Source organism: Hymenobacter crusticola (assembly GCF_002154225.1).
In the GTDB taxonomy this organism is placed as follows: domain Bacteria; phylum Bacteroidota; class Bacteroidia; order Cytophagales; family Hymenobacteraceae; genus Hymenobacter; species Hymenobacter crusticola.
On the sequence record NZ_MTSE01000004.1, the window covers coordinates 1 to 115,343 of the forward strand.

The window sequence follows — 115,343 nt, forward strand, 5'->3', positions numbered from 1 at the left end:
ACCCCCCGGGGCTGCTCGCGTTTTAGCCCCCCTACCCTTTGGGGACGCGCCATCGGCAGACACCCTAGGGAGATAAGTAGGCCAAATTACAGTAGCTAGTACAGCTTTGTTTTTGTTGTTTATCTAACTTCTTCTAGCATATAGACTACATGCTTGTTGAGTGAAAGCGAAAAGCTCAAAGTTAGAACAAGCCTTTCGAAACTGTCATTGAATAGCTATCATAAGAGATCGACGTATTCGAAGAAACATTCTTGTCGATTGTTGCTATTATTTCAAGTTTTGTTGCGTTATAGAACTGCGGCAACAGACCTAAGTAATGAGTATGTCCTTTACGTATCCATGGTTTTTGTACGGATTGTTGGCTTTAGCAATCCCTGTCATCATTCACTTATTTGAATTACGAAGACCTAAGCGAGTCTTCTTTAGTAATACTAGTTTTATTCAAGAGATAAAGCTAGTGACAGCTCGTCAGCAGAAAATTAAACACTTACTTGTTCTGTTGGCTCGATTGGGGTTTGTCTTATTTTTAGTGTTGATGTTTTGTCAACCCTTTTTACCCGCTCCACAACAGAGTAGGAGCAAAGACATAGTTAAGGTTTTAGTAGATACTTCGCCTAGCATGCAAGTGCAGGCAAAAGAAGAGCAGACAGCTTTTGATAAGGCTGTAGAAGAGGCACGGGGTTTAACCTCGGCGTACCCTGCCTCCACATACTTTGAGTTACTTGATAAGCCACATCAAAAATTAACAGGGAAGGCTTACCAAGCTATGGTGGAGCAGCTAGGTGTATCAGGCCATTCTACATCCCTGATAAAGTCAGCATCTCGTTTGTTTGCTAACGACAGAAAGGAACAAGCACAAGTTTATTTATTCTCTGATTTCCAGAAAAACGATTTTTCTCCGCAGTTACTGGCTACACTAGATACTACACAACAAGTATTTCTAGTACCTACCGCTGATGAAGTAGGGAAGAATGTTTACGTAGATAGCGTCACGTTGGATGACGCTTTTGTACGAGCAGACGCTGATATAGTAATTCGTATTCGGCTGCGTAACGGAGGCAACGTCGATGCAAATAACTGTCAGGTAAAGCTATTTATCGGCGAAAGGCAGGCTGCGGCTTTTCAAGCGTCAGTGAAAGCAGGGAGAAATAGCATCAGTGTAGTGCGCACCCGTTTGCATAGTAGAGAATTACAGAAGTGCCGAGTAGAAGTAGATGACTTTCCAGTAACATTCGATAATACTTACTACTTCACTCTACAGCCAGCACCAAAGATCAAGATAGAGGAGCTAGCCGCAAATAGCGCAGTAACCCAGCAACTATATGCGAACGAGCCTTTATTCGATTATACCTTAAGTAAGCCGTATGGAGTGAATTACAGTACCTTAGGTACTGCCAACCTGATAGTACTGCAAGAGGTACCGCGCATGGAAGCTACCTTACGCGAAAACCTGCGCCAAGCAGTACAAAAAGGTGCTACGTTGGTTATCGTGCCACCATCAGAGCTTGCGGCACGACAGTCGTATAACGCTTTCTTCCATGACCTAGGATTGACGCCTATTCAATGGGAGTCTATTCCCACAGGTAAACCGGTGCTCCGAGATTTAGCTGCACCAAGCTTACAAAATCCATTTTTTAAAGATGTATTTGCCCAGCAGAGTCGACCTACTGTAATGCCTAAGGCAGCGCCAGTATTACGTTGGTCACGGTCGGGGACAGAAGTGTTGCAAATGCGCGACGGAGAAGGCTACTTAGCAGGCTTCCCAAGCGGAGAAGGAATGGTGTATTTATTTTCAGCCCCACTCAGTGGGGGGTACTCGGATTTTGCTAACCAAGCATTATTTGTCCCGGTGATGTATCGCTTAGCTATCCAGAGCTACCGCAATAATCAGCAACCAGCGTACCGGCTTGATGAACATACTATCGCGTTAACGTTGGAAGGCAAAGGAAGCGGCGCAGAACGTGTTTTCAAGCTCAAAAAAGACAGTTTGACCTTTATTCCAGCACAACGAGAGAAAGCAGGTGAATTAAGTTTTGATGTACCATCGAGTATGCAAACGCCAGGATTCTACCAACTTTCTCGCAATGGACAGCCTATAACTACCCTTGCATTTAACTTCGACAAACGCGAATCAGACCTAGCACACTACTCTACGCAAGAGTTACGCGCGATGATTGGCCCTGATCGGCCTAACGTACGGGTGTATGACGCGAATGCCGGTGAGTCGGTAGCGGCGCAGTATAAGGCAGAGCGGGTAGGCACACCGCTGTGGCGCTATTGTTTGGGATTGGCATTGGCCTGTCTGTTGGCAGAAGTGCTACTCTTGCGCTTTGGGAAAAAGCGCGAACCAGCTTTGCGGACGCCTATCGCCACCGCCGCTTAAACCAAGCATCAGCATAGTTGGCGCAAATCATTTAACTTGCTGCCTCAGTTTAATCACGTGAAATTGACTAATGCTCCCGCGCAGCCTGTGCTTCGAACCGCCTTGTTATTTGGTACTGTCCTAGGTATTCTGGCTTTGGTCTGGGTGGTACTATTGATGGTAACGGGCAGCAACCCTTATGGCCCGCGCCGCTTAATGACGACTCCACTGGTTCCCTTCGTTGTTATCGGAAGTCAGTGGTTTGTGCGTCGCTATTACCCAACAGGGCCAGGAATAGGCAAGGCAATTTTGACGGGGCTACTCACGGCGGTATTTGCTTCAGTTGTTTCGGCGGTTACACTGTACGGTTTTGCTCGTAGCGCTGATCCTAGATTATTGGAACGAAATGCTGAAGAGGCTACGAAAATATTACAGAGCGCACGCTCTTATTACTTGAAACAGCCAGGAGGGGTAGAGCGGTACAAGTTAGACCAGCAGAATATAGCACGTACGCCACAGGAGCTAGCTCAAGATGAACTCAGCAAAAAGCTGATCCTCGGATTGCTGTTTGCTATACCTGGTGGAATTTTTCTGCGAAAGTAACCTTAGTTTAATCTTTGTCTTCACACGATTAACCTAGTTCACACATGGAAAATACCGTTACTGCTACTGGTGCTGTCACCCCTACTTCAGTTGCCATCCGCTATGGACTTCTCACGGGGATGGTGTGGCTTATTGTCGACTTTGTAATGCGAGTCACAGAGCTTTCCTTCAAGTTTTCAGTGTACTTGAGTGCTGCAATAGTCGTTTATATCATTGGAGCCGTTCTAGCACATCGTTTCTTCAAGCAGAACAACAATGGCTTTATGACCTACAAGCAGGGCCTAGTAATCGTGCTTATCCTTTCCTTGATATCAGGGTTGCTGTCGGGATTGTTCAACTATATCTATGTCAATTTTATTGATCCTGACTATATCGGTAGGATGCGTACGGATATGGAGGCTTGGTTAAGTTCATTGCCAAACGTAACCGAGGCTCAAATTGACAAGAGTTTGGAAGACTTGAGCGAAGAAAAGCTAACATCGCCCTTGCAGATTGGGAAGGGTCTGATGAGCAGCGCTATCACTGGTTTTATTATAGGGCTAATTGTTACGGCCTTCACGAAGCATAATCGCCCTGAGTTTGAGTAAGCGTTCATCGCAGCATTTTCCCGTTGAGCTTTCTATTGTTATTCCGCTGCTCAACGAAGCCGAGTCATTACCTGAATTGACGCGCTGGATCAACCGTGTGCTCACGCAACATGGTCTCACCTACGAGATTATTTTGGTAGATGACGGCAGTACGGATAACTCGTGGGATGTTATAGAGGAGCTAGCCCAGACCGATACACACTTGCGAGGCATTCGCTTCAACCGCAACTATGGCAAGTCAGCGGCGCTGAATACCGCTTTCGAAGCTGCGACAGGGCGCGTTGTGTGCACAATGGATGCGGACTTGCAGGATTCGCCTGAGGAGTTGCCGGAGCTGTACCGCATGATTGTGGAGGACCGCTATGACTTAGTTAGCGGTTGGAAGAAGAAGCGCTACGACCCCCTCAGCAAAACCATCCCAACAAAATTATTCAACGGCGTAACCCGTTGGATATCGGGGATTAACCTGCACGACTTTAATTGTGGTCTCAAATCCTACGACCAGCGTGTGGTGAAAGGAATAGAGGTATACGGCGAGATGCACCGCTACATTCCGGTGATTGCCAAGTGGAACGGCTTTGGTCGCATTGGCGAGAAAGCTGTGCAACATCAGGAGCGCAAGTACGGTGTCACCAAATTTGGCTTAGAACGCTTCGTGTATGGCTTCCTAGATTTGCTTTCCATCACATTTGTGAGCCGGTTTCGTCGCCGCCCGATGCACTTTTTCGGCACAATGGGCACCCTATCCTTCTTGCTAGGTATGTTAATTACGTTGTGGCTGGTAGGAGAGAAGATCTATCTGGCAATGCAAAATCTGCGCGCCCGCGACGTGACGGCGCAGCCACTATTCTTTCTGGCGCTGGTGGCGGTCGTTGTTGGAGTCCAACTCTTCTTAGCGGGCTTTTTGGCCGAAATGACGCAACTCAATGGACCCCGCCGCAACCAGTATCTAATTCGAGATAAGCTGAATATCAGTTAACAGTTGGCATCTATCAATTTTTATTGATCTTTTAGCCTCGCTAGGGCAAAAATAGCGAGCTATTAACTGGTAACTATTGAATGAAAAAGGTTGTCATCATTGGGCCGGCTTATCCGTTGCGGGGCGGTTTAGCTACCTACAACGAACGATTGGCGCGGGCTTTCCGCGAAGCCGGTGATGAAGTGCGCATTATTACCTTCAGCCTACAATACCCTAACTTTCTATTTCCGGGGCAAACGCAGTTTAGCACGGAGCCTGGCCCAACTGACCTCGACATAGAAGTTAGCATCAACTCCGTAAATCCGCTAACCTGGTGGAGCGTCGGAGAGAAGCTGCGCCGTGAAAAACCAGACTTGGTGGTGTTTCGCTTTTGGCTGCCCCTCATGGGGCCTGCCTTGGGCAGCATTGCCCGTCGGGTTCGACGTAATGGGCACACGCGCGTAGTGGCCATTACCGATAATGTAATTCCGCACGAAAAACGGCCCGGCGACCGGCCTTTTACCCGTTACTTCCTAGCAGCTTGCCATGGCTTCGTGACGATGTCGCGGGCAGTGCTGGCCGATTTGCGCCGTTTGCGCTTTAAACAACCTGCGCGCTATCAACCCCACCCGCTCTACGACAACTTTGGCCCGCTCAAACCCAAGGCTGTGGCCTTGCACGCTTTAAACCTAGATCCAGCCTTTAGGTACCTACTCTTTTTCGGGTTCATCCGGGCGTATAAAGGGTTAGATATTCTGCTGGAGGCTTTTGCAGATGAGCGGTTAGCAAAATTGCCCGTGAAGCTCATCATTGCCGGCGAGTATTATGAAGATGCGGCGCCTTATGAAGCCCTCATACAGAAGTACAACCTGGAAAATCGGCTGGTGCGAGCCACCGACTTTATCCCGAATGAGCAAGTAGCGGACTATTTCTGCGCGGCCGATATGGTAGTGCAACCTTACAAAAACGCAACGCAAAGCGGCGTTTCGCAGATTGCCTATCACTTTGAGCGCCCCATGCTCGTGACTGATGTGGGCGGCTTGGCCGAGCTAATTCCGGCGGGTGAAGTAGGCTACGTCACCAAAGCACAGCCAAAAGCCATTGCCGATGCCTTAGTCGATTTCTACGAAAACGAACGAGAAGCAGAGTTTGCTGCCGGCGTATGGGCGCGTAAAAAGCAGTTTTCTTGGGCCGAAATGGTGGCAGCCTTAAAAGCAGTAGCCGAATAAAAAAACCTAGGTTCTGGTGGTGCGTACTACGCGCAGCCAGAACCTAGGCTCGTTGGTGGAGCAAGCAAAGTGGCTATGCGTTTACGCTAGCTTGAACTGCACGGAAGACTTTATCAGCCGGTAAATCTTCCATGCAACTGGTACCTAGCTTACAAGTACCGCGGTAAAAGCACACGCATTGCCGATCAGGCTGCACGATCTGACCGCGGCCGTAGAGGTCAAATTCGTAGGCGTTGAAGATGTTGTTCATCAGCACCGTTGGCTTCTGTAGAGCAATACTGATGTGCATGGCCATGGTCACCTGCGTTACGATGACATCCATTTGGTAGAGCAAATTGATGAATTGCTCTAAGGGAAAATGCCCTAAGTAAGTGGCACCGGTAGCGGCGTTCAGGCGTAGATTGCGCTCGTCTTCGGCCGCCCCGCCGAGCAGCACGGGCGCATACCCGGCTTGCTGAAGTTGCTCAATCAACGAAATCCACTTTTCATCAGACCACAGGCGGGTTGTCCACCGGTCGCCACAGCCGGTGTTCAGGCCCACGCGCGGCTTACCGATGGGCAGTGCATTCCAGCTATAACCTTTGTCTTGGTGGGTATCGAACACGTATTCTTCGCCCTGGAATTCGTAGCCACAGAGCTCAAAGATTTCCTGAGGATAGGGTTTTTGGTTCTGTAGGCTCAACTGATCGAAAACCCCCGTCAGAAACTTGTGATTCGCTAAGTCGTTCCCAGGCCAGGCTACGCCATATTCTGGATGCAGCGTATAGCCAAACTTCTGCTTGGCCCGGATGGTGTCGTGCAGGGCACAAGCTTCCTTGTCCTTGTCGAGGTTGAAGAGCAAGTCGAACTCGCGGGCTTGCAAATGCAAGGTGGAAGCTAGGTCTAGCTTCAGAATTTCATCGACAGCGTCGGCCGGCAGGATAGCGGGTGTAAGCGTGAGCCAAGTAATTTTTGCCGCCGGATATTCTCGGCGCAAACGACGTAGCAAAGGAGTTGTGCGGATAACGTCGCCGATGGCCCCTAGCTTAATAAGAAGAATGCGCTCCTGAACGGGAGCATATACCGGACAATCGGCGCATAAATAGCCATTTTCCTTATTAGGGCGGCACGGAATATCACCGCGAAAATGGCGGCAGTCGGGATGGACAAGGATGCCGTTGAGCTCAGGCATGGAAGTTCTTAGAAACAGCGTTAAAGCGAAGATAAGGAAGCCGGAGCCCGACTAGCGCTTGCCGCTAAGCAGCGGCAAGCAAGCAGCCTTGCCCGTAGGTAGACCCAAAGCTAGGGGCCTAAATACCTAGGTAATTCAGCGGCGAAATAGCGCGCAACTCTGCTTTCACTGCTTCACTCACCTCAAGCGTTTCCACGAACTCGCGGATGGTTTCGGCTGAGATGGACGTGCCCGTGCGCGTTAGGGCCTTCAACGCGTTGTACGGATCAGGGTAGTTTTCGCGGCGCAGAATTGTTTGGATAGCTTCGGCTACGACCGGCCAGTTGGCTTCCAAGTCGCGGCGTAGAGTTTCTTCATCGAGAGCTAGCTTATTCAGGCCACGCTGCAGCGAAGTCAGGGCGATGAGCGTGTGGCCAAGGGGGACGCCTAGGTTGCGCAGCACCGTCGAGTCAGTGAGGTCGCGCTGGAGGCGGGAGATGGGGAGCTTCGTGGCTAGGTGCTCCAGCAGCGCATTGGCGACACCTAGGTTGCCTTCCGCATTTTCGAAATCAATGGGGTTGACTTTGTGCGGCATGGCCGACGAACCAACCTCGCCTGCCTTGATTGTTTGCCGGAAATAACCCATCGAAATATACTGCCACACATCGCGGGCTAGGTCGATGAGAATGGTATTGAGCCGTTTCAATCCGTCGCAAGTAGCGGCGAGGTGGTCGTAGTGCTCAATCTGCGTGGTGGGGTAGCTGCGGTGTAGCTGGAGAGTGTCGTTTACAAACGTATTGGCAAACGCATGCCAGTCAATCTGCGGGTAGGCAACGTGGTGGGCATTGAAGTTGCCCGTGGCCCCGCCAAACTTGGCCCCGAAAGGTACCTGCCCCAGTAATTCCACTTGCGCATCGAGCCGCGCCACAAACACTGCTATTTCTTTGCCCAAGCGCGTAGGGGAAGCAGGTTGCCCGTGCGTGCGGGCAAGCATGGGTACCGCTTGCCACTCTTCAGCCCGATTAGCGAGCTGGTTGCGGACCTGGGCGTAAGCCGGCAGCAGTACTTGCAGCAGCGCTTCCTTCAGGCTCAGCGGAATAGCTGTATTGTTGACGTCTTGGGAAGTAAGTCCGAAGTGGATGAACTCCAAGTACTGACCTAGGTCGAGCGCCGTGAACTGGTCACGCAGAAAGTACTCCACCGCTTTCACGTCGTGATTGGTCACGCGCTCATAGGCTTTCACTGCTTCCGCTTGCTGGGCGCCGAAGGTGTGGTAAATGTTGCGCAACGACGGAAAAAGGTCGGGGTTGACGCCCGTCAGCTGCGGCAACGGCAATTGGCAGAGCGCAATAAAGTATTCCACTTCTACCAGCACGCGGTAGCGAATCAGGGCTAGCTCCGAGAAATAAGGCGCTAGCGGCGCTGTTTGGCGGTGATAACGCCCATCGAGGGGCGAAACGGCGGTGAGAGGTGTCAGAGTTGTGGGGAATGACATAGCGTTGAAAATGGCCGACGTGCCAAAGGTAGCGAAAGCCGTCACGCTTGGCGAAGCGGGTCGTACTGGTTTTCGCTACCTTTGTGCTCTATGCGGCGTTGGGCCCGATGCTGTCTTCACCGGACCCGCCCGCAATTCTCTCCCCTTGCTACTACGCGTGAATTCTGCTGTAAAGAAAAAAATAGGTATTGGCTTCGGCATTGTCGTCGTGCTTTTGGGCTTGGCACTGGCTGCATTTCTGCTCAAGCGCCAGCAATTACTAGAGTATGCGTTGGCACAAGTGAAAGCCAAAGTAGAGCGCAAATATCCGGCGCAGCTCACCCTAGGGCCTGCTCGCTTCACCGACCTGAACTCGGTTCGGATTAACGGTGTCGCGCTGGTGCCTACGGGGCGCGACACGCTGTTGCGTGCTTCCAGCATTGATGCTTCCCTAAGCGTGCGGTCATTATTTGCGGGGCGGCCTGTCTTCAGCAACCTGCAAATTGATAACGCCCGCCTCACAGCTCGCAAAACCGCTGCCACGGATAACTACTCCTTTCTCTACCGGAAGAAGAAAACGCAGCCGGTAGCCCCGCGTGATACCACGAAAGGCACCAACTATGGCCTCTTACTAAACGATTTATTAGAAGCCGGCTTCGATAACATTCCAGGCGAGGCGGCCTTCAAGAACTTCCTCGTCACCTATGAGAGCCCGCGGCACCAAGTGCGAATCGCTATGCCTGGGCTCACCATTGAAGACGGAAACATTACGGGCCAGCTATCGGCTACTATCGACTCGGTTTCCAACAACCTAGGTATCAGCGGGCACGTGGAAGCCGGCGACTACGAGTTAGCGGCGCAGGTGTACGGCCTAAATCGGCAGCCGGTCACGTTGCCGTATCTGCAACGGCGCCTCAATGCGCGGGTGCAGTTCGATACGCTGCGCATGAGCCTAGATGGAAAAGAGTTCGAGGATGAGCAGCTAACGCTGCGCGGCTCGGCTTCGGCCACACACTTTGTGCTCAACCAGCCCAAGCTAGCTGCGCGCGACATTGTGGTAAAACACGGCGGCATCAACTTCGTTACGAAGCTCGGACAAGCCTCGATGGCGCTCGAAAAGGGGACCAAAGTGCGCCTCAATCGCATCGAGTTTTACCCTACATTCAGCATCCGCAAGCTACCGGTGCCCCAGCGGGTCATTGGGCGTAAAATAAACGGGATCCGGAAGCGCAGCGACTTATTGGCAGGCCTGCAAGTCTCGGCGGACATTACCTCGGCGGAAACTCCTGCGAACGACTTTTTTGCTTCGCTGCCAGAAGGCATGTTTGAGGAGGTAGAAGGCATGCAGGGAGAAGGTACCCTCACCTACAGCCTGCACACCGCCTTGGATATGAATCAGGTGGATAGCTTGAAGTTTGATTCATCGCTGCGAGGCAAGAATTTTCGCATCACCCGCTTTGGGCGGGAAAACCTAAACAAGCTCAACGAAGATTTCCCCTATACCGCTTACAACGACAAAGGCGACTCTATCAAAACGTTTTTGGTAGGACCTAGCAACAAGAATTTTGTGCCGTACGATGAGGTGTCGCGTTACCTTAAGAGCGCAATTCAAACGGCGGAGGACCCACGCTTTTTCACCCACAAAGGCTTCATGGAAAAGGCCTTCGTGAAGTCAGCTATTCAAAACCTAAAGGAGCGGCGCTTTGCCCGCGGGGGAAGTACCATTTCGATGCAGCTGGTGAAGAATGTGTTTCTGACGCGGCAGAAGACGGTGGCCCGCAAGGTGGAAGAAATGCTTATCGTCTGGTTGATCGAAAATACGCGGCTAGTGAGCAAAGAGCGGATGTTTGAGGTGTACCTGAACATCATCGAGTGGGGACCAAAAATCTATGGTGTGAAGGACGCCGCCCGCTTCTACTTCGACAAGCAGCCCGCCAACCTCAATCTGTCGGAAAGCTTGTACCTAGCTAGCATCATTCCCAAGCCCAAGTTTTACCGCTATTCCTTCGATAGCTACGGCAATTTGCGTGGGAGTGCGCGCTACTTCTACCGTCTCATCGCCGACATTATGGTGGAGCGTGGCATGATTACGCCCGCCGACCGCGAAAATATGGCACTTGGTGTAGCACTCAATGGGCCAGCCCGCAAGTATATCGTAACGGCCCGCGACACCACCCGAACGGCCGCCGCTGATTCTTCTCAGTTTGAGCCACTTAACCTGATTGATTTGCTAGGCGGCAATGCCGCTCCAGATGCCGGGGTGAACAGTAATACGCCAGAAGAGCAGCCAGCAGTGCCGCCGCGCCCCTAAGTTAAGAGTCGCAAGTACCTGCGCACTTATTACGAAAAAAGCCTCACTGAAGCAGATCAGTGAGGCTTTTTTCGTAATAAGTGCGCAGTGAAAGGAAAATGAGCCTTTGCCAGAAGCTAGGATTCGATTTCTTCCCTTTCTTCCTTCTTAGGCAGTAAGACCGACAGCAAGACGGAGCCAGCCAGAATGAGCCCAACCAGTCCAAGCGAAATACTCATCGGAATCTCATAGCCACGGGTAGCTAAGTAATCAGTAGTCAGCAGCTTGAAACCGATAAAAACGAGGATAAGCGCCAACCCATAGTGCAAGTAATGAAAGAGCTTCATCAGGCCTGCCAAGGCAAAATACATAGCCCGCAAACCTAGCAAAGCAAACACGTTGGACGTGTACACAACGAAAGTGTCACGCGAAACGGCGAGGATGGCTGGAATAGAATCGGCGGCAAAAACTACGTCGGTTGTTTCAACCATTAAGAGCACCACAAACAGCGGAGTGGCAAACAGAAGCTTATCCTTGCGCACGAAAAACTTGTCGCCTTCTAGCTTGCTGGTCACGGGCATGTAGCGACTCAGAAACTTTACGACGGGGTTATTGTCCGGGTCGATTTCTGGTTCGCCGGCGCTGATAGCCATTCGCACGCCTGTGTACACCAGAAAAGCCCCAAGTACATAAAGCAAGATGTGAAATTTGGCCAGCAACGCTGCCCCCGCCAGAATAAAGACTGCCCGCAAAACCAAAGCCCCAATGATTCCCCAAAAGAGAATCTTGTGCTGATATTGCTGAGGTATCTTGAAGTAGCTGAAAATGAGCAGAAAGACGAACAAGTTGTCGACGCTCAACGACTTTTCAATGAGGTAGCCCGTGAGAAACTCCAAGCCGGCTTGCCGGCCCATCGTGCGATACACGAGGAAGTTGAAGCATAGTGACAAGACTATCCAAAAACAGCTCCACCCTAGGGCCTCCCGCATTCTCACCACGTGAGCTTTACGGTTGAACACAAGAAGGTCGAGCATCAGCATTCCCAGAACGAAAATGTTGAATCCGACCCAAAAGATAGGAGTGTTTTCCATACGCAGCGCCAGACTAGGCCTAGCTCCGTTTCCGACACGGAGCAGAACTATACCAAGGCTTACCGCGATTTTGGGGTCGAGGTTGCGGCCGTCACCGAAATAGCGTCGGAGGTATTGTGGCTGCTATCGGCTGTGGCTCGCTTGAAGCGGTGAAACCAACTGTACACCTTCATTTGCACCACACCGAAGAAAGCCTCTTTGAAGATGCCCTTCGACATTTTGGAAGCGCCGCGAGTCCGATCTGTGAAGATGATGGGCACCTCCTTAATGCGAAAACCGTACTTATAGGCCAGCCACTTCATTTCAATCTGGAAGGCGTAGCCCACAAAGCGAATACGGTGACGCAACACCGTGCGCAGTACCCGGGCCGTGTAGCATTTGAAGCCTGCCGTTGCGTCCATAATCGGCATACCCGTGACAAAGCGTACGTACGCCGACGCGAACCACGACATCAGTACGCGGTCCATGGGCCAGTTCACCACGTTCACGCCCTGGATGTAGCGTGAGCCAATAGCTAGGTCGTAGCCATCTACGGCACAAGCATTATGAAGCTTCAATAAATCGTCGGGGTTGTGGGAGAAGTCGGCGTCCATCTCAAACACGTACTCGTAATCCCGCATCAATGCCCACCGAAATCCGTGGATATACGCGGTGCCAAGCCCCATCTTACCTTTGCGCTCTTCCAGAAAAAGTCGTCCTGGAAACTCCTGCATCAGACTCCGCACAATGTCGGCGGTGCCATCGGGTGAGCCATCGTCGATAACAAGCAAATCAAAAGGTTTGGGCAACGAAAAGACTTTACGGATGATCAGTTCCGCATTTTCGCGCTCATTGTACGTCGGAATTAGAACCAGCCCACTGTTCATTGTGCCAAAGATAAGAAGTGGGGGACGCTGCGAATAATTTTTTCCGCTAGCTGCTGGGCGTGACGCACGCAATCGGGCACGCCCACGCCCGCCCGCCAATTGGCCGCCGCGTAGATGTTCTCAGTTGCCAAAGCATCGGTGGCGGCGTGTGCCCCGACAATACGGCTGTCGAACTGCGGAATGGCACGCTCCCAATAATAGCGAGTTTGCCAGAGCGGGGCAGTAGCCTTGATGCCGTAGTAGCGAGCAAGCTCCGTGTGCACGGCTTGCTGCTGCTCGGCCGCCGATTGTTGAGCCTGTTCCTGATATTGACTTCCACCAACAAAGGTGGTAAATAGTACCTGATCGGCTGGGCTGCGTTTTGGGTAGATAGAGCTGCTCCAGATGCTGCCGGCGGCGTAGGGCTGCTCTACTTTGGGGTGAAGTGCGCCAAAACCATCGAGCGGGTGAGTTACATCGGCGCGGTGGTAGGCAGTGTAGATAGCGGCCATAGCCGGATAATACACAGCCGCTAAAGCCGTAGCCGCCTCTGGAAACAAATCTTCGAGCAACGGAGCAGCGGCGTACGTAGGCAATGCTAGCACAACACTAGTGTACGCCTGCGGTGCGGGCCCACTGGCGAGTTGAAGATGGTAGTGCCCATCTGAGGCGCGCGTAAGTGCCGTAACGGTTTGCCCCCCATGGTAATGGGTAAGCTGAGCTGCCAACGTGGCTGGCAATTGCTGAAGGCCTTGCCGCAGCGAGACGATACGCCGGCGCCCACCCGCGCCACCGCTTTTCGCTAGGCCCCGCAGCACCGAGCCGTAGGTTTGCTCCAATTCCGCTAGCTTCGGAAACGTTTTGTGCACAAGTAGCTTCTCAGGGTCGCCGGCATAAATGCCCGAGATGAATGGGTTAAGTGCATAGTCTACAATTTCAGCTCCAAACCGGCGTCGGAAAAACGCTGCGAGAGTTTCATCGGGGTTGGTTGGGAGCGGCGAGCGGCTCAGCTCGCGTAACATGTTCAGCTTTGCTTTAAAGCTGAAAAAACGATTAGCAAGCAGCGCCGGTGGCGAGCTAGGAAGCTTTTGATAGCGACCATCACGCAATACATAGCGGTTGGCGCTTACGGCCGCCGTGTCTTCAATTTCATCCACCAAACCTAGGTCGGTGAACAGATCCAGCAGTTCCGGGCTAAGCTGGAGCGAATTCGGACCTGTTTCGAGCAGATAGTCATCTACTTGGGCTGTGCGCAGGTTGCCGCCCGGTGTCGAGCTAGCCTCGAACAGATCGTAGCTAATACCTGCTTTCTGCAGGTAATAGGCCAGCGTAAGGCCTGAAATGCCGCCACCCAAAATAGCTACCATGATAGATCTCTACGAAAAAGATAGGTTGAATAAGCAGAAGCATCAGCCACATTCTGCCCAGCGACAAAGGTAACCATCACGCTAACCTTGGGCGCTTGTACTACTAGGAGTAACAATCATTTTTTCGGGTAATTCACTAGCTAGGTTAATTTTTTAGGCATGTCGGCTAGCTAGCATACCTTTGGCTTGATGACGAACACAAATTCTTCCGTGCCAGTAGCACCTCAGTTGCATAAGGCCGTTTTCCTAGACCGCGACGGTGTACTAAACGAGGAAATGGGCGACTATGTGTGGCGCCCCGAAGATTTTACGGTGCTACACGGGGTTCCTGAAAGCCTAGCCCAGTTGAAGGCAGCGGGCTATTACCTGATTGTGGTGACGAACCAAGCCGGAATCGCGAAAGGGTTGTACACCGCCTCCCAAATGCGTCTCTGCCACGATAAGCTGCAGCAGGCCTGCGGAAACCTGATCGATGCGTTTTACTTCGCGCCCTCGCATCCATCGGTGAGTGAATCGCTAGCGCGCAAGCCGGGGTCGCTGATGCTGGAAAAAGCTATTGCCCGCTTTCATCTGGACCCTAGCCAGTGCTGGCTTGTGGGAGACCGGATGCGGGACCTAGAGGCCGGTGCCCGGGTTGGGATAAAAGGAATTCTGGTGGGCCACTCCGAAGAAACCACGCATCAACCCCAAGTAACCAACCTAGCAGCAGCAACAGCTATTATCCTAGCCCAAGAAAGTACGCGCTAGTTTTGCGCGCCAAAAAAAGCGAGTAGCTAATGCACAATTAATTGTGCATTAGCTACTCGCTTCTGTAAGAAACTTATTTTACAAGCCTAGCTCGCTACAAGGTTCTTTTCATTAATAAAAAGGCTGATTTTTTTGAAGAATCCGGTTGGCGCCATGTACTCTTCCCAAATACCACGCAATTTCTTTTGGAGATTCTTGTAATCCTCTTCGGAAATGTTGTTATGAAAGTCGGCGACAATATCTCCGATTCTGTCGATATCTTTTTCCTCTACCCACACGCACAAGCTTCTCCAATCAATTATTTCCTCGAAAGGCAATGTGCTGTCAGTATTTAGGAAAATAGGAATACGTCCGCAGCACAGTGTTTCAAAGAAGCGGACAGAGTTATTGCCGTATCCTCGAATACAAAGCGTGTAGTCGCTCTCCATAATATTCTCCACATATTTCTTCCGAAATTCTTCCGGACTTTCAGCCGCAGCACCTGTGTTGAGGCCATCAGGCCCGAAAGCAAAGTTGCTCTTGAGCCTGAAGTTATTGACGACTTTCTTCGACTTCTGCAGACCTATGATGGCCCGGGCTCTGTAGGAGTGAGCTACTTTGACCGGGAATTTCTGCATGATTCCCATATAATTACCAATTAGCCGGACCATGCCCAAGATTTTCTCCTTTCCCATCGTGGTGTTCAAGGGAGGAGCATAACCACAAAAGCCGACAACAGGCTTGCTGCCTTTAGGGCGTATTTCTAATACCCCGCTGCTGTATTTTTCTAGGAAGTCCTCAAAGAAATGCGGCCAAGGAAATACATTTTTAGGCTGCTTGGATTTACTGATAGCACTGTTGAAAATGATAGCGTTCTTAATCTTAATATTTAGGTCCAGCGTATCGTGACCAACAAAAACTAATACCTTCTTATTGCTGCTCTCTACGCGTTTAACAAACGATTCGATATTCTTTTCGAACGCCGCTTGGTTTTCGATAACATCATAGAATATCGGTAACAAGCAAGCGTCGCACTCTTCCAGCGTAGTTAACTCTAAGAAGTTTTTGCCTTCCTGCAAAAATTTATCGAACCTTCCATAAGTAACGGAGCCAGGCTTTTCTTCGAAATTACCGATGAAAGGTATTAATAACTCAACGGGCTTCCCCTTATCAAGGAGGCTTAAGTCCGTATAAAGCTTCAGTTTCATATTATCTTCTGTTAGAAATTATGAGAAGTCATGTTTCAAAAACAAGTGGCGCTGGCTAAACAAAGCGACGTTGAGGACTAGCCAATTCTGCAAGAAACCCATTGTGTTGGCGTCAGGAATGGCGCAGCGTATAGGCGCAACTTGGTTGTGGTCGAGGGCGAGATAAGTTGATGATCGAGTGCTTCTATGATGATAACCAGGCGCTGCGTTGCAGCTTTTGTCGTTGCCAAGCCTGCATCTATCTAGGTATAATAGGGTCTAGTGAGAAGTACGCAACGAGGCTTTCTCTTTCGAGTGCTTTTTTTACCAATGGCAAAAAAACAATATAAAATCCAGATATGGACTTTATGTAGTAATAAAATAGATTTTTCGGAGAGTTTATCGGCACAAAGGTAGTGCATTAGTGCCTTAATGGAGTGGTAAGAAGCTGCTGCCAGCACTGAACTGGTTGTTCAGGCGAGCTGGTCATATGAGCTGAGCGTTATTAGCTTGGTGTGCCTAGGTCCTTAAGTTCGCTTTTTACCACAGTGTCTTACCGCCGCCCTAATAGAACTCAAAAACAAAAGCCCTAGCTGTCTGGCCAGGGCTTTGTGTCGCGCAACAGAAGTCGCGAGTATGCTATATTTTATTGGCAAGAAACGAGCAAAACGTTCTGCCTACGAGATCCTACTTCAGGGGTAAGTCTACTGCCGGGCTGCTGGAGCAGCGGCGCTAGCCGTAATAGGCGAAGAAACGTGCGTAGCCGGCTTTGTGGTAGAGTATGCGGGGCATTTGGTACGGCAAGAACTTAAGCCTCCGAAGCCAATCAGGACGATGAATAGGAGCTTTTTCATGTAAAAGTGCAAGAGATTATAAAAGACAATGCTGGGCTTCTAAAACGAATGTCCAACCAGTTAATTGCGTAGATCGTTCCTAGCGCAAAGATTCTGCCTAAAATAGAAAAGCAGCTTCTCCTAGCTATGATAGGAGAAGCTGCCACTTGCGTACATATCGCTCCGTGAGTATCCGGATATAGTACTATTGATGAGCTACAGGGACTGACACACTAGCAGAGAGGCTCGGCGTTGCTGAATGTGGGGTTCGAGCGTTGCTGTAGGCTGGGCAAACACTCTTGTTGCAGGAGCTAAGACCAGTGACGGCTACTACAGCTACGAAAAGTAATTTTTTAATCATGATGAGGGGTGAGGATTAGTTGAAATGGTTCAGGTTGAAGTACAAGGATCGGGCCGGCTCATAGACGAGCCGGCCCGGTATACCTAGCACCTTAGTTCTGGTACCCTAAGATGCGCATCATCGATTCACTGTCTTGCTCGTCGGCAAAAACCCAGTCGGTCAGGGTGCCATCCTCGGCGCGGTCGAGGATAACGTGTTTGGGCGCCGGAATCAGGCAGTGCTTAATGCCGCCGTAGCCGGAGAGGCTTTCCTGGTAAGCGCCCGTGTGGAAGAACCCGACGTAAAGCTTTTGCTCGTCGGTGTTTTTACGCTCGGGCAAGAATACTTGGTAGATGTGCTTCTCCGCGTTGTAGTAGTCTTGCGAGTCGCAGGTGAGGCCGCCGAGTTGGATTTTCTTGTACGACTTCTGCCAACCATTGATAGCTAGCATGATAAAGCGCTGGTTCAGAGCCCAGGTATCTGGTAGGTTCGTGATGAACGAACCGTCAATCATGTACCACAACTCCTTATCGTTCTGGAGTTTTTCGTCCAGGATGGAGTAGAGCGTTACGCCACTTTCGCCCACGGTGAATATGCCAAACTCGGTGAAGATGTTCGGCTCCGGTACGCCTTCCTCAGCGCAGATGCGCTTGATGGTACGCAGGATTTCCTCGATCATGTAGGCATAATCGTACTCCGGCTGAATGCTGGTTTGGATGGGCAAGCCGCCGCCAATGTCGATGGTGGTGAGGGTGGGGCACACTTTGCGCAACTCGCAGTACTTGTGCACGAAGCGGCTCAGCTCCGACCAATAATAGCTCGTGTCCTTGATGCCCGTGTTGATGAAGTAGTGCAGCATCGTGAGCTCGAAGCGCGGATCTTCCTTGATCTTCTGCTCGTAGAGCGGAATGGCATCGGCGTAGCGCACGCCCAGGCGCGAGGTGTAAAACTGAAACCTAGGTTCTTCGTCGGAGGCCAGGCGCATCCCTAGGTTGCACTTCTCGCGCACGTTTTCGTGGTAGTACTCAATCTCTTCTAAGTTGTCGAGAATGGGCATGCAGTTCACAAAACCCTCGTTGATGAGTTCGGTAAGGTGGCGCTTGTACCGCTCGCGCTTGAAGCCATTGGCGACGATGTAGGTCTGCTTGCTGATCTTGCCCTTGGTGTAGAGCGCCCGCACGATGTTGATATCGAAGCCTGAAGAAGTTTCGATCTGAATATCGTTTTTCAAGGCCTCTTCCAGCACAAAGCTGAAATGCGACGATTTGGTGCAGTAGCAGTAAGTATAGCTGCCTTGGTAGCCGGTTTTCTGGATGCCATCAGCAAACCACTTCTTAGCCCGCTGAATTTGGGAGCTGATCTTAGGTAAGTAGCTGAGACGCAGCGGCGTGCCATGCTTCTTAATGATATCCATCAGCGGAATATCATGGAAGCGCAACTCGTTGTTTTGTACGGTAAAGTCTTGGGTAGGAAAGTCGAACGTCTGAGAAATCAGGTCGTGATAGGTATCCATTGAAGGGAGATGGGTCTGTTGCTTGTGGGATGAAACGCTAGAAAGCGCATGCCGAAACACCTAACAGGTCCTGGAAATTCCATCGATTATGGAAGATTAGCCAAGACGGGTAAGATGCCAAAACACGTGCATGCTAGCCTATAGATGAGTGAAAACAACCTAGCCTTTGTGCGGGCTTTTGCGCACCTTTAAGGGCCGGCAAAGATAGGTGGTAGCGGGTACTCCTACGGGGGTGTCCGGGACGAGAGCGGTGAGACGTGGTCCTGCTCCGACTGGTATTCGGCTGGGTCTTTGGCTGCCCGTCGTTGCCGCGCATGGTTTTTTATGAAACGCATTAAGCTCATTGAAGTCCGCTCCGAGCTCGGGGCGGGCACACGTGGGGCGAGTCTGGGAATAGACGCTCTGCGCATTGCTTGTCTGAACAAAGGTTCTGATTATTTCCGGCGCTTCAACGCCGTTGCCGTGCCCGATCTGAACCACGTGCTGTTCGACAAAAACCACTTCCCTTACGCCAAGCACATCGATTCGGTGTACACGGTGCTGAAGGGCATTGCTAATACGGTAGAACAGACCCTTCGTTTCGGTGAGTTTCCGTTGGTGCTGGCCGGCGACCACAGCAACGCCGCCGGCACCATTGCCGGCATCAAAGCGGCTTACCCACAGAAAACGCTCGGCGTGGTCTGGATCGACGCCCACGCCGACATCCACTCGCCCTACACCACACCCTCCGGCAACATGCACGGCATGCCGCTGGCCATGGCCCTGAACGAAGATAACCGTGCCTTGCAGCGCAACGAGCCGGAGCCCGAAACCGAATTTTTCTGGCGTCGTCTGCAAAACCTAGGGGAGCCCGGCCCCAAACTCACGCCCGAACACCTTGTGTACGTGATGGTGCGCGACACCCAACAGGAGGAAGATGAACTGATAGCAAGGCTGGGTATCAAAAATTATGTGCTCGACGAGTTCCGCGCCAAAGGCCCCAAACTGGTAGCCCGCGAAATCTACGAGCGCCTGCGCTTCTGCGACTTGGTGTACGTGTCGTTCGATGTGGATTCGCTGGATTCGCGCTTCAGCAAAGGCACCGGCACGCCCGTGGAAGCGGGCCTGAACGTGCAAGAAGCCATTAGCCTGTGCCACCATTTGCTGGAAAACGAGCGAGTGGTGTGCTTCGAGATGGTAGAAATAAATCCCACGCTCGACTCCGAAAACACGATGGCCCAGAATGCCTTTGATATTCTCGAAGCCGCTACCGATGCCATTCAGGAGCGGCTGCGGCTGGAAGCAGCCACTTCGCGCGGACCTAGGGGCGAGGTGGCGAATGGTTGAGGAAGATTGTCACTCCGAGCGAAGCGAGGAATCTGGGTTAACCTTTAAAGAGGGAAACCAAATTCTTTGCTTCGCTCGGCATGACAACCATGTCGTAGTGAGTTATTTCAATAAGTTGTCAATGTCGGCTAGCAAGGGTGGGTTGCTCGGGCGGGCGGCGTCTAAGGAAGCAGCTTGGCCTTGCTTATCGATCAGGACGTAGCGCGGAATCGGCGGCGCATTCAAGAACTTCGCTAGTTTCGAATCGGGGGCGAGCAGATAATGCTGCGTGCCTGGTTGGGCTAGTTGTTCTTTCTCCAACGATTTGAGCCACTTGCCTTTGTCTCGATCTACGGAAAAATAGACGAACTGCACCTCTTTGCCAGTTAGCTTGGTTTGGAGTTTAGCTGATGCGGGCATTTCGGCCAGACAGGGGCCGCACCAGCTCGCCCACAAGTCAAGATAAAGCACTTTGCCTCGGTTGCGTGCTAGCATTTGCGCCCAAGTAGAAGTTTCGCCAGTGGTACTGAGCAGAGGCGTGTTCAGCAAATCTGGCTCTAGCTGGAGTATCCTAGGTCGGTTACTTACGCTGTCTATATACTGCACGTAGTCGGGAGTAGCGCAGTCCCGGCGAAACCGCTCTAGGTACGAGTTGAAGCTAGGCAGGTGCTTACCTAGGTTTTGTTTAAGCAAGTAAAACAAGGCGTAGTCGCGGGTTCTTCCGCGCAGTGCCGAGCTAGCCTGTTGGTACATCGTCTCTAGCTCCTGTGGGGTGCCGTGAGCGGCGCGGCTCAGGTAACGGACATAATCGTACGCAAGCACCCGGTAGTCCTGGGTAGTAAATAAGAGTGTGTCGTTCGTCAAAAAATGTTCTACCCCGATGGCGTCGAGCGTTTGCATGTAAGAAGCAGGGAACTGGTCAAAGACACGCTCCTTGCCATAATAGGGGGAGAAAAGTGCCGTTAGGTACTGAGCCCGAATTCGATGGCAGGCAAAGGTGACGAAAGCAGGCGCTAAGTGGAGCGAATCGTTGTAGCGCTTCAGCAAGGCCATGCGGCGGTCAAACTTCTCGCAAAGACCTGCCATTTGGAAAGGGTAGCGAGCATTGAAAAACAGCCCCGCAGCGTCTGGCAATCCTATTCCAATATGCCGCGTATTCAGCTCGGTGAAGAAGTTGAGTTCTGCTAAGCGGACTTTGCTGGATTTCGAACCACGGAAGGTGTAATAGGGCCACTTGTTGAGGTGCGTCTGAACATAAATCGTGTCTCCTGGCTGCGCATAGATCGTAGCTTGCTCCATATCGTTACTAAGGCGGAAGCACAAGGGCACTTTCGTAGCTATCTGCAAAGGCTGCCAGCGACCGGCCACGGTATCGAGGCGAAAGAATGGGGTAATATTATCCTGAAATTGATCCTGGTAGTAGACAAACGGTCGGCGCTCGTTTGAACTTTCACTAATGAAGGTGATAAACTGCGATGGCTGTGCATTAACGAGGTCTACGCGCAAGAGCAGCAAAAGCAGCCCAAGAAGTTTGGTTGTTGGATGCATACGTATGGATAGATAAAGGTGGAATAGCTAGGGTATCTGCCGAAAAAGCACCTCTCGGCTTATTTCGTAGCACGGCGGCAAGCCACCGGGTAAGTTGGGTCCTGTTTACATGTAAAGCGCTGAACGTAAGAGGTTTTATTGCTGAACGATAACTAGGAAATAACTAGTGTCTCTGGTTGAGGAAATTCTTATGGCTAGGAAATTATGGGGTGGCTAGGGTCGTGAAATAGCCTGCTCATAGGCTAGCATTAGAGCTGAACAGCCAGGAGGAAGCGCATGGCTAGGAAGCCAAAAAGCCAAAATCTCGCTCCTGCTCTGCCGCAAACAATTGCCCGCTGCGAGGCCTTATGCAAGTACCACAACCAACACCACCTCCCTCATGAAATACAACCTGTTAGGCAATACCGGCCTGAAAGTATCGGAGCTCTGCCTCGGCACCATGACCTTTGGCGGCCGCGGCTGGGCGCAAGCCATCGGCTCGCTCGGGCAAGAGCAAGTAGATGAAATTATGAAGCGCTCCATCGACGCGGGCATCAACTTCATCGACACGGCCAACGTGTACTCCGAAGGCTTATCGGAGGAACTGACCGGCCAATCCTTCCGCAACCTAGGTATCGACCGCCACGACCTAGTGCTGGCCACCAAAGTGCGCGGCAAAATGGGTGAAGGCCCCAACCAAGTCGGCCTCACCCGCAAGCACATCATGGACCAGGCCGAGGCTAGCCTCAAGCGCCTGAACACCGACTACATCGACCTGTATCAAATTCATAGCTACGACCCGCTCACGCCGCTGGAAGAAACCCTGCGCGCCCTCGACGACCTTGTGCGCAGTGGCAAAGTGCGCTACATCGGGGCCAGCAACCTAGCGGCTTGGCAGCTGATGAAGGCGCTGTCGTACTCGACCTATAACCACGTCGAGAAGTTTGTGTCGCTGCAAGCCTACTACACCATTGCAGGCCGCGACCTGGAGCGCGAATTGGTGCCGTTGCTGCAAGATCAGAAAGTGGGCCTGATGGTATGGAGCCCGCTGGCGGGCGGTTTCCTGAGCGGCAAATACACCCGCCAGAACCAGGGCGAAGAAGGCTCGCGCCGCACTGGCTTCGACTTCCCGCCCGTGGATAAAGAAAAAGCCTACGACATCATCGACGCTTTGCAGCCGCTGGCCGAAGCCAAGGGCGCTACCGTGGCGCAAGTGGCCCTAGCTTGGCTCCTGCATCAGCCCGTCGTGACGAGCGTAATTATCGGGGCTAAAAAAATGGACCAACTGGAAGACAACCTGAAAGCTGTAGACGTACAGCTCACGCCCGAAGACCTGCAAAAGCTGGATGAGGTCAGCAAGCTGGCGCCCGAGTATCCGGGCTGGATGCTGGACTTTACGGTAGGCGACCGGCAGATATAAGCAATCCAAAAGCTGGCTCAACGAAAAGGCTCCTACCTAGTAGGAGCCTTTTTCGTGTCTGTTGTCTTATAAGGGATGCACATCTGCGTCGTTGCTGACGCCAGTATCTGTATCATCGTAGCCGCCAGTGTCTGCGTCTGATGCTTGCGGATCAGCTAGAGTATCTTCTTGCGTGGTCGCTTCCTCGGAGCTTGGCGTGCTAGGGGGCGACGCTGCTGTAGCTTGGGCTTGCGGTGTGGCTTCTGGTACTTCCTCAGTTAGCGGCAACGCATTCGTCGTAGCGGGTTGGCTATCCGTGGTATTTTGTGCAGCGGTATCCTTGAGGGCAGGGTTAGCTGGGTTCTTGGGATCAAGGGAGGCGAGCGTCATGGCGTGAGCAGGTAAAGGGTCCTAGGTTTTCTGTACGTGGTCAACTGAGTGGTAGTTTGAACTCAACCGTGTCTCTTGTTTTATTTATCTGCTTGAGCACTGCCGACTTGTGCACCGTGGGGAATAAATAAAGCCCTGAAAAATAATAAAGGATAAATTTGTCCTTTATAAAATGCGCTTCTATCTTGCATCAAAATTCGAAACAGATGTTTTCCAAGGCGTGCGAATACGGGATACGGGCCATGATATACATTGGCCAGCAGTCGGCCGACTTCGGACGCCGCGTAGGCCTGAAAGACATAGCCGCTGAAATCGACTCGCCCGAGGCCTTCACGGCCAAGGTGCTACAGGGCCTGGTGCGTCAGCAATTGGTGACGTCGGTGAAGGGGCCCACCGGGGGCTTTGAGCTAACGCCGGAACAGCTACGCACCGTAACACTCAAGCAAATTGTAGTAGCCATCGATGGGCCCGATATCCTGCAAGGCTGTGCGTTGGGGCTGCCACAGTGTTCGGCCAAACAGCCGTGTCCTATGCATTTTCAATTCTTGCCTATTCGCGACCAACTCAATGAATTGCTGCGCACGCACACTATTGGCGAGCTAGCAGGGAAGGTGCACGATGGCCTAGCCTTTTTAAAGCGATAACTTTTTATTTCCCCAAATACCGGACAAAAATGTCCGGTAATAAAAATCAAATTTTATGACTCCTGAGCAGAAGAGTTTGGTGACGGCAACTGTGGGCACCCTGAAAGAGCACGGCGTAGCACTGACCACGTATTTCTATCGGCGCATGTTCACGCACCATCCTGAGTTGAAGAATGTCTTCAACATGGGAAATCAACAGAATGGCAAGCAGCAAACCGCGCTGGCTATGGCGGTGCTAGCGTATGCTGAGCACATCGAAGACCCGTCGGTGCTCGTGGGGGCCCTCACCAAAATCGGGCACAAGCACGTTAGCCTCGACATCCGGCCGGAGCACTACGCCATTGTGGGTAAGCACCTGCTCGCCTCCATTGGTGAGGTGCTGGGCGAAGCAGCAACGCCGGCTTTACTCGATGCTTGGGGAGCGGCTTACCAACAGCTAGCCGCTTTAATGAGCAGCTTGGAAAGCGGCCTGTATCGCAACGCAGTGGCGCAGGAAGGGGGCTGGACGGGGTGGCGTCCCTTCACTGTGTGTCGTAAGGTGGCGGAATCGGCAGAAATTACTTCCTTCTATCTATACCCCAGGGATGGGGGCAACGTAGCACCCTTTGTGCCCGGACAGTATGTAAGCCTGCGCTTGTTTTTGCCGGAGCTGAATCTGTTTCAACCGCGCCAATACAGCCTCTCCAATGCTCCTAACCAAGTATACTACCGCATTTCGGTGAAGCGAGAAGCTGGTAGCCCTCAACACCCGAGCGGTATGATTAGCAACCGCTTGCACGAATTTGTGCAGGAGGGCGATATGGTGGAGCTAGCTTCACCGGCCGGCGATTTTGTATTGGCGGTCGACAAACCAACGCCCGTGGTGTTTGTTAGCGGTGGGGTGGGGCAAACGCCACTGCTGAGCATGCTGGAACACTTAGTAACGACTGGCAGCCAACGCGAAATTATGTGGGTGCATGGCAGCCGCAACGCCACGGTACACGCCTTCCGCCAACCTGTAGCACAACTGGCCAGCGACTACGACAATGTGCACCAGCACTTCTTCTACGACTCGCTGGAGCCCCACCTGAAAGCAGAGGGGCATTATGAAGGCATTGTGGATCTGCGCAGGCTTAACGGCGGTGCCCTGCTGCGGGAAGCGGATTATTATCTGTGCGGGCCGACGCCTTTTATTCGCAAACAGGTACAAGATCTAAGCGCCATGGGTATTCCGCGCGAGGCTATTCATTACGAGGAGTTCGGGCCAGCCACGCTGACCTTGTGATATAGAGGCTAGGTGCCCCAACAACTTTTCCCCTAGGTTCCCCTAGCCTTTCTACCTTTGCACTAGAAATCGGAAGCAGACTTTGAGTCGGCTGGCTGCCCAAGCTTCGGCTTGTGGCAGTAGCCGCTTCGCGGTGCCGGCTCGCATCTGCTGTTATCCTAGCCTCTCTTCTGTGCAACAACTCGAAAATAGCATCAAAGCGGCGCTCAGCGCGGCCATCCAGCAAGCATTCGGCGCGCAGGTGCCGGCCGAGCAGCTCACCTTGCAGCCCACCCGCAAAGACTTCGCGGGCTCGTTTACCCTCGTTACGTTTCCGCTGACCAAGACGTTAGGCAAAGGCCCCGAGCAAATTGGGCAAGCCTTGGGCGAGTGGCTCGTGGCCAACGAAGCCCGCGTGAGTGGCTTCAACGTGGTGAAAGGTTTCTTGAACCTGGAAATTGCCGACCGCGAGTGGGTGCGCCTCTTCACCGAACTCAGCCAGCGCCCCGACAATGCTCCGGTGCCCACCGGCGGGCCGCAGCACGTGGTGGTGGAGTATTCCTCGCCCAACACCAACAAGCCCCTGCACCTAGGCCACCTGCGCAACAACTTCTTGGGCTACTCGGTGGCCGAGATTCTGAAGGCAACTGGGGCTACCGTGACGAAGGCAAACCTAGTGAACGACCGCGGCATCCACATCTGCAAGTCGATGCTGGCGTACCAGGAGTTTGGTCACAATGAGACGCCGGAGGAAGCGGGCATCAAAGGCGACCACCTCATTGGCAAGTACTACGTGCTGTTTGAGAAGCACTACCGCGAGCAGGTGCGCCAGCTCGAAACGGAAGGCGTGGCCTCCGACATCGCCAAGCGTCAGGCGCCCATGATGCTGGAAGCCCAAGACATGCTGCGTGCCTGGGAAGCCGGCGACGAGGAAGTGGTCAGCCTCTGGCGCCAAATGAACGGTTGGGTGTACGAAGGCTTCGACGAAACCTACGCCACCATCGGCGTCGATTTCGACAAGATGTACTACGAGTCGGAAACGTACCTGCTAGGCAAGGAACGGGTGGAAGAAGGCCTGCAAAAAGGCGTTTTCTTCCGCAAAGACGACGGCTCCGTGTGGGTAGATCTGAAGGAAGAAGGCCTTGACGAGAAGCTACTGCTCCGCGCCGATGGCACCAGCGTGTACATCACCCAGGACCTAGGTACGGCCGAGCTGAAGTACCAGGATTTTGGCTACGACCTCTCGGTCTATGTCATTGCCGACGAGCAGAACTACCACATGCAGGTGTTGAAGGCGGTGCTCAAAAAGCTAGGCAAGCCCTACGCCGACGCCATTTACCACCTCAGCTACGGCATGGTCGATCTGCCCTCCGGCAAAATGAAAAGCCGCGAAGGTACCGTAGTCGATGCCGATGAACTGGTGCAGGAAGTGACCGATGCAGCCCGCCAAGCTACCAACGAGCTAGGCAAGATCGAAGGCCTAAGCGAGCAGGAAGCCGAGCATCTCTACCGCATGCTGGGCCTAGGTGCCCTGAAATACTACCTGCTAAAAGTAGACCCCAAGAAGCGCATGCTCTTCAACCCGGAAGAGTCGGTGCAGCTGCAAGGACATACAGGACCGTTCATCCAGTATTCGCACGCCCGTATTGCCGCTATTCGTCGCAAAGCGGCTGAGCTAGGTCTAAGTGAAACCGCTGACCTAGCTAGCCTGCCTGCCTTGCACGAAACCGAAGTAGGTATGGTGCAGGAACTGGCCCGCTATTCCAGCGTAGTGACGGAAGCTGCCAACACGATGTCGCCGGCCATCATTGCGCAGTACGCCTACGATCTAGCCAAAGCGTACAACCGCTTCTATACCGAAGTGCCCGTGTTTGGCGAAGTTGACGAGACCAAGCGCAATTTCCGTGTGGCGCTATCGGCGCAAACCGGTCGCATGATCAAAGCATCAATGCGGCTGCTGGGTATCGACGTACCCGAGCGGATGTAAACCGGCTGTTGAAATCCTGCTGTCATCCTGACGAAGGAAGGACCTTGTTCTGCCCGAACGAATCGTAGCAACGATTATCGTTCGAACGGAATAAGGTCCTTCCTTCGTCAGGATGACAGAGACCTTTTGAGCGGCAGCAAATTTTAGATGATAAGAAGTAGCGTAATTAGAGTAAAATTCAATCAATGAAAAGTGTAGCAGTGTACTGCGGTGCCAGCATAGGCAACAATGATATCTACCGACAGCAGGCCGATGCCATGGGTCGAGCCCTGGCCGAGCGCGGCATGACACTCGTCTTCGGTGGTGGCCACGTGGGCCTGATGGGTGCCGTTGCCGACGGCGTACTGCGCCACGGTGGCAAGGCCATTGGCGTTATTCCTGATTTTCTTGCTAACAAAGAGCTGGCCCACCTAGGTCTGACGGAGCTGCACGTCGTTAAATCCATGCATGAGCGCAAGCTGATGATGGCCGACCTGGCCGAGGGCTTCGTGGCGATGCCCGGCGGCTATGGCACCTTAGAAGAGCTGTTTGAAGTGCTGACTTGGGGCCAACTCGGCTTGCACCCCAAACCCGTGGCCGTACTCAACGTGAATGGCTACTATAACCACCTGCTCGCCGCGCTGGATACCATGCAGCAGGAAGGCTTGCTCAAAATAGAAAACCGCCGCCAATTGTTGGAAGATGAAACCCCCAACGGCTTGCTCGATAAGATGCTGGCGTACCGGCCCGTTACCGTCGAGAAGTGGCTTACGCCGCCCACGACCTAAGCTAGCCGCTGGTTGTCGTTCCGGGCGCGGGGAGAAAGCTAAGTCGCCGTAACAATGGCCTACCTAGGTTCCGCCCGGCATCGAGCGTGACCGGCGTTCTGTGGAATGACAATCCAATTCAGGCTAGGAAATCGTACCTTCAGGCTGCTGAAACATTCGGCTGCCAATTGTGGTTAGCTGGGTATAAAACTCCCCCTTTTTATGAAAGCTTCTTTCCTCTTTTTGCTGGGTACGCTAGGTGCCATCAGCTTATCATCCAGCACCTTTGTCACTCAGCCTGCTATGGCCACCACCGAGACTGCACCCCGTCCTGCCACCGGCACCGTGTACGACTACACCGTGAAAACCATCGACGGCAAAGACGTGAAGCTGAGCAAGTACAAAGGCAAGAAGCTGCTCATCGTGAATACGGCTTCGAAGTGCGGTTTCACGCCGCAGTACAAAGAGCTGGAGGAGCTATCCAAGAAGTACGGCGATAAAGTAACGGTGCTAGGTTTTCCTTCCAACAGCTTCAACCAGGAGCTAGCTTCCAACATGGAAGTTGCCTCGTTTTGCGAGAAAAACTACGGCGTAACGTTCCCACTGTTCAGCACCATTCCAGTGAAAGGCGATGATGCTGATCCGCTCTACAAATTTTTAGCTGACAAGCAGAAGAATGGTGCCGTAGCCGACGCTCCCACCTGGAACTTCTGCAAGTACCTCGTGGATGAGAAAGGCCATGTTGTAGCGTTTTACCCTTCGAAGGTGAAGCCGTTGAGCGACGAGCTAGTAGCAGCTATCACGAAGTAAGACTGCTCCGATTTTTTTCAGGCTATTTTGCTAGAACGTCATGCTGAGCTGGCCGAAGCATCTCTACCGCAATGCTAATCCTCGCTAAAGGATATGCCATTATAGTGGAAATGCTTCGGCCAGCTTAGCATGACGTTCTTTCGTTTTTTAGGGCTGTGTTCTTATTCTGCCTTTTATGTCGTCTACTGTAACTCCCGCTCCTAGTCCGGTAAAGGCTTGGATTTCAGCTTTTCGGCCGCGCACACTGCCGCTGGCCTTAGCTAGCATCTTCACCGGTGGTTTCCTAGCAGCTGCTGCTGGCCGCTTCAACGGCCTAGTGCTAGGTCTTGCCGTGCTGACCACCATCTTGCTTCAAATCTTGAGCAACCTCGCCAACGACTACGGCGACTCCCAAAACGGCGCCGATAGTGTACACCGCGAAGGCCCGCAGCGCGCTGTGCAAAGCGGCGCTATCACGCCAGCGCAGATGAAGCGTGGCATGAGCATTTTTGGGCTGCTAGCTTTGGTGGCCGGTTTGGCACTGCTATGGGTGGCCCTAGGTACGGCTGGCGCCTGGATCTTCGGAGCGTTCTTCGTACTCGGCTTATCAGCCATTTGGGCGGCCGTCAACTACACAGCCGGCTCTAAGCCCTATGGCTACGCAGGCCTAGGCGACGTATCCGTGTTTATCTTCTTTGGTATGGTGGGCGTCTGCGGTACGTATTTTCTTCAAACGCGTGAGCTACCCCTGGCCGTGCTATTACCTGCCGCTGCGCTCGGCTGCTTCGCCACGGCAGTGCTAAACGTCAATAACATTCGCGACATCCGTTCCGATGAGCTAGCCGGCAAAATCACCATTCCGGTGCGGTTGGGGCCAAGCCATGCGCGGCGTTACCACTGGCTACTGTTGGTGCTAGGTTTCGGCTGCGCTGTAGTGTACGTGGCCCTCACGTATCATTCGCCCTGGCAGTGGCTGTTTGTACTTGCAACGCCGCTATTACTGCGTAATGGCTTACAGGTGTGGCAGCGCCAAGAATCCATGCAACTCGACCCGCTGCTGAAGCAAATGGCCCTGACGACGCTAGTGTTTACGGTGCTATTTGGGGTAGGGCAGGTGGTAGGTTAAACTTTGCAACCTGTAACCAAGAAGTGATTGATACTAGTACAAGCGGTAAGTACATTGCTTCCCTGCATTATCATTATCTACGAACTTACTCGTTTAATAGGAAGCAAAACCTGTCAGATCTTTATTTGACAGATGACAATGGGGTGTTTCATGCTTCAGCAGTTTCAATAAAGAAATTGCAAGCAACATCAGCAGAAGTATTGTGGTTGCGCAAGGTTCTTGAGACTCCTGTTAAAGATGCAATCTATTGGATGTGTAAACCTATCTATCGAGATGCCATTGTTTTCTATAATGAAGAAGATAAAATCATTTCTATTTTAAACGTCTGTCTGGAGTGTAGTTTCATGCAAACTGAGCAGCAAGAAATTATTGAAGGTGATGACAGTATGTATCCAAGACTAAAAGAGTTCTTCAAAAGTATCGGGCATGAAGTAGAGAAATAGCTATAATAAGAACAAAAGCCCCCGCTGCTCTCGCAGCGGGGGCTTTTGTTTTGTTTCTGTCAGACTTACTCCGCACTCGGTGCTACTGGTGCAGCACTCACCGCGTCGGGTGCGCCGCCTTCCCCGTGCGGTCGACGGCCGTTGCGGTTGCGGCCGCCCCGCTTACGACGGCGCTGGCCTTCCGTTTGTTCGCCTCCTTCGGCGCGCGGCTCACGCGGCGCTTCGCCTTCTGGGCGGGGTGCGCGTGGTGGGCGAGGGGCCCGTGGCTCCTTCACTACGGGAGTGGCGTCTGCTTCGGCGGGCGCTGTCCCATTTTCAGGGGCTGCAACTACCGGACGCTCTTCACGGCGCGGGCCACGACCACCGTCGCGCCGACGCTCGCCGCCTTCACCGCGGGGCTTGTCGCCTTCGCGCCGTGGGCCACGACCGTTGCGGTCGGAGCTACCACCGCGCCCGTCGCGTCCCCCAATTTTGCCACGCAAGCCGCTGAAGCGCTTCGGATCAAACTCAGGGGCCGGACCTAGGCCTAGCTCTTCGGTGATGTTAATCTTTTCTATCTCGCGCTCAATCAGCTTCTCGATCTTCACCACGCGGTCCTGATCTTGGTCGCTGATGAAGGTGATGGCCGTGCCGGTAGTCGCGGCGCGGGCCGTGCGGCCGATACGGTGCACATAATCCTCGGCGGCGCGGGGAATGTCGTAGTTCACCACGTGGCTCAGTGAGTCGATATCAATGCCGCGGCTCAGCACGTCAGTGGCGACCAAAATCGGAAACTGCTTGTTCTTGAACTCCCGCATGATCTTCTCCCGCTCTTCCTGCGTCCGGTCGGAGGAGATGCCCTGGGCTACGTAGCCTAGCTTGTTGATTGCCCGCACAATACCGCCCACGGCCGCTTTCTGCGAGGTAAACAGCACCATGCTTTGCACATTCTGGCTCTTGAGCAAGTGCTCCAACAAGTAGATCTTCTGGCGGTCGAAAGCCATATAGAACTGCTGGTTGATGCCCTCCGCCGGCTTCGATACAGCCAAGCGAATTTCCTCCGGCTGGTTTAGCAGCTGCTTCGAGAATTCTTTGATCTTGTTGGGCATGGTGGCCGAAAACAGCAGCGTCTGGCGCTCTTTCGGCAAGTGACGCACGATGCTCAGGATGTCATCTGAGAAGCCCATGTCCATCATCTTATCCGCCTCGTCGAGCACTAGGTAGTTGAGCTTGTCGAAGTTAACATAGCCCATTTGCATGTGCGCAATCAGGCGGCCCGGCGTGGCGATAATGATGTCGGCGCCGCCGGTGAGGGCGCGCTTCTGCTGTTCCCACCCTTCGCTTTTACCGCCGCCATAGATGGCAATGCTGCTCGCTTCCACGAAGTAGCCGAAGCCAGTCACTTGCTCGTCGATCTGGGTGGCTAGCTCGCGCGTAGGCACCAAGATGAGCGTGCTGGTGTGGTCGTGGTTAGCGTGGGAAATTTTATCGAGCAGCGGGATAAGATAAGCTGCAGTCTTACCAGTGCCGGTTTGGGCGCAAGCAATCAGGTCTTTGCCTTCGATAATCTTGGGAATGGCCTGCTCCTGAATGGGCGTGGCCTGTAAATAATTCATGGCGTCCACGCCGGCCAACAGGTCGTCGTGGAGATTAAAGTCGTGAAACGTCAAAGTTCAGCGAATTACTAGTGAAGAATGGCTGACCCTGCGTTTCCGGTCAGCAAACCGCTTAATGATGGAGTGTAGTAAAGGTAACTATTTTCAGACGGTAGGGCGGAGGTGCCAATAGCTAGGTTTTGAGCATACTGTCGAGACGGGTACTTGCGTCTCGTCGTTGCGGATGTTGTTCGCCTCGGTGTTGCTCCAGTAGCAATCAGTCAACAACGAGACACCACTAAGTTCTCTCCAACGCCCTGCCAAGTCTATCCTAAGAACGCCCAATCACCTGGGTTTTGTTCAAGAAGTGCCATTTGCCATAAAATATGTTCTTCCCGGATGGGGTACGCAACCTCATTGCGCAGTGTCTGATACACGGCCTCGAATAACCCTGTGTAGTCGCCTTTCAATGACGGTACTTTCGTTGTCGTTTTCTCATCCCCGGCGCCTACTACCGTCAGCGTGCCTTCGCTATCAGGGGCTTCCTGTCCGTACTCCGACGCTAGTGGCGATATACTTTGCTGAAGCTGGGTTTCCTGCACATCAACGCGGCCTTTCTGAAAACTGCCAGTGGTGCCGTGTAACACAAACGCAGGTAAGGGGTTGGCAATGAGTAAGCCGCTGGTCACGAACACGTTTAGCCCGTCGGGGTACTGCAAGTGCATCGTGAAGTAGTCGTCTACCTGTGTGTTGGCGCGGTAGCGGCCGGTGGTTTTGTGGCTGCGCAAGGGCTTGCCAAACAAGCTAATGACCTGATCTAGCAAGTGCGGGCCTAGGTCGTACACGATGCCGCTGGCGGGCACCGCCGTTTCCTTGAAGGGCTTGGGGTTCAGGGTAGTTTTGTAGCGGTCGTAGCGGAAATGCACTTCGATGAGCTGCCCCAGCTGCCCACTGCTAATGACTTGCTGCACGGCCTGAAAGTCGCTGTCCCAGCGGCGATTCTGATACACGAAAACGTGCTTGCCCACCTGCCGACCTAGGTCGAACAAGGTTTGCACTTCGGCCAAAGAGGCCGCCATCGGTTTTTCTACCAGCACGTGTTTGCCTGCTTGCAGAACTTGCTGCGTCAGCTCGAAGTGCGTGTTGCTGGGCGTGTTTACAATGACTAACTCAAGCTCAGGGTCGGCGAGCAATGCTTCCACGCTATCGTAGCTGATAACGCCGGGGTAGTCTTGGGACGCTTGCTTGTGGTGGCGCTCCACAATAGCGCGGAAGTCAAAGCCAGGGTGAGTGGCGACAAAAGGTGCATGAAATACCTTGCCCGACATGCCATAAGCGAGCAGGCCAGTTTTGATTGCGTTGGTCATAAGGAGAGAATGGGTGTTCGAATGAATAGCAAGGAAAGATGGTAGATAGCTAGCAACACGATAGTAGCGTATCACACTAGCCATGAAGCGCACGCGCACTCATAGTTCGTTACAAAATGATGACAAATCAAGTGCTATTCTCTGGACCACGGATTCGGCGGATTCCTTGAGTTTTGTGAATGGCTTCTTCTAATTCGTTTCGATAAAAAAAGCCTTCCTAGGTTTGGGAAGGCTTTCTGTTTTAGGAAGTACGGCTTGCATCTACAAAATCCTTGAAATTCGAAGGATCCGTAGTTTAAAGAATTAGCGTCGTTGGTAGCCTACCTTTTCGCGCACTTTATTCAGTACTTCCGAGCCATATGCTTGTGCTTTGCGGGCGCCTTCGGCAAGGCGGGCATCAATCTCGGCGGGGTTGTTTATGAAGAAGTTGAATTGCTCTCGCTCCGTGGCGAAGCGGGTCATAATCACATCGTACAGTTCCTTTTTGGCGTGGCCATAGCCGTAGCCACCGGCTAGGTAGCGCTGGCGCATTTCCTCCGTTTGGGCCGGCGTAGCGAGCAGCGAGTATAGCTTGAAGGTAGTGTCTGTATCGGGGTTTTTGGGTTCTTCCAGCGGGGTGCTGTCTGACACGATACTGCGGATAGTCTTGAGCAGGGCTTTTTCCTCGGCAAAGATGTCGATGATGTTGCCGTAGCTTTTACTCATCTTCTGCCCGTCGAGGCCAGGGATGGTCATTAGTTCGGCATCCACGCGGGCCTGGGGCAACACAAACGTTTCGCCGTAGCGGTTGTTGAAAGCCGAGGCAATGTCGCGCGCTATTTCCAGGTGCTGAATCTGGTCTTTGCCCACGGGCACTACCTCCGCATCGTAGAGCAGAATATCGGCAGCCATGAGCACCGGATAAGTGAAAAGGCCTGCATTGACGTCGGATAGCCGGTCGCTCTTGTCTTTGAACGAGTGCGCATTCGCCAGCATCGGATACGGCGTAAAGCACGATAGATACCAGGTCAGCTCCGTTACCTGCGGCACATCCGACTGGCGGTAGAATAGGTTCTTCTCCGTGTCGAAGCCGCATGCCAACCACGAGGCGGCTACCGCGTAGGTGTTCTGGCGCAGGGTTTCAGCATCACGAACTTGCGTGAGCGAGTGCAGGTCGGCAATAAACAGCAACGACTCGTTGGTGCTGCTTTTCGATAGTTCGACGGCGGGCACAATGGCGCCGAGCAAGTTACCGAGGTGCGGGCGGCCGGTGCTTTGGATGCCGGTGAGAATGCGGGACATAGAAGCGAAGCTAGAAAGTAGACGTCTCGGCCGTAGCTGTAACGAAAGGCTGGCCTGTGTTGAGAGCGTGAATAAAGTCGGCTAAGTTATTAGTTGAAATACGCTTGTCAGCTAACAATTGAACTAGATCAGGGCGGGCTCCAACATAAGGCGCTAGAGCTTCGCGAAATTTCTTACTGCTAGCCATACCTGCTGATGGAAGCGCAGTTGGTTCTGATGCATCAGCCAATTGTAGCAGGTACACACTTTGTGCTGATCTGCCGCCATAAGAAACCATATTGCCACTAGCACCCATCATGGGGGCCATCGTTGTGACGTGCTCATAACGCATCAGCATTACACTTCCACTGTCAAGTACTTCGACCAAAGATGAATTAATTTGCTTCCCAGAAAGGAGAAAACCAGCAGATGGCAAAAAACGCGTACGATCAGCTAACTTGATGTAGTACACCTCTTCAGGTTTAAAGCGCGTTACTTTACCTTGGTTATCCTTCACTACTAGTTCGTTTGAGTGAACTTTCAATTGACCTTCGTAATGTACTCGCCGACTATCTGCTAAGTAATACGTGCCAGGTTTGAATGATTCAAATAGGTTTTGAGCCTGAAGCAGTTGAGGTAACAATAGAGTTAGGCAAGCGAGCAAAAATTTGTGCATAACAGTTAGAGTGGTAGTAGACATTGCTACACACTCAAATCTTCTGCCGCTTCCTGCTGCAGTTCCAGCGTATCATCTTTACCTAGGTATCGGTCGATAATGGCGTGGGCTAGGTACAGCACAGGCGTCAGCAGAATGGCGGCCGCAAATTTATACCAGTAGTTGAAAGTTGCGACGCTGATAACCTGCGCTAGTGGCCAATTGCCGAATAAGTGGAAGGCCACGAACAGCACCACAAAGCTATCCACGAGCTGCGAGATAAGTGTGGAGCCCGTGGCGCGCAGCCAAATGTAGCGTCCACCCGTGACGCGCCGCAACCCCTGAAATACAGAAGCGTCCAGAATCTGCCCAATGATGAAAGCCGTTATTGAGCCGACAATAATACCTAGACCCTGACGGAAGATACTTTGGTAGGCAAACTCAATGTTGAAAGGACGGCCCTGCGGGTCCGTCTTGTTCACATCCAGCCAGAACGCGGCCGGCGGCAGCTTCGTGGTAGCTAGGATAACGAGGAAGGCATACAGAATAAGCGCCACCGTGAGGTAGCTTACGCGCAGCACGCCGGCCCGACCAAAATACTCGTTGATGATGTCGGTGGTGATAAAAACGACCGGCCAAATGATAACGCCTGCGGTAAGGTCGCCGGGCAACCCGACCAGCGCCGTGACGGAGAAAATCTTGACGCCAATGATTTCGGCGAGCAGGGCATTCACCAAGAATATCCCGCTTAATACGAGATACAGCTGTTGCTTTTTGTGGGCAAAGGTCTTTTGCAAAGACATGAGTACAAGGACATGAGAAGTGCGCTTCGGACAACGAGCCAAAGAAAAAGGGAGAAGTGGGTTTCACTTCACGTTCCTGTCCTTGTGTCCAAAAGCTTATTCCGGCAAACTTACCGTTTTGCCCTCAGTAGCTAGCTCCACATTATCAAATACTGCTTTGGCCTCGCGCAAGAGCGGCTCTAGGTCGCGGTAGCGCGACGAGAAATGACCAATGAGTAAGTGGCGCACCTCGGCTTTGCGCGCGAACAAAGCAGCTTGCCGAGCCGTGGAGTGGTGGGTGGTGGCGGCTCGCTCACGCATGTCGTCCAGGAAGGTCGCTTCGTGGTAGAGCAGGTCGACGCCGTGTACTAGCTCAGCGTTACTCTCCGTGTAGAGCGTATCAGCGCAATAAGCGTAACTACGGGAGTGATTGGGTGCGGTGGTTACGTCGGCATTGCGAATGAGCACATTGCCGGCCGCGTCGGTTATATCTTCGCCGTGTGTCAGTGCCGCAAGTTGGGCGGGCATCAGGCCGGCGGGAAGTTGCTCCTTAACCAAATGGCGTCGTTTGGGCTTTTCCCTGAACAAGTACCCGCAGCAGGCAATGCGATGCCGCATGGGTATGGTATGCACCGTCACATAACGGTCTTCGTACACCTGCGCAAAAGCCGTCGTGTCAACAACCGTAAACTCTAGGTTGAAGGTAAGCTGCGTGTTCGATACGCGAAATTGGGTGGTCAGAACCTCATCGAGGCCGGCGGGCCCAAAAAGTTGGAGTGGCTCGGTGCGGCCGTGCAAGTGCATGGTCGAGAGTAACCCAAACAGCCCAAAGAAATGGTCGCCGTGTAGGTGCGAGATGAAGATGGAGCCGATGCGCTGGTGACGGATTTTGTACTCCATCAGGCGATGCTGGGTGCCTTCACCGCAGTCAATCAGGTACGCCTGATTATCGACGGTAAGAATCTGCGCTGTGTGGTGGCGGTTCAGATAAGGCGTAGCCGAGGCGCTACCCAGTATTTTCAGCTCGAACTCCAAGGGTTGATAGGGTGAAAGGTTAGATGGCTGCTTGTTGAACGGCTAAACAGAAGAAGGGTTAACGACTGGTTGCTGAATGGTTGATGGCTAAACCACCTTGCGTCATTTGAAAAACCGTCTGGCACGAGATGGATAACCATCAACCCGTTCATAAGTAGGTATTCAGCAAGCAACCTTTAACCATTTGACATAAAAAAGCTGCTGACCGTGGGTTGTCGGCTGAAAGGCCTAACAACGAACAGTCAACAGCTAACAGCTCTTAAAAAACCTTATTCCTTGCTTGTAAGGTCACGCTCGATGGCGTGCAGAAAAATGCGGTCGATGCCTTCCTCTACCGTGGGTAGAATGTGCAATACCGACTCGAGCTTGGAAATGGTAATGAGCTTCATCACGTGATCTTGCAGGCCGGTGAGTACCAACAGGCCACCCGTCGAATTGCACAACCGGTTGGCAATGAGGATGGAGCTAAGGCCCGAAGAATCCGTGTACTTCACATTGGCTAGGTCCAGGATCAGGTTATTGATTCCTTCGGCGTTCAGCTTCACAAACTCCGATTTCAGATCAGGCGCGACCGTCGTGTCGAGCTTCTTTTCGTCAATCGTGATGATGGTGTAGGTGTCCTTTTTATCAATCGAGTACTTCATGCCGGCGAAATTCGGTGGTTAAGAGAGTTGCGAAGGTAACAAAAAAAGTAATGGCGTGCAGCGATCCGCAGACTACCTAGGCTGGTGGCGAGGGGCCCACTCAACGCGAAGTGCGACTAGCAAAACCAAAGGTAAGTGACGACCACGTGCTCTGCCAATCAGCTACTTGAGGGTTAGCGGATGGAGTCATCCGCATCGTACTAATTAGATAGGTGCCGGGCGTGGATAATCTGAACAACGCACGACCATTTTGGTTAGTACGAATTTCGATTTTTTCTACATTTTTTTTCACATCTCGACACCAGACTTTCAACAACGCGCCTGCTACGGGCTGCCCATCCGCAAGTAGGCGTACCGTAAGCGAAGCGCCTACCCGTAGCCCGTAGGGGTCTTGCTCGGGAATGAGTTCCAACGGCAAACCTGCAACCCGGTTGAACGTGCTACCAGGCGAAGAGCCCGTACCTACTTGGACGAGTGCCTTCGCGCAACGGCGGTATGCCTCCCGTGCGGGCTGCGCGAGCTGTTCTCGTTGTTTTCTGATTAACAAGATATTATCCAGCCTTTCGGCGCGCAAGTACGCGTTGAAAGAATCGGCTGCAAACGTGAGAAAAGCGTTGTTGGTGGCAAGCGCCAACTGGTGGGTGCCAGGCTGCGCCAAGGTGACGGTAGCTAGGCTGGTATCGTGCTGCGTGACCAGCGGGAGTAGGTTGGTAGAGTCGCTGGGAGCATAATGCACATAGCGCGTGAGGCGGCTGTTTTTGCCGCGCCACCGCACACCTGTGAAATTATTTCCGGCTAGCATAGGCACTAATATTCGTCCGTGAAGGGGTAAAAAGAAGCGTGGTGCCAGCCAGAACTCCTGGGCTCTGGCTGCGGCGATACCGCAAAACAAGAGGAGCCAAGAGAACTTTAGGCTGGCACGCACGCTACGAAATTGTCGAAAGTAGTATTAAGAAAAGATGAAGCTAGATAGGACGAAGAATCCGTATTTAACACATCAAAAATTAGTAGTTATCTCAGATGCTTTTGTCAGCAACCTAGCTCCGCTCCAAGGCTAGCTCGTAAGCGCGGTCGTAGTACTGGCGCAGGTTTTTCCAGTCGAACAATTCGGAGGAACTTTCTACCCGATTGCGCTGCGCAATCCGTTCGCGGCGACTGAGCAGCACGAAGTCCCAAAGCATGTTGGTCAGCTCTTCGGCTGCTTCGTCGAAGTTCTTTTCCTGGCGTTGTACCACGAAGATGCCTTTGTCGTCGTGGTCTTGCACATGCTGCATTACGTAGTCGCCGAAGCCGGAGAGGTCGGAGGTGATGGCCGGTACGCCCCGTGCCACGCACTCCAGCGGCGTGTAGCCCCACGGCTCATAGTAGCTCGGGAAGATACCTAGGTGACAGCCACGCACAAATTGCCCGTACTCCATCCCAAACAACGGCGAAGTAGGTGACACGAAATCAGGGTGATACACAATTTTTACCCGATCGTGCTGATGGTTGATCATGTTAGAGCGTCGCAGGAAATTCAAAATATCGTCCTTCTGGTCGTCGATCAGGTTGTGGGTGATAACGGAAGGAAGTTGCGACGTCTTCCAGCTTTGCAGGGTCCGGCGGTAGCGCAGTTTCCAATAATCGTCCACCATGGCGCTCAGGTCGGGGAGGCGGTGGTCGGTGCTGGATGCGGCCGCATACATGAGCCGCTCGCCCACTTGGCGCTCGATGGCGTTGCAGGTTTCGTGCACCTCGTCGAGGATGGCGCGGCTTTGCAGTACCAGCGGGTTGATGCTGGTGAACGGCCGCTTCGTGATGAAAAACATCACCACTTGCCCTTCTAGGCCACTCTGCTGCAAGCGGTAATTTAGGCGGGCTAGGGCCTCTAGCGTCAGGTCGAAACCTTTGTTATGGTATTCGTAGCGACCCGAGGTGAACATGTAGATGGTCTTGTCCAGATCGAAGGAATAGCTCTGGAAAAAGTGCGCCATCACAAACTCGTGAATCTTATCCTTGTACTGCTTGTGTAGGTTCTGGAACTCGTGCAAGGCTACAAATCGCTCGATGTTCAGGCCATTCGGCAACACGCAGTCCGGAATCCGGTCGAGCAGGTAAATGCACTCGCGCACCGTCAGCTCGCTCACCGTGGTGAACACGTGAGAGCCGTGCGCCGCCGCCCGCTCGATGCGCACGGCCGTTTCGATATTGAAGTGCACCGCTTCCGCCGCCCAATCGACCTGCATCAGGTGGTCGTAGAAGTTGGGGTCGTTCATGGCTAGGTAGCGGCCCAGCAATGTGGCGTGCGTCGTGAAAACGATGTGGGCCGGCACTTGCTCGCGGCGCATATCAGGAATAGCCACGCCCGTCATCCACTCGTGAAAGTGTGCAATGACGCGCTGCGGTGGCACCACTTCGTCGGTCAGGACCTTCATGAAGATCTTCACCAAGTGTCCAAAGGCTTCTACTTGGTGCAGCAGGTCGTCGTTGTCGGGGGTTGGGATGCCATGCCGTAGCCAAAGGTCGGTTTTGATCTGCCCTAGCTGCCCGTACGCTTGGAAGGGGTTGATCAGCACAACGCGGGGCCGGCCCGTTATGAGCCACGTGCCGATGCACACGTCGTAGCCCATTTGCCGCATCTGGCGCACCGCGCCCGCAAAAGGATCGTTGAGCAGCTGAAGCTGATAGTCGTCGAAAGCCTCGAACTCGCCCTGGGCCTGCTGTGGGAAATAAGGACCTATTAAACAATAGCGCTCATCCCAGCCCTGCACAGTAGCGGGCACTTTGGAGCGAATAACGGTGTAGATACCGCCGACCTGATTACAGACTTCCCAGGCTACTTCCACAAGCAGCGCATCGGGGGCAACAATTTCGGGGGTAGAAGCAGGTGGTTGCATACGAGAGGGTATGGTAGGAGAGAAGGCAAGGAGGCCGTTAGGACAGCAACGTAAGAGGTTTTACGGAATTCTTCGGCGTAAGCTAGCGTATGAGCACGTCTCTGCAACCGTTTGCGGCAAGATACAAGCTATTATGAGCTGATAGCCAAGGCTCAGCAACTATAAGCCCCCTACGGAAAAGTTATCTGACGAGGTTGGGCACAGTGAGCATAAACGTTCGAAACACAGCGAACCAGCAGACGATAGGGTAAGAGATAAAGGCCTAGCTCGCCCAACGCTCACCCGCGACAACCGGTCGGGTACCTAGGGCGCCGGGCTGGCCGGCGGTGCGGGAAGGCACGCAGGACGAATGCGCGGAACGACTCCTCGTTCACTAAGAAGCCCCGCCACTGGCCAAAAGGACGAGTGACGGGGCTAGCTTGATGGAGAAAGCGAGGCTGCTTATCCTTCCTGCGAAATAACCAGCACAGAATAAGGAGCTAAGCCAAACGAGCCGTGCCAGGGCTTACCGTCATACTCGCCTTCTTCAGCATCGGCGTCGAAGCTTTCGAAGTTGCCAAACTCGTGGTCGTAGCCTTGCCAGTCGCTATTGAAGCGCACGGTCCACTTGCCAGGTGCTGGCAGCCCAATGGTGTAAGCTTCGCGGGTTTGGTCGGCGAAGTTGGCTATAACGATGGTCGTGTCGGTGGGACCACCGTCGCCATCTGCCCAGCGCGCAAACGCAATAACTTTCTCTTGGTCGTTGACGTGGAACACATCGGTGCGCTGGCCCGTGAGGCCGCGGGTATGGCCGTCGAGGTTGCGACGCAACCGGATCAGGTCGCGGTAGAGCTGCACTAGGCCGCCCATCTGATCGTGGCGCGACCAGTCGAGAGGCTGGTCGTCGGAGAAGTAGCCGTCGGCCAGCGTTGGCTGCCCTTGAAAAATCATCGGGATGCCGGGCGCGGTAAAGACGATGGCCGCCCCTAGGGTAGCGCGCTTCTTTGGGTACCAGCTTGCCGCGTCGCCGGGCATGATTTCTTCTGGCACCCGCGACTTGCCATTCGCCACTTCGTCGTGCGACTCGGTGTAAATGACGCGCTGGAAAGCGTCGCCGTTGTAGGTCGTGCTGATGATATCTGCTATGGAAGCCATCGAGCGGTCAGCATCGTTCGGCGTCACGAGGGCCTCACGCATGATGTTCACAAAAGCGGCATCCCACTGAGTAGCAAATCCTTCGCCCTCCTGGTCGGTAGGGCGGGTGATGTACTCGTTGCCTTGCAGATCTTCCGCAATGGTGATTTTCCAAGGGGTGCGGGCCTGAATCTCCTCATTTACCCACCGCATGAGCGTCCAGCCCTCGGGTAAGTCGCCCACGGGGCCGTTGCTGCCATTCACGTTGCGAATGTGCGAGATAGAGTCGCAGCGCAGCCCATCGACGCGGTAATCTTCAAGCCACATCAACGCGTTGTCGCGGATGTAGTTACGCACGGCGGGGTTGCCGTAGTCGGGGCGGTTGTGGCCCCAGGGCGTTTCGGCGCGCCAGTCGTTGTAGAAGTAGATGCCACCGCCGTCGTTTTCAGTCCAGCCATCAAACTGCCATAAGTCTAGGTCGCCGGGGCCGAAGTGGTTGTACACTACATCCAAGATAACGGCAATGCCATGGCGGTGGGCTTGTTTTACAAGCTCTTTGAAGGCTTTTGGGCCGCCGTACGCCGTTTCGAGGGCGAAGGGGTGCGCCGGGTTGTAGCCCCACGATAAGCTGCCGGGGAACTCGGTTGCTGGCATCACCTCAATGGCATTGATACCTAGGTCGCGCAGGTAAGGAAGCTTCTCAATGACGTCGTAAAACGTGCCCGGCTCGCCTTCCACGGAGCGGTTGAACGTGCCCACGTGCAGCTCGTAGATTACCAGCTCATTCCAGGCGGGCATACCAAAGTGGTCATCCTCCCAGTCGAAGCTGGCATCCGGCACGATGGAGTTGCCGGCCGAGTGCGTCACCTCGCGGGCATAAGGGTCGTTGCGGGTAAATTCGTTTTCTCCGTTGCGCAGCCAGAATTTGTACTCTGTGCCCGCAGGCAAATCAGGGAAATCGGCAGCCCAGTAGCCGTCGGCTTCGTGGTCGAGGGGGTGGCTTTCGTGGTTCCAGTCGTTGAAAGGACCTACGACGGCAGCCGCGTCGGCGTGAGGGGCCCACACACGAAACGTGGTGCCTTTTTGGTGTGGAATGGCGCCCATGCCGGCTTGAAGCTCGGGGGCAGAAGGAACAGAAGAAGTAGGGTTAGGTGCTAGGGTAGAGGAGGCTGGGGGCATAGGAAAGAGAGACAAAAAAAGAGCTGCAAGCTCAGCAGCATTTGTCCTCTAACTGAATTAGTACGATTTAGGTTTTGCCCGGCCGTTTGCAGACGAAGCGAGGCCAGATCAACGCGGGTATTACTAAGTACACTGGAAGTTAGCGCTACTTGCTACGCCTCCGAGGTTACGGCTGTCGTCCACACGGTTTTACCGCAGCGGGAGCAAGGAGCCTGTTTATCTTGAGCTAGGTTGCCACAGCCTTGACAGGCAAACGTGCCGGGTACCTTGCGTTGCTCACGCAGGAAATCTTGATCCCAATTGGGTAAGATGCTCAGGCCTGGTTGCGGTTTGGGCTGCTTAAGAATAGTGAAAGAGCCATTCGCTTCCATATACACCCGCTTCACGGCCCCTAGGTTGTCGATAGCCTCTGAGCGTAGCTGCGCAAATAGGCGCTCCTGCGGCAACACTGCTTCTTGCATCGCGCTGAGTTGCAAGCAGCCATCTTCCAACAAAATGCCAATGTCACCCTGAGAGATTTTTTCAAACTTCTGGCTCCGAGTGCTCCACACCGCAGAGAGGCGTTGGATGCTGATAATGACCACAGCCATAACCAGTGGCGGCAGTAGCCCACGGTCGGGCACTTGCATCGGGACCCCGATGGCGGCAGCCAACGACGACATAGCGGCCAACTCATTGCGACTCAGCTGCGAAGCCATCCGCTTGCCCATGAGCCGCATCGACACAATCAGCAGCACGAAAATGAAAAGGATACGAATAACGACTTCGAGCAGAAAGCTCCAAGGTGCTTCCCCCAGAAAAATGCGCAGAAAATCGAACGGATGAATATCTTCGGGCTTCATCAGGAGCTAGCTTGGTATAGTACAATAATAAGGGGCGAGTAGCGCGAGGCTACTGCACAGCATACGTCCAATTTTGCTCGCCACAAAGGGGACAAGTAGTGCGCGCCTGTTCCGGCGGCACGACGGTAGCACAATTGGTACACGCGCATAGGTTATCCGCGTGCTCTTCCTGGCGTTGCAGGGCCTCGTCGCGCGACGGTAACACACTTAATCCTGGCTTGGGCTGGGAGCTAGGATAGATGCTGAAATCGCCGTTGCCTTCCACGTACATCCGCTTAACAGCACCTAGCTGCAACAGCTCTTTCGCCCGAATCTGCGCGTAGATTTGCGCGTGGGAAATGGCCGTTTTGCGCATCTCGTCTAGCTGCAAAATGCCATCTTTCACCAGCATCGATACGTCGCCCTGCGTGGTAATTTCCACCCGGCGGTCTTTAAAGGCAAAATAATTCAGCCCACGCTGCAACAGCAACACGCACACTAAAATTAGTACGCCCGGCAGGATGCCCCGGTCGGGAGCCTGCATCGGCAACGACACAATGGCACCTAGGGTAATGAATACTGCCATCTCGGTGATGGTCAGCTGCGCGCTCATCCGTTTGCCCAGCAGCCGAATCACGACCAGCAAAATCAGGTAAACGACAATCGTACGCAGAAACACTTCGAGCATAAACTCGCCCGGCACGTTGCCGAGCAAAATTCGCTTCCAGTCTCCGAAGTGAATTTCTTCCTTTTTCATCGCAACCTCTTACGCCTAATCGTGGTGGTATCCAGGCTTTGAACGGCACTCTACCCCGACAGAGTTACGAGAAGTGATAAAAAAATAGTTATATAAGTCGAGCTTACTCAGTAAGATAAAGCAGAACGGTAACGTTCAAAAAAGAGCTCCGAAATCGTTGGAGTAGGGAATAAATCGCCGATTTTTGTTGTTGATCGCTGAAAGGCAATACGCTAATACTGCTGCCTGTTTTTTTAAGTAAATTTTGCTCCTTTATTCCCCCTTCTGCTTACATGCCCCGACCTAAACCTGTTCGTTACGGCCTTTACCCCTGGACGCCCGAATACGGCTTGCGTTATATTCACCCCGCCAACCGGCGCTCCTTCGAGTGGCTGGAACCTTTGGGTAAAGTCTTCGAAAAAATTGACGAAACCGACGATTGGATCCTGCTTCGCTACGACGAGCAGCAGTTCAAAGTGAGCCCAGAGTTATTCACGGAGTTACACCAAAAACCGCCTTTCAGCTTCGGCGACGTAGTAGAGGAGAAAAGCCCTGAACCCGGCCGCTCCGCGCACCACGGCCTGATTTCCGATGTATTCTGGGACGAAGGCGCCGACCGAGCTAGGTTTCAATTGGTAGAAAAGAAACGCAAAGTGAAACGAGTTTTCGAGGCGGAAGAACTCCGTTTTGCGTAGTGACTGAGTGACTGAGAAATGTAGCGCAGCAAGGTATGAGAACAATCACTCAGTTACCCAGTGCCAAGTCACTCAGGCACTCCATAGAAGCTACTTTAAGTGAAGCATAATTCCTGCTACCACGGCTGCGGCGCCAAGTGCTAGCAGACCTAGGTAGAGGGGCAGCACGAACTTCCACCAAGCATCAAAGCGCACACCACATGCCGCGACGATGGCCATGAGGGCGCCGTTGGTGGGCGTGATGAGTTCGCACAAGCCGGCGCCGTACTGGTAAGCTAGCACCGTTACTTGGCGGGGCAAACCGATGAGGTCGGAGAGGGGCGTGAGAATGGGCATGGTGAGCACCGCCTGCCCGCTCACGCTCGGTACGGGCAAATGCAAAGCCGTGTGTACCCCAATCATGCCTAGTGCCGATAGCGCCACGGGCAGCCCTGCAAGCGGCGCGGAGAGGCCATTCACAATTGTATCGACGATGTGGCCTTGCTCTAGCACGATGAAAATAGCGCGGGCAAAGCCAATAAGCAGGGCCGAAAAAGCTAGGTCCCGAAAGCCGGCGATGAACGCCTCAGCGGTGCCATTCAGGCCTAGCCCGCCTAGCAGGCCTGCTACCACACCTAGTACAAAGAACAGCGCCCCCATCTGCTCGAAACCCCACCCGAGTTTCAGGATGCCGTAGGTGAACCCGCCAAACGTAGCTAGCAGCAGTAGCAGGACCAGCCCGTGCCGCCCCACGCCAGCCACTGAGTCGCTGGCGGAGTCCTCAAAGATGGGGGCTACTTGGTAGCGTTTGGCGTAGCGCATGGTGCCACCAATCCAGAGGAGCAAGGCCAGAGCGAGCACCACCAACCGGAACCCCCCGCCGGAAAGTAGCGGTAGCTGGGTAAGCTTCTGCGCAATACCTACTTGGAAAGGATTAATGGGACTAAACGCTGCGCCGACGGCCGCCGCACCTAGGCTCACGGCCGCCGCCGTAAGCGACGGGTAGCCGAGTCGGCGCATGAGCACTAGTAAGATAGGCACCAGCGGAATAATCTCTTCCTGCATATTCTCGAGGGCACCCATGGTGGCAAAGAGTAGGGAGATAAGAGGAATTACCAGCGCTTCCCGCCCCCGGAAGCGCATCACCAACCAGTCGACGCCGCGGCGGAGGGCACCGGTTTGGTCGACCACGGTGAACGCGCCGCCGGTTAGAAAAACAAAGAAGATAACGTCGGCGGCGCCTGCCATACCTTGGGGCACGGCTACCAACGCGCCCAACACGCTTACGGGGGTGGCTGCTACGCGGTGGTAGGAGCCCGACACCACCACTTCGCGCTGGGTGGCCGGGTCCGTGTGGCGGACGAATTCGCCGGCCGGCAGCAGGTAGCTCAGCAGCATCGCTAGCAAGATAAACCCGACGAGCAGCACGAGCGGGTGAGGAAAGCGCATGGTTTTCATGCTGGCGAAAGTAGCGGAAACTGCCGCACTACGCACGCCGCTGTGCGGTTTCGGAACCGAACAGCCGTACCTTTCGGTTTTCGGTGCGACTATGAATCTCGTCGACTTCAAACTGCTGCCTATGGGTCAACAGGCTAAGCTCCTGCTTCAGCACGGCCACTTTTTGGCCGAGCGTGCCGAAGACAGCTGCCGCCTGCGCCTGTACGCCCTTGGCGACTTTTACGCCGAGGAGTGGCGCCTACACGATGAGGAGCGTATCCTGTTTATCCACCTCTTCCAGCACCCAGCCGGGCTAACGGCATACCTGGAAAAGATCCGGCTGCCGGAGGTGTAGGCTAGGTTGAGGCTGAACACTATTCTTTGACCTAGGTGCTAGGCCAGCCTGTCTATCAGAGGTTCTGTTTTAATAGCTGCGAAGAAGTAGGGCGCAAGTGCCCAAACGCTCAGGCGTTTTTCTATTTTCAGCTCATGAAACGCGCTATCCCGCTGTTATTTGCCGTCCTCAAATTCGTTTCCGGCTTCGTGCTGGCGAGTAGTGCCTACGAACTGCACCGCGACGAGTACCTCTACCTGGATGAAGGCCGGCACCTAGCTTGGGGCTACTTGGAAGTGCCGCCGCTCATTGCCGCGCAGGCCTGGGTCACGCAAGCCCTAGGGGGCGACTATTTCTGGGTGAAGTTCTGGCCGTTTCTGTGGGGCGCCCTAACGGTGTACGTGGTGGGGCGTGCAGTGCAGAAGCTTGGGGGCGGATGGTTTGCGCAGGTGCTTGCCTGCTTATGCTACTGCGTAGCCGGTTACGCGCGGCTTAATTTTCTATTTCAGCCTAATTCGTTTGAGGTCTTTGGCTTCACCATCTGTTGCTATTGGCTGCTCTCGTATGTGCAGAACGCCCAACCCAAGTACTTGTATTACATTGGGTTGGGGCTAGGCTTTAGCTTGCTGAACAAGTACACCACGTTCTTCTTCATTGCCGCGCTAGTAGCGGCGCTGTTGCTCACGCCCCAGCGTCGCGTGTTGGCTACAAAGCATTTCTGGCTGGCGGCTGGCCTTACGCTGCTACTGTTTTCACCTAGCCTCCTGTGGCAGCTGGCGCACGGCGTGCCGTTTCTACGACACATGAGCGAGCTACACGACACACAGCTCGTGAATGTATCGGCGACCAGCTTTTGGAAAGATCAGCTGGTGATGTGTTTTCCGGCGTTGTGGGTGTGGATGCCGGGTCTGCTGGCTTTGTTTGCGTATGCCCCTTTTCGGCCGTACCGAAGCCTGGGTTTAGTGTACGCAGTGGGGCTGCTGATTCTGACGGTGCTGCACGGGAAGAGCTACTACGGCCTAGGCTACTATCCGGTGTTATTCGCCTTCGGGGCTGTATGGTGGGAGCAAGTGCTGCACCGCTTCCGCTACGGCGCATTAATGCGCCCGGTGCTCGTGCTGGTTCCCGTGCTGATTATTCTGCCTTTGGTGCCGTTCATCTTCACCCTGTATCCGCCGGCCTACATGCAGCGCATTAGTGCCAAGTACCAGGACCTAGGTCTTACACGCTGGGAGGATGGCCAGGTTCACCCCCTGCCGCAGGACTATGCCGATATGATTGGCTGGCAGGAATTAGCCGATAAAGTTTACCAAGCCTACCAAGCGTTGCCTGATTCTACGCGGGCCTTCACGCTGATTAAGTGCGACAACTACGGTCAGGCTAGTGCCATCAACTACTATAACCGCCGCCGGGCGCTGCCTCTAGCCAACAGCTTCAATGGAAGCTACTTATTTTGGTTTCCGGCCCGGCCAGCGCAGCCCTATCGGCACTTGTTGCTGGTGGGTGAGGGACACCCCGAAGAGCTGGTGCCGCATTTTCGGGAACTGCGGCAGGTCGGAGAAATTACCAACCCTTACGCCCGCGAAAAAGGAACGACCATCTTGCTCGGCACCGGCCCCGATGCGGCTATCATCGAGCAGGCGTATCGGGAGCATCAAGAGGCCCTGGCCGTGTGGGTCAAACAAAAGTGACCTAGGTTAGTCGTTTTCGGGGCGCTCTACGTCCACGATTTGCTCTTTTTGCTTCATAATTTGCAAGTCGTAGCGCGTCAGGTCGAAGGCGTCGTGGTCGTAATTTTCGGGTTTGTTCAGATCCGCCACTTCGGAGCTGCTGCTAGTCTGGTACGTGTTGGCTTGCAGTTGCACGCTGTTGCCATCCACTGCCACCACTTTGAGCAGCGAGAAGTTGCCCTCCTGCGTCCGGACGTGGTACAAGTCGCCGGTGTGCGGCTTCTCCAAATACGCTAGGTCTTGTTTGCCGTTGAGCCCGCTCGTTAGCAAGGAACTCAAAGCCAGCAGTGCGATTAGAAGCAACCCGGCATAGTGCCAGATGGGAGCTGTAGCCTGCTGCTTCAAGGCCATAAAAGGCTCTTTCAATGCGGGTGGCAACTGTTTGTGTAGCAGCACAGTACCACAGTTATGGCATTCGGCTCCCCCTAGCTTACCTGCTGGGAACAGCGGAATCCAATAAATATGGGCGTAGCGCCCAGATACGCTTAGCCGTAACGAGTCAGCAGTGCCACACGCATGACACGGGGTATCAGGCAAGGGTTCTGTGAGCAAACGCGAAGAGTTGCTGCCGTAAATAAGCATGAGGGGAAATATAACGGGACTGCGCTGGCTAAAATAATACTTTTTAAATATGATATAATACTCTTCTATGCATTTTGTAAAATTGTTAAGAAATAAATCGTAGCCAACGATTGGGCTCATGTAGAACCACGCCTAGGCTTGACAGGTGCTAGCGGTTATCACTGCGCCCATCTTTTAAATGTCTCGCAAGGAGAAGTCAACTTAGCCACCTTCTCGAAGCAAGAAGAGCTACCTAAAAAGCCAGAACCCTAGGTGCCCTCCTGAAATGCTGACTACAAATGTTCTCGCACGCAAGTGACCCGCGACGACGCTAGATGAAGGGTCGAGGTTTTGGTCCTGCTGAGCCTGGCGAAGCACCTCTACCGCAGTCGTAGTCATCTACTTTGGTGGTAGAAATACTTCGCCAGGCTCAGCACGACGAGCCAAGCTAGGGAGGTATTTTCGTGGTTTTTCTGGCTATTAATGCGTGTTGGCAGCTCCAGTGTGTTATCGGGCGCCAACCTTATCCAGCACCGCCACCACATCCTTGGTCGATACCTTTTGGCCGCTGTCGGCGGCTTGGTAGATGGCTTTGAGCAGCTGCACATCGCGCAGGCCCATTTCGCCGGGCACGCGGGTGGGCTTGTTGTTGAGGATGCAGTCGGCGAAGTCGTCCATCTGAAGGGCCTGCTGACTCACGTCGCGGGCCGGCATGTTGGGCAAGGGGCCTTTGCTGGTTTCGCCTTTTAAGCCGTTATAAGCGTAAGCCGGCTGCAACTCTAACCAGCCGTTGGCGGCTTCCATGCGCAGGCGGCCTACGTTTTCTACGTAGCTGGTGCGGCAATCGGCCACCGAGCCATCGGCAAACTGAAACTGCCAATTGATGGCTTCTTCGACTTCGTTGAACTGTTGGGGACGTTGTTTCGGCGGGTACTTCGCCGTGACGGATACTGGCAATTGGCCTTTGGTATAAATCACGCCCTGTACGCAGTAAATACCCATGTCCATAAGCGGACCGCCGCCAGAAAGCTTTTTCTGAATGCGCCACGGGCGGTTGTTGCCCATCGTAAAGCCGTTCTCGCCTATGAGCTTCTTTACCGGGCCATACTGCTGGTTTTGCCCAATGCGCATGGCTGCTAGGTTGTAGGGGTCGAAGTGGAGGCGGTAACCGATGCTGAGCTTTTTGCCCGCTTTCTTGCAGGCTTCAATCATGCGGCGGCAGTCTTCCACCGACGTGGCCATGGGCTTCTCGCAGATGACGTGCTTGCCTGCCCGTGCGGCACGCTCCACAAATTCGGCGTGCAAGGCGTTGGGCAGCACTACGTATACGATATCGATGTCGGGGTTATCCTTGATCGAGTCGAAGTTTTGGTAGTTGTAAATGTTCTTATCAGGAATGTTGTACTGCTGCTTCCACTTCTGCGCTTTTTCCGGCGTGCCCGTCACAATGCCGGTTAGGCGGCAGAGCTGGGTTTGCTGCAAGGCCGGCGCTAGCTGTCCCGAGCTATAGCCTCCTAGCCCCACCAGCGCCACCCCCAGCTTCCGCCCCGCTTGCAGAGCCGCCAAGCTAGCTAGGCCATACTCGGCCTCAGGCGTAGCGACGAAAGCATCGGCCAGCATTGGCAGACCAACCAAGCCGGCGCCAACCCCGAGGGAAAGACGACGGAGAAAATCGCGGCGGGAAGAAGCAGAGAAGTCGGGAGGAGAGGTGGGTGTTTTCATAACCTAGTAGCTAGCGTACAGCAGCATGTACCGTAGAAAGCTAGCTAGGGTTATAACGAGCTACGGCTTACGCCGCCTGGCGCTGTTCCAGCGCCTGCAGAAGCGAGGTAATCTGGTTGGAGTACATTTCAATCTGATCGAGGCCTGCGCGCGACTGCTCAAGCTGGCCGCTTTTGTAGCGTCGCACGAGGTCCTGGCCCGTATCCAGCATGCGTTGCAACACCCGCTCGATTTCGCGCACTTCGGGATAGTTGCTGTACTTGGGCTTCACAATGGTGTTAAGCCATTCGCCCAGCGGATTTTTCTGCAAGGAAAACAGCGCATCGTCGGTCTCGCGCACGCCGTAGAGAATAGAGCGTAACCGGGACTTAAACAGCACCTGCTTGATCCGCGCTTGTTGGAAATCCAGGTTGGTTAAGTCCATGAGAACAGAAAAGTTGCACGAAGGTAGGAGAGAGGCAGCAGAATCCTACGCATTAGGGGCATGAGGGCGGTTTTCCAACGCTTTGCGCGCCGCTACCAAATCGGTCACATCGAAGGCAAAGACCGTGATACCCGCTTTCTCCTCGTTTTCCTGGAAAAGCTGATATGTAAAGTTGAAATAGCGTTGGTGCAGCTGCCCGTCGCCGTCCTGATCGAGCATAATGCTCATTTCGTTGCCGATGAAGGGCTCGCCACTTGTATACACGTTGTCGAGCAAATCAATAAAGCCCTGCTCGACTACCTCCGGCAAAGCTTCCGCTACCGTTTTGCCAATAAGCTCGCGGTGCGGAAATAGTTTCTGGTATTCTGGGTTGACAAACTCAAACCGATGTTCGGGACTCCGTAGAATGCAAATCATGGCTGGCGTCTGCACAAACAGGTTGTAGAACGTGGAGCGTTGCTGCTCAGCCAGTTGATATGCCCCGTAAGCCTGGTCGGAAAGGGCGGCTTGCTCTTCGTTGGTTGTCAGCAGCTCTTGCACCAGTTGTTTCTGCTCGTGGATATCGGTGCCACCCCCCACCCACAGGGTAGGCTGGCCGTCGTCGCCGAGGCGTGGTACGGCCCGCACCAGAATCCAGCGGTACTGGCCATCGTGGCGCCGTAGGCGGTACTCTACTTGGTATTCGGTGGCACCCTGCGAAGCAGCTTGCCAGGCGGCTTCCACAGCGGGCCGGTCGTCGGGGTGCAGGTCATTGAGCCAGCCCCAGCCGACCGACTCTGCCAGCGTGCGGCCCGTGAAGTCGAGCCAGCGCTGATTGAAGTAATCGGCTTCGCCCCCAGGTTGTAGTGTGGCAATCAGCACGGGCAACGATTGCAGAATAAAAGCTGTGCGGGCCTGCGCCTCGTCGAGCTCCCGCTGTAGCAACAGCCGCTGCTGCTCGGCTATATACTGCTCGGTAACGTCCTGGGTGCGTTGCAGAATGTGCAGGAGCTGGCCTTGCTCGTCGAGAACGGGGTAGTGCGTGGCTTGCCAGTAGCGCTGCTCGAAGCCACCGCCCTGCTCGGCCGGTCGCTCTAAGTCGTAGCGAATCAAGGGCATGGTGTGCGGCTCGTGGTGGCGCCGCACGTGCTCATGCGATTCCGCAATGATGTCGCTCTCGTTTTGGTCGGCAGCGGGGTATGCTTCGAAGAACGGTTTGCCGATGACTTCCTCCCGGCTCTTTAACGAAACAGCCACGTGGCTGTCGGTATTATCGACGATGGTGGCGGTAGCGTCGGGCGCAATAAGTAAAAAGTTCTCGGGCAAGGCCCGAAAGAGTTTCTGATAATCAACCATGGTCACGAGATAGGACCCTTATACGGGAAAAAGCGCGCAGTAAGCTAGGTTATCCGACGGCAGCAGTAATAAACAACTAGGAAAGTGTGAAGCTAATGAATTAGGAGCAGGAAAAGCCCTACCGGTTTGCTAGCTCGACTATATCCCAATAAGCCGGGGTTCGTAAGCTGCAACGTATGCCTAGGGCAGTGCTGATGCTACGCCATTGGTTGCCAGCCGGTCAGCCCTGCTTCTCCTTTTTACTTTTAAGTCTACTGCATGAATTCTATTCCCCGCGACAAAAGCCTCGATAGTACCCTTGCTGTGGTGCGTGAAGGCTTTCCGTTTATCTACAAGCGTAGCCAGCGTTATCAATCCGATATTTTTGAAATCCGGCTGCTCGGGATGAAAACAATTTGCCTGCACGGGCAAGAGGGCACCAAGCTATTCTACGATACGGAGCGGTTTATGCGCACCGGTGCCATTCCGCGGCGTATCCAAACCACGCTTATGGGCCTGCACGGCATTCAGACCTTGGATGGGGAGAAGCACCATCAGCGCAAGGCTCTGTTTATGTCGGTGATGACGCCCGGCAGCTTGCACAAGCTCATGGAGTACATGGCTGCCGATTGGCGCTACTCTATTAAGCAGTGGGCGAACCAGGAGCAGGTCGTGCTATTCCCGGAAGTGCAGGAGTTGCTGTGCCGGGCCGCCTGCACGTGGGCCGGCGTGCCTCTAGAGGAGCAGGACGTAACGCGCCGGACCCGCGACTTCCGTCTGATGGTGGATGCTTTTGGGGGCGTGGGGCCGCGGCACTGGCGCGGCAAGCGGGCTAGGTCGCGGGCCGAGAAGTGGATTCAGGGCATCATCAAGCAGATTCGAGAGGAGAAGCTGCACGTGCCCGAAGAGTCGGCAGCTTATCGCATGGCCTGGCACCGGGAACCCGACGGCAAGTTGATGAGCCTGGAAATGGCGGCCATTGAGCTGATTAACATCATTCGGCCTATTACGGCCATCGGGTGGTACATCACCTTTGCTGCTTTGGCCCTGCACGAGCACCCCGAGAGCCGCGCCCGCCTGCGGGCCGGCGACGAGGAATACCTAGAGTGGTTTATGCACGAGGTGCGCCGCTATTACCCGTTTGCGCCTTTCCTGGGCAATATTGTGCGCAAAGACTTTGAATGGCACGGCTACCAGTTTCCAAAAGGCCGCCTGGTGCTGCTGGACGTGTACGGCACCAACCGCGACGCGCGGCAGTGGCACCAGCCGGAGTCGTTCCGCCCCGAGCGGTTCAGGTCGTGGAACGGCAGCGCCTACAACTTTATTCCGCAAGGTGGCGGCGACTATTCCTTCGGCCACCGCTGCGCCGGCGAATGGCTGACCATCGAAACGGTGAAGCTAGCCGTCACCTACCTCACCCGCGGCATGACCTACGACGTGCCCCCGCAAGACCTACGCTTTCCCCTCGACCGAATGCCTACGTTGCCTAAGAGCGGCTTCATTATCGAAAACGTGCGTAGCGCAAATAAAGTAGATGCGGTACCTAGCTTGCTCGGCTGCCCATTTCATCGGCAAATGGCATAAAGGAAGCTAGCTTATAGCGCCGCACTCCGTTCTGCAACGAGCCCCGCGCCAAGTGTTAGCGCTTGGCGCGGGGCTTTATTGCGCGAAAAAAGTAGCTGATTTCAAGGCGCTTGTCAGCTAGCATACGTCTGGCTGCTATATTGAGGAGGTAAACCAGACCTAGGCTTCCGATGGCGACACCTCCTGAATCTGCTGGGCTGAAGAAAGCCTTGAAGCCGCTACACCTGTGGGCTATAGCTGTGGGGCTGGTGATTTCGGGCGAATATTTCGGCTGGAACTACGGCTGGGCAGTGGCCGGGCCAGTCGGCTTCCTAGTAGCCACGCTGCTGATTACGGTGCTTTACGTGGCCTTCATCTTCAGCTTCACCGAGCTGACCACGGCCATTCCGCACGCTGGCGGGCCATTCGCTTACTCGTATCGGGCCTTCGGGCCGATTGGGGGCTTTATCGCCGGCTACGCGACGTTGGTGGAGTTTCTGTTCGCGCCGCCAGCCATTGCGTTTGCCCTCGGGAGCTACGTGCACTTTCTATATCCTAGCTTGCCGGTGCTCTACACAGCGCTGGGCTGTTACCTGGTTTTTACGTTTATCAATCTGCTCGGTATCAAAGAGTCAGCGAACTTCTCGTTGATTGTGACGCTGCTGGCGGTGGCCGAGTTACTGCTGTATATGGGGCTGGTTGCGCCAAGTTTCCAGACCAGTACCTTCCTCGCTAATCCGATTCCGCTGAGTGCGGCGGGCGTGTTTGCTGCTCTGCCATTTGCCATCTGGTTTTACCTAGCTATTGAGGGCGTGGCGATGGTGGCCGAAGAAGTGGAGCACCCGCGCCGCACCATCCCAAAGGGGTACGGCTACGGCTTGTTCACGCTGGTCGTGTTAGCCTTGGGCGTGATGGTGCTCACCGGCGGCGTTGCTGACTGGCGGCAGCTGAGCCGCATCGATTATCCGTTGCCGGAAGCCCTTGGTGTTGTGCTTGGCAGAGGCAGCCGTTGGACGAAGTTCTTCGCTAGCATTGGTTTGTTTGGGTTGGTGGCTTCTTTTCACGGCACTATCATCGGCTACTCGCGGCAGATTTTTGCATTAGCCCGCAGCGGCTATCTACCTAGCTCACTCGCCAAGCTGAACGGTCGGCAAACGCCCCACTGGGCGCTGGTAGCTGGTGGCCTCGTAGGCTGCCTGGCCCTGCTCACCGGCACCACCGATCAGGTCATTATCCTCTCCGTATTCGGAGCTGTGGTGATGTACATTATGAGCCTGCTGAGCTTGTTTGTGCTGCGCCGCAAGGAGCCAGATCTGGTGCGGCCCTTCACGGCGCCGTTGTATCCGTTGGCGCCGCTGGTCGCCCTGGCGCTGTCGCTGCTAAGCCTCGGAGCCATCGTATATTACAACCTATTACTAAGCGTTATCTTCTTTGCTGGCTTGCTGCTGATGCTTGGCCTGTACGTGCTGCTAGGTCGACATCGGCAACCACAAGAACCACACGCCGAACCCGTAGCGCATTGAATAACCAACCAGAACGTCATGCTTCGACTAGTTCAGCATGATGTGCATTTAACTGCTAATTGATACCCGTTAACTGGTAATTGAAAAATGTACCGCTACACTATCCGCCAGCACACCTACGCCTTCGATGACCTGAAAACCTTGCTGGCGCGGGCCACGCCCCTGCGTTCTGGCGACGTGCTAGCCGGCGTAGCGGCCGAAACCTACGAGGAGCGCATAGCCGCCCAACTCGCCCTAGCCGATGTGCCCCTGCGCACTTTCCTCCACGAAGCCCTCGTGCCCTACGAGCAGGACGAAGTCACGCGCCTTATCCTCGACACGCACGACGCCCTGGCTTTTGCGAGTATCAGTCATTTCACCGTAGGCCAACTGCGCGACTGGCTTCTCTCGGATGCGGCCGACGCGCTAACGCTACAAAACCTAGCTCCTGGCCTCACGCCCGAAATGGTGGCCGCCGTGTCGAAACTCATGCGCAACCAGGAGTTGATTGCCGTGGCCCGCAAGTGCGAAGTCGTCACGCAGTTTCGCAACACCCTAGGTCTGCGCGGACACCTGGCTACGCGCCTGCAACCCAATCATCCCACCGACGACGCCCGCGGCATTGCGGCCAGCCTCGTCGATGGCTTGCTCTACGGCAGCGGCGATGCCGTCATTGGCATTAATCCGGCCACTGATAATCCGCAGGTAGTCAGCAACCTGCTACACATGCTGGATGCGGTGCGCGAAAAGTACGCCATTCCGACTCAGTCGTGCGTGCTCTGCCACGTCACGACGGCCTTGCAGCTGATCGAACAAAAGGCGCCGGTAGATCTCACGTTTCAATCCATCGGTGGCACCGAGGCCACGAATGCTAGCTTCGGCGTGAACCTAGGTTTGTTGCAGGAAGCTTGGGAAGCCACGCTGAGCCTTAACCGCGGCACCCTAGGTCAGCACGTCATGTACTTCGAAACGGGGCAGGGCAGCGCCCTCTCGGCCAACGCCCACCACGGCCTTGACCAGCAAACCTGCGAGGCCCGCGCCTACGCCGTGGCCCGACGTTTTCAGCCGCTGCTGGTCAACTCCGTCGTCGGCTTCATCGGTCCTGAATACCTCTACGACGGCAAGCAAATCACGCGGGCGGCGCTAGAAGACCACTTCTGCGGCAAGCTGCTGGGCCTCCCCATGGGTATGGACGTCTGCTACACCAACCACGCCGAAGCCGACCAAGACGACATGGACAATCTGCTCACGCTCCTAGGCGTGGCCGGCTGCAACTACATCATGGGCATCCCCGGCGCCGACGACATCATGCTGAACTACCAGTCCACGTCCTTCCACGATGCACTCTACGTGCGCCAGGTGCTAGGTCTGCGCCCCGCACCGGAGTTTGAGGCGTGGCTGTTGCAGCAAGGAATTTTTGATGAGCGAGGGAAGCTGCTTCCGGCGTCGGCTGGGCATCGGCTGTTGGAAGTAGGGGCGAGAAGGTAAGAGAGTTGTTATCTCACTTTTAATAATTATAGTAAACTAAGCAAGCTCATGATAAGTAAACTAAAGTACACGGGGTCAAATAGATTAAAATTGATTTTGTGGTGGGTAGTTATTTTTATAGTAGTTAAAGTACTAGAGGCAATAGTGATTAACTCAGCATTTATATTTCTTCACGTAGTTATATCGCTTGTAGGGTACCTAGGCCTATTTATAATGATTGTCTCGTCAGCAGTTTATTGGTTTCGAGAAAGAGGAAGAATAGAAAATGCTTTCATTCCTTTTGCCTTTAGCTTTCTTTCTTTATGCTTCATGCTGTTCTTTCCTTCTACAGCTCTGATCCTGAAAGCAGACTTCTTATTAAAGCGGGAGGAAAGAGAAGAAGTTGTGAAAATGCTTGCAAACAAGCAGATAGATTATAGCTTAACTAAAACATCTCATGTTGATATTCCTGAAGAATATGCAAATCTATCAGCAGGATTCCCTAATGTAGTTGTGGAACAAGTAGATGGAGAAATGTGTGTTCTGTTTTATACTTACAGAGGACTGACAGATAACTCTTCAGGGTTTGTTTATGTGCCAAACGAAAAGGTTATGACTCAGTTTAAGCTTAGGGAATATGGTAATAGCATTTTCTATGATCCGATAGAAATAACAAAGATTACAGATCATTGGTACTTCGTAGCTAATACTTAAAAGTTATCACCTTCCGCCGAATTTTGAATTTAGCGGAGCATAAGCCTGGCTGTTAGGAGTAGAGCGTTGGAATCAGCTTGAAGCGTATTATCTCAGGCCTACTTTCTGTAATTGCATGAATATGAATGTTGTTCGTAACTTGGTTTACCAAAAAAGCGATGAACATGAGAAACAAAGAACAAAGCAAGCAGCTCCAGGCGGCTCTCGTAATTCTTCTCTTACTCCTTGCACCGTGCGTTTATGCGCAAATTCCGCCTCCCAATAAATATAATACGTCGTCTTATCCCGAAGATCGAAAAGCAATCGAGCTATTAAGCAGGGCAAATGAGAATACGAGGTTTAATAACGACGATTATATTGCTGTTGGGCCAGAAGGAAGAATATCGTATGGCTTCGAAGAATGGAAAAAAGGATTTGAAGAGGAAGGCGCTACTTTCAAATCTGCCCGCCCTGTTCCGGGTACCTCTATCCTACGCATATACAATGGAGACGCTGCTGTTAAAAACTTTGTCCTAGATGTAGTTTTCGCTACGACAAAGGGCGACTTTCCCATAAAAGTTGTTCGGACGGAAACCTATATCAAACAAAACGGGAAATGGTATTTTGTTGCAGGGCAGGGTACCAGAGTTTTGTCCAAGGAGGAATACGACGAGCATATGAAAAAGTGAAGAAATATCTCTTGTTTCCCTCGGTTATCTGAATTCACAATTCGGTTGTAGGAATTACGGATTTGTAATCCGCACGCGCGCCGTCAGAAGCCAAAGGCCGAATTGCAGAGGTTCTTACCAACTTAATTGGCTCATCACAAAGTAGCTTCTGCGTCAGGAGGATTCTAAATTTAGCGGAGCAAGAAGTGCATCGGTGCGGTAATCGTTTTTAGTAGCAATACGTTAGCCTCAATACTGCACCAAGCTTTAGTGAACATGAGTACAAGTACTAGCGTAACCCGTTTCCTCGACGCTCAACAAACTGACTATCAAACTGCCCTCTCCGAAATCAAAAACGGTCGAAAACGCAGCCATTGGATGTGGTATATCTTTCCGCAGATCCAGGGGCTAGGTTTTAGCGAAACATCCAAGTATTACGCTATAAAAGGCGCGGCTGAAGCCGAGCAATACCTAGCTCATCCGGTGCTGGGCAGTCGGTTGGTGGAGATTTCCAGCGAGTTGCTGAAGCAGCCCGGTAACGATGCGTACCGGATATTCGGCAGCCCGGATGATATGAAGCTGAAGTCGTCGATGACGCTGTTTGCCGCTTTGCCCAGTACAAATCCGGTATTTCAACAAGTGCTGGATAAGTTTTATGGTGGCGCAAAGGACGACAAAACGTTGCGGCTGCTTTAGCCTAGGTGCCGCGTAGCGCAGACTTTAGCGTCCGTGCTTGTATGCTACTTTAGGCGCAAACGACAAAGTCCGCGCTACCTGTATAGCTACCCTAGCCATGCCCGATAACTTGCCCGCGTTGCCTTCCCTCGATCCTGCCGATGACCCTTGGGCGGGGTTGCGTGCTTTTACGGGAGCTCGCATTGCACTAGGGCGCACGGGTACGAGCGTGCCGCTGCGGGAGTCATTAGCGTTTCGGCTGGCGCACGCGCACGCCCGGGATGCAGTGTACTCGGTGCTGGCCGTGGAGCAACTGTTGGGAGAGCTAGGTTCGTTGGGAGTAGCCGTGTGCGAGGTGAAAAGCCAGGCGCAAAACCGGCAGGAGTATTTGCAGCGCCCCGACCTGGGCCGTAAGCTGCATGAAGCATCTACAGCACTGCTGGCAGAGCAAGCTGCCGCCCATGATATTGCCATCATCCTGGCCGATGGCTTATCGGCCACGGCTATCAATGAGCACGCGGTGCCGCTGCTACGGCTATTGCTGCCCCGGTTGCAGCAGGCGGGCTTTCAGCTAGCGCCTATCATCTTGGCGGAGCAAGCTAGGGTCGCGCTTGGTGATGAAGTGGGGGAGCTACTAAAAGCTAGGTTGACCCTGGTGCTGATCGGAGAGCGGCCGGGGCTCAGCTCGCCCAATAGCTTGGGGGCTTATTTCACCTACGGGCCCCGGCCGGGCCTGACAGACGAAGCGCGCAACTGCGTTTCCAATATCCGGCCCGAGGGACTGGCGTATCCGTTAGCGGCCGATAAGCTGTTCTTTCTCTTGCAAGAGTCGTTGCGAAAGAGCCTATCGGGGGTGGGGCTGAAGGATGAAAGCGGCTTGCTGAATTGATTGCGGGGCTGAGCCGTACCTAGGTTTGCGCCGAAGGTGAAGAGGTCTGCTCAATGACTAAGCGCCGGGCTGCGGGAAACTGGTATCCAACCTTAACTCATGTGGTTTTGTACAGGTACCAGCCGTTGCCGATGGGCTTGATAACGATGATGCTATCTGGGCTCATGGCAGGAACAGCCTTCTCATCAGGCTGATACAGCAGGCCAACCGTGTTTTCCACTAGGCCGCCGATGAGGAACTCCAGGCAAGTGCCGCAACCAGTGTCGCGGCGGGTAATGCGGCTGATAAAGAGCGACTGTAGCAGCTCACTAACGGCGGGGTCGGCGTTGGCGGCTTGCTCGCCGAGAGCTAGCACGTCGGCGCGCGGGGGGAAGTATTGGCGCGCTTGCACCAGCTCGACCACCTTCTTGAAATCGGCCTGGCGACGGTTGAAATGGTCGATAATGGTGGCATCGGCCCCGATCCACAGCTTCAGGTTGCCGACGGTGAAGGCGTGCGGCGCGTCGGGGTGGCGCTGGTCGTACTGGGCAACTTCCGAGGCAGGCATGGTGGTGAGCACCTCCAGCATCTGCTGCCCCACACCCGTCATGGCGAGGCCGCGCACGGCCCGCAACTTCCAGGTGCTTTCTTCTTTGGCAAAGTACAGGTAAAAGTCGTTGCGGCTCACGGTGTCGCGCAGCTCCACGGACACTACGGCTGCCGCCGAGTCTTGCCGGAGCAGCTGGCAGCGGCGCTGCAAGTGCACAGGTATCTGCTGACCTAGGCTTTGCTGTTTGGCTTGCTGCAATACTTCGCCGCTCAGGTAGCTTCTCATCTCCGGCCACTGCTCTTTGGCCACAAATCGCTCAGCAATTTGCAGCGGCTCTTTCAGCGGCAGCGCGAGCAGAACTTGGGGCAAGCAGCACCAAAGCAGGAAAAGAAAATATTTCATCAGAGAAAAGGCCAAAAAAGCGTTTTGCGAGAGCGCAGACGGATATTCCTAACCTCCAAGATAAGCAGAAAATTACAGCTCTACGCTCCCCTTCTTGCCGTCGCAGAGCATGGCTACAGAAAACGCAAAACCGTCATGCTGAGCTGGCCAAAGCATGACGGTCTTTCCAACAAACCCACCTGCCTACTGCCGACGTGCCCCCGACCTAGGTGCCGTGGCTTTCGGGGCGGGCGCCTGGCCTGGTGCCGGCTGAGGCGCAGGCGAACTGCCGCCACTTTGGTAGGTGAGCTCCAGCAAGCAGCCTTTGCAGCTGGTGCCCTGCGGATCTTCCTTCGAAGGCCCTGAGGTGACGGAGGAGCTATCCGTGGCCAGGTAGATTTTGGTGCCGTCGGGGGAGAAAGCTAGGTCGCGGTAGCGCACGGGCGCCCGGAAGTAGGTGAGTGTGTCGCCCGTGACGCCGGTGCCGGCGGCGTTCAGTTGCAACCGAATGATCTTGCCGTGCTTAAGCGTGGGCAGCAGCAGCGAGTTTTGCCAGCCGGGAATGGCAGCGGCAGTATACACGGCTATGTTGCTGGGCGCCTCCGACGGCCACTCTGGCGCATCATGGTCGCCGTTGCGGGTCTTCACAAAAAGCTTATTCAGGAAGGCATTCGAGTTCGGGTACAGCGTCTTAATCGGGTCGCGGTAGTTGGCGCCGATGGCTTTCGCATTTTCGTTTTCGCTTTTGATAAACGGGTACGCCGTGTGCCACACGCCCGGCAAGCTCGCGTGATCTGAAACGCCGGCGGCTAGGCCATTGTAGTTGTTATCATTATAACCAATGACCAGCGGGTGGCCGTAGTTTTTGCCGCGCTCAATGATATTTACTTCGTCGTCGGAGAAAGGGCCGTGCTCGGAGGAGTACAAATGGCCTACACCACCAATAACAGCATACGCTAGCCCCTGCGGATTGCGGTTGCCGTACGCCCACACGGCGTTTTTGCGGGCAGCGGTAGAGAACGGATTGTCGTTGGGCACCCACTGGTCGGCGGCGTTGGCATCAGCGTCGGGCTCTAGGTTGAAGCGCAAGATTTTGCCCTCGTAGTGGTTCGGCTGCTGGGCGTGGTTGGGGCGGCCGCCGTTGTCGAACTGGCCCGCACCTAGGTCGCCGATGCCGTAGAAGAGGTAGTCTTTGCCCTCGACGGGCGCAATAGCGAGGCGGCCGCCGTTGTGGTCGCTGCTGCCCGGAATGGTGTCGCACAGCGTGACGGGGTTACCTAGCTTTTGGGCCTGCGGGTTATACTCGTAACGCACAAGGCGCGTGGTAAAAATATAGCCGCCGTAGTTGGGTTTGCCTCCTTTGCCAGGCTGGTTAGCACCGGCAAAGCGGTAGAGATACACCAAGTACACGTAGGGCTTGCCTTGCAACAACTGCGGGTGCAGAGCCATGCCCATTAGGCCGCCCTGAGGCCAGGGTTTGCCGCCGTCGAGGCTGTCCGAAACTTTGTCGTAGCGCGGGAATTGCCGCTCCTTGGTAAGGTCGAGCAGTACCTGTTTGCTGCCATCGGCGGGGTTGATGCGGCTGACCCGGAAGCCTTTCGCTTCCGTAATCCAGAGGTAGTTGTCGGGGCCATAGGTGACTTCCCACGGGTCGCTGAGCTGCCGCGCAATGATGCGGCGGCTGAAGACTTCCCCGCGCGGACCAGTTACCTGTTGGGCCGAGGCGCTTTGTAAAAGAAGAGCAAGTAAACCAACGAGGAGAATAAGCTTCTGAGGCATAAATTGAGTAAGTGAAATCCTGCACCGGTATCATTGAGCAAGCGACCAGCGCAACCTGCGTCCGTCGGTCGGGCGCCCTAGGCACCCAACCGGTTGCCGATAGAACGAAACGCAAGAAAGACAAGCGGGCACCTCGCTCGCCCCACCGCGCGCCGCCGACAACCAGACCGGCAGCGTCCCAACCTAGGGCCGGAGTAGGAGCGAGTCGCGTCATTGTACCCCAAAAGGGCCCTATGTGTTGTTAGCGCTGAGCTTCAATTCGTCCAACAACCAAGTGCCTAAGCAGCCGTACTGCTAGGCAGTTAGCCTGACCGGCAGATCGGATAGGTGTGGCCTTATAAAAGCCGGAAAGTCAAAGCATATGTGGGTTCTATTTTCCTTGTCGGCCGCGTTTCTGGCAGCTGTAGTGGTCACGTTGTCGAAAGCGGGCATCAAAAACGTTGATTCGAGCCTCGCTTTCGCTATCCAATCGGTCCTGATCCTGATTGTATCCTGGTCGGTGGTGATTTTCCAGGGAAATTTGCCCGACGTAACCCGCATCGAGCGCAAAGCCTGGATCTATCTGGTCATAGCGGGCGTCATTACGTGCTTGTCGTCGCTGTGCTCGTTTTACGCGCTGAAGCTAGGTGCCGCTTCTCGTACGTCGTCGCTGGACAAAGTGTCGCTGGTTTTCTCCATCACACTGGCCGTCATTTTTCTGAAAGACAAAGTGAACTGGCAGCTCATTGTGGGCGCCTTGTTGATGGCTGCAGGTGCTATTTTCGTTGTTTTCTCCAGCGACATAACCAAAAAGGAGGAGAAGGCTCCGGCAAGCAACCAAGCACAATAACACTGCCCCGCAGGAAAACATCAGGCTTGGTCGGGGAGTTGAATAGGTTCGAATCAGCTTCAACCCTCATGAAAGCCTACAAACTGCACGCGCCCAAAAGCCTGGATAACTTCCAGCTAGGTGACTACGACGAACCCACCATCCACGACAAACAAGTTAAGATTCAGGTAAAAGCCGTGTCGCTCAACTACCGCGATTGGGCCCTGGCTAATGGCTGGTTTGGCTACCCCGGCGAAAAGCTGCCGTTCATTCCCTTCAGCGACGCCGCCGGCTTAGTGACGGAAGTTGGCGCGGCCGTTACGAAGATTAAAGTAGGCGACCGAGTGGCCGTCAACTTCTTTCCCGAGTGGCACGCTGGACCTTTCTCCCTCCAAAAAACGCGCTTCTCCCTAGGTGGCAGCACCGACGGCGTGCTAGCCGAATACGTAGCCTTCGACGAAGAATCGGTGGTGAAAGTGCCCGATTCATTTTCCTACGAAGAGGCCGCGTGTTTCCCCTGCGCGGGTGTTACGGCGTGGCACGCCCTCGCTATTCAGGCCCAACTCAAGCCCGGCGACACGGTGTTGCTGCAAGGCACGGGTGGCGTATCCATCTTTGGTTTGCAAATCGCTAAGCTGTTTGGTGCACAAGCCATTATCACCTCCAGCAGCAACGAAAAGCTAGGTCGAGCCAAGAGCCTTGGCGCCGACCAAACCATTAACTACCAAGAGATACCCGATTGGGCCACCAAGACCCGCGAGCTGACTCAAGGTGAAGGAGCAGACTATGTGGTAGAAGTAGCCGGGAAGCTAGCCGACTCGCTGAAGGCGGTGAAGGCCGGCGGCAGCATCTTCCTGATCGGTGCCGTGGGCGGCCCTGCCTCCCCCGACGATGCGAAGAGCCTGCAAATGGCGCCCATTTTTATGAACCGGCTCCAAGCCATTTACGTGGGCAGCACCGAAATGCTAGCTGACCTGTTCAAGGCCTTCGACCAGAATAACATCAAGCCTATCATCGGCAAAACCTTCGGTTTCGACGAAGTGAAAGAAGCCCTGCAGTTTATGGGCAATGGCTCGCATTTCGGCAAAATCGTGGTGCAGTTCTAATTAAAGAAGACAAGTAGAGAAGTTAACTCATGGCTGAAACGCAAAAGAATTGGTTTATTACCGGCGCCTCCACTGGCTTAGGTGAAGCCTTGGCAACACTGCTTTTGAAGAAAGGCGACCGGGTTGTGGCAACCTTCCGCAAGCCCGAGCAAGTGGAGGCTTTCTCCCAAAAAGTGCCCGGCCAAAGCCTAGGGGTGCTGGCTGACATGACGAACGCTGAGCAAGTAGCCACCGCCGTGCAGCAGGCTATCGATGCCTTCGGCCGCCTCGATGTGGTGGTGAATAACGCAGGCTATGGCTCGCTGGGCAGCCTTGAGGAGATTCCAGAGGAAGAAGTGCAGCGGCAGTTTGACGTGAATGTATATGGGCCGCTGCGGCTTGTGCGGGCGGTGTTGCCCCACTTACGAGCGCAGAAATCGGGACACATTCTCAACGTCACCTCGGTGGGCGGGCTCATTGGCATGGCGCACGCGGGCATCTACAACGGGTCGAAGTTCGCGCTGGAAGGCCTAGGGGAGTCAATGGCCGCGCAGCTCAAGCCGCTGGGTATTCACGTCACCAACGTAGAGCCGGGGCCGTTCCGCACGAAGTGGGCGGGCGCTTCGGCCACCTACACTGAAAACAAGATTGCCGACTACGCCAGCACCGTGGGCGAGGGCCTGAAAGCCTCGCTAGGTCGGGACGGCAACCAAGCTGGCGACCCAGTGAAAGCCGCCGAAGCCATGTACCAGCTCGTGCGCCTGCCTAACCCACCGGTGCACCTGCTGCTCGGCGGTTTCGCTTACCAGATGACCCGCCAGAAATTGCAGGCCATGCTGAAGGAAATCGATGATTTCGCCTACCTCGGCGAGCCAACCGATTTTTAACCAAACTAGGGTACTGTAAAAGAGGCAGCCGGTGTACCGGTTGCCTCTTTTGTGTTTTTGGATAAAGCTTGTTTTAGCGGGGTGCCTTACCCTCCTAGAACGAGTACCTACTTACCTTTCATCTCCTCCGGCAATGCCGGAAAAAGTGCGGGCGCTTTGCGGTTCTTGGTGGCTTGCTCGTAGGCGTAGGTGTACTTGATGAGTGTTGGCTCGTCGAAGGGGCGACCTAGGAATTGAAGGCCGGCCGGCAGGTTGTCGTAGGTGAAACCCATGGGTACGGTGAAGGCTGGCTGTCCGGTGTGCGGGGCAATGAGCTGGCTGTTGTCACCCTTGTAGCCCTTGAAATCGCCGACTTTAGCGGGCGGGTTGTTCCAAGTGGGATAGATGAGGGCGCCGAGCTGGTAGCGGTCCATCACGTCGGTCACGGCTTTGCGGAAGGCGATGCGCCTGGGGTCGGTGTACGGGTCGGCGCAGGTGGAGCCTGCGGGCGTCGCGGCGTTCTTCTGATGGTACGTGAGGTTCTGGGCGATGTAGGGGGCGAATTTGCCAGAGGCAATAATCTCGCTGAGGTTCTTCACCGGCGCCTGCGGACCTAGGCCCGCGAGGTACTCGTTGATGTCGTGCTCGAATACAGAGCACCACTGATCCTTGCTCACGTTGGCAAAGTCGGGAATCTCGACGGGGTCAACGATGATGGCGCCTGCTTTCTTCAAGTCGGCTACGGCTTGCTCAAACAGGGCCTTTACCTGCGGGTCGGGGCTCCGTTCGCTCAGCGTTCGGAGCACACCAATGCGGGCGCCTTTCAGGCCATTTTTGTCGAGGGACTGCTGGTAGCTTTTCGGGATGTTGCCTTCGCTGTACTTGGTCAACGGGTCGGCGGGGTCAGCGCCGGCCATCACTTCGAGTAGGCGTGTCGCATCCGCGACGGTGCGAGTCATGGGGCCGCCGGTGTCGTTGCGCAAGTACAGCGGCGCGATACCGGCCCGGCTCACCAGACCTAGGGTCGGCCGGAAACCCACCAGCGCATTGTGCGACGAGGGTCCACGGATGGAATTGCCTGTGTCAGAACCTAGGCCCGCCGTGCCAAAATTGGCCGCGACGGCCGCGGCCGTACCACCGCTTGATCCGGCTGGTACGTGCAGCAAATTGTACGGGTTCAGCGTTTCACCCGCAATGGAGCTGATCGAGACCATGGGACTAAAGGCCCATTCCGCCATGTTCGACTTCGCCAGCACAATGGCCCCAGCTGCCTTCAACGACTTCACCGTAGTAGCATCCTCCGTCGGCATAAAGCCTTTCATGGCTAGCGAACCAGCGGTAGTCTGCAAGCCGGCCGTGTTATAATTGTCCTTGACAATAAGCGGAATGCAGTGCAGCGGCCGCAGCTTCTTGGTTTTCTGGTACTCAGCGTCGAGTTGCCGAGCTGTTTCAAGCGCCTGCGGATTGGTGAGGATAATGGCGTTCAGCTTGGTAGGCTGGTCATAGGCTTCAATGCGCCGCAGGTACGCCATTACGAGCTGCTCGCAGTTGCAGTCGCCTTTTTTGAGTGCTTGGTGCACGTCGCTAATCGTTGTTTCCTCCAGCTGAAACTTCGCCTTAGGCGGACGCGAATGCACAGGTGGTCGGCTGTAGCTGTGCAGCACAAAGGCGCTGAGCAACAGCAGGCAGCAGACGAAGAATAGTCGAATTCTATTCATGCGGGAAAGCTAGGGTTGACATAATGTAGTACGTGGAAACAGACGCACTGCCAAGTACGGCGTTGCAGCAATGGGTTGAACCTAGCCTTCCTTTAACCCGCTACTAGCGACGTTCAGTAGGTGTGCGCTTCGCAATTTCCCGTTCTACGCTACGGCGCCCTATTTGCCTGCGCAGTCTTTGCACTCTTGCAATGTGTTGAAGGGGACAGTGCCTCCGCAACCGCCCCAGGTAAACGGCATACACTTCTGCTCTTTGGGGTCATAGTAATACCGAACGAAAGCGGCATTGCACGGCCCCGCATCAGGGGCAAGTTGGCATTGCTCCGGTACGGCCGCTTCTGACTCTTTCTGGCAATTGGTGAGCAGCAGCATAAAAGCTAAGCTAGCTGAATACAGGTAAGTAGCATAATGTCTCATGCCAGGAAGAGGCCGCGAGAGACGCAATGGTTGCAAGTATGCCCGAGTATATAGTTAGGTTAGGTAATAACCTAAGTTGCAGCGCAAGACCAGCGCTAGATGTTAGCGCTAGTTCCTCTCCTTTTTTCAGGGAGAGCTAGGGGTGATCCGCAACTTGCGTTGAGGAACTACGCCTTCTGCAGACTAAAAAATGTTACTGCCGTTTGGTGCCCACAGAGGGCGCAGTGCTCTTATTTACTCACTTACTACCTGCCACATAAAACACGAACCGTCTTTGCGGTCGGGGCGGGTGCCGGGGGCGTCGGCGGCGCAGAGGCTGCCGCTACGCGGAATAGAGAGCAGGTAGCGGTGGTTGCTCAGGTTCATCAGCATCAGGTCGCCGCGCAGCATGTCTTGCCACTGGAACGTGTTGGCATCACTAGGCTGGCCTTTGACGATGCGCACTTCGCCCATGCCGGCTAGGCCCACCACCGTCACGAGTCCGCCGTCCGACTCTGCGCCGCCAGCCGATTCGAGCGAAACGCGGCCTTGCCCCCGGTCTACCACGCGGAAGCGCGCCGCATTGCCTTTAGCCAGTGGGCTATTAAGCGGTACCGGCCGCAACCAGCCGCGCCAGTTGATGAGCACGGTGCTGTCGGCTAGGCTCGTAAGCGTGATGGTTTTGCTTACCGGAATTGGTTGGGTCAAGCCCTTGGCGCGGGGCTGGTCCACCACGAATCGGTCGAAATCTGCGTAACCGCCGGCTGTGCCTTGGGTGTTGAAGTTGAACAGCGTGTAGCGAATCCCCTGGAACGTGCGGAGCTGATACGGCAGCTTGATCTGGCCGCCCATGGCCTGAAACGTGGTGCCATCGGTGCTGTAGTGCAGGGTAGCTAGGTCAGTGTCGAAGTTGCAGTGCGCCCGCAGCCACACTTTGGAGGCTTTGATGGGCTGACGTTCCAGCTTCTCGGTTTGCTGGTCGTATTGCTGCACCTCGAAGCCCTCCGTTGTGCGCGCCACGCCGATCCAGGTGTACGGGAAGTTGAGTAGGGCTAGGCCAGCCACGTCGCCCACTTTCAAGCCTTTCAACTCCAACTCCGTCGTGGGCGTCGACTCGGGACCGATGGCGCGCTGGGTAAGCGAGTTGCGCGCCGAGAAGAAGTCCTTAGCCGGCAGAGCGTGTAGGCGCAGGAACCCCTTGCGCTCCGTGAGCGACCACTTGGTATCATCCGGCAGGTGGTTCCATTGCCAAAGCGGGTTAAGCTTAGTGGTGCTGAATTCGTCATTGCGCTTGAAGGGCGCCATCGGGGGCGAGCTAGCTCCCGTGTTGGGCTTTACCCAGGTGCGGGGCGAGCGTTTCAGGTTGCCAGGCAAGCCGAAATAAGGCCAGCCGTTGGTCCACGTGACGGGCGAAATGGTCAGCAGGCGACCCACGGCGTTGTAGTCCATCATCGAGAATCCCCACCACTCGCCGGTCGCCGTTTGCACAATACCGCCTTGGTGCATCGGGATGGCCGAGGCAAAATCGTTGGTGGGCTGCGTGAGCTTGAAAGGAGGCGTGCGGCCTGGCTGCAAGCGCCAGTTTACGCCAATACCTAGGGCCTCTTCGGCGCTGATTACCGTTACCTCATAAGGGCCGGTAGCTTTGTCGGCGCGGGCGCATACCATCATCCCAATCGGGTCGTAGATGGTATTAGTGATGTAATACTTGCCGTTAATCTTGTAGAAGTGGGACCCTTCGCCTACGCCGCTGCCTTTCGGAATGAGCACTTGCTCGGTGCCAGGCTTGGTGTCGGTGAGGTCGTCGGTGAGCTCGGCAATCTTCAGCTCATCGTAACCCCAGATAACGTAGGTCTTGCCGTCGTCATCAAACAGCACCGACAGGTCGTGGAAGGACTTTTTGAGTTCCGTGTGCGTCCAGGGGCCGGCCGGGTTGGTGGCGGTGTAGAGCTGCGTGGTGCGCCCGTTCACGTTGGTGAAAATGTGAAACTTACCCCGCGCGTAGCGAAACGACGGCGCCCAAATGCCTTGGCCGTACACGCTTTTGCCATCTTCGAGGCGGTACGCTGGGCCAAAGTCTAGCTTCTCGGCGGCGTAGCTCATCAGCTCCCAGTTAACGAGGTCTTTGGAGTGCAGCACCGGTAAGCCCGGCATGGTGTGCATGGTGGTGCCCGTCAGATAGAAATCATTGCCAACGCGGATGAGGTCAGGGTCGGAAAACTCCTCGTAGAAAAGCGGATTGGTGAAGGTGCCATTGCCATTGTCGGCCACCCAGGTGCGTTCGGTGGAGGCCGCCGTTTTAGGTGCTTTGGCGCGGCGTTGGGCGTGAGCAGAGCTAGGTAAGAAGCTAGCCGCTATGGTGAAACCAAGCAGTAAAGCCGAGCGGCTCAGAAAAGAAAACGGGACAAAATGAGGCATGCGTGAGAAGAAAGAACAAGCTAGGCCACCTGTCATTCCGAGCAGCGTGAGGAATCTGAGTAAGTCGCTACCGTATTCGTTCAGATTCTCCGCGTCGCTCGGAATGACAAGTGGCCTAGCTATTGATGATTAGTTTGGTAGTGGTGACTCAAAAAAGGACGACCGATTGGTCGTCCTTTTTAGCGTTAACAAAATGACTCGTTTCCGATCAGAACTCTATTTTCTGTACTGGCGAGTAGAATAACTCTGCCACGCCTTGGGTTTTTACCCCGACACGAGCATAACAGTAGCCCTTTAAGGAACCAGGTACAATGTAAGTTAGATTCAAGTCCTTATTCAGATCGGCTAATGCTGAACCGGCCAGTACGTTGCGTATGTTCAATTTCGTTTCGGCTTCTGTCTGTACCGCGCCATTGTTGGTGTCTACAAATTGCGTGGAGCTTACAAAGAGGGTGACAGATTCTATGTTCCGACCAGTAGCAACTCGGCTCACGCGGCAAGTGGCGTTAATGTTGTTGCCAGATTTCTCGAAACGAGAATTACTCACTACGTAGTAAGGCTGTACTGGCACGTCGACTACCGTATTGCCTTTCACTTGCACGTCGATACTGTCGGTGTTGTTTACCCAAGGGCCACTGTCGCGGAGGCGTACGAGCTTGTAGTTTCCATCAAACAAGGTGGCCGAATAAGTACCATCCTGGTTGACGTACACTGGAATCTTGGTGAATAGCTGATAGCCACGCTGCCAAAGCTCCAGTTGCACACCGTTGGTACGCACGCCCACGGGCTGGTCCTGGTAGAGCACTCGTCCACTGAGGGTCGAGCTAGGTGGGTCCACGCTGTCGAGTTCACAACCGGTCAACAAGAAGGCGCCGACCAAGAAGAGGTTGAATAGTGCTTTCATGAGAAGACCTTATTGGAAAGGATTGCGAACAATCTTGGGGTTGTTGTTGATGACCGATTGGTCGATGAAGGAGTAGTAGTTGAGCACCTGGAAGTTGCGCGGCGTGCGGAAACGCGGGGCCACTTTCCGGTCGAACACGTACTTGCCGTCGAGGGGGCTACCAGGGCGCACCACGCGGTAGGGGAATAGTACGTAGGCCACGGCGCTATACGTATTGGCGTTACCGTTCCACACTTGGTGAGCAATGCGCCACCGCTTCAAATCCCATACGCGGTGGTCTTCGAAGGCTAGCTCCACCCGGCGCTCGTTCTGAAGGCGCGCGATGTTTAGCGTGCTTGCAGTAAGGCTATTAGCGGGGAAGCCAGCCCGCTCCCGTACGCGGTTCACGTAGGTCAGCGCATCGCTGGTCTGTCCTAGCTCGAGAGCTGCTTCAGAGGCGTTGAGCAATACTTCGCCGAGGCGGAAGCGTACCCACCACACGTCGCTCAAGATACCGCGGGTACTGGTTTTAGGCACCGGATCGATGTACTTGCGCAGGTAGAAGCCCGTGTTTGAAACTTCTACCTGGGTAGCCTGGGGCCCCGAGCTACCCGTCAGCAGCTTGCCGTCGCCAGTCGGGAAGGCCGTACCGCCGTAGTTGCTTGATAAACCGCCTTCAATGGTTTGGTAGTCGTTCGTGGTAGCGTTCCAAACTTTTACGCCAGCTTGGATCTGCACCTCCTGCCCCCGGAACGTAGTGCCAGGGTAGATAACCGTGCCGTAAAGGCGGGCGTCCTTATTGGCAAAAGGTGCGCTGAGGTTATCATAGTAGATATAATCGGTATCGGCGGCGTTGCGCGTCCGGATCTGCCCTGAGGTACCATCTAGGTACTCGTAGGCTTCTACCAGGTTCAGGATGGGCGAGATGATGGACGACGACAAGTTATCCTCCCGAATACCGCGGGGAATGTTGTCGTAGGTGAAGCCGTGGCGGCGGCTTTTGGCCGTCAGGAAGTCCTTGGCAAAAATCACCTCGGAGTTCGGCGCCTTCTTGGTAATGGCATCAAAGAAGTTCTCCCCTAGGTTGGGGTTCGTCTTGTACAAGGCATAAGGCCCGGCAATAACTTCTTTGGAAGCATCCAATGACTTCTGGTAGTACTCCGTTGCCCGCGACGAAGGAATGCCAACTTCCCCACCCGCCGTCTGAATGTTGAGGCCCGACAAGGAGTTGTACTTGGCAATGGAAGCCGCATAGAGCATAGCTCGGCTCTTCAGCGCCATGGCCGTGTAGCGGTTGGCGCGAGTGTTGCTGCCGTCGTTGCCAATGGTGCCCTTAATCGCATCTAGCTCGCTGGCGATGAAGTCGTATACTTCCGACTCTTTGTTGCGTGGATTCTGCAGGGCAGAAGCATCGCCGCTGAAGTCGTAGATCAGCTGATTGGTGATGATAGGCACGCCGCCCATCCGTTTCACCATTTCGAAGTACACGTAAGCCCGCAGAAAACGTAACTCCGATTTGAACTGCGTTTTCTGCGTATCCGACAGCGTCGTGCTAAACTTGTCGAGGTTATCCAGGGCTAGATTAATGTCGCGGATCAGACCATAATCCCAGTACGTCCAGCGGTTGGTGCCAAAGGTGAAGAGGTCATTGGGCCCGTTGCCGTTGCCCGCCCACAGCGCCTCGTCGTAGGCGGTGAACTGTTCCCAGCCAGCGTCAATCTGCGAGTGGGAAGGCAGGCGGTCGTAGTAGTTAGCCAGCAAGCTGGTAATCAGGTTAGGGTCGTTCCAGATCTGGTCTTCCTTAACGATGGTAGGCGATTCGCGGTCGAGGAAATCCTTCTCGCAAGCCGACAAACCCGTCAGCAGACCTAGGCTCAGGATAAAGGTTTTATAAGAGAGCTTCATGAGTCAGGCGGGAAGAATTAAAAGCTGATAGCAAAACCGGCGTTGAACAAGCGCTGGGGGGGATAAACTAGACCACCGTTAGAAGAAATTTCGGGGTCAGTATCGAGGTCTTTGATGTTCGTCAGCACGTACAGGTTAGTGGCATTTACGTACACGCGGCAGGCCGAAACGCCAACTTTGCTCAGGACGGGTTTCGGGAGGTTGTAACCTACCTCCAAGTTGCGTAAGCGCAGGTAGCGGACGTTGGTGACCCAGAAGTCATTGCGGTTGTTGTAGTTCGCATGACCAGCTGCATCGCGCCGGATGGGTGGGTACTTGCCGGGTATCCAGGGGCTATCCGAATTGTAAGGGTCGGCGTGGTGCCAGCGGTCCTCGAAGATGTAATCGGGTGAGGTGCCATTGTTCTGGAACGGAATACGCATTTCTACCTCGCGGCGGAAGGTTTGCATGCTAGCCCCCACAATATCGAAGCTCAGCGTAAAGCCTTTGTAGCCTAAGGTCGTATTGAAGGCATAGTTGAACAAGGGTGGTGCCCCTTCAATGTAGCCAATAGGACGCTCATCGAGGCCATTGATCAGACCATCGTTGTTTACGTCCTTATAGATGAAGTCACCTGGCAACTGAGTGCGGTTACCCTGCCCATCGTTGTTAACCGTGTAGTCAGCAATCTGCTGCTCCGATTGGAACTGCCCAATCACCTGGTAGCCCCAGTTAATGTCTCCCCAGCGATTTACAAAGGAGTTACGGTACTCATTTATAGAGTTGCCGAAGCGAGGCTTGTACTGTTGCAGGTCACGGCGGCGGGCCAAAGTAGCGTTAGCGCTTACCGTGTAGGTGAGGCCTCCAGCTTGGTTGGAATAGGTTATCAGACCTTCTAAGCCGCGAGTGGCATCGGAGTTGAGGTTAGCTTGTGGCAATCCGTATCCTACTTCGCTGGGCAGCAGGATATCGTACTGCGCGGCAGGCAAGCCTTTGCGACGACGCTCAAATACGTCGAATTGGCCCGAAATCTTGCCATTCAAGAAGCCGAAATCCACGCCGACGTTCGAGGAGATGTTTGTTACCCACGAAAGCGTCGTAATAGGTAAGCCGCGGGGACGCACGCCAAACACGTAGTTACCGTTGAAAATAGCACTTCCCGAGGGGAAGTCGTAACCTGGTACGTAGCTGTAGGGCGCTACCACGAAGTTGTTGTTGCCGTAGTCATCTAGGCCGGTGCGGCCGTAGCTGCCACGAAGCTTCAACTCGCTTAGTACGCTGCTTCCCTTGAGGAAGGGCTCTTCCGTTAAGCGCCAGCCAACAGATGCTGCGGGGAAAAAGCCATAACGTTTGCCGGGCGCAAACAGCCAGGAACCGTCGTAACGACCCAAAACTTCCAGCAGGTACTTCTGCTTGTAGTTGTAGTTTACCCGGCCAATGTAGCCTGCTCTGGCCCGTTCCGAGCGATCATCAGCTAGGTAATCTTGGCTGGCAAACAGCTGAATTGGGATGGTATTGTTGGGCGGTACGGTGTGAATAACGCTGTTACGGTCATCTGTGTCGTAGCGCTCGTAAGCCGCTACGGCCGCAACGCCATGGTCGCCAAACTGCTTGTTATACGTTAGCTGTAGCTGGCCGAAGCGGTCGAGAATATTGCGACGACGCGTCTCACGCCAAGGGTTCTGGTTGCCCCAACCCGGCTGGGTGAAGTAGGTATCCTTCGCCGCATCGTACTGGTAAGCGTTGTAGGTGTACTCGAAGCCGTCGAAGTTGAAGTTGGTGTAGTTGTACGAGCCCGTAGCGCGAGCCGTCAAACCAAAATCAAAGCTGTACTCCGCGAAAAGGTTGGCCTTCGCCGCGCGCCAGTCTTCCTGAATCGGACCCGTAATGTCCTTATCGTAGGTTGCCGGATTGACGTTGACGTTGTGGGTTTGGTTGATGTATTTGGGGTTGTCATTCGCATACGGCCGCTCGGTAGGCCACATGCTGAAAATGCTCAGGAAGGGGTTGAAGTAGTCATCCAATCCTGGTACGCCCGCCTGAAAACGATCCTCGTAGCGTGCGCTGATCTGCGTACCAATCTTCAAGCGAGGAGTTACTCGCGCTTCGATGTTGGACTGCAAGTTGGTGCGCTTGAAGTGGAAGTCTTTGATAAGTGCTTCCTGGCTTAAGTGCGTGCCCGACAAATAGTACGTTACGTTGTCGGTGCCGCCGGAGAGGCTAGCATTTGCGTAGTATTGCGGCACGTTAGGCCGCATCACCATCTTATAGTAGTCGTAGCTCTTATAGCCGTTTTCAGTGCCAGCACGCCACTTCTCCAATTCGGCAGCTGTTAGCGGAGCACCGGAAACAGGATCGTTTACTACATTGGGCGCGCGACGTGCTTGCTGGGCTAGGTTCTGCTCCGACTCCACGAGGGCACGCTGGTGCTGGTACGCATTAGCGGGGTGCGGATACTTCGTGAAGTTCTGCAAACCGTAGTAGCCCGAGATGCTGATGGTCGGTTTCTGACCCGTTTTACCACGTTTCGTAGTTACCAGCACAACACCGTTAGCGGCCCGCAGACCATAAATAGCGGCCGAGGCATCCTTCAGAATCGAAACGTTCTCAATGTCGGCGATACCTAGGTTGTTGAACTGCCCTACGTCGGACACAATGCCGTCGATAACATACAGCGGGTCACCTAGGTTACGAATCTGGATGGTCGAGCCAGCACCAGGGCGCGCATCGGGCTGACGGGCCGTGATGCCGGGCACGCGGCCTACCAGCGCACTGGTGGCAGCTACCGCCGGCGTACGCAGAATGTCCTCGGATTTAACACTGCTCACAGCGCCCGTCACCGTTGCCCGCGACTGGGTGCCGTAGCCTACGACTACTACTTCGTCTAGGGCTTTCTCATCGGCGGCAAGCTTGATGCTCATGCGGGCCGTGCTCGAGGCGGGGAGCTCCTGCGTCTGGAAACCAATAAAGGAAAAGACGAGCGTGCTACCTTCCTCTGGCACGTTCAGTGTGAATTGGCCTTGGGCATCGGTGGTTACGCCCCGGGTGGTGCCTTTTAGCACCACGTTTACGCCGGGTAGCGCCTCCCCTTTGGTGTCGGTTACAACGCCCCGAACGGTAACGTCGGCGCGGAGCGTAGGCGAAGTAGAAGCTGCTGTTGTAAGTGATTTCGTGGCTGGGGCATAACGTGCATGATCGTCGTCGGGCGCACCGGATGCAACGCTCACAGTAGCGCACAGAGCCAATGGCACGAGGGAGCCGCGAACGGCGCTACGAACGAAAGCAGTTCGTATTCTTCTTTTCATAAGCTTGTATGAATTATGGTGAGAAAGGGAGGGAAATGGTGAGAAAGCTCAAGGCCAATGTGTAGGAGCGGCATGTGGGAGCAGTGGGCAACTATTTATTTTTGGCCTTGAGAGAAACAGGTGAAGAATTTATGAAGGAAACAGCTCAATCGTTTGTCGCAATCGATTGCATTGGTGCTATCACAATCGATTGTGCATCTATGTTTTGGATTTATATCTAGTTGATTAATAGGCGCATAAAGATGAAAAAATGCGCCAATGATTGCTCGGAAGCGAATTGGATGTGTAATACTAGAAAAATAAAAGATTTATACCAACACGGCCTCCGATTTTATTGTGCTCAGGCAATCTGAAATTGGATGGAATTGGGGGTAGAGCCGAAGCCACGGACTTAGGGGCGGGAGCTAGGTCAGGTGTGCTATTTGTAGTGAGTATTGCTGATCGAATAAAAGGTTTTAATGGCATGAGTCCGAAACTCCACCACGACCTCCCGTCGAAGCTAGGCGTATACAACAGCTCCAAACCAACACCCCCTCATGGACTATATCCGCTTAGGTCAAACTGGCCTGAAAGTTTCTAAAATCTGCCTGGGCACAATGACCTACGGCACCCCCACCGACCGCTGGCCCTGGGCTCTGAACGAGGAGCAAAGCCGTCCCTTCATCCAGAAAGCCTTGGAGCTAGGTATCAACTTCTTCGATACCGCCGACGTGTACTCCAACGGGGCCAGCGAGGAGGTAGTGGGCCGCGCCCTGCGCGACTTCGCCAAGCGCGACGAAATCGTACTGGCCACCAAAGTGTATAACCCCATGGGCCCCGGTCCCAACAACAAAGGCCTGTCGCGCAAGCATATCATGAGCGCCATCGATGCTAGCCTCCAGCGCCTAGGCACCGACTACGTCGACCTCTACCAGATTCACCGCTGGGACTACGAAACGCCCATTGAGGAGACGCTGGAAGCGCTGCATGACGTGGTGAAGGCTGGCAAAGCGCGCTACATCGGCGCCTCGTCGATGTACGCGTGGCAGTTTGCGCAGGCGCTGTACGTGGCCGATTTGCACGGCTGGACGCGCTTCGTGAGCATGCAGCCGCACTACAACCTGGTGTACCGCGAGGAAGAACGCGAGATGCTGCCGCTGTGCGCCGACCAGAAGATCGGCGTGATTCCATGGTCGCCGCTGGCGCGTGGGTTGCTCACGGGGGGCCGCAGCAAGGAGCGCAACGAAACCGAGCGCGCCAAAACCGACAACTTCGGCAAGTCACTCTACGGCCGCGACGATGACTTCGACGTGGCCGACCGCGTAACGGAAATTGCCCAAGAACACGGCCTGCCCAACGCACAGATTGCGCTGGCCTGGATGCTGTCAAAGCCCGTCATTACGTCGCCTATCGTGGGTGCTAGCAAGCCGGGGCACCTCGAAGACGCCGTCGCTGCCGTGTCGGTGAAGCTCTCAGACGAGGAAATCAAGCGGTTAGAGGAGCTCTACCAGCCGCACCCAGTGCTAGGTTTTTCGTGAGGTAGGTGGGAGGCTAGGCTTGTTAAAAAGAAGTCTTGGTCTTAAAGCTTACCTTCTTACAAAAAGGTCGTCATGCTGAGTTGCGAGCATGACGACCTTTTTGATTGTTGATCCGGATCCTGGGAACCTAGCTTTTCTGAAGATATTATCTGAATAAGTAGATGGATTATTAGAAATGTTATTTTTGGCTCAAAGCAAACCTTCTGCGGATCATTCCCGCTGACTAAACCTTGCTTCCGCTGAGCATTATGAGCAACATGATTCAGTTTGTCGCCAACCACGACGATCTGTCCACTGACAAAGGCTTCCAATTCAAGTTCTACTGCGACAAGTGCCGCAACGGCCATATGTCGCGGTTTCAGCCTAATGGTGTTGGTATTGCAGGTGAATTAATGCGCGCCGCTGGCAGCTTATTTGGCGGGCTCTTCTCTGATGCTGGTAATGCCGCTTACCACGTACAGCGGGCTATTGGCGGCAAAGCCCACGACGATGCCTTGGAAAAGGCGGTGCTGGAAGGCAAGCAATATTTCAAGCAATGCACGCGCTGTGGCCATTGGGTGTGCCCGGATGTGTGCTGGAACGGCAAAGCCGGCCTCTGCGAAGACTGTGCCCCCGACGAGCACGAGGAGCTAGCTGCCCAGCAAGCCCAGGCTAGCCGGGAGCAGATTTACACCAAAACGCGCCAGCAGGATTACACCAAAGAACTCGATTTCCTGAACCGCGGCGGCATTGCGCAGTGCCCAAAGTGTAGCGCCAAACTCAACCCCGGTCAGAAGTTCTGCCCCGAGTGCGGCACGTCGAATACGGCGGCGCAAGGCAAGGAGAAGTTCTGCGTGGATTGCGGCACGAGCATGAAAGCCGAACAGCGCTTTTGCGCCGAGTGCGGGACGAAGCAATAGGTGCCGTGCGCTTCCAAGTGACGCGAGGGATCTGAGGTACTCTTAGAGAGGAAAACTGGAAAGAACCGATCAGAACCCTGGTATCATTGCTGGGTGCTCGGCCGAATCTATAATCCGGCCGAGCACCTAGTTACTTTTCACTGCGGTTGCTAAAGGTGTAAGCTATTTTGTAAAACGTAAGCTAGAGACAACGGAAAGCGCAGCACCAAGAGTTAATAACTCAACGAAGTTTGTGCATAGAAGCGCTCAATCTGGATCATTACGCAGCAGAGTAGCGTGAAAACAAGAATGGCGCGGCAGTAAAAGTCCGAGAGCTAGATTACGCGAGAAGCAAGTAATCCTCTACCATCAAGTTACTTAGTACTAAGTAAGCTACGGGCGCAGCATGTGAATATGCTCAATGTCGTCCTCGAGGTAAATATCGTCTTGCTGCTCGAAGCCGAAGCTCTGGTAGAATGCTCGCAAGTAGTACTGCGCCCCAATCTTAATCGGCTGTGGGCCAAACAATGTGTCGCACTGTGCGATGGCTTGCTGCATCAGCTCCCGACCTAGGCCGTAACGCCGATACTTAGGCGATACCACCACCCGGCCAATACTCACCTGCTCGTAGGACTTGCCCGCGTCGAACAGGCGTGCGTAGGCAGCTAAGTCGCCGTTTTCGGCTAAGCCTAACAAATGGTAGGCGGGCTCGTCTTGGCCGTCAATATCCTGGAAGACGCAGGTTTGCTCCACTACAAATACTTCGCTGCGGAGCTGTAATAAGGCGTAGAGCTCCGTGAGAGCTAGGTCGTGGAAGGGCTTGGTGATCCAGCGCAGGGTCATAAGAGTAACAGAGTAGCGGAAAGGAGGACCAAAGGTAAGAGCGCCTCACAAACTCCGCACGAAAGCGGCCATCTTCTCCCGCGTAGCTTCGTCGGGCAGCTCGCCTGCGCCGGCTTTCAGATTATCGGCGAGGTGCTGCGGGTCGCGGGTGCCGGGTATCACGCACGTCACAGCGGGGTGGGAGATGATGAATTTGAGTAGGAACTGCGGCCAGCTGCTGATACCTAGCTCGTTGGCCCATTCCGGTAGCGGCTTGCCTTGCACGCGGCTCAGCAAGTTGCCTTCGGTGAAGGGCCGGTTGATGAGCGTGGCAACCCCGTGCTCGGCGGCCGTGGGCAGCAGACGTTGCTCGGCGTGGCGGTCGAGAATGGAGTAGTTGAACTGCACAAAATCGACGCGCTCCGTCGTCAGGAGGCGCGCTAGTTCGGCGTGCATGCCGTCGGTGTAGTGCGTGATACCTAGGTACTTCACCTTGCCCGCGGCCTGCCACTCGCGCAAGGTAGTTAGGTGCGTTTTCCAATCGACTAGGTTGTGCACTTGTATCAGGTCGAGGCTAGTGCGCTGCATGTTGCGCAGCGAGGCTTCCATCTGCTGAATGCCAGCTTGCCGCCCTTGGGTCCAGACTTTGGTGGCGTAAAAAAACTCGTCTCGCGCCGCTGACTGCGCCGTGAGGTTGCCAATAACTTCCTCCGAGCGCCCGTACATCGGCGACGAATCAATGACGGTGCCGCCGCCGGCGTGCAGTGTCTCAAGGGTTTGCTGCAACGGCGGATAAGCGGCTTTGTTGGAAGTATCAAACGTCTGCCAGGTACCTAGGCCGATGACGGGTAGCGGCTGTTGGGTGGATGGAATAAGACGGGTGAGCATATGGGTGAGAGGATGGCGAGTACCATAGAACAACGCGCGCCTGCCGATCCGATGCCCTCGGCGCGCGAATGGCAGGCGCAAGTTGTTTAGCTCTTTGGTGTACACAAGCACGGTGATGAGGCGCGCAGCCGAGGAACGCACCACGGTGCATTTCTACGGAATGATTTTCTCTGTTTTTAGGTGCTCAAACTGATTGCGGAAGGACGTGAAGCTGTCGAGGTGCATTTCATGAAAACCGAAGCGGCGCAGCTTGTTCACATCGAAGAAGGCGTCGGCTTCCACGTTGAAGATGAAGTCGCCGAAAGGCCACTGGGCCAGCTCGGCTAGGGTATGTTGCTTCAGACCGTGCTTCTCCACCATTTGCTGCCACAGCTCGGCTTTGTCTTCCATGTACTCGTGTAGCGGGAAGGTGATGGGCTCGGCGTATTCCACCCCAAAATACTCGGCGAACCTAGGCCACAGCTGACTCCAGCGGAAGACGTCGCCGTTCGTGACGTTGAAGATTTCCTCGTTGCATTCGTCGTGGGTCGACACCCAATCCATGGCCTTGGCCAGAATGTTGGCGTCGGTTACGTTCACCAGCACCTCGTAGGCTTTCAGGCTGCCGGGGAAGCGGAAGGGCACGTTCAGCTCTTTGCACAAGCTGGCGTACACGGCAATAAGGTTGGCGAGATTCATGGGGTTGCCCACGGCAAAACCCACGACAATGTCGGGCCGCACGGCCGTCCAGCTCCACGCTTTGCCCGCCGAGTGCTCGCGCAGAAAGTCTTCCTGGCTGTAGTAGAAGTTAGGCGGGAAGTGGCGCGGATCGGTTTCTAAGGCCGGTGTTTTGTAGCGACCTAGGTGCGCGCCGTATGCCTTGCCGCCTTGAATGAAGGTGAGGTGCTTGAAGTTAGGCGCCACCTGTTCCAAGCCAACCACAAGATTGCGGAGCAATGCTAGGTTCACGTGCGTTTGGGCAGCTAGGGTCTTGCCCTCGATGTAGGCGGCGTAAAACACGTGCGTCACTTCGCGCAGTTGCTCGGCCTGCTGGGCCACGGCTTCGGGGTCGAGCAAGTCCAGCTGTACGTACTGGGCCGGGGTTTCATAATCCAACGGCGAGGCCGAGGTAACCAGAGTGTTCCAGGTGCCGGCTGCAAGCAGATGGCTGACGGCATTGCGGCCGATAATGCCGTTGCCACCGACGACGAGAACAGTGTTCGTAGGCATGAAGTCTTGGTTGAGTAGGTAAGAGTAAAGCAGTAGAGGTGCTTCGACCAGCTTAGCGTGATACGGGGCTAGTGGTCGTCGTCATCATCGAACTTGCCCATGCTGCCGCTTTCAAAATCGGCCATGGCTTGAATCAGTTCTTTGTTGGTGTTCATCACGAAGGGGCCGTACGTCGCTAGCGGCTCTTCGATGGGCTCCCCAGCTAGCACCAGCAGAATGCTGTCTTCGGCGCAGGTAACGGAAATAGCCGGTGAATCCCAGCCAAACACCACGAGCTGCTTGGTGTGCGCGGGGCGGTTGCCGTTGAAGGTCACGTCGCCCGTTACCACGTAAATGCCCACGTTGTACTCGGCGGGCAGTTCCAGCGTTACGTCGGCGCCCTGAGCTAGGTGCACGTCCAGCATGGTGATGGGGGAGAAGGTTTCGGCGGGGCCACTGGTGCCCTCGTAGCTACCGGCAATCACGCGGATGGTACCTAGGCCATCGGGCGTTTGGAGGCTTGGGATGACCGTGGCGGGCAACTCCTGGTAGCGGGGCGGGGCCATTTTGTCCTTCTTCGGCACATTCACCCACAGTTGCGCTAGCTCCAGTGTGCCGCCTTCCTTGGCAAACTCCCGCTCGTGCCGTTCCTCGTGCAGGAGGCCCGAGCCGGCCGTCATCCATTGCACGTCACCGGGGCCGATTTTACCGCTGTAGCCGGCCGTATCGCGGTGAGCTAGGTAGCCCTGGTACACAACGGTCACGGTTTCGAAGCCGCGGTGCGGGTGTGGGGGCGTGCCAAGGGGAGCCTCGGTTGGCGCAACGGGCATGGGGCCCGTGTGGTCGATGAGCAGGAAAGGGCTGAGTTGCCGGATGCGCGGCCCTGGCATGGGGCTGGTCACGTCGAACCCGTCGCCAACGAATTTCTTGTTGCCGTCGATAACCTGAAATATTCTTCTAGGGATGGTTGCGGTTTCCATGAGGAGAAAAGGTGTTTGTTAAAAGGTCGGGTCAGGCTGTTGTTTCGAGCTACGCACGCTAATCTAAATCTTCCGTAAGATCGAGTTCTAGGGGTTCGGGCTGCACGTGAAAAGCTTCCTTCAGCGCCATGCGCATCATGTTCCAGGCCTGCTCGGCGGCTTCTTTGGGGCCTGAGTGCGTAAACGCATGATCGACGCCCTGGAACTCCCGGTGCGTGACGGGCACGCCGAACTGGCGCAGCTTCTCGGCGTAGGCGCTGCCATCGTCGCGGAGCAGATCATACTCGGCCGTGATAATGAGGGCGGGCGCTAGGCCGGTCAGATTGTCGGCGAGCAGGGGCGAGGCCAGCGGATTCGTCCAGTCGGTGGGGCAGGGCGCATACACATGCTTAAAGAAGGCCGTTAGCTCGACGGAAAGTACCTGCTTGCGACGCGACAAAACATGTTTGTGCCGGGTACGCTCGGCAATGTTGAGCGACGGATAATCAAGAATCTGCAGAGCCAGCGGAAAGTCCTGGCGCTCTTTCACCAGCAGCGCCACGGCCGCCGCGATGCTGCCGCCCGCGCTGTGCCCACCAATAGCTAGCCGGCCGCCGTCGTAGCCGAGGGTAGCAGCTTGGTCAGACACCCATTTCACCACCTCGTAGCTCTGAAAGATAGCTGCCGGGAAGGGGTGCTCTGGCGCCAAGACGTAATCAACATTCACTACCAAGCACTGCGCATGGTGAGCTAGGTAGCGGCACAGCAGATCATCTTGCTGCGGGTAGCCGATCATGAAGCCGCCCCCGTGAAAGTTGATGTACACCGGCAGCGGGTCGTGGGTGACGGCTGCGGGCCAATAAAAAGTGACGTTGGCGGGTCCATAGGCGGTAGGGGCTACCCGCTGCTCAATCGCGCGCATGGCGACTTCCGGCAGGCCTAGCTGCTTGGTTCTGAGCCGCATTCCTCGGATAAGCTGACGCAGCAAAGCCAGTCGGATACGACCGGCGGTTGTGATAGTGGCGCACTTATCTTCTTGAATGGTGAAAGGTTTACTGCGAAAAGCCCAGGTGATCAGGCCGGCGCCAAGCGCAGGGGCGAGTAGGAGGGCGGCTGTTTTCTTTTGCATGGTTGGTTGTGGTGGCGCTAGCAGGAGCAAGGCCAAAAAGCTAGGTCAGATGCTTTCATACGGACCCACGGGCAAAAGGAAGGTGCCTGCCCTTGTCATTCTAAGGCATTCCGAAAGGAGTAGAGTGACTACGCTGGAGCTAGAGCCGAACACGAAAGCTAGGGTCAGGACTAAAAAGCGCTACGCCTGAAAAAGGAGAGCTAGGGCTAGCGTGTCTTTATTGCGCTTACAGTTCGTCGGCGAAAGCCGCACCACATCCATCGGATTCGACGCTTCGGTAACCTTTAGTTTCGTTGGCCTCGGCAGTCGGCCACTTTTGGGTCATTACAACGCCCCGACGTCATGAAACGACTGCTACTCTCCCTGCTGCTCCTGTTGCTTGCTACCTACCACCTAGCTGCCCAAACCCACACGACCACGCTCAGCGGCACCATCCGCGACGCGGCCGGTCAGCCCTTGCCCGGCGTGAATGTGTTCCTGAAAACAACCTTCGACGGGGCCAGCACCGATACCCTAGGGCACTTCCGCTTCACTACGCAGCAGACCGGCACGCTGCCGCTGCTGGCCACGATGCTAGGGTATCAGCCCCAGGAGCAACCCGTTGCGCTCGATGGTAGCGCCAAGCGCTTTGCGTTCGTACTGAAGCCTGTACGCAATCAGCTTGGCGACGTAGTGATTAGCTCCGGCACTTTCGAAACAGGAGAAAGCAAGCACAACACCGTCTTCACCTCGCGCGATGTGGTGACAACGGCCGGTGCCTCCGCCGACGTGGCAGGCGCGTTCAATACCATGCCTGGCACTACCCGCAACGGGGAAGAAGGCAAGCTGTTTGTGCGCGGTGGAGCAGCCGGCGAAACCCGGCAATACCTAGATGGTGTGCCGCTGCAAAGCCCCTACAACGCTAGCGTGGCCGGCCTACCAGCGCGCGGGCGGTTTTCGCCGACGCTATTCAAAGGCATGGCTTTCAGCACGGGCGGCTACTCAGCCGAGTACGGGCAGGCGTTGTCGGCCATCGTGGCGTTGAACTCCGAAGACCTAGCTTCGGAAACCCAGACGGGCATCTCGCTTATCTCGCTGGGCAGTTTGAGCTTGTCGCACCAACAGCGCTATGAACGGTCGTCGGTGGCCGTCACGGGAGATTACATGAACATGCGGCCGTATTTCGGACTCATGCCCCAGCGCACGCTCAGAGCTTATCAGTCGAGCGGCGGCTCGGTGGCGCTGCGGCAGAAAACCGGCGACGCAGGCATGCTGAAAGCGTACGGTGCCTTCAACCAGCAGAACATCGGTGCGCTTACTTCTGATGCTCAGTGGGCTAGCGGCCGGCCTATCAGCTTGCGGGCTAATAATGTGTACGCCAACACGACTTTCCGCAGCCCGCTCACCCGGGGCTGGTCAGTACAGACCGGCGTAGCGGCCACGCGTGACAACCAGACGGCCAGCATCGCTACCCGCCCGGCTTCGACCCAGGAAACATACAACCAGACCATGAATGAATTGGATCAGTCGGTTGTGGGCCGGTTGGTATTCACCAACGACTCGGCCAGCACCTATTGGAACCTGAAGCTAGGTGCTGAAGGCCTGCTCCAGCGCCACGAGCAGCGCTTCGAAGCGGCACCGCGCGACACCACATTCGGCTTCGACGAGCGGCGCATAAGCGGCTTTGCCGAATCCGATATTGCTTTCAGCAACAAGCTCGTAGGCCGCGTCGGCGGACGGGCCGAGTACTCTGCTGTGCTAGGTCGCTGGAACGCCGCGCCGCGCCTCGCCTTGGCGTACCAAGTGAATGAGAAAACGCAGGTTTCTGGCGCTTGGGGTTACTTCTACCAAAATCCTGGCAACGACCTCTTGCTCCGCGCCGCACAGCCCACCCGTCTGCGCTTCGAGCGGGCCCAGCACGTGCAACTCACGTACTTCCGCAGCTTCCAGAATCGCACGCTGCGCGTGGAAGCCTACGCCAAAAACTACGCGCACTTGGTTCGCTACCATGTGTACAATCTGAACATCCCCGCGTATTCGCTTTCGCCCGCCGATCCTGCTTCGTACCAGAGTACTGGCACCGGGTATGCCCGCGGCATAGATGTGCTGTGGCGCGACCGAAAAACTATCAAAAACGGTGACTACTGGATCAGCTACGGCTTCCTGGATACCAAACGGCAGCAGCGCTTCGACCCTGTGGTAGCGGTGCCTACCTTCGCCGCGCGCCACAACGTGTCTTTGGTCGGCAAGTACTGGGTCAGCAAGCTACACACGCAGGTAGGCGCTACCTACACTTACAACAGCCCCCGCACCTACTACAATCCCAACGACCAAGACGGCTACAACCGCGGCCGTCTGCCTAGCTTCCAAGACGTTAGCCTGAATGCTAGCTACCTCACCACGTTGTGGAAGAACTTCACCATTGTGCACGTTTCCTGCACCAATGTGTTAGGTCGGCAGAACGTGTATGGCTACCGCTACGCTGCCACCAAGGACGCCAATGGCCAATACGCCAGCACAGCTGTGCTGCCTTCTGCGCCTCGCATGGTATTCGTCGCCTTGTTGATTTCCATTAACAAGAAGCGCCCCGCCGACACTGAAACAGCACCCGAGTAGCCGTTAAGTTTGTTAGGGAAGAGAGGGGGTGCGCGGCACTCTCTTCAAGTCTAGAAGGCAAACGCAGTGGCAGCGTAGTTCATAGCTGCTTGCCTTGCAACGGCTCTAAATGCGAAACCAACGGCAAGACGCGATGAGCGCGAGGAGCTGCTACCTAGTCTTTCCTGCCTCTGCGTTCCTGCCTACATGTGCCTGCGCCCCAGCTTTGTCTGGTCAAACGGCGCTTGCAACGATGGCAAGAACCCTCCTTGTTCCCAATGCTGCTTGAGGCGTGGAAGAAGCAAGAGCCGTAAGTAGGAGCTAGCGCAAAAAGCAGATCAGGTAGCTAGGTCTTGCTTTTTGCTCTTTCTGTAATCGGAGGGCAGTATATTGAACTTGGCTTTGAAGGATTTGGTGAAGTAGTGAGGAGTCGCAAACCCAACCTGATAGGCAATTTCAGAGATAGTCAAGTCGCTTTCGCCTAGTAGTACGGCTGCCCGCTCTAGTTTGAAAGACCGTATAAACTCGACAGGAGGCATGCCCGTCAATTCTAGTAGTTTGTTGTACATCGAGCCGCGGCTCATGCCAAAATGCTCACTTAGTTCCTCCACCGAAAAGTTTGAGTTCGTGAGGTTCTTCTCGATATGCAGCACCACATTGTTGAGAAACTTCTCACTGCTTGATGCTATATCTACGTGGTTCAGTACTACTTTCAGTTGCTTGGTGTACGTGGTTTTCAACGATCGATTCAACTCAAGTAGGTTTCTGATTTTAGCGTTCAGAATCTCGAAGTTGAATGGTTTGGTCAAATAGTCGTTGGCGCCTGACTCTAGGCCTTTCAGCTGCTCCTCCTCCCGCGTTAGGCCGGTCAGCAGAATAATCGGGATATGGCTAGTGCGTTTATCGGATTTTAGCTTACGGCTCAAGGCAACGCCATCCATATACGGCATGGTGATATCGCTGACAATCAGATCGGGGTGGCAAGCTAGGGCCTTATACCACCCATCCTTGCCGTTCAATACGTCCGTGACTTTATAATGCTCTTTTAGGTTGTCTTTCAAATAGTACCGAAACTCGTCGTCGTCTTCCACAATCAGTAGATGCGGCAACTCGCTAGCGGCTTGTCTCTTAGGAAGTTTCTCCAGCGGTTTTGGCTCTCGGCTAGGTTCCGGTATCTCCAGGTTTTCTGTGCTGTCGGGTAGGAGGGGAGAGGTTGTTAAAGGAAGTACCACCGTGAAGGTTGTGCCTTCGCCGACTGTGCTTTCAACGGAAATTTGACCGCCGTGTAGCTGCACAAATTCCTTGGTGATGGAAAGGCCAATACCGCTACTCTGGCCCACCACGGAAGCTACTTGATGCCCCTGAAAGAAGCGTTGAAAAATAAGCTCTTGTTTATCTGGCGGAATGCCTACACCAGTGTCAGCGACCTGAATACAGATCGTTTTTCCCTGCGTGTCATCGTGGCTGGCCTGCACTGCTAGCTCCACGCTGATTTTTCCGCCTTCTGGGGTGAATTTGAAAGCATTCGAGAGAAGATTAACCAGGATGCGCTCCACTTTGTCGTAATCAAATTGCACGAACAGCTTCTTGGAGGGCAAGCGCAACGACAGATCAATCTTCTTCACTTCCGCTAGGTCCTGAAAAGAGTCGGTTACTTCCCTGACGAAGGCCGTAATCTCGCCAGCCGAGAGGTTCAGGCTGAGCTCGTGCTCTTCCATCTTCCGGAAGTCTAATAACTGGTTGACCAAGTGCAAGAGTCGACGTGCGTTGCGCCGGATCACGTGCAGCTGTCCGGCACTGTGGGGATCCTGCTGCTGCGCCAGCAACTTATCAGTAGGCGCCAGAATCAACGAAATAGGAGTGCGAAACTCGTGACTTAGATTAGTCAAAAACTTGATTTTCAGCATGTCCAGTTCGCGGACCCGCTCCCTCTCGTTTTGTTCCTGTTGCTGCTCAAACTCTGCCTTTAATTTTTTGATGCCCCGATAACGGATATATAAAAGGGTAAACCCAAATAAAGCTACGTAGAAGATATAGGCATAAATCGTTCTCCAAAAGGGAGGGCTGATTATAATCTTGATAGAAGTGCCGGTTTTATTCCAAACGCCATCGTTGTTGCTAGCTTTTACAATAAATTCGTACTCGCCCGGATCTAGGTTGGTGTAATAAGCAGTGGTTGTAGCACCTACATAATTCCAACCGTCATCAAACCCTTTTAGCTGATAGGCATACTGATTCTTTTTGGGTAGAGTATAATTTAGCGCTGCGTAAACGATCGAAAAATTGTGTTTATAGTTTAAATGAATCTCTTTGGCTACGGCTATTTGCTGCTGCAACGGAGAACTAGCGCTAGGTTCGACAATCTTATTATTGACTCTTAACTCCGTGAAAATGACGGAGGGAACATTTTGATTGAATTTTATGCTTGATGGGTTGAAATAATTTAAACCTTCGATGTTGCCGAAGAATAATAACCCATTGGATAACTTGATGCCTGCGCCATTCAGGAAGGCATTGTTTAGAAGACCATTGTCTTGCGAGTAATTAACAAACTTTTTCCTTTCAATATCTAGTCGGCTTATTCCTTGGTTTGTGCTCACCCATAGGCTACCGTTATTATCTTCTAACGTTTTGTGAATAACGCCGTTCGGTAACCCTTCTTTACTAGAAAATAGAATAAACTTATTCTTGTACGTATCAAAAAGATACAGTCCGTTGCCGCCCGTTCCAATCCATAGATTGCCACGATGATCTTTCTGAATAGACGTAATATCATCTAGCGCTAGTCCTGTTTGTGCCGATTTGTACGCGGTAAATTGCCGCGTGCTTGGATGATAAACGGCAATACCGCTTCCAAGCGACCCGATCCAAATATTACCGTTCGCGTCTTCCTCTATAGCTCTGATGTAATTGTTAATCGGGAATTGTTGATTCCTCGCGCCCCTAGGGTCTGACTTGAACTTGGTAATCTGATTCGTTTCTGGGCTATATATATTTACCCCGCCGCCATTCGTGCCAATCCATATATTCCCATTGCTATCTTCCTTCAAACAAAAAATGTGATTGTCACTTAAATCTGACGCACCTGCACCCCGAAGGAACTGCTTGTAGGAACCGGTTTGGGTATCATAGCAGAATAAGCCATGGTTATACGTGCCTATCCACAAGTGCTTACGACGGTCGAGCACCATACTCAGGATAGGCAAACCAGCTAGGTCAATCCTTTCTTTGCTCTGGATGGAAATACGGCTAAATAAGCCTGTCTTGGGGTGATATACATTGAGCCCACCCCCATCTGTGCCGACAAATACATCCCCAGTAGGGCTCTCCGCAAAGGAAGTAACCAACGGAGCATTCAGCCCGAACGGGTCAAGTTCGCTACCGCGCTTCCCATTGAATAAGGTGAGGTTCCGGTCGAATTTATTAATCCCTCCCTTATACGTTCCGACCCAATGAATGCCTTGTGAGTCAATTAATATACTTTGTATCGATTTGCTGTTTAAGCTAAAGTTTTCCCGGCTGTTGTGCACATACCGAGTAACTTTTCCCGATACAATATCCATCACGCCTAATCCACCATCGGTACCAATCCAAATCGTGTTGTTTTGGTCAGCTGCTATGCAATTAATATAATTATTGCTGATAGTGTGATTGTCTCTGTAGTCGAATTTGAAATTTCGAAAACTTCTCTCATCCACACTAAGTTGGCTTAGACCGTTACCTGTGCCTAGCCACAACTGTCCATTTTGATCTTCTGCTATGGTGCGGACTGTATCGCTTACTAAGCTATAGGCATTAACTCGGTCATGCGTGAATCTCTGAAGTGAATATGATTTCTCTTTTTGCAGATATAAGCCATGCTCAGTTCCGATCCACACCCTGTTTTTACGGTCTTTGTAAACACATAAAGGATTAGATGCTTTTGAAGATTTGAGCGGCTGATTAAACGAAATCTGGCTAAGCGTAGATGTTCTGAGATCTAAAACATATACTCCCGTAATTGTAACAAACCAGAGATTACCGAAGGAATCGCTGCATAGATATTTTACGTATTTACTATCTGACCGATTGTTGTTGTTATTGAAAGGGTAAGGAATGAATGTATCCAGCAACCGGTCGTAGCTATACAGTGAGCTACCCATTGTTCCTACCCACAAACGACCCGCTTTATCCTCATATAGAGCGGAAATATCTACCTTCTGAAAGCCAGAAGTTTTAGATGTGCCTAGATGGTATACTTTAAAATTACGGCCATCATATCTATTCAATCCTTCCTCCGTAGCAATCCAGAGTAAACCGTTTTTGTCTTTTAAAATACGGTTTATCGTATTAGAAGATAAGCCATCTTTCGCGGTTAGCGTAGTAAATTTTATATCATCAGGTTGAGCCGAAGCAGGGTGCACTAATAACCCTAATGCTAGGTATAGTAGCAATATGAATACCCAACTAGAAGTTGCGTAGCCGAAGCAATTTACTATCTGCCTCATATCATATTTACCTTTTCTATCCCTTACCAAATTAGAAGTATTCGACACAAAGCTGTCCAATTAAGAATGAATAGTGGAGCAAACCCATTTTCCATAGTGCGTTCGTTATTGCTCACTGCCAACTGCAATAAAAGCTTATACAAAGATAACATTCGCCTACTAGCCAGAGGAGTTAGGCTGCCTATCGCCTATTCAGACTAGCAAACGACGGCGGAAACGATTGCGCTGCTGAAATCAATTGATCAGCACTGAGAAGTGAAATGTGTTGTGTAGAGAGCGATTTTACGATATGGCTTATCTGTTATTAGTCCAATTAAGTTGATCGATTGATCATCAGTTACTCAAGGCTTTGTGTAGGTACGCTGTTGTAGCTCAAATCACCTTCAGTTAAGATGGCTCTCTTTAGTACAGGCAGATAGGATACCTAATGCTGATAGTCTTGTTGACCGAATGAATAGCCACAACAAGATATGGCTGAAGCAAGCGATGCTGGCGTAGAATCTTATGTAATGTGCATTTCTAACTATACAAATTCGTGTTGTTTTTGCATTAAGTGGAGAACAATAAATGTACAATAAGATAACACAATAGTTCAAAATATGCTCTCAGTTGCTTTGGAAGCATGTTTTCTATTTATCAATTACTGCAAAACAGTTGAACATCTATTGTAAGAATATAAGCATATCTGCGCTAACAAAGCGAATACCTTTGAATTACTACACAGGTAGCTTTAGCACAGGGTACATCTAGTCCTTTTAGGTTGATCTGGTGCCTATAAGAGAGTAGTGGCTGCTATTTCATATGATATGAATAGTAATAACAACCCTTGCATTGCTCGTCCATACTACCTGTCCTACTTGTAGTACAAGGGCTAGATTGGCAAGGATATATTCTTGGGTGTGAATTGATTTTATCCTACTTATAGAACGTGAATGAAGATGCATGTCAGTCGGCCTAGTTTATAGTAAAGTGTTGCTGCCTATCTCCCGGAGTTCAAGTTCTACAGTTGCATGAGTCGCTTTTTTTAATTTATGCTACCACAATCGATTGCGCAATCGATTACGGATAAGATAGCTCAGCTCCTCAGGGAGTGACTAGCTTTTATAAATTCTTTCTTCCAACAATTTCCCACCTATCATGAAAGCACCTTTATACGCTGCGATGCTACGTTTCGGGCAACCAGTAGCGCGCGGGGCAGTAGTCCTGTCCTTGCTTGGTCTAACGCCCACGCTGGTAATGGCGCAAGCCACACAAACAGTTTCCGGCCAAGTTGTCGGCGCAGACAGTGGCGAAGGACTGCCCGGCGTCACTGTTCTACAAAAAGGTACCACCAACGGGGTTTCTACCAATAGTGCCGGAGAATTTACGTTGTCGGTCCCAACTGGGAGCACGCTGGTATTCAGTGCTATCGGTTTTGTAAGCCAAGAGGTAGTCGTTTCCGGAGCTAGCATAAACATCAAGCTGGCTACCAATTCCAAGGCGCTGGACGAAGTAGTGGTCGTAGGTTATGGCACGCAGCGAGCAGAAGCGGTAACCGGGTCAGTGGCTTCTATTAGTGGCGAGAACTTGCGCGAAGTGCCCGCAGCTAACATTTCACAGGCTCTGCAAGGCCGGTTACCCGGTGTGCAATTTTCGCAAACCTCCTCCCAGCCGGGCGCTGCCACGCAGATTCGGATCCGTGGGGTACGGTCACTCACTGCCAGTAATGATCCGCTGATCGTACTGGATGGCATTCCTTTTCCGGGCTCTATCGGCGACATCAACCCCAACGACATCCAGAGTGTTGACATTCTGAAAGATGCCTCGGCCACCGCTATTTACGGGTCGCGTGGGGCGAACGGCGTTGTGTTGGTAACCACTAAAGGCGGGAAAGTAGGGCAGAAACCGCAAATAACGTATGATGGGTTCGTTGGCGCGAAAACACTCTTCTCCCGATACCCCATGATGAATGGGCCCGAGTTTGTTGAGCTTCGCCGAGCAGCAGGCCTGTACTCCAACCTCAACACCGGCGTTGTTCAATACGGCCTAGATGAGGCGCCTGACGTGAATACCGATTGGCAGGATAAACTCTACAAAACGGGTATGCAGGTCAACCAGAACGTAGGGGTCTCTGGCGGCACGCAGAACGGGCGTTATAATTTCAACGCGGGTTATTACCAGGAAGAAGGTGTCATTCCAACCCAGCAGTACACCCGTTATTCCGTGCGCGGAACGCTCGACCAAGGCGTTGGCAAGTACGTTCGTGTGGGCTTCACGGCAAACAACAGCTATAGCTTAACCGAAGGCGGCAACGTAGGTATATACGGCACGTTGGCTTCAACACCTATTGCCAATCCATACAACGCGGATGGCTCTTTGAAAAGAGTTATCAGCATGGTACAGGATAATCAGTGGGTGTATAACAAAGATGTCGTAGAGGCTAACAAGGACAAATGGTTAAGCCAATCAAGAAGCTTTGCCAGCTACAACTCCATCTTCGGAGAGTTTAAAATTCCGGGAGTAGAGGGGTTGAAGTATCGCCTCAATCTGGGCGTAAACTATCGGCAGAGCCAGGGTGGTTCTTACACCGGGCGGGGCATCGGTTCTGACAATCCGGATAACCTTTCTACGGGCTCGGTTAACAACTCCGTTACGACCGATTATACCGTTGAGAACATCCTGTCGTACGACCGCACTTTTGCCGGGAAGCATAATATAAATGCAATAGCCCTGTACTCGGCTTCCAATAACGTGTTCAACCGGTCGCAGATTAATGCCCGGGATATTCCTTCTGACGCCTTCCAGTTCTACAACCTAGGACTAGCCGCCGGCGAAATCACCGTACCGACTCAGAATGGCGAACAAGGATATACAAAATATGGTCTGTTGTCTTACATGGGCCGCGTGATGTACTCCTACGACGACCGGTACCTGCTGTCAGCTACGGTCCGTTCGGATGGCTCCTCGCGCCTCTCGCCGGGCTATCAATGGAATACCTACCCCGCTGTGTCGGTAGGCTGGAACGTAGCCAAAGAATCGTTCATGCAAGATGTTTCGGCTGTGAACATGCTGAAGTTTCGGGCTGGCTATGGCATTACGTCGAACCAATCTGTTAACCCGTACGCTACCCTAGGCCGGTTAACGACCCGTCCCTACAATTTTGGTCCGACTGGCTACCAGACCGGCTTGTATGTGAGCGAACTGCCTAACCCGAAATTGGGTTGGGAGTACTCGAAAACGTGGAACTACGGGGTAGATTTCGCGGTCCTAGATAACCGTCTTTCCGGTACGGTCGAGTATTATGTCACCAAAACTGAAAACCTGCTGCTCAGCGTAGGCTTGCCAGCCACTTCGGGCGTAGGGAGCTACACGGCCAACGTTGGCGCTACCCAGAACAAAGGCATTGAGCTTTCATTGAACGGGGTAATCCTGAACAACCTCAACGGCTGGACTTGGGAAGCGGGCGTTAACATGTATGCCAACCGCAACAAGATTACGTCGCTTGCGGGGAACCAGCCCAGGGATGAAAACAACTGGTGGTTCGTTGGAAAACCGATCAACGTAGTTTTTGACTACGAGAAAACAGGGCTTTGGCAAGAAGGAGACCCATACCTGAGCATTCTGGAGCCCGGCGGCCAAGTAGGCATGATTAAGGTGAAATACACCGGCGACTACAATGCAGATGGTACCCCTACCCGAGCCATTGGCGCAGCAGACCGGCAAATTCTGGATACCAACCCCAAATTCCAGGGCGGATTCAATACCCGGGTGGCGTATAAAGGCTTTGATTTGAGCACGGTAGGTATCTTCCAAAACGGCGGCTTGCTCAATAGCACCATCTACGGCTCGGCCGGCTATCTCAACATGCTGACCGGTCGTCGTGGGAACGTGAAAGTGGATTACTGGACTCCTACTAACACGGATGCCAAATATCCTAACCCAGCTGGTCCCAGAACCGGCGACAATCCGAAGTATGGCAGCACGCTTGGGTACTTCGATGCTTCTTATCTGAAAATACGCACCATCACACTCGGCTATAATTTCGACAACATCACCTGGTTGAAAAATAAGGGCGTGAGCAGAATGCGCCTTTACGCGACGGCCCAGAACCCGTTTGTGTTCTTCTCGCCTTATAAGAAAGAGTCGGGCATGGATCCGGAAACCAACTCGCGCGGCAACGAAAATGCGGCCGTAGCATATGGCGCCAACCTCAGCCGCATCCTGACGCTGGGAACTAATGCCCCGGCCACCCGCACGTATCTCGCAGGCCTTACCCTTACCTTCTAAGGAAATCAGACATGAAACGTTCTAACATAACCTTTTTAATTGGGGCAGCGGTAATCTCGATGGCCGCGCCTGGCTGCTCAGATTTGCTGGAGGAACAGCCCAGAAGTTTTTACGAGCCGGGCTTTTTTCAAACCGAAAGAGGTGTTAACGGAGGGTTGACATCTATGTATGCTCACCTGCGCTCCATCTACGGAGAGGCTTACTATTATAATACCACCGAAACCGGTACAGACGAAGTAACCTACGGCCAAAGTGCCGACGAGAACTTCCTGGCCGCAGACCTCTCAGGCAGAGCGGCGCTTAACGGCAACAACAGCCGCGCCGATAGAGTGTGGTTCGGGGCGTTCCCCAACATCAATACGGCTAATGGCGTTATTAAAAATGCCTCTGCCGTAGGTACCGTTTCGCCGGCCTTGGTTGCTGAAGCGCGGTTCTTCCGGGCCTTCGACTACTTCTTGTTGGTCCAAACCTTTGGGGGCGTGCCGCTGGATTTGGGGTCTGGAGAACTGCAGTTCAACACCAACCCGATTAGAACTTCTACCCGCAACACGGTACCCGAGGTCTATACCAAAGCCGTTTTCCCGGATCTGCTAACCGCAATCAACGACTTGCCGGCGACTCCGCGCGTTATCGGTGGTGTCACCAAAACACTTGCCCGCTTGTATCTGGCAAAAGCCTACCTGACCTATGCTTGGTGGCTTGAAAACCCGAATAACATTCCGACCTATCCAGAGGCTCAACGCACAGATCCTGATGGCCACAACGCCCAATGGTATTATCAAAAGGCGTATGACATAGCAGCTGATGGTATCGACAATCCGGGGCAGTACCGCTTGCAGCCCACGTACTACGATGTGAACGTGGGTACAAATGACCGCAACGCGGAAGCGATGTTGTACGCTGACCATACCGAATCCAGCCAGTTGTATAACGGAGGTGACTTGAGCAATGGTAGTGGCGGCGCCCCTGATAACTTCGCCGGCTGGATGCTGACCTGGAACTATACCGCCATCCGGACCACGGGGGTATATACAGGTAAGCCAAATGCTGCTTTTTCTTCTGTGCAGCGAGAAGCCGTGCAGCCGTTGGGCCGTCCTTGGGTACGTATGGCGCCTACCATTGGCGCCATTACGACCACCTTTGCCGACAAAACCAACGACTCGCGCTACGACGGCACCTTTACTACCGTATACCGGGGTAATTGGCCGAAAGCGGGTGGTGAGCAACCAACAACTGCTCTTAATGCCAACAATTTGCCAGTAAACCCGGGAGATGCCATCCTGACGTTCCTGAACACAGAACCGGCTACTGCCATTACCTATCCTAGCGGAGCAGGCGCAAGTGGCGTAGGCGGAGGCGTGCTGCCCGGCAGAGCGGATTGGGTAATTTCCCCGAGTGGTATCAGCCGAATTACATATCCAGGTCTGTGGAAGCTTGGTCCGTACCGTACGGATAGTGGTACGGGCTTAGGTTCCCCCAATGCTGGCAGCACGCGCCCGTACTACATTGCCAAATTCTCTGAGCTATATTTTATAGCAGCCGAAGCAGCCGTGAAAGGAGCAACCACCAAAGGAGGCAAAAGCGCACGGGAATTGATTAACGTTATTCGGGCCCGGGCCGGCAAATGGCGCTTTGACAACAGTGGCAACGTAGCTAAGGTGCAGGATAACAGCGCGGCTATGGTGGCGGCCACTCCGGCTACGATAGATATCAACTACATCTTGGCAGAACGTTCGCGCGAATACTATGGTGAAGGTTACCGCTGGTATGATCTGGTGCGCACCCAAAAGTGGAATGAGTTGGCTGGTACCTACCGTATTGGCGGCATCAACTTCGGCGACCATACGCCTGCTACCGTAACGCGTACCATTCAGCCGTATCATTACTTGCGTCCCATTCCGCAGGCTCAGCTTGATGCAATGGATGTAGCGTCTGATGTAAAAGCTGCTTATCAGAACCCAGGTTATTAATAGCATGCTGAAAAGGAGTGAAAAATATGGTTGCTCCTATTGAACAGCCACGCTTTTCACTCCTTTTTCTTGAATACATTTTCTACTAGGCAGAAAGTACATACCACACTAGTATGTACCGGCAAGCTGATAGAGCATGTGAAGAAGTGCGTGCCCGCCTTTGTAGCGTCAGAACTATTGCTTACTCTCAGTAACACTGGGAGCTATGGCTCAGATGCGGCCAGGAGCGACCAACGATTTCACGTGTTACGCCCCGTTCCGAAGCAGGAAATTGACTGTACGAGTGGTCAACTGAGCGGTAGCGTTACGCAGGACCCTAGGTGCTAGAGCATTGCGGTAAGTCTAGGAAGGTTAGGGATGGAGCGACTTCTACCAAAAAGTAGCTCCTTCCCTACTCTGGCCTGTTCGCCGGGTGTAACACGGGCATGGCCCACATTGACGGTATGGACACCTTCGTTCGGACGCTGGTGGCGGCCAATGACATCCTGAAGAAGGCGCCCTACAAGCAGTTTCGCCAGCAGCACTATGCTTCGTTCGACAGCGGCCAAGGCAAGGCCTTCGAAGACGGTCAGCTCACGCTGGAAGACCTGGGTATCTATGCCCTGAGCAACGGCGAGTCGGAGCAGAAGAGCGACAAGCAGAAGCAGTTGGAGGGAACCATCAATCAGTACATCTAAACAGTAACAACCGACTTTGCTGAGCTTTCAATAGGAGTGGGAACCTAGAGGAAGATCAGTAGTTACCGACCTGGCTGGCCTTCTACTAGGCGTGGGAACCTAATGGAGGTCAGTCAGGAAGGTTATTGTTCAAAGGGGGTATTCCTGCCATGTTCGTTAACAGGTCATTATCCTACAAAATGGCTACCAGCGTAGCGTTTAGAAGGAGCCAAGGGCGACCTGCTACCCGTGCAAGCTTACCTAGCCCCAACGCTGGAGTACACCAACACGACCGGCTTGCGTTAGGCTAGTTCACTTGATGAGGCGGCCGCTCAACTGGTAAGTCTGCACGCCAATGGTAAGCCTGACAACGGCAACCGACCTTGGCAGCAAGCTGTGGCAGAAAACGTTATTAGTAAAGCTTCCCAACACACTGACCAAGCCTAGCAAGCATGTGCTGAAATTCTGGTTAATAGATCCTGGTATAGTGTTGAAAAAGCTCGTAGTTGGCACTGGTGGCGTAAAGTTTAACACCCTAGCCCCCCGGAAAGGGCGGCGAGTGCTGCGGCTAAAAACGACAAGGACAATAATGACCAGCGCTAGGTCTTCAGTAGGTGTTTCATTCAGAATATGTTGATGCGTAAAGAAAAATTTCTGCTTTGGGTTATGTGTTTGGCTCCTGCACTAAGTTCGGGTCAATCGACGGGGCTGCAAAGCTTTCCTGTGTCGGCGGTGCGCCTACTAGATAGCCCCTTTCGGGAGGCCCAGCAGACGGACCTAGCCTATATGTTGGCACTTAACCCCGACCGGCTGTTGGCGCCCTACCTAGCTGCTGCGGGCTTGCCGCCCAAGGCCGAAAACTACGGCAACTGGGAAAACACGGGGCTGGATGGTCATACGGGTGGGCACTATCTCTCGGCCCTGGCGTATATGTACGCCGCAACCGGGAACGAGCAAGTACACCAGCGGCTCACATACTTTATTGACCAACTGGAAATCTGCCAGCAAAAAAGCGGCAACGGGTACCTAGGTGGCGTGCCAGGTGGCCCTGCTATGTGGGAGCAGGTGAAAGCCGGCAACATCAAGGCCAACAGCTTCGGGTTAAACCAAAAGTGGGTGCCCCTCTACAACCTGCACAAAACCTACGCGGGCCTGCGCGACGCCTACGTGGTAGCTGGCAACGCGAAAGCCCGCGGCATGCTGGTTAAGGTGACAGACTGGTTCTTGGACCTAACGGCCAACCTCACCGATGCGCAGCTGCAAGACATGATGCGCAGTGAGCACGGCGGCCTAAACGAGATATTTGCCGACGTGTCCAGCATTACCGGCGAGCGGAAGTACCTGACGCTAGCCCAACGCTTCTCGCACCGGGCGGTGCTGGAGCCCCTGCTGGCTGGCCAAGACGTGCTCAACGGCATGCACGCCAACACCCAAATTCCGAAGGTGATTGGCTTTGAGCGGATAGCAGAAGCCGGCGGTGACCCAGCCTGGGGCGGAGCGGCGGCCTTTTTCTGGAAAACGGTGGTGGAAAACCGGACGGTTTCCATTGGGGGCAATAGCGTGAGCGAGCACTTCAACCCGGCCACTAGCTTTGCCTCCATGCTGGAAAGCACAGAAGGGCCGGAGACGTGCAACACGTACAACATGCTTAAGCTGAGCAAGGAACTATACCTGACCAGCGGCTCGACCAAGTACTTGGATTACTACGAGCGAGCGACTTACAACCACATTCTCTCCTCGCAACACCCGGGGCAGGGCGGCTTTGTGTACTTCACTCCCATGCGCCCCCGGCACTACCGCGTGTATTCGCAACCCCAGGAAGGCTTCTGGTGCTGCGTGGGCTCGGGCCTAGAAAATCACGGCAAATACGGCGAGCTGGTGTACGCGCACCGCGGGCAGCAAGAAGTGCTGGTGAATCTGTTCATCCCCTCCACGCTCACCTGGGCCGAACAAGGGCTGACCCTGGCTCAGCAAACGACTTTCCCTATGGAGGAGCGTACGCAGCTGAAGCTGAGCCTGAAAAAGCCCCGCACTTTTGCCCTCAGCATTCGGCAGCCGCGCTGGGTGCCTGCGGGCCAGTTGCTGGTGCAAGTGAACGGCCAGCCGGTAACTACTAGCGCTACCTCGCCGGGCTACGTCACGCTGAACCGCAAGTGGCGCTCTGGCGACGTAGTAACCGTGGCGCTGCCCATGACTACCACGGCTGAATACCTGCCGGACCATTCTTCTTGGGTGTCGTTTGTGCACGGCCCGGTGGTGCTGGCAGCCGTCACCGACACCACTGATTTGACGGGCTTACGGGCCAACGGCGCCCGCATGGCCCACGTTCCCAATGGCCGGCTCTATCCGGTGGAAGAAGCCCCCGTGCTCGTGTCGACCAATCCGAACGTGGCTGAGGGTATCAAGCCCGTAGCAGGCCAGCCGCTCACCTTCACGGCCGCTAGCCTGATCGACTCGGACAAGTACCGCAACGTGCAGTTGGTGCCGTTTTATCAGATTCACGACGCACGTTACATGCTGTACTGGCCCGTGACGACGCCAGCCGGTTTGGTAGCCCGCAAAGAAGAGCTGCGACGCAAAGACGAGGAAAAGCGGGCGCTCGAAGCTCGAACCATAGACCAGGTAACTCCCGGCGAACAACAGCCGGAGTCGGACCACGGCTTCCAGGGTGAGCAAACCGAAACGGGCACCTTCCGCAACCGGCACTGGCGGCACGCTACCGGTTGGTTTAGCTACAACCTGCGCAACCCCAAGCGGGCCGCCCGCACGCTGCGGATAACGTACGCGAGCGGCGACAAGAACCGGCAGTTCAGCATTTTGGTAAATGGGCTGCCACTGGCCAAAGTACGGCTGGAGGGCAATCCGCAGGGTGACTTCTACGACGTGGATTATGTGCTGCCGGAAGCACTTCGCAAACCCACTGCGCCAACGGAGCTAACTGTGAAGTTCATAGCGGAAGCATCCTCTACGGCGGGTAGCGTGTACGACGTGCGCCTGCTCCAGTAGGCCGCCAATCGTGTGAGGCTAGGTCGCCACATAACCAAGCTAGGTTGGGTTTGCGGCAACTTACTGCTAGCGCTGGCAAGCTTAAAAAATCAAATCACATTTATCAAAGTACCTTCATTCCAGTAGCATGAAAAGTAAGCACTTGAGAGTACAGATAGCAGCCGCAGCTGCTTTGCTGCTGCAAACCACCGGGCTATTTGCACAATCAATTGAGCTGGTCAATCCCATCATGACCGGCTTCTATCCTGACCCTAGCATTGTGAAAGTAGGGCCGGATTATTACCTGGTCAACTCCACCTTTTCCTACTTCCCCGGCATCCCCGTGATGCACAGCCGGGACCTCAAGAACTGGAAGCAAGTCGGCAACGTCATTAGTCGGCCTTCGCAGATGAACTTCCTCGGTGACCGGATGACGCGGGGCTTGTTCGCGCCAGCCATTGAGTATCACAACGGTACCTACTATGTCACCTGCACGCTCATCGACCATAAAGGCAACTTCGTGGTGACAGCCAAAAATCCCGCTGGGCCCTGGAGCGACCCCACTTTCTTGCCCGAGGTACGGGGCATTGACCCCTCGCTGTACTTTGAGGGCGACAAGGCCTACGTTATCTACAACAGCGACCCGCCCGGCACCCCGCTTTACGACGGCCACCGCTCTATCAAGATGATCGAGCTAAACCCGCAGACGTTGCAAACCGTGGGTGAAGCCAAAATCGTGGTGAACGGGGGGGTAGACATCAGTAAGAAGCCCGTCTGGATTGAGGGCCCGCATTTGATGAAGCGGGGCAACTGGTACTACCTCTACGCGGCTGAAGGTGGCACATCGGTCAACCATACGGAGGTAGTGTTCCGCAGCAAGGAACCCCTAGGTCCGTTTGTTCCCTACGAGAAGAACCCCATTCTTTCGCAGCGCGAGTTGCCCAAGGACCGCAAAGACCCCATCACCTCGGCCGGCCACGCGCAGTTTGTGGAAGGCCCAGATGGCAAGACCTACGCCATTTTCCTGGCCGTGCGGCCTTACGAGGGTAACTACTATAATACGGGCCGCGAGACGTTTATCGTGCCCGTGGAGTGGAAGGACGAGTGGCCTGTAACAGTGCCTGGCCCTAACGGCGTGCAGTACGCCTACAAGGCCAACTTCCCCGAGGTGAAGCAACCCGGCGCCCGGCCCCAGAGCGGCAACTTCCGCTACACGCTCACCTTTGAAAAGCAGCTCGACCCGGCCTTGCTGTTTCTGCGCACGGTCGATAGCACCAACTTTTCATTGAGCAAAGCCAAAGGGCTCACCCTAAAGCTGAAGCCCGAGACGGTGGCCGAAACCAGCAACCCGGCCTTCATCGGCAAGCGACAGCAGCACATGTACTGCACCGCCGAAACGGAGCTGACGTTCGTCCCGAAAGCGGCTAACGAAAAGGCAGGTTTGGTCATCTTCCAAGACGAGAAGCACTTCTATTACCTCTGCAAGTCGGTGGACAATGGCAAGCCGCTGCTGCAGCTATTCAAAAGCACCGCCGATGCCAAGCAGCCAGAACTGCTGGCGCAGGCGCCGCTCAAGTCGGCCGCGGGTAGCGTGCAGCTGCGCATTCAGGCGCAGGGCGATGCCTACAACTTCGGCTTCTCGGAGAATGGCAAGACGTGGACGGTTCTCAAAGACAAGGTCGATGGCAAGTTCCTGAGCACGCAGGTTGCGGGCGGCTTCATTGGCTGCTTGTTCGGCATGTATGCCACGTCCTCGGGCCAGCCTACTACTAACACGGCCGCTTTCAAATGGCTCAAGTACGAGGGCAACGATCCCATGTATAAGAAGTAGGACCCTAGCCGCTCGCGGCACGGCGCACCCGTTTTTCGCCTTTTCCTACCCTATGTGCTGCTTTATATCCCGCCGGCTACGGCGGGGGATAAAGCACTCCTTCATCAGCTATGAAAAAGCTTACACGCCTACTGGCCCTAGCGGCGACTGTGGCCCTGGCAACCCCCGTGGTAGCCCAAACTGCGGCCGGCGGCAAGCCCATCAGCCCCGATTTGTTTGGTATTTTCTTTGAAGACATCAACTACGCGGCCGATGGGGGACTCTACGCCGAGCTGGTGCAGAACCGCTCCTTTGAGTACGCTCCCGGCGACCACGACGGCTGGAACCCGCTCACCAGCTGGGAGTTTCTGCGGGAGGGCTTCGCCACGGGCAGCCTGTCGGTGGAAAGCGCGGCGCCCTTGCACGCTGACAATCCGCACTACGTGCAGCTGCGGGTAGAAACGCCGTTTCAGAAGGGAGCAGGGCTCCGAAACGTGGGGTTCGATGGTATTCCGTTGAAGGCGGGAGAGAAGTACGACTTTTCGGTGTGGGCGCGGCTGAAATCGTCGGCGGCCGTGCCATTGCTGGTGCAATTGCGCGACCCGAAAGGTGCGGTGCTGGCCGAAACCACCTTGTCGGCTCAGGCTGGCGAGTGGCAGCAGCTCCGCGCTACGCTGGCCCCCAGCGCTACAGAAGCCGCCGCTAGCCTAGCGGTATTAGCCACTGGCAAGGGGGTAGTGGACCTGGACATGCTGTCGTTGTTTCCGCAAAAAACGTTTCGCAACCGACCCAACGGCTTGCGCGCCGATTTGGCCCAGACCATTGCTGACCTCCATCCGAAGTTTATCCGGTTTCCGGGGGGCTGCCTAGCCCACGGCGATGGCCTGGACAACCTCTACGACTGGAAGAAAACCGTGGGCCCCGTGGAGCAGCGGAAGGGCCAGCGCAACATCTGGAATTACCACCAAACGGCGGGCCTCGGGTACTTCGAGTACTTCCAGTTCTGCGAAGACATCGGGGCCAAGCCGCTGCCGGTGGTGGCCGCGGGCGTGAGCTGCCAGAACTCGGGCGGTACTTGGAAGATCGGGGGCACCGGCCAGCAGTGCGTGCCTATAGCTGACATGCAGGCCTACACGCAAGACGTGCTAGACCTAGTGGAGTACGCCAATGGCCCAGTCAGTTCGCCCTGGGGTGCTAAGCGGGCCGCCGCGGGCCATCCCAAACCCTTTGGCCTCACCTACATCGGCATCGGCAACGAAGACAAGCAGACACCCGAGTTTCGGGAGCGGTTCAAACTGCTTTATGACGCCATGCGCCGCCAGCATCCCGAAATCACCATCATTGGTACTGTCGGGCCAGGTCCGAAAGGGGAGGACTACGATCAGGGTTGGGCCTTTGCCAACCAGCTGAACGTGCCGATGGTCGACGAGCACTACTACGAAACGCCCCGCTGGTTTATGACCAACAACAAGCGCTACGACCGCTACGACCGGAGCAAGGCCAAGGTGTACGTGGGCGAATATGCCTCTTGGGGCAACACGCTGTACCACGCCCTGGCCGAGGCCGCCTACATGACGGCGCTGGAGCGCAACGGCGATGTAGTTCAGCTAGCCTCTTACGCCCCCCTGTTGGCCAAAGAAGGGCACACGCAGTGGAAAACCGACCTTATTTACTTCACCAATACCACCGTAGCCCCTTCCGTTAACTACCAGGTGCAGCAGCTCTTCGGCCAAAACCAGGGCGACACCTACCACGCTGGCGTGGTAACGTTGCCTACGGGCGCCACCGCCGACACCACCGTGGCGGCATCGTGCGTGCGCGACGCTAAGTCCGGCGACATCATCCTGAAGCTGGTGAATACAGTGGCTACCCCCCAGCTTTTCAGCATTGACTTGACACGCTTTGCCGGACTGAAAACCGCCGCCGCTCGCACGGTTCTGACAGGGCCGAAGGACGCCACCAACACCTTTACTAGTCCGCGAACGGTGATGCCAAAGGCCACTGCCTACAAAGCGGCCAAGCGCTTCACCTACACCGCCGCGCCATACTCACTCACCGTGCTTCGGGTTCCAGGTCGGCGGTAGCGCCTGCCTTTAGTGTGTGGACGTAGTGCCGCACTTTCCTTGTTTACCTACTTGACTATGCTTTTCTCTTTTCTTGTTGGCGCGGCTATGTTGGCGGCCGCTACTGCTCAGGCCGCGGGGCCCGTTCTTATCAGCAGTCCCGACGGGGCCGTGCTGGTGACAGTAGATGTTACTGCTCAGGGGCAACCCACTTACGCCGTGCGCTACCGCCAGGCCGAGCTGCTGCGGCCCTCGCACCTAGGTCTGCGCCTCGCCAGCGCCGACCTCACGCAGGGCCTCAAACTGACGAAAGCCGACAAACAAACCGCCGTGGCCGACGACTACCAGCTGGCTACCGACAAGCGGGCCAACTGCCGCTACCGGGCCAATCGGCGCGTGCTGCACTTTGTGGGGGCGGCCGGGACGCCGCAGCTCAGCGTGGTGTTTCAGGTGTCGAACGATGGGGTAGCGTTTCAGTACGTGCTGGAAGGCCCGAGCCAGGAGGTGCAGCGCATCACGGCCGAGAGCACCACGTTTCACTTGCCGGCCGGGGCCAAGGGCTGGCTGCACCCGCACGCCAAAGCGCAGACTGGCTTTGCTAACACGCAGCCTAGCTACGAGGAGAATTATCAGCGCGGCATCGCGGCGGGCACCCCGTCTACCATCGGGCAGGGGTGGTCATTTCCGGCCTTGTTTCAGACCAACGGGCACTGGGTGCTGCTGACAGAGGCCGGCATGGGCCGCACCTATGCCGGCACCCACCTGGCCCACGAGTCGCCCGATGCCGAGTACGCGGTGGCCTTCCCGCAGCCACCCGAAAAAACGACGCCCGACGCGGCCCTGCTACCCGAAAGCCGCCTGCCGTGGAGCACGCCCTGGCGCGTAGTGGTGGTAGGTAATTCGCTGGCGCCCATCGTGGAGTCAACGCTGACAACGGACCTAAGCGCGCCCGCCAAAACGCCACTGCTCACCGACGCGCCCGGCAAATCGTCGTGGTCGTGGGTGCTGCTCGGCGACCAGAACACCACCTACGATGTGCAGCGCCGCTTCATCGACTACTCGGCCACCATGGGCTGGCGCTACTGCCTGGTCGATGCCTTGTGGGACAAGCAGATAGGCTACGACAAAACGCAGGAGCTAGCCCAGTATGCGCGCTCCAAAAACGTGGGCCTGCTGGTGTGGTACAATTCAAACGGCCACTGGAACCAGGCCCCGCAAACGCCCACAAACGTGCTTTTTGAAGCCGAAAGCCGGCGCAAAGAGTTTGCCCGCATCAGGCAAATGGGCATAGCGGGCGTGAAAATTGACTTCTTCGGCGGCGATGGGCAGTCGTTTATGAATTACTACCAGGACATCCTGACGGATGCCGCCCAGGCTGGCCTGCTGGTGAACTTCCACGGCGCTACCCTCCCTAGGGGCTGGAACCGCACCTACCCCAACCTGATGACGATGGAAGCCGTGAAGGGCTTCGAGTTCCTGACCTTCGACCAGCGCAACACCGACCAGGAGCCGACCCACTGCGCTACGCTGCCCTTCACCCGCAACGCGGTGGGCCCGATGGACTTCACGCCGATGGCCTTTTCAGAGATTCGCGGGAAGGAGCGCCGCACGTCTAATGCGTTTGAACTGGCCTTATCGGTGGTGTTTCAATCGGGTATTCAGCACTACGCCGAGGTGCCCGAGGGCATGGCCGCGCAGCCGGCCTACGTGCAAGACTTTGTGAAAAAGCTACCCCCGCGCTGGGCCGACGTGAAGCTGGTGGACGGCTTCCCCGGCGAGTACGCGGTGCTGGCCCGCCAAGCGCCCGGCGGCGGGTGGTACGTGGCCGGCATCAACGCCACCGACGCGCCCAAAACGATTCAAGTGGACCTAGGAAAACTAGGGTTGAAAAACGGCACGCTCATCACCGACGGGGATACCAACCGCAGCTTCAGCACGCGGGCCGTGGCGGGCAACACCGTCAGCGTGACGTTGCCCGCGCGGGGCGGCTTCGTGGTGCAGCCCTAGGTCCTCGCTAGGCTGTCTTTGAGGATATAGCTTTAATATGTTAGTGATGTTGCGGTTAGCTTCTTGTTGTGCTGGTATCTTATTCGCGGTAGGCGGGCTCACCACCTGCGTGCAGCCGCGGCCCCACGTCGACTTTGCGCGGGCCGAGGGGGTAGGGGCTGCGCCCCTGGCGGCGGGCCAGCACACGTTTAGCTACACCAACCCCATCACCCGCGACACGGCCATTTCCATGCGCGACCATTTCATTATCAAGGTCGGCAAGCAGTGGTTTTGCACGGGTACGTCGATGCCGGTGTGGTCGGGGCACAACCCTGGCGTGCGCCTGCTGGTGTCGGACGACCTGATTCACTGGCGGCAGCATTCCTGGCTGATTGACGGCAAAAAGCTGTCTGCCGACTGCCCGTACAACGGCCGTTTTTGGGCCCCCGAAATCCACTATATCAAAAACAAATACTGGCTGACGGTGAACAGCGGCCAGGTGACGGCCCAAGACCCTAAGGGCATGCGCACGCACAGCATCTGGCTGTTTTCCAGCGACAAAGTGACTGGCCCTTACAAGCTGGTGAACGGCCCCCTGACCCCGCAGTACAACAACGACGCCACCTTGTTTGAGGACGAGGACGGCCAAACCTACCTCTACTGTAGCGGCAACGGCTTGTGGCAGGCCAAGATAGACTTGAATACCGGCAAGCTGGTGGGCAAGATTCAGCAGTTCCGGGGTGCCAAAGATGCCAACAATCCCGGCTGGATGGTGGGCGGCATTGAGGGGCCATTCGTGCTGAAGCGCGCCGGCACCTACTTCATGTTTTTCTCGACCTGGACGCGCGGCTACGAGGTAGGATTGCTGCGCTCCCAAAGCCCGCTGGGGCCGTGGGAGCTAGCTGCGCCCGAACCAATTTTTGGTACCCGCAAGCGAGAATACCGTGCCGAGATGGCCCGCGGGGGCGGCTACGCCGACCTCCAGTTTGCCGACACGCCCGACCCGTACCAGGAAACTGGCCACAACGCCATTTTTGAGGGCCCCGACGGGCAGTTATGGAGCTCCTGCCACTACTTTTTCGACCAGCGCATCACGCCCCTGGCCGACTGGCAGAAGGTGCCCCAACTGGGCATTGAGCCCCTGCACTTCCGCAACGGCATTTTCGCCATCGACGGCCCTACCTCGACGCCGCAAACGGTAAAATATTAGTTAAGTTTTTGATAATGAATAATTCCTTAAGCCGAGTAAAGCCTGCGTTGGCGCTGCTGCTAGCCCTAGGTAGCTTGACGGCTCGCGCGCAAGGCTATGTATCGTTTGAACCTAAAGCCACTTATTTGCCCCTTGCGGCGAGCGGAAAATCCCTGCCTCTACTGGTGAGCCCCACCGACGACAAAGGCGTATTGCGCGCTGCAGCCGACTTGCAGCACGACCTAGGCAGCGTGACGGGCCAGCAGCCGGCCCTGCTCCAAAAACCGGCCCTGGCCAAAGGGTCGGCCGTGGTTATCATTGGCACTATTGGCCACAATCCAGTGGTGGATGCCCTTATTCGGGCTAAGAAACTAGATGTGAGTGGGGTGCGCGGCAAGTGGGAAGCCTCGGTGACGCAGGTGGTGCTAAACCCGCTGCCGGGCGTGAAGCAGGCCCTGGTGATAGCGGGCAGCGACCGGCGCGGTACCATCTACGGCATTTATGAGCTGTCGAAGCAGGCGGGCGTGTCGCCCTGGTACTGGTGGGCCGATGTGCCGGTGGCCCACCACGCGGCCCTTTACGCGCGGCCCGGGCGCTACCTCATCCACGAGCCAGCGGTGAAGTACCGGGGCATCTTCATCAACGATGAGGCGCCGGCGTTTTCGGGCTGGGCCAAGGCCAAATTCGGCGGGGCCAACCACCAGGTGTACGAGCACATGTTTGAGCTGATTTTGCGGTTGCGGGGCAACTACTTGTGGCCCGCTATGTGGGGCAACGCCTTCAACGACGACGATAAGCTCAACCCAGTGAAGGCCGATGAGTATGGCATCGTGATGGGCACCTCGCACCACGAGCCCATGGACCGCGCCCAGAAGGAGTGGGAGCGCTACGGCAAGGGCCCCTGGAACTACGAAACCAACGCGCCGGCCCTACAAGAATTTTGGCGCCAGGGCATTAAGAACATGGGCACCAAGGAAATCCTGGTGACCATGGGCATGCGCGGCGACGGCGACGTGCCGATGTCGGCTAGCACCAACATCAAGCTGCTGGAAAGCATTGTGCACGACCAGCGCCAGATTCTGACTGAGGTGACCGGCAAGCCCGCTACCCAGATTCCGCAGCTCTGGGCCCTCTATACCGAGGTGCAGCAGTACTACGACCAAGGTATGCGCGTGCCCGACGACGTGACCCTGCTGCTCTGCGACGACAACTATGGCAACATCCGGCGCCTACCCCGCCCCGACGCCCCCAAGCGCAGCGGGGGCTACGGCCTCTACTACCACTACGATTTCAACGGCGGTCCCTGGAGCTATAAATGGATAAATACCAACCAGCTAGCTAAGGTGTGGGAGCAGTTGCGCCAAGCCTACACGCACGGCGTAGACCGCATCTGGATTATGAACGTGGGCGACCTCAAGCCGATGGAGTTCCCCATTAGCTTCTACTTCGAGTACGCCTGGGACCCTAGCCAGCTGCCGGCCGAGAAGCTGCCCGCCTATGCCCGCCAGTGGGCCAGCCGCCAGTTTGGCCCGGGGCTCGCCCAGCCGATTGGCGACCTGCTCACCACTTATAGCGACTACAACGGCATCCGCAAGCCCGAGCTGCTGTCATCCAACACGTTTAGCCTAACCAATTACCAGGAGTTTGAGCAGCTGACTGCCCGCTACCACGCCCTGCGCGACGAGGCGCTGCGCGTGCAAGCCCAGGTGCCGGCTGCTAGCCAGGATGCGTACTTCCAGCTCGTGCAGTACCCCATTCAGGCCCTCACCAACCTGCTCGACCTACACTTGGCGTTGGCCAAAAACAAGTGGTACGCCGCCCAAGGCCGCGCCGCCACCGCCTCCCAGGCCGCCGAGGTAAAGCAGCGCTACGTGCAGGATTCGCTGCTCTCGTACCAGTACAACCACACCCTGGCCAGCGGCAAGTGGGACCACATGATGGACCAACCCCACGTGTTTTACCACAGTTGGCGCGGCCCCGACCACCACGACGACCTTCCTAAAACCTTGAGCGTGGCGCTACCCGCTAGCCCCGAAATGGCCGTGGCCGTGGAGGGAAGCGCCGACTGGTGGCCCCAGGCCACTGCCCCGGCCGTACTGCCCCAGCTCACGGGCTGGCAGCGCCAGCCGCACTACCTAGAGGTGTTCAATCGTGGGCAGGGCACGTTTGCCTACACCGCCACCAGCCCGGTGCCGTGGCTGAAAATCGACAAGCCCAGCGGCCAGGTGGCGCAGCAAGAGCGCCTCTGGGTATCGGTAGATTGGAGCCAGGCGCCCACTGGCCGCCAGCAGGTGCCCCTCACGCTCACCGGGCCCGCTGGCCAGCGCCTCACGGTGCAAGTGCCGGTGGATAACAGCCTAACGGCAAAGCAGATGCAGAGCGTTGGCTACGTGGCGGGCGATGGCTACGTTTCCATCGACGCCGCCCACTACGCGCGGGCCGTGCACCCTGGCACTACTTCTTGGCAGGTGCTCGACCACTACGGGCGCACCACCACGGGCGTGGCGCTGCTGCCCACCACCGCCGGGCGGCAGCAGGCCACAGCCGCCGCGCCCCATCTTGAGTACCAGGTGTATCTGCCCGAAGCCGGCCCGGTAAATCTGCTGGCTTACGTGGCCCCGACCATTGATTTCAACAACGCTGGGGGCCTCACTTACGCCGTGGCCTTCGACGACGAGGCGCCCCAACTCGTGAATGTCAGTGCCAAAAAGCCGGGCGAGTCCTGGGTCAACGACAACTCGGAAAAGGCCATGAAGGACAACATCAACCTCAATCAGACTACGCACCAGTTGGCTACTAAAGGCGCGCACACCCTGCGGTACTGGGTCATCACGCCCGGCGTGGTGCTGCAAAAGCTGGTGATTGATGCCGGTGGCCTACGCCCCAGCTACCTAGGTCCGCCCGAGAGCTACCGCGCCCAATAGGCGCCTCCGCTGGCCGCTCGCTAGAACCATCTCATTCTTATCCACTCCTCTTTCATATGAATTCCTACCGCACTTTTTTCCTTCGAACGGGCCGGCTGCTAGCCTGTGGGGGAGGGATACTATGGGCCGGCCTAGGTAGCGCAACTGCCCAGCGCGCGCCTAAACCCAAACCGGCGCCCACTACGCAAAAAGGCGCTTTTTACACGGGCAAGTACCCTAGCTTGCTGCGGGAAGCTGGCTATAGCCAAGTCGCTATTGACCAGAAGGTAACGCAGGCCTACCACGACGTGTTTGAAGGCCCCAATAAAGTGTACTTCGAGGTAGGCGACTCGATGGCTTACGTGTCGGACGTAAAAAACCACGACGCGCGCACCGAAGGCATGTCGTACGGGATGATGGTGGCCGTGCAGCTCAACAAGAAGCAGGTGTTTGACCGCCTCTGGCGCTGGTCGAAGAAGAACTTGCAGCATCAAAGCGGGCCGCTGGAAGGCTACTTCGCCTGGAGTTTCAGCACCACTACAATGAAGCTCAATTCGGAGGGGCCCGCTTCAGATGGGGAGCTGTATTTCGTTACGAGCCTGCTGTTTGCGGCCAACCGCTGGGGTAACGCTACTGGCATTAATTACTATAAGGAGGCCCGCCGCATCCTGGATGCCTCTTGGAAAAAAGACGGCACTGGCGGTGTGCGCAACTTGCTGAATACCGAACACAAGCAGATAACCTTCGTGCCAGTGGGCGACGGCTATAACTGGACTGACCCCTCGTACCACCTGCCGGCTTTTCTGGAGGTGTGGGCCACCTACGCCAAGGACGGGCACGAGCAGTTTTACCGGACCTGCGCCGATACGTCGCGGGCGTTTCTGCACCGCGCGTGCGCCGCGCCCACCGGCCTCAACTACGACTACACCGAGTTCAGCGGCAAGCCCCACGCTACCAAGTGGGCGCCGCCGGCTTTCCGCTACGATTCGTGGCGGGTGCCCATGAACATTGCCATGGACTACGTGTGGTTTGGCAAGGACAAAGCTTGGCAGGAACAGTATGCGCGGCGGTTTCAAGGGTTTCTGCGCGGCAAGGGCCTGAACACGTTTGAGGACCAATTTAACGTGGACGGCTCGCGGCCCGAGTTTATTCTGCCGGCCGGCGACGTCAAGAAGCTGCGGCATTCGCTGGGGCTGGTAGCCACCAGCGCGGCGGCCTCGCTCATGCACCAAGACCAGAACCTAGCCTTCGTGCACGCCCTCTGGAACGCCAAGCTAGCGCCCTACGAAGATGGCTACTTCGACCCCTACTACGACGGCCTACTGTACCTGTTCAGCCTGATGCACTTGAGCGGCAAGTACCAGGCTATCAAGCCCGCGCAACCCTAATCCCACCTTTGCACTGGTTTTTCCTTATCCATGAAGTACTTACTGAAGCAGAGCGTCTTACTTGCCGGCCTGGCCCTTGTCTCTGCCGTTACCTCGCCGCTACTGGCGCAGGTGAAGCAGGCGCAAAACCCCATCATTTTCGCCGACGTGCCGGATTTGTCGATAATTCGGGTGGGGGATACCTATTACATGAGCAGCACGAGCATGCATATGGCGCCGGGCGTGCCCATCATGAAGTCGAAGGACTTGGTGAACTGGCACTTGGTTAGTTACGCCTCCGATACGCTGGGGAGCCAGGATGAGCTAACGCTTCGCAACGGCAAGAGCACCTACGGCCGCGGCTCGTGGGCGAGCAGCTTGCGGTTTCACCAAGGCACGTACTACGTCTCGACCTTCGCCCAAACGACGGGCAAAACGTACATCTATTCCACCAAGAACATCGAGAAAGGGCCTTGGAAAGTCGTGTCGTTCAAGCCGAGCTACCACGACCATTCCTTGTTTTTTGACGACGATGGCCGCGTGTATCTGGTATTTGGTGCCGGCAAGCTGCGCCTGATAGAGCTCACGGCCGACGCCTCTGGCGTGAAACCCGGCGCCACGGAGCAAGTGCTAATCGAAAATGCGAGTGCCCCAGCCGGTCCTAACCTCGGCCTGCCCGCCGAAGGCTCGCAGCTGTTCAAAATCAAGGGCAAGTACTACCTCTTCAACATCACGTGGCCGAAGGGCGGCATGCGCACCGTGGTGGTGCACCGGGCCGACAAACTCACTGGGCCTTACGAAGGCCACGTAGCGCTGCAAGACCTAGGGGTAGCGCAGGGCGGCCTCATCGACACGCCCGATGGTCGGTGGTTTTCCTACCTGTTCCGCGACTATGGGGCCGTGGGCCGCATTCCGTACCTAGTGCCCGTGACGTGGACCGAGGGCTGGCCGGTGCTGGGCACCGCCGGCAAGGTGCCCCAAACGTTGGCCCTACCCCCCAGCAAGGGCCTAATTCCGGGCATAGTAGCGTCGGATGAGTTTGCCCGACGCAAGGGTGAGCCCGCCCTGCCGCTGGTATGGCAGTGGAACCACAATCCCGAAAACTCCCTGTGGTCGCTCACCGACCGACCCGGCTACCTGCGCCTCAAAACCGACCGGGTAGACACCACTTTCCTGCTAGCCCGCAACACCTTGACCCAGCGCACCATCGGGCCAACTAGCGCTGGCACTACAGCGCTGGATGTATCGCACCTCAAAGACGGTGATTTTGCGGGCCTAGCCCTCTTGCAAAAGCGCTACGGCCTAGTGGGGGTTGACTACCGCAACGGCGCCAAATCCATCGTCATGATTAGCGCAGAATCAGAGAAACCCGTGGAGCTGCAACGCCTACCCCTGACGCAGTCCACCGTCTATTTTAAGGCGGAATGTGACTTTACGGAGCGTAAAGACGTGGCGACTTTCTTCTACAGCCTCGATGGCAAAACGTGGAAAGCCATCGGCGGGCCGCTCAAGATGGCGTACACGCTGCCCCACTTTATGGGCTATCGATTTGGGCTGTTCAACTACGCCACCAAAAACCCCTGCGGTTACGCTGATTTCGATTACTTCCGCATTGTAGACAAGACTACCGGGGCTAAGTAAGTGCATGACAGTCTTCTAAACTCCTAAACCTATCCGAAATTCCTACCCCTCATGCTGAATCATAGACTGCCTTATGTTCTGGCTGGGCTAGCCTGCCTAATGGGCGGCGCTGCTCAAGCGCAGAACCCGTTTATTACCAATCAATTCACGGCCGACCCCACGGCGCGGGTGTTTAATGGCCGGGTGTACGTGTACCCGTCGCACGATATTAAGGCTACGCCCGGGCACGGGCGAGCGGGCTGGTTTGTGATGGAAGACTACCACGTGTTTTCCTCCGCCAACCTCACCGAGTGGACCGACCACGGCGTGATTGTGACCCAGAACAAAGTGCCGTGGGTGAAGCCCGACAGCTACAGCATGTGGGCGCCCGACTGCATGTACCGCAACGGCAAGTACTACTTCTACTTCCCGACTACCCCCCGCGATACGACCATCAGCAAGGGCTTTACGGTGGGGGTAGCCGTGTCCGACAAGCCCACCGGCCCGTTTGTGCCGCAGCCGCTGCCCATCAAGGGCGTGCGTGGCATCGACCCCAACGTGTTCATCGACAAGGACGGGCAGGCCTATCTGTACTGGTCGCAGGGCAACATCTACGGGGCCAAGCTGAAGGAAAACATGTTGGAGCTAGCTTCCGAGCCCAAGACGCTGGGCGAACTGCCCACCAAAGGGTTGAAGGAAGGCCCGTATCTATTTGAGCGCAAAGGGATTTATTACCTGACGTACCCGCACGTCGAGAACAAAACCGAGCGCCTCGAATACGCCACCAGCACCAGTCCCCTAGGTCCGTTCACGGTGAAGGGCGTAATTATGGACGAGTCGCCGACGGGTTGTTGGACCAACCACCATTCCCTGCTGGACTTTAAGAACCAGTGGTACTTGTTTTACCACCACAACGACTTGTCGCCCAACTTCGACAAAAACCGGTCTGTCCGCGTCGATAGCCTGTTTTTTGAGCCCGATGGCGCCATCCGGAAAGTGGTGCCCACCCTGCGCGGCGTGGGCCTGACCGACGCCAAGCAGAAAATTCAGCTCGACCGCTACAGCCGCCTGAGCAGCAGCGGCGCAACCATCGCTTTTCTGGATACTGCGAACAAGTTTCAGGGCTGGAAAACCGTGTTTGCCAACAACCAGGGCTGGGTGCAATACAACGGGGTAGCCTTCGGCAAACAGGCGCTCAAGACCGTGACGCTTCGCACGATGGCCGCGGCCGGCGCCACGGTGCAGCTGCGGGCAGATGGCGCCACCGGCCCGGTGCTGGCCCAGGTAACCGTGCCGAAGGGCAGCCAGTGGCAGGAGGTAAAAGCGCCTTTGTCAGCCTTTAAGCCCGGTACGCATACACTGGTCGTTTCCTCCAAAACGAATAGCCCTGTTGAAATTGACTGGGTCAAGTTCGAGTAAGCGGGGTAGGAGCCCTTTGCTTGCCAATCATCTGATTTTCCCACCCGCTGCCTAGGTCTGCTAGGCCTCTTTTTGAGTTATGAGAAACGTATTTCCTGTCGTTTTGGGCGTTGTCTTGCTGAGCGTAAGCAGCGCTTTTGCCCAAAAAATAGCGCCGTTGGAAGCGCCCAAGGGCTTCGACCAGCCCGTCGCGGGCATTGCCACGGGCAAGCTGGATAGCATCAGCTACACCTCGAAAACCGTGGGCACGGTGCGCAAGGCACTGGTGTACATGCCGCCGGGCTATTCTGAAAAGAAGAAGTACCCGGTGCTGTATTTGCTGCACGGCATCGGCGGCGACGAAAAGGAATGGCTCAAGGGCGGGCACCCGCAGGTAATTTTGGATAACCTGTACGCGGCCGGCAAGCTCAAGCCCATGCTGGTGGTAATGCCCAACGGCCGGGCCATGAAAGACGACCGGCCCATCGGCAATATCTACGGCCCCGACAAGGTGGCCGCGTTTGCCAACTTCGAAAAAGACCTGCTGACCGACCTCATTCCCTACGTCGAGAAGCACTACCCGGCCCTCACCACCCGCGAGAACCGGGCCATTGCCGGCCTGTCGATGGGCGGCGGCCAGTCGCTTGATTTTGGCCTGGGCAACCTCGATAAATTTGCTTGGGTAGGGGGCTTCTCGTCGGCCCCCAACACCAAGATGCCCGAGCAACTGGTGCCCGACCCCGCCAAAGCCAAAAAGCTCTTGAAGCTGCTCTGGATTTCGTGCGGC

At 55.0% G+C, this 115,343-nt stretch carries 86 protein-coding genes (1 of these 86 running past the window's edge); 46 read left to right on the plus strand and 40 right to left on the minus strand.

All coding sequences use genetic code 11. The features are described 5' to 3' along the window. The first annotated feature begins 322 nt into the window (after nt 1-322). The 5 genes from BXP70_RS09355 (at nt 323) to BXP70_RS09375 (ending at nt 5,739) form a co-directional block, all read left to right on the plus strand. Nucleotides 323-2,383, plus strand: a complete 2,061-nt coding sequence (locus tag BXP70_RS09355) for a BatA domain-containing protein (RefSeq protein ID WP_179197639.1) — start codon at nt 323-325, stop codon at nt 2,381-2,383. An 87-nt stretch (nt 2,384-2,470) separates the two neighbouring features. Continuing rightward, the gene (locus BXP70_RS09360) at nt 2,471-2,965 is read left to right on the plus strand and encodes a DUF4199 domain-containing protein (protein ID WP_218779766.1); all 495 of its coding nucleotides are present in this window, start codon (nt 2,471-2,473) and stop codon (nt 2,963-2,965) included. 44 nt (nt 2,966-3,009) lie between these two features. After that, nucleotides 3,010-3,552: a DUF4199 domain-containing protein gene (locus tag BXP70_RS09365; RefSeq protein ID WP_086593807.1), complete on the plus strand. Its 543-nt coding sequence runs from the start codon at nt 3,010-3,012 to the stop codon at nt 3,550-3,552. Beyond that, entirely contained in the window at nt 3,545-4,531 is a 987-nt protein-coding gene (locus tag BXP70_RS09370) for a glycosyltransferase family 2 protein (protein WP_086593808.1), read from the plus strand. Before BXP70_RS09365 ends, BXP70_RS09370 begins: the two co-directional genes overlap by 8 nt. 80 nt (nt 4,532-4,611) lie before the next feature. Beyond that, complete coding sequence (locus BXP70_RS09375; protein WP_086593809.1) at nt 4,612-5,739, plus strand: glycosyltransferase; 1,128 nt, start codon at nt 4,612-4,614, stop codon at nt 5,737-5,739. Between the two features lie 73 nt (nt 5,740-5,812). On the opposite strand, the gene BXP70_RS09380 is transcribed toward BXP70_RS09375, so the two are convergent. Beyond that, nucleotides 5,813-6,910 carry a glycosyltransferase family 9 protein gene (locus BXP70_RS09380; RefSeq protein WP_086593810.1) on the minus strand — a complete coding sequence of 366 codons (1,098 nt, stop codon included), beginning with the start codon at nt 6,908-6,910 and terminating at the stop codon, nt 5,813-5,815. A 118-nt stretch (nt 6,911-7,028) separates the two neighbouring features. Then, nucleotides 7,029-8,384 carry an adenylosuccinate lyase gene (gene purB, locus BXP70_RS09385; protein ID WP_086594176.1) on the minus strand — a complete coding sequence of 452 codons (1,356 nt, stop codon included), beginning with the start codon at nt 8,382-8,384 and terminating at the stop codon, nt 7,029-7,031. Nucleotides 8,385-8,394: 10 nt separating this feature from the next. Here purB and BXP70_RS09390 point away from each other — a divergent pair, with 10 nt between their 5' ends. Continuing rightward, nucleotides 8,395-10,674, plus strand: a complete 2,280-nt coding sequence (locus BXP70_RS09390) for a biosynthetic peptidoglycan transglycosylase (protein WP_086593811.1) — start codon at nt 8,395-8,397, stop codon at nt 10,672-10,674. A 116-nt stretch (nt 10,675-10,790) separates the two neighbouring features. Here the strand turns inward: BXP70_RS09390 and BXP70_RS09395 are convergent, their stop codons facing one another. The 3 genes from BXP70_RS09395 to hemG are packed head-to-tail and all read right to left on the minus strand — an operon-like array spanning nt 10,791 to nt 13,956. Beyond that, entirely contained in the window at nt 10,791-11,744 is a 954-nt protein-coding gene (locus tag BXP70_RS09395; protein WP_086593812.1) for a TerC family protein, read from the minus strand. A gap of 59 nt (nt 11,745-11,803) precedes the next feature. After that, nucleotides 11,804-12,610 carry a polyprenol monophosphomannose synthase gene (locus BXP70_RS09400; RefSeq protein ID WP_086593813.1) on the minus strand — a complete coding sequence of 269 codons (807 nt, stop codon included), beginning with the start codon at nt 12,608-12,610 and terminating at the stop codon, nt 11,804-11,806. Next, a complete protein-coding gene (gene hemG, locus BXP70_RS09405) occupies nt 12,607-13,956 on the minus strand; it encodes a protoporphyrinogen oxidase (protein ID WP_086593814.1) in 1,350 nt (449 codons plus the stop codon). Before hemG ends, BXP70_RS09400 begins: the two co-directional genes overlap by 4 nt. A gap of 189 nt (nt 13,957-14,145) precedes the next feature. On the opposite strand from hemG, the gene BXP70_RS09410 reads away from it, so the two are divergent. After that, nucleotides 14,146-14,703, plus strand: coding sequence for a D-glycero-alpha-D-manno-heptose-1,7-bisphosphate 7-phosphatase (locus tag BXP70_RS09410; RefSeq protein WP_179197641.1), 558 nt, complete (start codon nt 14,146-14,148; stop codon nt 14,701-14,703). 86 nt (nt 14,704-14,789) lie between these two features. Here the strand turns inward: BXP70_RS09410 and BXP70_RS09415 are convergent, their stop codons facing one another. Continuing rightward, on the minus strand, nt 14,790-15,890 hold the full coding sequence (locus BXP70_RS09415; protein ID WP_086593815.1) for an exostosin domain-containing protein: 1,101 nt from the start codon (nt 15,888-15,890) through the stop codon (nt 14,790-14,792). A gap of 1,264 nt (nt 15,891-17,154) precedes the next feature. Further along, on the minus strand, nt 17,155-18,555 hold the full coding sequence (locus tag BXP70_RS09420) for a type III PLP-dependent enzyme domain-containing protein (protein WP_086593816.1): 1,401 nt from the start codon (nt 18,553-18,555) through the stop codon (nt 17,155-17,157). A 324-nt stretch (nt 18,556-18,879) separates the two neighbouring features. Here BXP70_RS09420 and BXP70_RS09425 point away from each other — a divergent pair, with 324 nt between their 5' ends. Beyond that, on the plus strand, nt 18,880-19,881 hold the full coding sequence (locus tag BXP70_RS09425) for an arginase (protein WP_086593817.1): 1,002 nt from the start codon (nt 18,880-18,882) through the stop codon (nt 19,879-19,881). A gap of 102 nt (nt 19,882-19,983) precedes the next feature. Here BXP70_RS09425 and BXP70_RS09430 read toward each other — a convergent pair whose 3' ends face one another. Continuing rightward, nucleotides 19,984-21,408 carry a TlpA family protein disulfide reductase gene (locus tag BXP70_RS09430; RefSeq protein WP_086593818.1) on the minus strand — a complete coding sequence of 475 codons (1,425 nt, stop codon included), beginning with the start codon at nt 21,406-21,408 and terminating at the stop codon, nt 19,984-19,986. 379 nt (nt 21,409-21,787) lie between these two features. Here BXP70_RS09430 and BXP70_RS09435 point away from each other — a divergent pair, with 379 nt between their 5' ends. Then, entirely contained in the window at nt 21,788-22,807 is a 1,020-nt protein-coding gene (locus BXP70_RS09435) for an aldo/keto reductase (RefSeq protein WP_086593819.1), read from the plus strand. Between the two features lie 66 nt (nt 22,808-22,873). Here BXP70_RS09435 and BXP70_RS09440 read toward each other — a convergent pair whose 3' ends face one another. Next, complete coding sequence (locus BXP70_RS09440) at nt 22,874-23,176, minus strand: hypothetical protein (protein WP_086593820.1); 303 nt, start codon at nt 23,174-23,176, stop codon at nt 22,874-22,876. A gap of 206 nt (nt 23,177-23,382) precedes the next feature. Between BXP70_RS09440 and BXP70_RS09445 the strand changes: the two genes are divergently transcribed. From BXP70_RS09445 to BXP70_RS09475, 7 genes are all read left to right on the plus strand, one after another. After that, nucleotides 23,383-23,820: an RrF2 family transcriptional regulator gene (locus tag BXP70_RS09445; RefSeq protein ID WP_086593821.1), complete on the plus strand. Its 438-nt coding sequence runs from the start codon at nt 23,383-23,385 to the stop codon at nt 23,818-23,820. A gap of 55 nt (nt 23,821-23,875) precedes the next feature. Beyond that, nucleotides 23,876-25,084, plus strand: coding sequence for an NO-inducible flavohemoprotein (hmpA, locus tag BXP70_RS09450; RefSeq protein ID WP_086593822.1), 1,209 nt, complete (start codon nt 23,876-23,878; stop codon nt 25,082-25,084). 172 nt (nt 25,085-25,256) lie between these two features. Continuing rightward, the gene (gene argS / locus BXP70_RS09455) at nt 25,257-27,050 is read left to right on the plus strand and encodes an arginine--tRNA ligase (protein WP_086593823.1); all 1,794 of its coding nucleotides are present in this window, start codon (nt 25,257-25,259) and stop codon (nt 27,048-27,050) included. Between the two features lie 185 nt (nt 27,051-27,235). Continuing rightward, a complete protein-coding gene (locus BXP70_RS09460) occupies nt 27,236-27,817 on the plus strand; it encodes an LOG family protein (protein ID WP_086593824.1) in 582 nt (193 codons plus the stop codon). Between the two features lie 201 nt (nt 27,818-28,018). Then, complete coding sequence (locus tag BXP70_RS09465) at nt 28,019-28,606, plus strand: glutathione peroxidase (protein WP_086593825.1); 588 nt, start codon at nt 28,019-28,021, stop codon at nt 28,604-28,606. 175 nt (nt 28,607-28,781) lie between these two features. Next, nucleotides 28,782-29,711, plus strand: a complete 930-nt coding sequence (locus tag BXP70_RS09470) for a 1,4-dihydroxy-2-naphthoate polyprenyltransferase (protein WP_086593826.1) — start codon at nt 28,782-28,784, stop codon at nt 29,709-29,711. Nucleotides 29,712-29,836: 125 nt separating this feature from the next. After that, nucleotides 29,837-30,154, plus strand: a complete 318-nt coding sequence (locus BXP70_RS09475) for a hypothetical protein (protein ID WP_143436432.1) — start codon at nt 29,837-29,839, stop codon at nt 30,152-30,154. A gap of 65 nt (nt 30,155-30,219) precedes the next feature. Here the strand turns inward: BXP70_RS09475 and BXP70_RS09480 are convergent, their stop codons facing one another. The 12 genes from BXP70_RS09480 to BXP70_RS09535 all read right to left on the minus strand — a co-directional run bounded on the left by BXP70_RS09480 (nt 30,220) and on the right by BXP70_RS09535 (nt 44,217). Beyond that, nucleotides 30,220-31,749: a DEAD/DEAH box helicase gene (locus BXP70_RS09480; protein WP_086594178.1), complete on the minus strand. Its 1,530-nt coding sequence runs from the start codon at nt 31,747-31,749 to the stop codon at nt 30,220-30,222. A gap of 305 nt (nt 31,750-32,054) precedes the next feature. After that, nucleotides 32,055-33,095, minus strand: a complete 1,041-nt coding sequence (locus BXP70_RS09485) for a Gfo/Idh/MocA family oxidoreductase (protein WP_086593828.1) — start codon at nt 33,093-33,095, stop codon at nt 32,055-32,057. Between the two features lie 303 nt (nt 33,096-33,398). Then, nucleotides 33,399-34,376, minus strand: a complete 978-nt coding sequence (trpS, locus tag BXP70_RS09490; RefSeq protein WP_086593829.1) for a tryptophan--tRNA ligase — start codon at nt 34,374-34,376, stop codon at nt 33,399-33,401. A 10-nt stretch (nt 34,377-34,386) separates the two neighbouring features. Then, on the minus strand, nt 34,387-35,031 hold the full coding sequence (locus tag BXP70_RS09495) for a hypothetical protein (protein ID WP_086593830.1): 645 nt from the start codon (nt 35,029-35,031) through the stop codon (nt 34,387-34,389). A 26-nt stretch (nt 35,032-35,057) separates the two neighbouring features. Further along, nucleotides 35,058-35,813, minus strand: a complete 756-nt coding sequence (locus BXP70_RS09500; protein ID WP_086593831.1) for a queuosine precursor transporter — start codon at nt 35,811-35,813, stop codon at nt 35,058-35,060. A 96-nt stretch (nt 35,814-35,909) separates the two neighbouring features. Further along, on the minus strand, nt 35,910-36,827 hold the full coding sequence (locus BXP70_RS09505) for a ribonuclease Z (protein ID WP_086593832.1): 918 nt from the start codon (nt 36,825-36,827) through the stop codon (nt 35,910-35,912). A gap of 269 nt (nt 36,828-37,096) precedes the next feature. Beyond that, nucleotides 37,097-37,471 (minus strand): STAS domain-containing protein, encoded by a 375-nt coding sequence (locus BXP70_RS09510; protein ID WP_086593833.1) that lies wholly within the window; start codon nt 37,469-37,471, stop codon nt 37,097-37,099. A 100-nt stretch (nt 37,472-37,571) separates the two neighbouring features. Then, nucleotides 37,572-38,396, minus strand: coding sequence for a DUF4198 domain-containing protein (locus BXP70_RS09515; RefSeq protein WP_086593834.1), 825 nt, complete (start codon nt 38,394-38,396; stop codon nt 37,572-37,574). A 112-nt stretch (nt 38,397-38,508) separates the two neighbouring features. Next, nucleotides 38,509-40,347, minus strand: coding sequence for a glycosyltransferase (locus tag BXP70_RS09520; RefSeq protein ID WP_086593835.1), 1,839 nt, complete (start codon nt 40,345-40,347; stop codon nt 38,509-38,511). Between the two features lie 441 nt (nt 40,348-40,788). Beyond that, nucleotides 40,789-42,639, minus strand: coding sequence for an alpha-amylase family glycosyl hydrolase (locus BXP70_RS09525; protein WP_245849589.1), 1,851 nt, complete (start codon nt 42,637-42,639; stop codon nt 40,789-40,791). 152 nt (nt 42,640-42,791) lie between these two features. Then, the gene (locus BXP70_RS09530) at nt 42,792-43,481 is read right to left on the minus strand and encodes a DUF421 domain-containing protein (RefSeq protein ID WP_086593837.1); all 690 of its coding nucleotides are present in this window, start codon (nt 43,479-43,481) and stop codon (nt 42,792-42,794) included. Between the two features lie 49 nt (nt 43,482-43,530). Continuing rightward, nucleotides 43,531-44,217, minus strand: coding sequence for a DUF421 domain-containing protein (locus BXP70_RS09535; RefSeq protein ID WP_086593838.1), 687 nt, complete (start codon nt 44,215-44,217; stop codon nt 43,531-43,533). 272 nt (nt 44,218-44,489) lie between these two features. Here BXP70_RS09535 and BXP70_RS09540 point away from each other — a divergent pair, with 272 nt between their 5' ends. Continuing rightward, nucleotides 44,490-44,891, plus strand: a complete 402-nt coding sequence (locus BXP70_RS09540) for a DUF6960 family protein (RefSeq protein WP_143436433.1) — start codon at nt 44,490-44,492, stop codon at nt 44,889-44,891. 90 nt (nt 44,892-44,981) lie between these two features. Here the strand turns inward: BXP70_RS09540 and BXP70_RS09545 are convergent, their stop codons facing one another. Next, entirely contained in the window at nt 44,982-46,328 is a 1,347-nt protein-coding gene (locus BXP70_RS09545; RefSeq protein ID WP_218779767.1) for a YfcC family protein, read from the minus strand. 91 nt (nt 46,329-46,419) lie between these two features. On the opposite strand from BXP70_RS09545, the gene BXP70_RS09550 reads away from it, so the two are divergent. Next, nucleotides 46,420-46,662: a hypothetical protein gene (locus BXP70_RS09550; protein WP_143436434.1), complete on the plus strand. Its 243-nt coding sequence runs from the start codon at nt 46,420-46,422 to the stop codon at nt 46,660-46,662. A 134-nt stretch (nt 46,663-46,796) separates the two neighbouring features. Next, nucleotides 46,797-48,332 carry a glycosyltransferase family 39 protein gene (locus BXP70_RS09555; RefSeq protein WP_086593841.1) on the plus strand — a complete coding sequence of 512 codons (1,536 nt, stop codon included), beginning with the start codon at nt 46,797-46,799 and terminating at the stop codon, nt 48,330-48,332. 6 nt (nt 48,333-48,338) lie between these two features. Here BXP70_RS09555 and BXP70_RS29430 read toward each other — a convergent pair whose 3' ends face one another. The 4 genes from BXP70_RS29430 to BXP70_RS09575 form a co-directional block, all read right to left on the minus strand. Next, a complete protein-coding gene (locus tag BXP70_RS29430; protein WP_143436435.1) occupies nt 48,339-48,953 on the minus strand; it encodes a hypothetical protein in 615 nt (204 codons plus the stop codon). 486 nt (nt 48,954-49,439) lie between these two features. Beyond that, entirely contained in the window at nt 49,440-50,654 is a 1,215-nt protein-coding gene (locus BXP70_RS09565; protein ID WP_086593843.1) for a Gfo/Idh/MocA family protein, read from the minus strand. Between the two features lie 67 nt (nt 50,655-50,721). After that, nucleotides 50,722-51,078: a CZB domain-containing protein gene (locus BXP70_RS09570; protein WP_086593844.1), complete on the minus strand. Its 357-nt coding sequence runs from the start codon at nt 51,076-51,078 to the stop codon at nt 50,722-50,724. Nucleotides 51,079-51,123: 45 nt separating this feature from the next. After that, entirely contained in the window at nt 51,124-52,413 is a 1,290-nt protein-coding gene (locus BXP70_RS09575; protein WP_086593845.1) for a PAS domain-containing protein, read from the minus strand. Nucleotides 52,414-52,671: 258 nt separating this feature from the next. On the opposite strand from BXP70_RS09575, the gene BXP70_RS09580 reads away from it, so the two are divergent. From BXP70_RS09580 to eutC, 7 genes are all read left to right on the plus strand, one after another. After that, nucleotides 52,672-53,976 carry a cytochrome P450 gene (locus tag BXP70_RS09580; RefSeq protein WP_086593846.1) on the plus strand — a complete coding sequence of 435 codons (1,305 nt, stop codon included), beginning with the start codon at nt 52,672-52,674 and terminating at the stop codon, nt 53,974-53,976. Nucleotides 53,977-54,146: 170 nt separating this feature from the next. Next, nucleotides 54,147-55,478 (plus strand): ethanolamine permease, encoded by a 1,332-nt coding sequence (gene eat / locus BXP70_RS09585; RefSeq protein ID WP_086593847.1) that lies wholly within the window; start codon nt 54,147-54,149, stop codon nt 55,476-55,478. 87 nt (nt 55,479-55,565) lie between these two features. Beyond that, entirely contained in the window at nt 55,566-56,945 is a 1,380-nt protein-coding gene (locus tag BXP70_RS09590) for an ethanolamine ammonia-lyase subunit EutB (RefSeq protein ID WP_086593848.1), read from the plus strand. A gap of 213 nt (nt 56,946-57,158) precedes the next feature. Further along, nucleotides 57,159-57,638 (plus strand): hypothetical protein, encoded by a 480-nt coding sequence (locus BXP70_RS29875; RefSeq protein ID WP_218779768.1) that lies wholly within the window; start codon nt 57,159-57,161, stop codon nt 57,636-57,638. A gap of 125 nt (nt 57,639-57,763) precedes the next feature. Beyond that, a complete protein-coding gene (locus BXP70_RS09600; RefSeq protein WP_086593850.1) occupies nt 57,764-58,306 on the plus strand; it encodes a hypothetical protein in 543 nt (180 codons plus the stop codon). 255 nt (nt 58,307-58,561) lie between these two features. Next, nucleotides 58,562-58,981: a DUF1810 domain-containing protein gene (locus tag BXP70_RS09605; RefSeq protein ID WP_086593851.1), complete on the plus strand. Its 420-nt coding sequence runs from the start codon at nt 58,562-58,564 to the stop codon at nt 58,979-58,981. Between the two features lie 97 nt (nt 58,982-59,078). Continuing rightward, nucleotides 59,079-59,849, plus strand: coding sequence for an ethanolamine ammonia-lyase subunit EutC (eutC, locus tag BXP70_RS09610; RefSeq protein WP_086593852.1), 771 nt, complete (start codon nt 59,079-59,081; stop codon nt 59,847-59,849). Nucleotides 59,850-59,946: 97 nt separating this feature from the next. Here eutC and BXP70_RS09615 read toward each other — a convergent pair whose 3' ends face one another. Both BXP70_RS09615 and BXP70_RS09620 read right to left on the minus strand, forming a co-directional pair. Beyond that, nucleotides 59,947-60,780, minus strand: a complete 834-nt coding sequence (locus BXP70_RS09615; protein ID WP_086593853.1) for a hypothetical protein — start codon at nt 60,778-60,780, stop codon at nt 59,947-59,949. Between the two features lie 183 nt (nt 60,781-60,963). After that, nucleotides 60,964-62,538 carry a PQQ-dependent sugar dehydrogenase gene (locus BXP70_RS09620; RefSeq protein WP_086593854.1) on the minus strand — a complete coding sequence of 525 codons (1,575 nt, stop codon included), beginning with the start codon at nt 62,536-62,538 and terminating at the stop codon, nt 60,964-60,966. Between the two features lie 361 nt (nt 62,539-62,899). Between BXP70_RS09620 and BXP70_RS09625 the strand changes: the two genes are divergently transcribed. From BXP70_RS09625 to BXP70_RS09635, 3 genes are all read left to right on the plus strand, one after another. After that, complete coding sequence (locus BXP70_RS09625) at nt 62,900-63,367, plus strand: EamA family transporter (RefSeq protein WP_086593855.1); 468 nt, start codon at nt 62,900-62,902, stop codon at nt 63,365-63,367. Nucleotides 63,368-63,435: 68 nt separating this feature from the next. Further along, nucleotides 63,436-64,452 (plus strand): zinc-dependent alcohol dehydrogenase family protein, encoded by a 1,017-nt coding sequence (locus tag BXP70_RS09630; RefSeq protein ID WP_086593856.1) that lies wholly within the window; start codon nt 63,436-63,438, stop codon nt 64,450-64,452. A gap of 29 nt (nt 64,453-64,481) precedes the next feature. Beyond that, a complete protein-coding gene (locus BXP70_RS09635; RefSeq protein ID WP_086593857.1) occupies nt 64,482-65,318 on the plus strand; it encodes an oxidoreductase in 837 nt (278 codons plus the stop codon). Nucleotides 65,319-65,425: 107 nt separating this feature from the next. Here BXP70_RS09635 and BXP70_RS09640 read toward each other — a convergent pair whose 3' ends face one another. From BXP70_RS09640 to BXP70_RS09665, 6 genes are all read right to left on the minus strand, one after another. Next, entirely contained in the window at nt 65,426-67,015 is a 1,590-nt protein-coding gene (locus BXP70_RS09640; RefSeq protein ID WP_086593858.1) for an amidase family protein, read from the minus strand. 159 nt (nt 67,016-67,174) lie between these two features. Further along, the gene (locus BXP70_RS09645) at nt 67,175-67,432 is read right to left on the minus strand and encodes a BPTI/Kunitz domain-containing protein (RefSeq protein WP_086593859.1); all 258 of its coding nucleotides are present in this window, start codon (nt 67,430-67,432) and stop codon (nt 67,175-67,177) included. A 234-nt stretch (nt 67,433-67,666) separates the two neighbouring features. Further along, complete coding sequence (locus BXP70_RS09650; protein WP_086593860.1) at nt 67,667-69,829, minus strand: glycoside hydrolase family 43 protein; 2,163 nt, start codon at nt 69,827-69,829, stop codon at nt 67,667-67,669. Nucleotides 69,830-70,037: 208 nt separating this feature from the next. After that, nucleotides 70,038-70,733: a DUF3823 domain-containing protein gene (locus BXP70_RS09655; RefSeq protein ID WP_086593861.1), complete on the minus strand. Its 696-nt coding sequence runs from the start codon at nt 70,731-70,733 to the stop codon at nt 70,038-70,040. A gap of 9 nt (nt 70,734-70,742) precedes the next feature. Next, entirely contained in the window at nt 70,743-72,617 is a 1,875-nt protein-coding gene (locus tag BXP70_RS09660; RefSeq protein ID WP_086593862.1) for a RagB/SusD family nutrient uptake outer membrane protein, read from the minus strand. 17 nt (nt 72,618-72,634) lie between these two features. Further along, entirely contained in the window at nt 72,635-75,901 is a 3,267-nt protein-coding gene (locus tag BXP70_RS09665) for a SusC/RagA family TonB-linked outer membrane protein (RefSeq protein WP_086593863.1), read from the minus strand. A 536-nt stretch (nt 75,902-76,437) separates the two neighbouring features. Between BXP70_RS09665 and BXP70_RS09670 the strand changes: the two genes are divergently transcribed. Both BXP70_RS09670 and BXP70_RS09675 read left to right on the plus strand, forming a co-directional pair. Beyond that, nucleotides 76,438-77,418, plus strand: coding sequence for an aldo/keto reductase (locus BXP70_RS09670; RefSeq protein ID WP_086593864.1), 981 nt, complete (start codon nt 76,438-76,440; stop codon nt 77,416-77,418). Between the two features lie 248 nt (nt 77,419-77,666). Continuing rightward, on the plus strand, nt 77,667-78,317 hold the full coding sequence (locus BXP70_RS09675; protein WP_218779769.1) for a zinc ribbon domain-containing protein: 651 nt from the start codon (nt 77,667-77,669) through the stop codon (nt 78,315-78,317). A gap of 372 nt (nt 78,318-78,689) precedes the next feature. Here the strand turns inward: BXP70_RS09675 and BXP70_RS09680 are convergent, their stop codons facing one another. The 5 genes from BXP70_RS09680 to BXP70_RS09700 form a co-directional block, all read right to left on the minus strand. Continuing rightward, nucleotides 78,690-79,139, minus strand: coding sequence for a GNAT family N-acetyltransferase (locus BXP70_RS09680; RefSeq protein WP_086593865.1), 450 nt, complete (start codon nt 79,137-79,139; stop codon nt 78,690-78,692). A gap of 45 nt (nt 79,140-79,184) precedes the next feature. Continuing rightward, nucleotides 79,185-80,006: an aldo/keto reductase gene (locus BXP70_RS09685; RefSeq protein ID WP_086594181.1), complete on the minus strand. Its 822-nt coding sequence runs from the start codon at nt 80,004-80,006 to the stop codon at nt 79,185-79,187. Nucleotides 80,007-80,159: 153 nt separating this feature from the next. Next, nucleotides 80,160-81,215: an SDR family oxidoreductase gene (locus BXP70_RS09690; protein ID WP_086593866.1), complete on the minus strand. Its 1,056-nt coding sequence runs from the start codon at nt 81,213-81,215 to the stop codon at nt 80,160-80,162. A 68-nt stretch (nt 81,216-81,283) separates the two neighbouring features. Beyond that, the gene (locus BXP70_RS09695; protein WP_086593867.1) at nt 81,284-82,174 is read right to left on the minus strand and encodes a pirin family protein; all 891 of its coding nucleotides are present in this window, start codon (nt 82,172-82,174) and stop codon (nt 81,284-81,286) included. A gap of 58 nt (nt 82,175-82,232) precedes the next feature. Then, nucleotides 82,233-83,282 carry an alpha/beta hydrolase gene (locus tag BXP70_RS09700; RefSeq protein ID WP_143436437.1) on the minus strand — a complete coding sequence of 350 codons (1,050 nt, stop codon included), beginning with the start codon at nt 83,280-83,282 and terminating at the stop codon, nt 82,233-82,235. A 342-nt stretch (nt 83,283-83,624) separates the two neighbouring features. Between BXP70_RS09700 and BXP70_RS09705 the strand changes: the two genes are divergently transcribed. Beyond that, a complete protein-coding gene (locus tag BXP70_RS09705) occupies nt 83,625-85,877 on the plus strand; it encodes a TonB-dependent receptor (protein ID WP_086593869.1) in 2,253 nt (750 codons plus the stop codon). Between the two features lie 317 nt (nt 85,878-86,194). On the opposite strand, the gene BXP70_RS09710 is transcribed toward BXP70_RS09705, so the two are convergent. Continuing rightward, a complete protein-coding gene (locus tag BXP70_RS09710) occupies nt 86,195-90,259 on the minus strand; it encodes a hybrid sensor histidine kinase/response regulator transcription factor (protein WP_179197643.1) in 4,065 nt (1,354 codons plus the stop codon). Nucleotides 90,260-91,480: 1,221 nt separating this feature from the next. Here BXP70_RS09710 and BXP70_RS09715 point away from each other — a divergent pair. From BXP70_RS09715 to BXP70_RS09775, 14 genes are all read left to right on the plus strand, one after another. Then, nucleotides 91,481-94,609 carry a SusC/RagA family TonB-linked outer membrane protein gene (locus BXP70_RS09715; RefSeq protein ID WP_086593871.1) on the plus strand — a complete coding sequence of 1,043 codons (3,129 nt, stop codon included), beginning with the start codon at nt 91,481-91,483 and terminating at the stop codon, nt 94,607-94,609. Nucleotides 94,610-94,620: 11 nt separating this feature from the next. Next, nucleotides 94,621-96,579: a RagB/SusD family nutrient uptake outer membrane protein gene (locus tag BXP70_RS09720; protein WP_086593872.1), complete on the plus strand. Its 1,959-nt coding sequence runs from the start codon at nt 94,621-94,623 to the stop codon at nt 96,577-96,579. A gap of 425 nt (nt 96,580-97,004) precedes the next feature. After that, on the plus strand, nt 97,005-97,256 hold the full coding sequence (locus BXP70_RS09725; protein WP_086593873.1) for a hypothetical protein: 252 nt from the start codon (nt 97,005-97,007) through the stop codon (nt 97,254-97,256). A 334-nt stretch (nt 97,257-97,590) separates the two neighbouring features. Further along, nucleotides 97,591-97,872: a hypothetical protein gene (locus tag BXP70_RS31025; protein WP_179197645.1), complete on the plus strand. Its 282-nt coding sequence runs from the start codon at nt 97,591-97,593 to the stop codon at nt 97,870-97,872. Nucleotides 97,873-97,901: 29 nt separating this feature from the next. Next, nucleotides 97,902-100,241 (plus strand): glycoside hydrolase family 127 protein, encoded by a 2,340-nt coding sequence (locus BXP70_RS09730; RefSeq protein WP_218779770.1) that lies wholly within the window; start codon nt 97,902-97,904, stop codon nt 100,239-100,241. A gap of 127 nt (nt 100,242-100,368) precedes the next feature. Further along, nucleotides 100,369-102,051, plus strand: a complete 1,683-nt coding sequence (locus tag BXP70_RS09735; protein ID WP_086593875.1) for a glycoside hydrolase family 43 protein — start codon at nt 100,369-100,371, stop codon at nt 102,049-102,051. Between the two features lie 110 nt (nt 102,052-102,161). Continuing rightward, complete coding sequence (locus tag BXP70_RS09740; RefSeq protein WP_086593876.1) at nt 102,162-104,114, plus strand: alpha-L-arabinofuranosidase C-terminal domain-containing protein; 1,953 nt, start codon at nt 102,162-102,164, stop codon at nt 104,112-104,114. 57 nt (nt 104,115-104,171) lie between these two features. Next, nucleotides 104,172-106,100 (plus strand): glycoside hydrolase family 97 protein, encoded by a 1,929-nt coding sequence (locus BXP70_RS09745; protein ID WP_086593877.1) that lies wholly within the window; start codon nt 104,172-104,174, stop codon nt 106,098-106,100. A gap of 109 nt (nt 106,101-106,209) precedes the next feature. Next, nucleotides 106,210-107,289, plus strand: a complete 1,080-nt coding sequence (locus BXP70_RS09750; protein WP_218779771.1) for a glycoside hydrolase family 43 protein — start codon at nt 106,210-106,212, stop codon at nt 107,287-107,289. A gap of 14 nt (nt 107,290-107,303) precedes the next feature. Further along, complete coding sequence (locus BXP70_RS09755) at nt 107,304-110,192, plus strand: glycosyl hydrolase 115 family protein (protein ID WP_086593879.1); 2,889 nt, start codon at nt 107,304-107,306, stop codon at nt 110,190-110,192. Between the two features lie 56 nt (nt 110,193-110,248). Next, nucleotides 110,249-111,559 (plus strand): glycosyl hydrolase family 8, encoded by a 1,311-nt coding sequence (locus tag BXP70_RS09760; RefSeq protein ID WP_086593880.1) that lies wholly within the window; start codon nt 110,249-110,251, stop codon nt 111,557-111,559. Between the two features lie 30 nt (nt 111,560-111,589). Next, nucleotides 111,590-113,179: a glycoside hydrolase family 43 protein gene (locus BXP70_RS09765; protein WP_086593881.1), complete on the plus strand. Its 1,590-nt coding sequence runs from the start codon at nt 111,590-111,592 to the stop codon at nt 113,177-113,179. Between the two features lie 51 nt (nt 113,180-113,230). Then, nucleotides 113,231-114,577: a family 43 glycosylhydrolase gene (locus tag BXP70_RS09770; RefSeq protein WP_086593882.1), complete on the plus strand. Its 1,347-nt coding sequence runs from the start codon at nt 113,231-113,233 to the stop codon at nt 114,575-114,577. A gap of 79 nt (nt 114,578-114,656) precedes the next feature. Then, nucleotides 114,657-115,343, plus strand: the 5' end (the start) of a protein-coding gene (locus BXP70_RS09775; RefSeq protein WP_086593883.1) for an alpha/beta hydrolase-fold protein. It continues 1,245 nt past the right edge of the window; the window shows 687 of its 1,932 coding nt (coding positions 1-687); it begins with the start codon at nt 114,657-114,659; the stop codon falls past the right edge of the window.

Bases quoted from the DNA above. Each gene is read 5' to 3' on its own strand.
- BXP70_RS09355 (WP_179197639.1), top strand. From the start codon at position 323: ATGTCCTTTACGTATCCATGGTTTTTGTACGGATTGTTGGCTTTAGCA.
- BXP70_RS09365 (WP_086593807.1), top strand. From the start codon at position 3,010: ATGGAAAATACCGTTACTGCTACTGGTGCTGTCACCCCTACTTCAGTT.
- BXP70_RS09375 (WP_086593809.1), top strand. From the start codon at position 4,612: ATGAAAAAGGTTGTCATCATTGGGCCGGCTTATCCGTTGCGGGGCGGT.
- BXP70_RS09380 (WP_086593810.1), bottom strand. From the start codon at position 6,910: ATGCCTGAGCTCAACGGCATCCTTGTCCATCCCGACTGCCGCCATTTT.
- purB (WP_086594176.1), bottom strand. From the start codon at position 8,384: ATGTCATTCCCCACAACTCTGACACCTCTCACCGCCGTTTCGCCCCTC.
- BXP70_RS09390 (WP_086593811.1), top strand. From the start codon at position 8,395: ATGGCCGACGTGCCAAAGGTAGCGAAAGCCGTCACGCTTGGCGAAGCG.
- BXP70_RS09395 (WP_086593812.1), bottom strand. From the start codon at position 11,744: ATGGAAAACACTCCTATCTTTTGGGTCGGATTCAACATTTTCGTTCTG.
- BXP70_RS09400 (WP_086593813.1), bottom strand. From the start codon at position 12,610: ATGAACAGTGGGCTGGTTCTAATTCCGACGTACAATGAGCGCGAAAAT.
- hemG (WP_086593814.1), bottom strand. From the start codon at position 13,956: ATGGTAGCTATTTTGGGTGGCGGCATTTCAGGCCTTACGCTGGCCTAT.
- BXP70_RS09410 (WP_179197641.1), top strand. From the start codon at position 14,146: ATGACGAACACAAATTCTTCCGTGCCAGTAGCACCTCAGTTGCATAAG.
- BXP70_RS09415 (WP_086593815.1), bottom strand. From the start codon at position 15,890: ATGAAACTGAAGCTTTATACGGACTTAAGCCTCCTTGATAAGGGGAAG.
- BXP70_RS09420 (WP_086593816.1), bottom strand. From the start codon at position 18,555: ATGGATACCTATCACGACCTGATTTCTCAGACGTTCGACTTTCCTACC.
- BXP70_RS09425 (WP_086593817.1), top strand. From the start codon at position 18,880: ATGAAACGCATTAAGCTCATTGAAGTCCGCTCCGAGCTCGGGGCGGGC.
- BXP70_RS09430 (WP_086593818.1), bottom strand. From the start codon at position 21,408: ATGCATCCAACAACCAAACTTCTTGGGCTGCTTTTGCTGCTCTTGCGC.
- BXP70_RS09435 (WP_086593819.1), top strand. From the start codon at position 21,788: ATGAAATACAACCTGTTAGGCAATACCGGCCTGAAAGTATCGGAGCTC.
- BXP70_RS09440 (WP_086593820.1), bottom strand. From the start codon at position 23,176: ATGACGCTCGCCTCCCTTGATCCCAAGAACCCAGCTAACCCTGCCCTC.
- BXP70_RS09445 (WP_086593821.1), top strand. From the start codon at position 23,383: ATGTTTTCCAAGGCGTGCGAATACGGGATACGGGCCATGATATACATT.
- hmpA (WP_086593822.1), top strand. From the start codon at position 23,876: ATGACTCCTGAGCAGAAGAGTTTGGTGACGGCAACTGTGGGCACCCTG.
- BXP70_RS09460 (WP_086593824.1), top strand. From the start codon at position 27,236: ATGAAAAGTGTAGCAGTGTACTGCGGTGCCAGCATAGGCAACAATGAT.
- BXP70_RS09465 (WP_086593825.1), top strand. From the start codon at position 28,019: ATGAAAGCTTCTTTCCTCTTTTTGCTGGGTACGCTAGGTGCCATCAGC.
- BXP70_RS09470 (WP_086593826.1), top strand. From the start codon at position 28,782: ATGTCGTCTACTGTAACTCCCGCTCCTAGTCCGGTAAAGGCTTGGATT.
- BXP70_RS09480 (WP_086594178.1), bottom strand. From the start codon at position 31,749: ATGAATTATTTACAGGCCACGCCCATTCAGGAGCAGGCCATTCCCAAG.
- BXP70_RS09485 (WP_086593828.1), bottom strand. From the start codon at position 33,095: ATGACCAACGCAATCAAAACTGGCCTGCTCGCTTATGGCATGTCGGGC.
- trpS (WP_086593829.1), bottom strand. From the start codon at position 34,376: ATGTCCCGCATTCTCACCGGCATCCAAAGCACCGGCCGCCCGCACCTC.
- BXP70_RS09495 (WP_086593830.1), bottom strand. From the start codon at position 35,031: ATGCACAAATTTTTGCTCGCTTGCCTAACTCTATTGTTACCTCAACTG.
- BXP70_RS09500 (WP_086593831.1), bottom strand. From the start codon at position 35,813: ATGTCTTTGCAAAAGACCTTTGCCCACAAAAAGCAACAGCTGTATCTC.
- BXP70_RS09510 (WP_086593833.1), bottom strand. From the start codon at position 37,471: ATGAAGTACTCGATTGATAAAAAGGACACCTACACCATCATCACGATT.
- BXP70_RS09520 (WP_086593835.1), bottom strand. From the start codon at position 40,347: ATGCAACCACCTGCTTCTACCCCCGAAATTGTTGCCCCCGATGCGCTG.
- BXP70_RS09525 (WP_245849589.1), bottom strand. From the start codon at position 42,639: ATGCCCCCAGCCTCCTCTACCCTAGCACCTAACCCTACTTCTTCTGTT.
- BXP70_RS09530 (WP_086593837.1), bottom strand. From the start codon at position 43,481: ATGAAGCCCGAAGATATTCATCCGTTCGATTTTCTGCGCATTTTTCTG.
- BXP70_RS09535 (WP_086593838.1), bottom strand. From the start codon at position 44,217: ATGAAAAAGGAAGAAATTCACTTCGGAGACTGGAAGCGAATTTTGCTC.
- BXP70_RS09540 (WP_143436433.1), top strand. From the start codon at position 44,490: ATGCCCCGACCTAAACCTGTTCGTTACGGCCTTTACCCCTGGACGCCC.
- BXP70_RS09545 (WP_218779767.1), bottom strand. From the start codon at position 46,328: ATGAAAACCATGCGCTTTCCTCACCCGCTCGTGCTGCTCGTCGGGTTT.
- BXP70_RS09550 (WP_143436434.1), top strand. From the start codon at position 46,420: ATGAATCTCGTCGACTTCAAACTGCTGCCTATGGGTCAACAGGCTAAG.
- BXP70_RS09555 (WP_086593841.1), top strand. From the start codon at position 46,797: ATGAAACGCGCTATCCCGCTGTTATTTGCCGTCCTCAAATTCGTTTCC.
- BXP70_RS29430 (WP_143436435.1), bottom strand. From the start codon at position 48,953: ATGCTTATTTACGGCAGCAACTCTTCGCGTTTGCTCACAGAACCCTTG.
- BXP70_RS09565 (WP_086593843.1), bottom strand. From the start codon at position 50,654: ATGAAAACACCCACCTCTCCTCCCGACTTCTCTGCTTCTTCCCGCCGC.
- BXP70_RS09570 (WP_086593844.1), bottom strand. From the start codon at position 51,078: ATGGACTTAACCAACCTGGATTTCCAACAAGCGCGGATCAAGCAGGTG.
- BXP70_RS09575 (WP_086593845.1), bottom strand. From the start codon at position 52,413: ATGGTTGATTATCAGAAACTCTTTCGGGCCTTGCCCGAGAACTTTTTA.
- BXP70_RS09580 (WP_086593846.1), top strand. From the start codon at position 52,672: ATGAATTCTATTCCCCGCGACAAAAGCCTCGATAGTACCCTTGCTGTG.
- eat (WP_086593847.1), top strand. From the start codon at position 54,147: ATGGCGACACCTCCTGAATCTGCTGGGCTGAAGAAAGCCTTGAAGCCG.
- BXP70_RS09590 (WP_086593848.1), top strand. From the start codon at position 55,566: ATGTACCGCTACACTATCCGCCAGCACACCTACGCCTTCGATGACCTG.
- BXP70_RS29875 (WP_218779768.1), top strand. From the start codon at position 57,159: ATGATTGTCTCGTCAGCAGTTTATTGGTTTCGAGAAAGAGGAAGAATA.
- BXP70_RS09600 (WP_086593850.1), top strand. From the start codon at position 57,764: ATGTTGTTCGTAACTTGGTTTACCAAAAAAGCGATGAACATGAGAAAC.
- BXP70_RS09605 (WP_086593851.1), top strand. From the start codon at position 58,562: ATGAGTACAAGTACTAGCGTAACCCGTTTCCTCGACGCTCAACAAACT.
- eutC (WP_086593852.1), top strand. From the start codon at position 59,079: ATGCCCGATAACTTGCCCGCGTTGCCTTCCCTCGATCCTGCCGATGAC.
- BXP70_RS09615 (WP_086593853.1), bottom strand. From the start codon at position 60,780: ATGAAATATTTTCTTTTCCTGCTTTGGTGCTGCTTGCCCCAAGTTCTG.
- BXP70_RS09620 (WP_086593854.1), bottom strand. From the start codon at position 62,538: ATGCCTCAGAAGCTTATTCTCCTCGTTGGTTTACTTGCTCTTCTTTTA.
- BXP70_RS09625 (WP_086593855.1), top strand. From the start codon at position 62,900: ATGTGGGTTCTATTTTCCTTGTCGGCCGCGTTTCTGGCAGCTGTAGTG.
- BXP70_RS09630 (WP_086593856.1), top strand. From the start codon at position 63,436: ATGAAAGCCTACAAACTGCACGCGCCCAAAAGCCTGGATAACTTCCAG.
- BXP70_RS09635 (WP_086593857.1), top strand. From the start codon at position 64,482: ATGGCTGAAACGCAAAAGAATTGGTTTATTACCGGCGCCTCCACTGGC.
- BXP70_RS09640 (WP_086593858.1), bottom strand. From the start codon at position 67,015: ATGAATAGAATTCGACTATTCTTCGTCTGCTGCCTGCTGTTGCTCAGC.
- BXP70_RS09645 (WP_086593859.1), bottom strand. From the start codon at position 67,432: ATGAGACATTATGCTACTTACCTGTATTCAGCTAGCTTAGCTTTTATG.
- BXP70_RS09650 (WP_086593860.1), bottom strand. From the start codon at position 69,829: ATGCCTCATTTTGTCCCGTTTTCTTTTCTGAGCCGCTCGGCTTTACTG.
- BXP70_RS09655 (WP_086593861.1), bottom strand. From the start codon at position 70,733: ATGAAAGCACTATTCAACCTCTTCTTGGTCGGCGCCTTCTTGTTGACC.
- BXP70_RS09660 (WP_086593862.1), bottom strand. From the start codon at position 72,617: ATGAAGCTCTCTTATAAAACCTTTATCCTGAGCCTAGGTCTGCTGACG.
- BXP70_RS09665 (WP_086593863.1), bottom strand. From the start codon at position 75,901: ATGAAAAGAAGAATACGAACTGCTTTCGTTCGTAGCGCCGTTCGCGGC.
- BXP70_RS09670 (WP_086593864.1), top strand. From the start codon at position 76,438: ATGGACTATATCCGCTTAGGTCAAACTGGCCTGAAAGTTTCTAAAATC.
- BXP70_RS09675 (WP_218779769.1), top strand. From the start codon at position 77,667: ATGAGCAACATGATTCAGTTTGTCGCCAACCACGACGATCTGTCCACT.
- BXP70_RS09680 (WP_086593865.1), bottom strand. From the start codon at position 79,139: ATGACCCTGCGCTGGATCACCAAGCCCTTCCACGACCTAGCTCTCACG.
- BXP70_RS09685 (WP_086594181.1), bottom strand. From the start codon at position 80,006: ATGCTCACCCGTCTTATTCCATCCACCCAACAGCCGCTACCCGTCATC.
- BXP70_RS09690 (WP_086593866.1), bottom strand. From the start codon at position 81,215: ATGCCTACGAACACTGTTCTCGTCGTCGGTGGCAACGGCATTATCGGC.
- BXP70_RS09695 (WP_086593867.1), bottom strand. From the start codon at position 82,174: ATGGAAACCGCAACCATCCCTAGAAGAATATTTCAGGTTATCGACGGC.
- BXP70_RS09700 (WP_143436437.1), bottom strand. From the start codon at position 83,282: ATGCAAAAGAAAACAGCCGCCCTCCTACTCGCCCCTGCGCTTGGCGCC.
- BXP70_RS09705 (WP_086593869.1), top strand. From the start codon at position 83,625: ATGAAACGACTGCTACTCTCCCTGCTGCTCCTGTTGCTTGCTACCTAC.
- BXP70_RS09715 (WP_086593871.1), top strand. From the start codon at position 91,481: ATGAAAGCACCTTTATACGCTGCGATGCTACGTTTCGGGCAACCAGTA.
- BXP70_RS09720 (WP_086593872.1), top strand. From the start codon at position 94,621: ATGAAACGTTCTAACATAACCTTTTTAATTGGGGCAGCGGTAATCTCG.
- BXP70_RS09725 (WP_086593873.1), top strand. From the start codon at position 97,005: ATGGCCCACATTGACGGTATGGACACCTTCGTTCGGACGCTGGTGGCG.
- BXP70_RS31025 (WP_179197645.1), top strand. From the start codon at position 97,591: ATGGTAAGCCTGACAACGGCAACCGACCTTGGCAGCAAGCTGTGGCAG.
- BXP70_RS09730 (WP_218779770.1), top strand. From the start codon at position 97,902: ATGTGTTTGGCTCCTGCACTAAGTTCGGGTCAATCGACGGGGCTGCAA.
- BXP70_RS09735 (WP_086593875.1), top strand. From the start codon at position 100,369: ATGAAAAGTAAGCACTTGAGAGTACAGATAGCAGCCGCAGCTGCTTTG.
- BXP70_RS09740 (WP_086593876.1), top strand. From the start codon at position 102,162: ATGAAAAAGCTTACACGCCTACTGGCCCTAGCGGCGACTGTGGCCCTG.
- BXP70_RS09745 (WP_086593877.1), top strand. From the start codon at position 104,172: ATGCTTTTCTCTTTTCTTGTTGGCGCGGCTATGTTGGCGGCCGCTACT.
- BXP70_RS09755 (WP_086593879.1), top strand. From the start codon at position 107,304: ATGAATAATTCCTTAAGCCGAGTAAAGCCTGCGTTGGCGCTGCTGCTA.
- BXP70_RS09760 (WP_086593880.1), top strand. From the start codon at position 110,249: ATGAATTCCTACCGCACTTTTTTCCTTCGAACGGGCCGGCTGCTAGCC.
- BXP70_RS09765 (WP_086593881.1), top strand. From the start codon at position 111,590: ATGAAGTACTTACTGAAGCAGAGCGTCTTACTTGCCGGCCTGGCCCTT.
- BXP70_RS09770 (WP_086593882.1), top strand. From the start codon at position 113,231: ATGCTGAATCATAGACTGCCTTATGTTCTGGCTGGGCTAGCCTGCCTA.